At 72.7% G+C, this 90287-nt stretch carries 82 protein-coding genes and 2 pseudogenes; 59 read left to right on the forward strand and 25 right to left on the reverse strand.

The window, feature by feature from the left end; translation table 11 throughout:
• The 11 genes from KR546_RS11055 to KR546_RS11105 all read left to right on the forward strand — a co-directional run.
• On the forward strand, positions 1–367 hold a 367-nt coding region (locus KR546_RS11055), incomplete at its 5' end, for an oxamate carbamoyltransferase subunit AllH family protein (protein ID WP_238444773.1).
• A 1-nt stretch (position 368) separates the two neighbouring features.
• The gene (locus KR546_RS11060) at positions 369–1832 is read left to right on the forward strand and encodes an FdrA family protein (protein WP_238444774.1); all 1464 of its coding nucleotides are present in this window, start codon (positions 369–371) and stop codon (positions 1830–1832) included.
• 2 nt (positions 1833–1834) lie between these two features.
• A complete protein-coding gene (locus KR546_RS11065; RefSeq protein ID WP_238444775.1) occupies positions 1835–3229 on the forward strand; it encodes a YlbE family protein in 1395 nt (464 codons plus the stop codon).
• 57 nt (positions 3230–3286) lie between these two features.
• Complete coding sequence (locus tag KR546_RS11070; RefSeq protein WP_238444776.1) at positions 3287–4141, forward strand: hypothetical protein; 855 nt, start codon at positions 3287–3289, stop codon at positions 4139–4141.
• A 536-nt stretch (positions 4142–4677) separates the two neighbouring features.
• Positions 4678–5550 (forward strand): FAD binding domain-containing protein, encoded by an 873-nt coding sequence (locus tag KR546_RS11075; RefSeq protein WP_238444777.1) that lies wholly within the window; start codon positions 4678–4680, stop codon positions 5548–5550.
• On the forward strand, positions 5547–6314 hold the full coding sequence (locus tag KR546_RS11080) for a (2Fe-2S)-binding protein (RefSeq protein WP_238444778.1): 768 nt from the start codon (positions 5547–5549) through the stop codon (positions 6312–6314). The genes KR546_RS11075 and KR546_RS11080 overlap by 4 nt, the downstream gene beginning before the upstream one ends.
• Positions 6311–8713, forward strand: a complete 2403-nt coding sequence (gene cutA, locus KR546_RS11085; protein WP_238444779.1) for an aerobic carbon-monoxide dehydrogenase large subunit — start codon at positions 6311–6313, stop codon at positions 8711–8713. Before KR546_RS11080 ends, cutA begins: the two co-directional genes overlap by 4 nt.
• On the forward strand, positions 8710–9354 hold the full coding sequence (locus KR546_RS11090; RefSeq protein WP_238444780.1) for an SRPBCC family protein: 645 nt from the start codon (positions 8710–8712) through the stop codon (positions 9352–9354). Before cutA ends, KR546_RS11090 begins: the two co-directional genes overlap by 4 nt.
• A gap of 75 nt (positions 9355–9429) precedes the next feature.
• The gene (locus KR546_RS11095; protein WP_238444781.1) at positions 9430–9813 is read left to right on the forward strand and encodes an SRPBCC family protein; all 384 of its coding nucleotides are present in this window, start codon (positions 9430–9432) and stop codon (positions 9811–9813) included.
• Positions 9814–9915: 102 nt separating this feature from the next.
• Positions 9916–11700 carry a vWA domain-containing protein gene (locus tag KR546_RS11100; RefSeq protein WP_238444782.1) on the forward strand — a complete coding sequence of 595 codons (1785 nt, stop codon included), beginning with the start codon at positions 9916–9918 and terminating at the stop codon, positions 11698–11700.
• Positions 11701–11880: 180 nt separating this feature from the next.
• The gene (locus tag KR546_RS11105) at positions 11881–13227 is read left to right on the forward strand and encodes an acyltransferase family protein (protein ID WP_238444783.1); all 1347 of its coding nucleotides are present in this window, start codon (positions 11881–11883) and stop codon (positions 13225–13227) included.
• A 16-nt stretch (positions 13228–13243) separates the two neighbouring features.
• Here KR546_RS11105 and KR546_RS11110 read toward each other — a convergent pair whose 3' ends face one another.
• The 5 genes from KR546_RS11110 to KR546_RS11130 form a co-directional block, all read right to left on the reverse strand.
• On the reverse strand, positions 13244–13693 hold the full coding sequence (locus KR546_RS11110) for a CPP1-like family protein (protein ID WP_238444784.1): 450 nt from the start codon (positions 13691–13693) through the stop codon (positions 13244–13246).
• 28 nt (positions 13694–13721) lie between these two features.
• The gene (locus tag KR546_RS11115) at positions 13722–13988 is read right to left on the reverse strand and encodes a YrhK family protein (protein ID WP_238444785.1); all 267 of its coding nucleotides are present in this window, start codon (positions 13986–13988) and stop codon (positions 13722–13724) included.
• A gap of 109 nt (positions 13989–14097) precedes the next feature.
• Complete coding sequence (locus KR546_RS11120; RefSeq protein ID WP_238444786.1) at positions 14098–15021, reverse strand: MaoC family dehydratase; 924 nt, start codon at positions 15019–15021, stop codon at positions 14098–14100.
• Positions 15022–15023: 2 nt separating this feature from the next.
• Positions 15024–16367, reverse strand: coding sequence for a 3-oxoacyl-ACP reductase (locus tag KR546_RS11125; protein ID WP_238444787.1), 1344 nt, complete (start codon positions 16365–16367; stop codon positions 15024–15026).
• Between the two features lie 117 nt (positions 16368–16484).
• Positions 16485–17774 (reverse strand): acetyl-CoA C-acetyltransferase, encoded by a 1290-nt coding sequence (locus tag KR546_RS11130; protein WP_238444788.1) that lies wholly within the window; start codon positions 17772–17774, stop codon positions 16485–16487.
• A 213-nt stretch (positions 17775–17987) separates the two neighbouring features.
• Between KR546_RS11130 and KR546_RS11135 the strand changes: the two genes are divergently transcribed.
• Positions 17988–18785 carry a class I SAM-dependent methyltransferase gene (locus KR546_RS11135; RefSeq protein WP_238444789.1) on the forward strand — a complete coding sequence of 266 codons (798 nt, stop codon included), beginning with the start codon at positions 17988–17990 and terminating at the stop codon, positions 18783–18785.
• Positions 18786–18833: 48 nt separating this feature from the next.
• On the opposite strand, the gene KR546_RS11140 is transcribed toward KR546_RS11135, so the two are convergent.
• The 6 genes from KR546_RS11140 to KR546_RS11165 all read right to left on the reverse strand — a co-directional run bounded on the left by KR546_RS11140 (position 18834) and on the right by KR546_RS11165 (position 25497).
• A complete protein-coding gene (locus tag KR546_RS11140; protein ID WP_238444790.1) occupies positions 18834–19676 on the reverse strand; it encodes an ABC transporter permease in 843 nt (280 codons plus the stop codon).
• On the reverse strand, positions 19673–20677 hold the full coding sequence (locus KR546_RS11145; protein WP_238444791.1) for an ATP-binding cassette domain-containing protein: 1005 nt from the start codon (positions 20675–20677) through the stop codon (positions 19673–19675). The genes KR546_RS11140 and KR546_RS11145 overlap by 4 nt, the downstream gene beginning before the upstream one ends.
• Before the next feature lie 213 nt (positions 20678–20890).
• Positions 20891–21835 (reverse strand): helix-turn-helix transcriptional regulator, encoded by a 945-nt coding sequence (locus KR546_RS11150; protein WP_238444792.1) that lies wholly within the window; start codon positions 21833–21835, stop codon positions 20891–20893.
• A gap of 204 nt (positions 21836–22039) precedes the next feature.
• Complete coding sequence (locus KR546_RS11155; protein WP_238444793.1) at positions 22040–23698, reverse strand: FAD-binding dehydrogenase; 1659 nt, start codon at positions 23696–23698, stop codon at positions 22040–22042.
• Positions 23699–23764: 66 nt separating this feature from the next.
• Positions 23765–24622 carry an orotidine-5'-phosphate decarboxylase gene (gene pyrF, locus KR546_RS11160; protein WP_274387970.1) on the reverse strand — a complete coding sequence of 286 codons (858 nt, stop codon included), beginning with the start codon at positions 24620–24622 and terminating at the stop codon, positions 23765–23767.
• A gap of 77 nt (positions 24623–24699) precedes the next feature.
• Positions 24700–25497 (reverse strand): HAD family hydrolase, encoded by a 798-nt coding sequence (locus KR546_RS11165; protein WP_238444794.1) that lies wholly within the window; start codon positions 25495–25497, stop codon positions 24700–24702.
• Positions 25498–25979: 482 nt separating this feature from the next.
• Between KR546_RS11165 and KR546_RS11170 the strand changes: the two genes are divergently transcribed.
• The 13 genes and pseudogenes from KR546_RS11170 (at position 25980) to KR546_RS11230 (ending at position 42230) form a co-directional block, all read left to right on the forward strand.
• On the forward strand, positions 25980–27737 hold the full coding sequence (locus KR546_RS11170) for an ABC transporter substrate-binding protein (protein WP_238444795.1): 1758 nt from the start codon (positions 25980–25982) through the stop codon (positions 27735–27737).
• A 280-nt stretch (positions 27738–28017) separates the two neighbouring features.
• Positions 28018–29097, forward strand: coding sequence for an ABC transporter permease (locus tag KR546_RS11175; protein ID WP_238444796.1), 1080 nt, complete (start codon positions 28018–28020; stop codon positions 29095–29097).
• Positions 29094–30068 carry an ABC transporter permease gene (locus KR546_RS11180; RefSeq protein ID WP_338019140.1) on the forward strand — a complete coding sequence of 325 codons (975 nt, stop codon included), beginning with the start codon at positions 29094–29096 and terminating at the stop codon, positions 30066–30068. Before KR546_RS11175 ends, KR546_RS11180 begins: the two co-directional genes overlap by 4 nt.
• The gene (locus KR546_RS11185) at positions 30065–31336 is read left to right on the forward strand and encodes an ABC transporter ATP-binding protein (protein WP_238444797.1); all 1272 of its coding nucleotides are present in this window, start codon (positions 30065–30067) and stop codon (positions 31334–31336) included. The genes KR546_RS11180 and KR546_RS11185 overlap by 4 nt, the downstream gene beginning before the upstream one ends.
• Positions 31333–32367 (forward strand): ABC transporter ATP-binding protein, encoded by a 1035-nt coding sequence (locus KR546_RS11190; RefSeq protein WP_238444798.1) that lies wholly within the window; start codon positions 31333–31335, stop codon positions 32365–32367. The genes KR546_RS11185 and KR546_RS11190 overlap by 4 nt, the downstream gene beginning before the upstream one ends.
• A gap of 199 nt (positions 32368–32566) precedes the next feature.
• Complete coding sequence (gene ggt, locus KR546_RS11195; RefSeq protein WP_238444799.1) at positions 32567–34381, forward strand: gamma-glutamyltransferase; 1815 nt, start codon at positions 32567–32569, stop codon at positions 34379–34381.
• A 135-nt stretch (positions 34382–34516) separates the two neighbouring features.
• Positions 34517–34690, forward strand: coding sequence for a PspC domain-containing protein (locus tag KR546_RS11200; protein ID WP_238444800.1), 174 nt, complete (start codon positions 34517–34519; stop codon positions 34688–34690).
• A gap of 66 nt (positions 34691–34756) precedes the next feature.
• Complete coding sequence (locus tag KR546_RS11205) at positions 34757–36919, forward strand: hydantoinase/oxoprolinase family protein (RefSeq protein WP_238444801.1); 2163 nt, start codon at positions 34757–34759, stop codon at positions 36917–36919.
• Positions 36916–38913: pseudogene (locus KR546_RS19285) on the forward strand (hydantoinase B/oxoprolinase family protein); the annotation flags it as partial. The gene KR546_RS11205 and the pseudogene KR546_RS19285, both read left to right, overlap by 4 nt.
• Before the next feature lie 126 nt (positions 38914–39039).
• A complete protein-coding gene (locus KR546_RS19950; protein ID WP_420804253.1) occupies positions 39040–39762 on the forward strand; it encodes a maleylpyruvate isomerase family mycothiol-dependent enzyme in 723 nt (240 codons plus the stop codon).
• 21 nt (positions 39763–39783) lie between these two features.
• Entirely contained in the window at positions 39784–40461 is a 678-nt protein-coding gene (locus KR546_RS11220) for a DNA-3-methyladenine glycosylase family protein (RefSeq protein WP_238444802.1), read from the forward strand.
• A gap of 70 nt (positions 40462–40531) precedes the next feature.
• A complete protein-coding gene (locus KR546_RS11225) occupies positions 40532–41689 on the forward strand; it encodes a CaiB/BaiF CoA transferase family protein (protein ID WP_238444803.1) in 1158 nt (385 codons plus the stop codon).
• An 85-nt stretch (positions 41690–41774) separates the two neighbouring features.
• On the forward strand, positions 41775–42230 hold the full coding sequence (locus KR546_RS11230) for an SRPBCC family protein (protein ID WP_238444804.1): 456 nt from the start codon (positions 41775–41777) through the stop codon (positions 42228–42230).
• 18 nt (positions 42231–42248) lie between these two features.
• Here KR546_RS11230 and KR546_RS19290 read toward each other — a convergent pair whose 3' ends face one another.
• A complete protein-coding gene (locus tag KR546_RS19290; protein ID WP_274387974.1) occupies positions 42249–43397 on the reverse strand; it encodes a molybdenum cofactor synthesis domain-containing protein in 1149 nt (382 codons plus the stop codon).
• Between the two features lie 161 nt (positions 43398–43558).
• Here KR546_RS19290 and KR546_RS11245 point away from each other — a divergent pair, with 161 nt between their 5' ends.
• From KR546_RS11245 to KR546_RS11275, 7 genes are all read left to right on the forward strand, one after another.
• Entirely contained in the window at positions 43559–44572 is a 1014-nt protein-coding gene (locus KR546_RS11245; protein WP_274387975.1) for an AAA family ATPase, read from the forward strand.
• Positions 44569–45729 carry a vWA domain-containing protein gene (locus KR546_RS19735; protein WP_238444806.1) on the forward strand — a complete coding sequence of 387 codons (1161 nt, stop codon included), beginning with the start codon at positions 44569–44571 and terminating at the stop codon, positions 45727–45729. The genes KR546_RS11245 and KR546_RS19735 overlap by 4 nt, the downstream gene beginning before the upstream one ends.
• 33 nt (positions 45730–45762) lie before the next feature.
• Entirely contained in the window at positions 45763–46899 is a 1137-nt protein-coding gene (locus tag KR546_RS11255; RefSeq protein WP_238444807.1) for an XdhC family protein, read from the forward strand.
• Positions 46896–47495 carry a nucleotidyltransferase family protein gene (locus KR546_RS11260; RefSeq protein ID WP_238444808.1) on the forward strand — a complete coding sequence of 200 codons (600 nt, stop codon included), beginning with the start codon at positions 46896–46898 and terminating at the stop codon, positions 47493–47495. The genes KR546_RS11255 and KR546_RS11260 overlap by 4 nt, the downstream gene beginning before the upstream one ends.
• Positions 47496–47500: 5 nt before the next feature.
• Positions 47501–48259: a sulfite exporter TauE/SafE family protein gene (locus KR546_RS11265; RefSeq protein WP_238444853.1), complete on the forward strand. Its 759-nt coding sequence runs from the start codon at positions 47501–47503 to the stop codon at positions 48257–48259.
• 185 nt (positions 48260–48444) lie between these two features.
• Complete coding sequence (locus tag KR546_RS11270; protein ID WP_238444809.1) at positions 48445–49227, forward strand: enoyl-CoA hydratase/isomerase family protein; 783 nt, start codon at positions 48445–48447, stop codon at positions 49225–49227.
• Positions 49228–50190 carry a class I SAM-dependent methyltransferase gene (locus tag KR546_RS11275; protein WP_238444810.1) on the forward strand — a complete coding sequence of 321 codons (963 nt, stop codon included), beginning with the start codon at positions 49228–49230 and terminating at the stop codon, positions 50188–50190.
• Here KR546_RS11275 and KR546_RS11280 read toward each other — a convergent pair.
• A complete protein-coding gene (locus KR546_RS11280; RefSeq protein WP_238444811.1) occupies positions 50142–50585 on the reverse strand; it encodes a PPOX class F420-dependent oxidoreductase in 444 nt (147 codons plus the stop codon). The genes KR546_RS11275 and KR546_RS11280 overlap by 49 nt on opposite strands.
• 116 nt (positions 50586–50701) lie before the next feature.
• On the opposite strand from KR546_RS11280, the gene KR546_RS19740 reads away from it, so the two are divergent.
• The 12 genes from KR546_RS19740 to KR546_RS11340 all read left to right on the forward strand — a co-directional run bounded on the left by KR546_RS19740 (position 50702) and on the right by KR546_RS11340 (position 65132).
• Positions 50702–51607: an acyltransferase gene (locus KR546_RS19740; protein ID WP_238444812.1), complete on the forward strand. Its 906-nt coding sequence runs from the start codon at positions 50702–50704 to the stop codon at positions 51605–51607.
• A gap of 69 nt (positions 51608–51676) precedes the next feature.
• Positions 51677–52726, forward strand: a complete 1050-nt coding sequence (gene moaA / locus KR546_RS11290; RefSeq protein ID WP_274387976.1) for a GTP 3',8-cyclase MoaA — start codon at positions 51677–51679, stop codon at positions 52724–52726.
• Positions 52727–52893: 167 nt separating this feature from the next.
• Entirely contained in the window at positions 52894–54135 is a 1242-nt protein-coding gene (locus KR546_RS11295) for a phosphotransferase (protein ID WP_238444813.1), read from the forward strand.
• Between the two features lie 58 nt (positions 54136–54193).
• Positions 54194–54919, forward strand: coding sequence for a hypothetical protein (locus tag KR546_RS11300; protein ID WP_238444814.1), 726 nt, complete (start codon positions 54194–54196; stop codon positions 54917–54919).
• 153 nt (positions 54920–55072) lie between these two features.
• A complete protein-coding gene (locus KR546_RS11305) occupies positions 55073–56608 on the forward strand; it encodes a sensor histidine kinase (protein WP_238444815.1) in 1536 nt (511 codons plus the stop codon).
• Positions 56605–57282 carry a response regulator transcription factor gene (locus tag KR546_RS11310; RefSeq protein WP_238444816.1) on the forward strand — a complete coding sequence of 226 codons (678 nt, stop codon included), beginning with the start codon at positions 56605–56607 and terminating at the stop codon, positions 57280–57282. Before KR546_RS11305 ends, KR546_RS11310 begins: the two co-directional genes overlap by 4 nt.
• A gap of 310 nt (positions 57283–57592) precedes the next feature.
• A complete protein-coding gene (locus KR546_RS11315) occupies positions 57593–58114 on the forward strand; it encodes a (2Fe-2S)-binding protein (RefSeq protein WP_238444817.1) in 522 nt (173 codons plus the stop codon).
• The gene (locus KR546_RS11320; protein WP_238444818.1) at positions 58111–60621 is read left to right on the forward strand and encodes a xanthine dehydrogenase family protein molybdopterin-binding subunit; all 2511 of its coding nucleotides are present in this window, start codon (positions 58111–58113) and stop codon (positions 60619–60621) included. The genes KR546_RS11315 and KR546_RS11320 overlap by 4 nt, the downstream gene beginning before the upstream one ends.
• Entirely contained in the window at positions 60618–61460 is an 843-nt protein-coding gene (locus KR546_RS11325) for an FAD binding domain-containing protein (RefSeq protein WP_238444819.1), read from the forward strand. The genes KR546_RS11320 and KR546_RS11325 overlap by 4 nt, the downstream gene beginning before the upstream one ends.
• Before the next feature lie 138 nt (positions 61461–61598).
• A complete protein-coding gene (locus KR546_RS11330) occupies positions 61599–62555 on the forward strand; it encodes a TIGR03885 family FMN-dependent LLM class oxidoreductase (RefSeq protein WP_238444820.1) in 957 nt (318 codons plus the stop codon).
• A gap of 40 nt (positions 62556–62595) precedes the next feature.
• Positions 62596–64242, forward strand: a complete 1647-nt coding sequence (locus tag KR546_RS11335; protein ID WP_238444821.1) for an alpha-amylase family protein — start codon at positions 62596–62598, stop codon at positions 64240–64242.
• Between the two features lie 92 nt (positions 64243–64334).
• Complete coding sequence (locus KR546_RS11340; RefSeq protein WP_238444822.1) at positions 64335–65132, forward strand: SRPBCC family protein; 798 nt, start codon at positions 64335–64337, stop codon at positions 65130–65132.
• Between the two features lie 28 nt (positions 65133–65160).
• Here the strand turns inward: KR546_RS11340 and KR546_RS11345 are convergent, their stop codons facing one another.
• The gene (locus KR546_RS11345) at positions 65161–65976 is read right to left on the reverse strand and encodes a class I SAM-dependent methyltransferase (protein ID WP_238444823.1); all 816 of its coding nucleotides are present in this window, start codon (positions 65974–65976) and stop codon (positions 65161–65163) included.
• 43 nt (positions 65977–66019) lie between these two features.
• A complete protein-coding gene (locus KR546_RS11350) occupies positions 66020–67531 on the reverse strand; it encodes a hypothetical protein (RefSeq protein WP_238444824.1) in 1512 nt (503 codons plus the stop codon).
• A gap of 125 nt (positions 67532–67656) precedes the next feature.
• Here KR546_RS11350 and KR546_RS11355 point away from each other — a divergent pair, with 125 nt between their 5' ends.
• On the forward strand, positions 67657–68235 hold the full coding sequence (locus tag KR546_RS11355; protein WP_238444825.1) for a 5' nucleotidase, NT5C type: 579 nt from the start codon (positions 67657–67659) through the stop codon (positions 68233–68235).
• A 6-nt stretch (positions 68236–68241) separates the two neighbouring features.
• Here KR546_RS11355 and KR546_RS11360 read toward each other — a convergent pair whose 3' ends face one another.
• The 3 genes from KR546_RS11360 to KR546_RS11370 form a co-directional block, all read right to left on the reverse strand.
• Positions 68242–69813 (reverse strand): outer membrane protein assembly factor BamB family protein, encoded by a 1572-nt coding sequence (locus KR546_RS11360; RefSeq protein ID WP_238444826.1) that lies wholly within the window; start codon positions 69811–69813, stop codon positions 68242–68244.
• 147 nt (positions 69814–69960) lie between these two features.
• On the reverse strand, positions 69961–70614 hold the full coding sequence (locus tag KR546_RS11365; protein WP_238444827.1) for a hypothetical protein: 654 nt from the start codon (positions 70612–70614) through the stop codon (positions 69961–69963).
• On the reverse strand, positions 70541–71506 hold the full coding sequence (locus KR546_RS11370) for a hypothetical protein (protein WP_238444828.1): 966 nt from the start codon (positions 71504–71506) through the stop codon (positions 70541–70543). Before KR546_RS11370 ends, KR546_RS11365 begins: the two co-directional genes overlap by 74 nt.
• Positions 71507–71817: 311 nt before the next feature.
• Between KR546_RS11370 and phnD the strand changes: the two genes are divergently transcribed.
• The 7 genes from phnD (at position 71818) to KR546_RS11405 (ending at position 79028) form a co-directional block, all read left to right on the forward strand.
• Positions 71818–72945 carry a phosphate/phosphite/phosphonate ABC transporter substrate-binding protein gene (gene phnD, locus KR546_RS11375; protein WP_238444829.1) on the forward strand — a complete coding sequence of 376 codons (1128 nt, stop codon included), beginning with the start codon at positions 71818–71820 and terminating at the stop codon, positions 72943–72945.
• Positions 72946–73168: 223 nt separating this feature from the next.
• A complete protein-coding gene (gene phnC, locus KR546_RS11380) occupies positions 73169–74035 on the forward strand; it encodes a phosphonate ABC transporter ATP-binding protein (protein ID WP_238444830.1) in 867 nt (288 codons plus the stop codon).
• On the forward strand, positions 74032–74841 hold the full coding sequence (gene phnE, locus KR546_RS11385) for a phosphonate ABC transporter, permease protein PhnE (RefSeq protein WP_238444831.1): 810 nt from the start codon (positions 74032–74034) through the stop codon (positions 74839–74841). Before phnC ends, phnE (KR546_RS11385) begins: the two co-directional genes overlap by 4 nt.
• On the forward strand, positions 74838–75794 hold the full coding sequence (gene phnE / locus KR546_RS11390; RefSeq protein WP_238444832.1) for a phosphonate ABC transporter, permease protein PhnE: 957 nt from the start codon (positions 74838–74840) through the stop codon (positions 75792–75794). Before phnE (KR546_RS11385) ends, phnE (KR546_RS11390) begins: the two co-directional genes overlap by 4 nt.
• A gap of 73 nt (positions 75795–75867) precedes the next feature.
• Positions 75868–76956, forward strand: a complete 1089-nt coding sequence (locus KR546_RS11395) for an HD domain-containing protein (RefSeq protein WP_238444833.1) — start codon at positions 75868–75870, stop codon at positions 76954–76956.
• Positions 76957–77200: 244 nt separating this feature from the next.
• Complete coding sequence (locus KR546_RS11400; RefSeq protein ID WP_238444834.1) at positions 77201–77986, forward strand: electron transfer flavoprotein subunit beta/FixA family protein; 786 nt, start codon at positions 77201–77203, stop codon at positions 77984–77986.
• Between the two features lie 58 nt (positions 77987–78044).
• Positions 78045–79028: an electron transfer flavoprotein subunit alpha/FixB family protein gene (locus KR546_RS11405; RefSeq protein ID WP_238444835.1), complete on the forward strand. Its 984-nt coding sequence runs from the start codon at positions 78045–78047 to the stop codon at positions 79026–79028.
• A gap of 100 nt (positions 79029–79128) precedes the next feature.
• On the opposite strand, the gene KR546_RS11410 is transcribed toward KR546_RS11405, so the two are convergent.
• Together KR546_RS11410 and pdxH are read right to left on the reverse strand one after the other, a co-directional pair.
• Positions 79129–79473 carry a hypothetical protein gene (locus tag KR546_RS11410; protein WP_238444836.1) on the reverse strand — a complete coding sequence of 115 codons (345 nt, stop codon included), beginning with the start codon at positions 79471–79473 and terminating at the stop codon, positions 79129–79131.
• Complete coding sequence (gene pdxH / locus KR546_RS11415) at positions 79470–80081, reverse strand: pyridoxamine 5'-phosphate oxidase (RefSeq protein WP_238444837.1); 612 nt, start codon at positions 80079–80081, stop codon at positions 79470–79472. Before pdxH ends, KR546_RS11410 begins: the two co-directional genes overlap by 4 nt.
• Before the next feature lie 134 nt (positions 80082–80215).
• Here pdxH and KR546_RS11420 point away from each other — a divergent pair, with 134 nt between their 5' ends.
• Positions 80216–81391 carry a S1 family peptidase gene (locus KR546_RS11420; protein ID WP_238444838.1) on the forward strand — a complete coding sequence of 392 codons (1176 nt, stop codon included), beginning with the start codon at positions 80216–80218 and terminating at the stop codon, positions 81389–81391.
• 38 nt (positions 81392–81429) lie between these two features.
• On the opposite strand, the gene folP is transcribed toward KR546_RS11420, so the two are convergent.
• Genes folP through KR546_RS11435 form a run of 3 tightly spaced genes read right to left on the reverse strand, consistent with a single transcriptional unit; the run spans position 81430 to position 84055 of the window.
• A complete protein-coding gene (gene folP / locus KR546_RS11425; protein ID WP_238444839.1) occupies positions 81430–82320 on the reverse strand; it encodes a dihydropteroate synthase in 891 nt (296 codons plus the stop codon).
• A complete protein-coding gene (locus KR546_RS11430; protein ID WP_238444840.1) occupies positions 82317–83273 on the reverse strand; it encodes a glycosyltransferase family protein in 957 nt (318 codons plus the stop codon). The genes folP and KR546_RS11430 overlap by 4 nt, the downstream gene beginning before the upstream one ends.
• 11 nt (positions 83274–83284) lie before the next feature.
• Positions 83285–84055 (reverse strand): alpha/beta fold hydrolase, encoded by a 771-nt coding sequence (locus tag KR546_RS11435; protein WP_238444841.1) that lies wholly within the window; start codon positions 84053–84055, stop codon positions 83285–83287.
• 225 nt (positions 84056–84280) lie between these two features.
• Here KR546_RS11435 and KR546_RS11440 point away from each other — a divergent pair, with 225 nt between their 5' ends.
• From KR546_RS11440 to KR546_RS11450, 3 genes are all read left to right on the forward strand, one after another.
• Positions 84281–84745 carry an SRPBCC family protein gene (locus KR546_RS11440; RefSeq protein WP_238444842.1) on the forward strand — a complete coding sequence of 155 codons (465 nt, stop codon included), beginning with the start codon at positions 84281–84283 and terminating at the stop codon, positions 84743–84745.
• Positions 84742–85281, forward strand: coding sequence for a hypothetical protein (locus KR546_RS11445; protein WP_238444843.1), 540 nt, complete (start codon positions 84742–84744; stop codon positions 85279–85281). Before KR546_RS11440 ends, KR546_RS11445 begins: the two co-directional genes overlap by 4 nt.
• Positions 85282–85365: 84 nt before the next feature.
• Positions 85366–85755: a thioesterase family protein gene (locus tag KR546_RS11450; RefSeq protein WP_238444844.1), complete on the forward strand. Its 390-nt coding sequence runs from the start codon at positions 85366–85368 to the stop codon at positions 85753–85755.
• Between the two features lie 50 nt (positions 85756–85805).
• On the opposite strand, the gene KR546_RS11455 is transcribed toward KR546_RS11450, so the two are convergent.
• On the reverse strand, positions 85806–86408 hold the full coding sequence (locus tag KR546_RS11455) for a cupin domain-containing protein (protein ID WP_238444845.1): 603 nt from the start codon (positions 86406–86408) through the stop codon (positions 85806–85808).
• Positions 86409–86600: 192 nt separating this feature from the next.
• Between KR546_RS11455 and KR546_RS11460 the strand changes: the two genes are divergently transcribed.
• The gene (locus KR546_RS11460; protein ID WP_238444846.1) at positions 86601–88097 is read left to right on the forward strand and encodes a leucyl aminopeptidase; all 1497 of its coding nucleotides are present in this window, start codon (positions 86601–86603) and stop codon (positions 88095–88097) included.
• A 105-nt stretch (positions 88098–88202) separates the two neighbouring features.
• Positions 88203–89045, forward strand: a complete 843-nt coding sequence (locus KR546_RS11465; protein WP_238444847.1) for a hypothetical protein — start codon at positions 88203–88205, stop codon at positions 89043–89045.
• Positions 89046–89296: 251 nt separating this feature from the next.
• Here KR546_RS11465 and KR546_RS11470 read toward each other — a convergent pair whose 3' ends face one another.
• Positions 89297–89881 (reverse strand): O-methyltransferase, encoded by a 585-nt coding sequence (locus KR546_RS11470; RefSeq protein ID WP_238444848.1) that lies wholly within the window; start codon positions 89879–89881, stop codon positions 89297–89299.
• A gap of 176 nt (positions 89882–90057) precedes the next feature.
• Here KR546_RS11470 and KR546_RS11475 point away from each other — a divergent pair.
• A pseudogene (locus tag KR546_RS11475) lies at positions 90058–90287 on the forward strand (hypothetical protein); the annotation flags it as partial.

Here is a 90287-nt window from a genome sequence, read left to right on the forward strand (position 1 = left end):
CGCAACCGCGCTCGCCCCGGACCGCACGACGGCGTTGTCGGCGACGCTGCTGGCATGTGCGCGCGACGGTGCGATGGCCCGCCCGGCCGCCGTGGCGCTCGACGCGCTGACCGCTGCCCCGGACGACGCCGACGACCGTGTCGCCGGCGCCATGGACGACCTGGCCCGGGTGGGGCACACCTCCGGACGTGACCTCGCCCTGGGGCTGCTCGCCGTCACCGGGTCCCTGGCGGCCATCGCCGTGTCCCGGACCGAGGACCAGGTCGACGCCGGGGTGACCGACCGGCCGGGTGTCGGCACCGCCCCATCGGGGGACGACGACGGGCACCACCTCCTACCGTCGACGACCCACGACCGGAGGAGCTGACATGGCCACCCACCTCGCCACCCGATCCGGGGTCTACGCCGACTCGGTCACGCTGATGCAGGTGTCGCAGGCCGTTGCCGGCACCGAGGGTGTCGAGGCCGCCCTCGTGGCGATGGGCACGCCGGTGAACCTCGAGCTGCTGCCCGGGATGGGGTTCGACACCGACGAGCTCGACGCCGGGCCCAACGACCTGGTGGTGGCGATCCGCGCGAGCGACGAGGACGCCCTCGCGGCCGGCCTCGACGCGGTCGACGCCAGCCTGGCCGGCGGAGGGGGTGGGACTCGAGGCTTCGGTGCCCCGCCGGCACCGCGCACGACCGCGGACGCGATCGACGAGGACACCACCCTGGTCCTGGTGTCCACCCCCGGTGAGCACGCGGTGGCCGAGGCCCGGGACGCGCTCGCGGCCGGCGTGGACGTCATGGTGTTCTCGGACCACGTGTCGGTCGACGACGAGGTGGCGCTCAAGGACGTGGCCGCCGAGGCCGGGCTGCTCGTGATGGGCCCGGACGCGGGCACCGCGATCGTGGGTGGGGTCGGTCTGGGCTTCGCCAACGTCGTCTCGCCCGGCCCGGTCGGCATCGTGGCCGCGTCCGGGACCGGCGCACAGCAGCTGACCTGCCTGCTCGACGACGCCGGCATCGGGATCAGCCACGTGCTGGGTGTCGGTGGCCGTGACCTCTCCGCGGCCGTCGGCGGGCGCGCCACCCTGGCGGCGCTCGCCCTGCTCGACGAGGACCCGGCGACCGAGCTGGTCGTCGTGCTGTCCAAGCCGCCGGCACCCGACGTCGCCGAGGCCGTCACCACGGCCGCCGACGCAGCCGCCACCCCGGTCCGCACGGCCCTGCTCGGACCCGGGCGTGACGACCTCACCACCGTCGCCGAGGGCATCGCGACCGCACTCGACCGGCCGTGGCCCGCCCCGACGTCGTGGCCGGCCGATCCTCCGCCTCGTCGACGACCGGGACGCCTGGTCGGCCTGTTCGCCGGTGGGACGCTCGCGACGGAGGCCGTCCTGCTGGCCGCGGAGGTCCTGGCCGACCCGGTCCACGCCAACGTCGCGACCGACGTCGCCGCCCCGCTGGACGGGGCGGTCACGGCCGACGGCCATCTCGTCGTCGACCTCGGCGAGGACGACTACACGGCCGGTCGCCCCCACCCGATGATCGACCAGTCACTGCGCCTGGAGCGGATCGCGGCGGAGGCACCGGACGCCGCCGTGCTGCTGCTGGACGTCGTGCTCGGTCACGGCGCCCACCCCGACCCCGCCGGCGAGCTCGCGCCGGCACTGACCTCGGCCCTGGACGCCAACCCCGGCCTGGCGGTGGTGGTGTCGCTGTGCGGGACGGCCGGCGACCCCCAGGACCGGGAGGCCCAGGCGGCGGCACTCCATGCCGCCGGCGCCTCCGTCCACCTGTCCAACGCCGAGGCCGTGCGCACGGCCGCCGGCCTGATCGAGGCGTGACCATGTCGAGCCGACTCCTGACCGAGACCCCTGACGTCGTGACCGTCGGCGTCGACCTGTTCGAGCGCACGCTGGCCGACCAGGGCGTGGAGGTCACCGCCGTCGACTGGCGGCCGCCGTCGGTGGACGGTGCCGTCCTGGGCGCCCTGGACGTCCACCGCCTGGCCACCGCCAACGCCGAGGCCTTCGACCGGCTCGTCGCCGCCGAGCCGCACTGGGTCGGCATCGCCAGCGCCCGTGACGCGGTCGGCATCGAGACGGGGCAGTTCCTCCACGCCGGGCCACCGCTGACCTGGGAGCGCGCCTCGGGGCCGATGCGGGGTGCCCTGGTCGGCGCGATGCTCTACGAGGGCATGGCCGACACGCCCGACGAGGCGATCGCGATCGGCGAACGGGGCGAGCTCGAGCTGGCGCCGTGCCACTCGGCCGGGGCAGTCGGGCCGATGGCCGGTGTCGTCTCGCCGTCGATGCCGATGTTCCGGGTCCACAACGACGCCTTCGGCAACGACGCCTGGTGCACCCTCAACGAGGGCCTGGGCAAGGTGCTGCGCTACGGCGCCTACGCCGACGAGGTGGTCGAACGACTCACCTGGATGCAGCAGGTGCTGGGACCTGCCCTGGCCGACGCCGTCGGTGTCCACGGACCCCTCGACCTGCGATCGCTCGTCGCCAACGCCCTGCAGATGGGTGACGAACTGCACAACCGCAACCGGGCCGCGACGTCGCTGTTCGTCCGCGAGCTGATGCCGTCGCTGCTGGCCACCGACCGGCCGACGGCGCAGCTCGCCGAGGTGGCCGACTTCGTCAACGGCAACGACCACTTCTTCCTGAACCTGGTCATGCCGGCGGCCAAGGCCGCGACCGACCCGTGCCGGGACATCGACGGGTCGTCGATGGTGGTGGCGATGGCCCGCAACGGGACCGACTTCGGGATCCAGGTGTCGGGCACCGGGGACGCGTGGTTCGTCGGCCCGGCCGGGGTGCCCGACGGGCTCTTCCTGGGCGACTACACGGCCGAGGACGCCAACCCCGACATCGGGGACTCGACGATCACCGAGACGTCCGGGCTCGGCGGGTTCGCCATGGCCGCCGCGCCCGCGATCGTGAAGTTCATCGGCGGCGAGGTCGCCGACGCGCTCGAGGCGACCCAGTCGATGTACGGCATCACGATCGGGGAGCACCCGGCCTACCAGGTGCCGATCCTGGACTTCCGGGGCACCCCCACCGGCATCGACGTGGTCCGGATCGTGCGCTCCGGCGTCGTGCCGTTCGTCAACACGGGGATCGCCGGCCGGGAGGCGGGCACCGGCCAGGTCGGGGCCGGCCTGGTCACCCCGCCGATGGAGGTCTTCACGGCCGCGGTCGAGGCACTCGCCGACCGGGCCCGGGCCGGCTGAGACCGCGTCCCACGTCGCGACTACGGTGCGCCGGGCACCCGCCCCCGGGGGAACGTCGTGGTCGACCCGACCGTCACCAGCTATCGCTCGCTGCGCATCGGGATGGTGGGCGCGGTCGTCGCACTCGCCGTGTCGATCGGGTTCGAGCGACTTGGTGTCGACTGCTGGCAGCCCTCCATCAGCGGCTACTACTACACGCCGGTCCGGGCGATCCTGGTCGGGGCCCTCATGGCGGTCGGGCTCAGCCTGGTGGTGGTCAAGGGACGCACCCAGGTGGAGGACGCACTGCTGAACGTGGCGGGCATGCTCGCACCGGTCGTGGCGGTCGTCCCGACCACCCAGGTCAGCGCGTGCTGGTCGGTGCCGCCGGCACGCTTCCCGGTGGACGTCGACACCTTCGACCGGCTGTTCGCGGCCACCATCGACAACAACATGGTCGCGCTGCTGGTGACCGGGGCACTGGGCCTGGTCGTGGCGGCCGTGCTGGCCTCGGCCAGTCCCGGGGGCCCGAGGTCGGCGATGGCACGGCTGGAGCCGGCCACCCGGTGGGGCGTGCAGGGTGCGGCCGTGCTGCTGGCCGCGGCGGCCGCGGCACTGGCGTGGTGGCCGGCCTTCCCCCTGTGGGCCCACGACCTGGCCGCCATCACGATGTTCGGCTGCCTGGTCGTCGCGGTGTGGATCAACGGCCGGGAGTCGGGCGCCACGGGTCAGTCGGCCTACCGGGCCGCCTACCGCGCCATCGCCATCGCGATGGTCGCCCCGGCCCTGCTCTTCCTGCCGGCCTTCGCCGGCTTCGCGCATCGCGTGTTCGTGGTCGAGGCGATCGAGATCGTCCTGTTCGCGGTGTTCTGGATCGTCCAGACCCGCCAGTTCTGGACCCCGTCGCCCCGGACCGACCGGCCGCCCGCCTGAGCGATCCGGGCTGGCCCGCGGCGCGCGCGAGGGGGGTGTCTGCGCACTGTGCGCACTCAGCGCACCGGGACCGTCCACATCCGGCGTGGTGACGTATCACGAGTGCGGCGCGGGCCTCCGGTGTGGTGGCCCCGGCACCCGACCGGTGCCGATCAGCAACCGCTTCGGAGCACCGATGTCCCCCATCGCCTGGAACCCGCCGCGCCGAGTCGCGCCTCGACGCGCCGCCTTCGAGTGGCCCTGCCGACGAGCAGGCCTCGTCCCGGTGGCCACGACCGGGTCCAGGCTGTCCGGCTCGGCCTGCCAGGGACCCGTTGCGTGGCGTCGCTGCTCCGACGGACACCGGCTGCGTCGCGCCCGGGACTGAGATCGCGCGGGGACGCGACGGGGCGAACCCCGGGATCGGCGAGGGGCGCCGGTCCCGGGGAACCCCGTCCGCGCGACGTCTCCGACACCGACCTCCGGTCGGCCCTGTCGTCGTCGCCACGACTACTACGTTGGGGACGTCGCCCCGCCCGTCCCGTCCCGGAGGCCCCGTGAAGCCACCGCCCTTCCGGCACGTCGCGCCTCGCACGGTCGACGAGGCCGTCACCGCGCTGGCGGAGGCAGACGGGCATGGCAAGGTCCTCGCCGGTGGGCAGAGCCTCGTCCCGCTCCTCAACATGCGCCTGGCTGCCCCGTCGGTCCTGGTCGACGTGAACGGGGTGACCGGGCTGGACGGCATCGAGGTCACCGACGACGCCGTCGTGGTCGGTGCGACCGTCCGTCATCGCGACCTGGAGCGCCATGCGGCCGCCGACGCCGCCCTCCCGGTCCTGCGCCAGGCGCTGGTGCACGTCGCCCATCCCGTGATCCGCAACCGCGGCACCGTGGTCGGTTCGCTGGTCCACGCCGACCCGGCTGCCGAACTGCCGGCCGTCCTGGTCCTGCTCGGGGGCCACGTCGACGTCGTGTCGCGCGACGACCGACGCAGCATCGATGCCGAGGCCCTGTTCGTCGCGCCGCTGGAGTCGAGCCTGCGCCCGGACGAGCTGGCCGTGTCGGCGACCTTCCCACGCCTCGCGGCCACCACGGCCACGGCCGTGCGCGAACTGGCACGTCGCCACGGGGACTACGCGATGGCGGGCGTGTGCGTCGCGGTCGACCGGGACGACGAGCGTGCGACCGTCACCGGTGCACGCGCCGTGTTCATCGGCGTGACCGACACCCCGACGCTGGTCGACCTGGGTGAGGACCTGGCGGGGCAGGGCTGCCACGACCTCGACACCGTCGCGGCGGTGGCGCGCGCCCGCGACGCGATCGATCCGACCGACGACATCCACGCCACGGCCGACTACCGCCGCCACCTCGCCGGGGTGATGCTCGCGCGTGCCCTGGCCGACGCGGCCACCGGCCGGGAGGACGCATGACCACCGACCACCTGCCCAGCGGTGACCCGGGCGGGACGCCCGGGCATGCGCACGACCACGGATCCGACCTGCCCGCCGACCTGGTCGAGTCGACCCACGCGGTCAGCGTGACCGTCAACGGCAGGCTGCGCCGGGCCACCGTGCCGGCACGGCGCCTGCTCAGTGACTTCCTGCGGCACGACCTCGGCCTGACCGGGACCCACGTCGGCTGCGAGCACGGGGTCTGCGGCTGCTGCACCGTGCTGCTGGACGGTGCCGCCGTGCGCGCCTGCCTGCTCCTGGCGGTCGGGGTCGACGGGCGTGCGGTCACCACGATCGAGGGACTGGCGGCCGAGGACGGGACCCTGCATCCCGTGCAGCAGGCCTTCCACGACGAGCACGGACTCCAGTGCGGGTTCTGCACGCCCGGGTTCGTGATGAGCGCGTGCGACTTCCTTGCGGACAACGCGACCCCGACGCGGGCCGAGATCCGCGAGGGGATGTCGGGCAACCTGTGCCGGTGCACCGGCTACCAGAACATCACCGCGGCGGTCGAGACCGCCGCCGCACGTCTCGCCGAGACCGGCCAGGACCCTCGTGCCCGCTGTGCCGGCAACGATCCGGACTCCGGGAGCGGCGCCGTCGCCCGGGCGCGGATGGGCGCGACCCCCAACGAGGCCGGCACCACCGGTCGCGGCCCGGCCGGGCAGGGTCCGAGCAGCACCGGCGCGCTCGACGACGGTCCCGGCGACCCGGGCTCGGCGGTCGGGGAGGGGGACGCATGACCACCAGGCTGTTCGGACAGGGCGTTCCGCGCAAGGAGGACCGTCGACTGCTGACCGGCGCGGGCCGGTTCGTCGACGACCTGTCGCACGACGCCTGGGAGGTCGCGATCGTCCGCAGCCCCCACGCGCACGCCCGGATCGTCGACATCGACGTGACCGAGGCCCTCGACGTGCCCGACCTCGTGGCGATCCACACCTGGGAGGACCTGCCCGAGCGGATGCAGCAGCCACTGCCGCTGCTGATCCCGCACCCGGCCCTGACCGCGCCACGGACCCAGTTCGTCCTGGCCAACGGCGAGGTCAACCACGTCGGTGAGGCGATCGTGATGGTCGTGGCCCGGACCCGCTACGCCGCCGAGGACGCCGCCGACCGCATCCGCGTCGACTACGAGTTCCTCGAGCCCGTCGTCGGGATCGAACGGGCCGCGGCCGGGGACCGTCGGGTGCACGACGAGCTCGACGACAACGTCGCAGCGCACCTGGTCCAGGAGATCGGTGACGCCCGCGCGGCCATCGACGCGGCGCCACACACGATGTCGTTCCGGCTCGACGTCGAGCGCTCGGCCTCCACGCCGCTGGAGACCCGTGGGGTCTACGCCCGCTGGGACGCCGACGAGGGTCACCTGCGGTTGTACTCGTCGACCCAGGCACCGACGTCGGTGCGTGCGGCCGTCGCCACCATCCTCGAGATGGACTTCCAGGACGTCGAGTGCATCGCCCCCGACGTCGGGGGCGGCTTCGGCGTCAAGATCATGCACCCGTGGCCCGAGGAGGTGCTGGTCCCGTGGGCCGCGACCGTGCTGGGCCACGACGTCAAGTTCACCGAGGACCGGCGTGAGCACTTCATCTCGGCCAACCACGAGCGTGGCCAGGTCCAGCACCTCGAGGTCGGCTTCGACGACGACGGCCGCATCCTCGGGATCGACTTCACGTTCCTGCACGACCACGGTGCCTACATCCCCTACGGCCTGATCGTCCCGATCATCACCTCGACCCAGTTCCTCGGGCCCTACCGGATCAGCGACTACCGGGTCGAGTTCCGATCGCTGTACACCAACACGGTGCCGGTCACCCCCTACCGCGGTGCCGGGCGACCCCAGGCCGTGTTCGCCATGGAGCGGCTGATGGACAAGGTCGCGGCCGAGCTGGGCAAGGACCGCACCCAGGTCCGGGCGATCAACCTCATCCAGCCCGACGAGTTCCCGTGGGAGTTCGGGCTGACCTTCCAGGACGGCCGGGCCTACACCTACGACTCGGGCGACTACCCCACGTCGCTCGACATGCTCAAGGACCTGGTCGGCTGGGACGACTTCGCCCGGCGCCAGGCCGAGGCCCGGGACGACGGGCGCCTGCTGGGGATCGGCCTGGCCGCCTACGTCGAGGGCACCGGGGTCGGTCCCTACGAGGGCGGCCACGTCCTGGTCGAGCCGACCGGGCGGGTCCAGGTCGCGACCGGCCTTTCCAGCCAGGGCCAGGGCCACGAGACCGTGTTCGCCCAGATCGTCGCCGACGTGCTGGGCGTCGACCTCGACGACGTCGAGGTCGTGGTCGGGGACTCGTCACGCATGCAGTACGCGGTCGGGACGTTCGCCTCGCGGGCCGCGGTCATGTCGGGCAACGCGATCGCGCTGGCGGCGAACAAGGTCCGCGAGAAGGCCCTGCGGCTGGCCTCCGAGGCGCTGGAGGTCGACCCGGCCGACCTCGAGTTCGCCGACGGGCAGGTGCGGGTCGTCGGCAGTCCCGACACCGGGCTGCCCCTCAAGATGCTGGCCACGCTGTCCAACCCGCTGCGCTACGCCTTCGACGAGGACGCCGCCGCGGCGACCCAGTTCGCCGCGCCGGCCGACCCCGACCGCCCCCCGGTCGGTGACGACGACGAACCGGGGCTGGAGGGCACCGACTTCTACTCGCCGGTCCGCTCGACCTTCGCCAGTGGCATGCACGCCGTCGTGGTGGAGGTCGACCCGGACACGTCGGCGGTCGAGATCCTGGACTACGCCGTGGTCCACGACTGCGGCAACCTGATCAACCCCACGATCGTGCGGGGCCAGGTCCACGGCGGGGTCGGCCAGGGCGTCGGTGGTGCGTTGTACGAGCGCATGGCCTACGACGAGCACGGCCAGTTGCAGAACGCGTCGTTCATGGACTTCCTGATGCCCTACATGACCGAGGTCCCCGACGGCATCGCGATCGACCACCTCGAGACCCCGTCGCCCCTGAACCCCCTGGGCATCAAGGGAGCCGGCGAGGCCGGGGTGATCCCGTCGGCCGCGGTGTTCGCCGCCGCGATCGAGGACGCCGTGGGCATCCCGATCGACGCCATGCCGATCTCGCCGTCGCAGTTGCACCACCTGCGGCTGGCGGCCGACGCCCCCGCCTCGACGAACGGCCAGCCATGAACATCTCCGGGACCAACCACATCGACGCACCTCGCGACGACGTGTGGGCCGCGTTGACCGATCCGGCCGTGCTGGCCCGGACGCTCCCGGGTTGTGAACAGCTCGAGGTGGTCGACGACGACACCTACCGCGCCCGGGTCACCGCCGGCGTGGCATCGATCCGGGGCACCTACGACGGCACCGTGCGACTGTCCGACCGGGATCGTCCGTCGTCCCTGCACCTGCACGTCCAGGGCGCCGGTGCTCCCGGGACCATCGGCGCGGACGTCGAGGTCCGGCTCGAGGCGACCGACGTCGGCACGGAGGTGGACTGGGATGCCGAGGCCGTCGTCGGCGGGATGATCGGCGGGGTCGGCCAACGGATGCTGGCGGGCGTGTCCTCGCGGATGGCGGGGGAGTTCTTCGCCGCCCTCGAACGCGACCTCGTCGAGGGTCCTGCCGTGCCGGCCGCCGCGAGCGACGCCGGGACGACCGAGGGAGTCCCGTCCGAGGCCGCCCCGGCCACGACCGGGCAGGTCTTCGCCGGCCGGGCAGCGTCTGGCGACGGCGGCCGTACCGACCTGGTTCCCGTCCTCGCCGCCTTCGTCCTGGGCGCTGCCGCGGCCCTGGCCGGGGTGCTGGTCGGTCGGCGCCTGCGATGACGGTCGCGGCCCCGGGCCCCCGGCGATCCGCACCGCCGCGCGGCGGCCGGTGCCACGCGTGGCCGGGAGCCGGGCGTGCCTGAGGTCGGGTTGGACGTCGACGTGGCCTGGCCTCACGCCTGGGCGGCGATCGCCCGTCTGGAGCACTGGCCGTCGTGGGGGCCCAGCGTGACGGCGGTGGAGCCGCCCGCCGGGGAGGTGTCGGTGGGACTGGAGGGGCGCGTGAGGACCGTGGTCGGGGGCTGGCTGCCGTTCACCGTCACCGAGGTCGAGCCCGGCCGTCGCTGGGCGTGGCGGGTCGGGGGGCTGTCGGCCACCGGCCACCGGGTCGAGCCGCGCGGGGCGCAACGGTGTCGGATCGTGTTCGAGGTCCCGTGGTGGGCGACGCCCTACCTGGTGGTGTGTCGTGCGGCCCTGCCACGGGTCGCGGCCGTGGCCCGCGCGCTCGACCGGGCCTGACGGGCCGCTCCGGTCGAGCGACGACCCGCGTCGACGTATCACCGTGGCGTCGACGGGCTCCTGTCCGTGGGGCACATGCTTCACGAACACGGGGAAACCACCATGACACGCTCGACAGCGCGCACATCCGCGCGGACCATCGCCGCCGGCCTGGGGCTGGCGGCACTGCTCGTGGGCGGCCCGGCACTCGCCGGCACGTCCACCACCACCCTTCCGAACGGGGCGGACCTGTCCGCCACCGTCACGTCGCCGGAGACCGGCGACCGCTTCCTGGTCGCACCGGGTGACAGCGGGGTCGACGTCCCCCTCACCGGGACGGCCAGCATCGGCCTCGGCGCACCGGACGTCACCTGGATCTACGTGGTCGACGTCTCCGGCAGCACCGACGCAGTGTGCGGGACGGCGACCATCGTGGAGTGCGAGAAGGTGGCCGTGTCCACCCTCAACTCCCAGGTCGTCGCCGACGGCTCGGCCCTGGAGGCCGGGCTGGCGATCTTCGCGGACGGTTCCACGACCGCCGACATCTCGTCGGCCGGCGGGGACCAACTCCTGACCGACCCGTCCGATCCGGACGTGGACACCGCGATCGACTCGATCAGCGTCGGTGGCATCGGCCAGCACACCGCCAGGACGGTGTCGTCCGGGTTCACCAACTTCGCGGCCGGCCTGGACGCGGCCAACACGATCTCCGCGGCGGCGAGCGGGGGCACGGTCAACGTCGTGTTCCTGTCCGACGGCGACGCCAACACGGGCGGCCAGGCGTCGTTCGACGCCGAGCTCGCCGCGTTCGGCAGCAACGTCTCGATCTATCCGTTCGCCGTGGGGAGCAGCGCCACCTGTGACGGCTCCGGTCCCACCGGGTCGCCCGGCAACGGGACCCTGGACCAGATGGCCGCGGCGACCGGCACCGAGTGTGCGCTGGTGCCCGACCCGACCGACCTCCCGGACGTGATCACCAACGTCATCGCGACCCGGCTGCTCGAGGTGACCGTGACCGTCGACGGCGTCGAGGTGCCGGCGACCGTCAGCCCGACCCCGCCGCAGCCCGGCCCGATCAGCGTCGACTGGGACGCGACGGCCCTGGACCTCGCGCCCGGTCTCCACGAGGTCTGCGTGACGGCCGAGGGTGAGGGTCCGATCGACCAGGATCCTGCGGACGTCGCCAGCGTGACCCAGTGCGAGACCATCAGCGTCTTCGCCTTCGACGTCACGCCGCCCGACGCCATCAACGAGCTGGGTGTCGACGACACCCACACCGTCACCGCGACCGTCAGCGGTCCGGCCGGCGAGCTCGCCGGGTGGCCGGTGGACTTCGCGATCGTCGCCGGCCCGAACGCCGGTGACAGTGGCACCTGTGACCCGGCCGACTGCACCACCGACGCGTCGGGCCAGGTGACCTTCACCTACACCGTCCCGATCGAGCCCGATTCCCTGGGCACCGACACGATCTCGGGCACCGTCGACATCGACGGCACCACCGGGACCGTGGAGGTCAGCAAGCTCTGGCAGGACACCACGCCTCCAGTCGCGGCCTGCCCGGAGGGTCCGAACCCGGGTGGCAAGACGCCCAAGGCACCCGGCAAGGGTGGCCAGGGCCAGAACCAGGACGGCTTCTACCACCTGGAGGCGACCGACGACGTGTGGCCGGACGAGGACCTCGAGGTGTACGTGACCGACACCGGCACGGGGACCGTCTTCGGGCCCTTCGCCAACGGTGACGACATCAAGTACACCGAGGCCAACGGGGCGACCCCGTCGGTGAAGCCGGGACCGGGCCAGGTCGAGTGGAGGATCAAGGGCCAGGGTGACGCCCAGGTCACGGCCGTGGACGGCTCGGGCAACGTGTCCGACCCGGTCGACTGCCTGGTGCCCAACCCGCCCAAGTGACCACCTGAGGTTGGGGCACCGTCGCGGGTGCGGGACCGTCCATCGGACGGCCCCGCACCCGCTTCGGCATGCCCGAGAACCTGCCGTCGGCCGGGGTCGGACCCGGTCAGGGACAACCCTGATTCGGTCGAGGTGGGGGGTTCGTACGGTCCTCGTCGACCGCTCGACAGGAGGCCCGCCGTGCCGACGACGACCGTACGAGCCACCGACCGTCCCACCCGTGCCGACGTCCGGCAGCCCGTCCGGGACCTCGCATCGCGGGACCGGGTGCTGGACCTCGCCCGGGCCCTGGCCATGGTGGCCGTGGCGCTGGGCCACTGGCTGGTGACCGACGTTCGGGTGGCGGCGGACGGCTCGTTGGCGCTCGTGGACGTCCTGGCCGTCGTCCCGGCCATGCAGCCGCTCACCTGGGTGTTCCAGGTGATGCCGGTGTTCTTCTTCGCGGGCGGGGTGGTGTCGTTCCGCTCCTGGCGTCGTCACCGCGCCGTGGGTCGCTCGGCCGGGTCCTGGATCAGCGCCCGCCTCTGGCGGCTGGCGTGGCCGACGGTGCTGGTCGTGGGGGCGTGGGTCGTCGCCACCCAGGTGGCCGGTCGCGTCCTCGACGTTCCCGCCGAGGTGCTGGCCGCGACCCGGGGCATCGCCCTGGTGACCTGGTTCCTGGCCGTGTACGCGTTGGTCATCGCGCTGGTGCCGGTGTTCGCCGCGCTCTGCGACCGCTTCGGGCTGGGGGTGCCGGTCGGGCTGCTCGTGGCGGCCCTCGGGGTCGACCTGGCCGCGGCCGGTGCAGCCGGTGACGTCCCGGCCTGGGCGTTCGTCAACTACCTCACCGTCTGGGGTGCGATCACCTGCGTCGGGCGATGGTGGCCCGAGTCGATCCGGCCCGGGGACACCCGCCGTGGCCTCGCGCTGGCAGGTGCGGCCGGCGCCGTCCTGGTGGGGGCGGTCGCGGCCGGTGCCTACCCACTGTCCATGGTGGGCGTCGCCGGTGCCGAGCGCACGAACTCGTGGCCACCGACGCTGGCCCTGGCGTTGCTCGGCCTGGTCCAGGTCGGGCTGTTGCTGGCCGCCCGACCCGCCCTGGATCGCTGGTTGGCCCGGCCGCGGGTCTACGGCGTCGTCGGCGTGCTGGGTGCACGGGCGATGACCATCTACCTGTGGCACCCCCTGGCCGTCGCCGTGCTGACCCTGGCCCTGGTGGTGCCCGGCGCGTGGCCGGAGGCGGCGTACGGCACCGCGGCGTGGTGGGCCCTGCGCGTGGCCTGGGTCGTGCTGGCCCTTTTCATCACGGTCCCGGTCGTCGTCGCCGTCGGTCGATGGGAGCGACCCCCGGACCTGGTGCTGACGTCGTCGACCGCGCGTGCGGTCGCGGCCGCCGTGGCCCTGTCGGTGGGCTGGACGGCCCTGGCGGTGTTCGGCTTCCACGTCGCCGCCCTGCCGTTCGGCCTGCCGTGGCTCGCGCTGGGCGGCCTGGGGGTCGGGATCCTGCTGCTGCGGGGGCGTTCGGGCAGCCCGGCCGGCGCGGGCTGACCGGCACCTTCCGCCGTCAGCGCCAGGCCAGCACGCGGCCGACGATCGTGGCGACGAGCAGGGTCATGGCCAGCAGGAGGGGTGGGGGCAGCCAGTCGAGCTGGAGGGGCTCGACGGCGACCAAGACCAGCGGGAAGGCGGCGATCGTGCCCAGCGAGGTCACCAGCGCCGAGATCCGGCGGGCGCGTCGGTACTCGTCCGCGAACGCGATCCACTGCGCGATGCTGGCGCACACCGCGACGCCGAGCGCGGCGCCGACCAACACGGCCGCCAGCGCCGACCACCCGCCCGATCCCTCGATGCCCTCGGCGATCCATCCGACCAACGGACCGCCCAGCAGGGAGCCCGCGACGGCTCCGGCCGTCGACGCGCCGAGCGCACGACCGAACCGCCGGTGGTCGTCGGGCCACGGCAGCCACGGTGTCGGTTCGTGGGCGGCGTCGTCGCGGGGCCCTTCGGTGGTCACGTCGCCACTCTCCACGCTCGCCGGGCCGTCACGTGTCGTCCTCGGCCCGGGCGACGGCGTCCCCGAGCGACCCGAGCAGCATGCCGAGCGAGCCGACGACGAACAACCAGATGCCGGCCGTCTTCAGCGACTCGGACAGGAAGAACACCGATCCGAGGAAGAACGCGACGTTGCCGAACAGGCCGAGGCTGGTGTGGAACCAGTGGAACTCCTCGACCCAGGCGATGGCGCGGCGACGCCAGGCTCGGCTGGTCCCACGGCGGGGCGTGTCGGTCTCGGACGGGGCGGAGGTCATGGTGGCACCTGGTGGGTCGTGGCGACACCGTCCATGGAAGGGTCCGACGGCGCGCACGTCCACCGCTGCACCCCCGGCGACCGATGGGGCGGCGAGCTCGGCCGGTCCGTCAGGTGGTGACGACGCCGGCCAGGTGCGGGCGCCCGTCGCGGCGTCGCAGGGCGAAGGACCAGCCGTCGGGCTCGCGGCGGGTCGCGTACTCGACCGTCGACGGCAGCAGGACCGGCTTGTGGAACGCCACGTCGATCGTGCAGGGCAGGTCGAGTCGGCCCAGGCCAGCCAGCGCCGCCGCCTTCGACCACATCCCGTGCGCGATGGCCTGCGGGAACCCGAACGGCCTGGCCGACAGGGCCGACAGGTGGATCGGGTTGCGGTCCCCGGAGACGGCGCCGTAGCGACGCCCGATGTCGCCCGGGACCCGCCAGCGTCCGGTCATCGGCAGGTCCGCCGGGTCGACGTCCGCGACCGTCCGGGCGCTGGCAGTGCGGCCGGACGTGTCGTCTGCGTCCCCTGCCTGCCCGTCGTGGTCCTGGACCGTCCGGGGGGAGTGGCCACGGCGAAGGTTCGTGCTGGTCGACTCCCACACCAGTCGCCCGTCGTGGCGGACCTCCACGACCGCGTCGAACTGCCAACCGCGCCGGTGCGGGCGCAGGTCGGCCAGCCGGGCCGACACGTCGACGTTCGCGCCGACCGGGATCGGCTCGTGCGCGACGATGCGGTTGGCGACGTGGACCGTCCCGAGCAGGTCGAACCTGAAGTCGTCGCGGGTCATCAGCCAGACCGCCAGCGGGAAGCCCAGCAGGTGCGGGTGGGTCACCGGGACGTCGCTGTCCAGCCGGAACCCGCACACCCGGGCGTAGTCGGCCACGGTGTCCAGGTCGATCGCCACGTCCGGGACCGACACCGTGGTGTCGGGCAGCACGGGCGGTCCGTCGTCGTGGTCCCCGGACGACCGCGACGGGAGGACCCCTCGCAGCGCCCGGGCGTACAGCCCACCCAGGTCCGGGGTCGCGGGCAGCTCGACGCTCGCCATGGTCACGCCCCCAGCAGGTTCTGGCCGCAGACCCGCAGGGTCGTGCCGTTGACGCCGTCTGCGTCGGGCCAGGCGAGGAACGAGATCGCCTCGGCGACGTCGACCGGGAGGCCGCCCTGGGACAGGCTGTTGAGGCGGCGCCCGAGCTCGCGGCTGGCCATGGGCATCGCCTCGGTCATGTCGGTCTCGATGAAGCCCGGCGCGACCGCGTTGATGGTGCCGTCGCGATCGGCCAGCGGGTCGGCCATTGCGGCGACGTGGCCGATCACGCCGGCCTTGGAGGTCGCGTAGTTGGTCTGGCCGCGGGCGCCCGCGATCCCGTTCATGGACGACAGGCACACGATACGGGGTGTGTCGCCGAGCACGTCGTCGGCGTCCAGCACGGCGCGGTCGAGCGACTCCATCGCGGTGAGGTTGACACCCAGGACCATGTCCCACTGGCGCCGGTCCATGCCCGCGATCGTCTTGTCCCGGGTGATGCCGGCGTTGTTGACCAGCACGTCGAGGTGGCCGTGCCGGGTGCGCACGTGGTCGACGAGGCGCTCGCCCGCGTCGTCCGCGGTGATGTCCAACTGCAGGGCGGTGCCCCCGACGTCGTTCACCACCCCGGCCAGGGCGTCACCTGACGACGGCAGGTCCACGCCGACGATCGTGGCGCCGTCGCGGGCCAGGGTCCGGGCGATCGACTCGCCGATCCCGCGGGCGGCACCGGTGACCACCGCGACCCGGCCGGCGTGCGGGCGGTCGAGGTCGGCAACGGTGGTGGTGGACGACGTGACGACCGGCAGCCGCTGGCCGGACACGTAGGCAGAGCGCCCCGACAGCAGGAACCGCAGCGGTGCCGCGATCCCATCGTCCGCGCCCGGTGCGACCGTGACCAGGTTGGCGGTGCCGCCCGCGCGCAGCTCCTTGCCGATCGCGCGCACGAACCCCTCCAGGGAGCGCTGCGCGGCGTGGGCCGCGGGGTCGTCGATCGCCTCGGGCGCACGGCCGAGCACCACGATCCGTCCCGAGCCGCCCAGCCGCCGGATCATCGTGTGGAAGAACTCGTGCAGGCCACCCAGGCTGGTCGAGTCGCGCATCCCGGTCGCGTCGAACACCAACGCGGCGTAGCGCGCGGTGTGCTCGGGATCGGCCGGCTCGGTGTGGACGTCGAGCCCGGCGGTGCGCAGCAGCTCGACGACCGGGGTGGACAGGTCGCCGTCGCCACCGACCAGCACGGGACCGGTCAGCGGCGGCTCGCCGGGGACGTGGCGACGCAGCTCGGCGGGCGTGGGGAGTCCGAGCAGGTCCGCCACCTTGCGGCCGTACTCGTGGTTGACGACACGGGAGTAGAGGTCACTCACGGCGAGTTCCTGTGGTCGGGAGGTCGACGGTTCGGGTGTTCGAGGGTCGGGCGGTGCGTCGAGTGTGCGCTTCGAGGCCACGGGCGGCCGGGCTGCGCACACTCGACGTGGTTGGGGCTACTTCTCGAGGATGGCGACGAGGCCGTTGCCGCCGGCGGCGCAGATGCTGACCAGGGCGCGGCCACCGTGCTCGAAGTCGTCCCGCTCGGCCAGCAGCTTGGCGGCCGTGGCGACGATTCGCGCACCCGTCGCCGCGAAGGGGTGGCCGGTCGCCAGCGACGAGCCGTTGACGTTGAGGCGGTCGCGGTCGATCGAGCCCAGCGGTGCGTCCAGGCCGAGGCGGTCGTGGCAGAACTCCTCGTCCTCCCAGGCGGCCATCGTGGCCAGCACGGTCGACGCGAACGCCTCGTGGATCTCGTAGAGGTCGAAGTCCTGCAGGGTCAGGCCGCGACGGGCCAGCAGGCGTGGCACGGCGTACACCGGTGCCATCAGCAGGCCCTCGTGGCCGTGCACGTAGTCGACCGCGGCCGACTCGGCGTCGACCAGCCGGGCGAGCACGGGCAGGTCGTGGTCGGCGGCCCAGTCGGGCGTGGCCAGCAGGACGGCGGCGGCCCCGTCGGTCAGCGGGGTGGAGTTGCCGGCGGTCATCGTGCCGGTCTCGCGATCGCCGAACACCGGCTTGAGGGTCGACAGCTTCTCCAGCGTCGAGTCCGGCCGGAGGTTGTTGTCGCGGTCCAGCCCGAGGAACGGCGTGACGAGGTCGTCGAAGAACCCGTCGTCCCACGCCGCGGCCAGCCGCTGGTGGCTGCGCAGGGCGAGCTGGTCCTGGGCCTCGCGGGACACGCCCCACTCCGCGGTCGTGATCGCCTGGTGCTCGCCCATGGACAGCCCGGTCGCCTGCTCGGCGTTGCGCGGGATGTCGGGCTTGAGCAGGCTCGGGCGCAACTGCCCGGCGAGCTTGACGAAGTCGACCGGCTCGTTGGCCTGCTGGGCGGCGAGCAGGAGATGGCGCAGGTCGTCGTTGAGACCCATCGGTGCGTCGGACGTGGTGTCGACCCCGCAGCCGATGCCGACGTCGACCTGGCCGACGCGGATCTTGTTGGCGACCGCCAGCACGGCCTCGAGCGACGTGTCGCACGCCTTCTGGACGTCGAACGCCGGCGTGTCGTCGGCCAGGGCGCTGGCCAGCACCGCCTCGCGCACGAGGTTGAAGTCGCGACTGTGCTTGAGGACAGCGCCGCCCGCGACCTCACCGAGCGTCGCACCGGCCAGCCCGGTGCGTGCGACCAGCCCGTCCAGCGCCGCGGTCAGCATGTCGTGGTTGGAGGCCCGGGCGTAGGCGGTGCCCGAGCGGGCGAACGGGATGCGGTTGCCCGCCACGATGGCGGCGTCTCGGAGCTGGGTCACGGTCTGGCCTTCGTCGGTCACCGGGTGTCGCCGGTCACGCCGACGACCTCACAGAGTTTGAGCAGATGCTCCAACTCGTACGGTACGCCCTCGACGTGGCCCCGCAACTCCGGACGGCCGACGGCCGGTCCGCGCCCGGCCCGTCGGTGGGTGGCGTCCGATCGGGCAGTCGTCGGGCCAGTGCGTCCGCGGTCGCGGGCTAGCGTCCTCGTCATGGATGATCGATTCGACCCCCGGAAACGCCTCGACGCGCTCAAGCGGCGGGTCAGACGCGACGAGGAGACCCTCGCCGACATCGCCGAGCACGTCGAGCCGCTCGCCGACGTGCCCGGTTCACTCGAGCGGATCCGGCGTGAGCTTGAGGTGGCCCGGACGATCCCGTCGGTGCCCCTGCGGCTGCGCGAACGGGCCGTCGAGGCCTCCGTTGACCACGTCCTCGGTGACGACCACTTCGCCGACGTGATGGTCGCCAACTCCAAGCGGGGATGCCTGGACGCCGGCCTGCGGGCCGTGTCGGGCCCGGGCGTCGTGGCCGAGTTCGGCGTGTTCCGTGGGACGACGCTCACCCGGATCGCCCGGCGTTTCCCCGAACGCACGGTGCACGGATTCGACAGCTTCATCGGCCTGCCGGAGGACTGGGCCGGCACGGACAAGGGCGCGGGAGCCTTCGACATCGGGGGCGAGCCGCCGGACCTGCCGGTGGACAACGTGGCGTTCCACGTGGGGTTCTTCGACGCGACCGTGCCGCCCTTCGCCGACGCCGAGACGGGTCCGTTCGCGTTCGCCCACCTGGACGCCGACCTCTACTCCTCCACCAAGACGGTCTTCGACCATCTCGGGCACTGGTTCGTCCCCGGGACGGTGATCGTGTTCGACGAGTACTTCGGCTACCACGGGTGGGAACTGCACGAGCATCGTGCGTTCATGGAGTTCCTCGACTCGAGCGGGCACGACTACGAGGCCATCGCGCTCGGCCACATGAACCTGGCCGTGCAGCTCGTCGACGCCTGAGCCGCCCGCTCGCCGGTCGAGTGCTCGACCGGCGACGTCCCGTGCGTGCTACTTCGTCGCGCTGTGGCGATAGGCCCGGACCGACAGTGGCACGAACACGACCAGGATCCCCACGATCCACAGCAGGGTGTAGGCGACCGGGTGGGTCAGCGACCACGCGTCCGACAGGGTGAACACGTCCACCCCCGACGCCTGCAGCTGTGCGACGGACTCGGCCGTCGGGGCGTTGCCGAACAGGTCGCGGGCGGCCTGGGTCACCGACGACACCGGGTTCCACTCGGCGAACACCTGCAGGGGGGCCGGGAACGTCTCCAGCGGCACGAACGCGTTGGAGATGAACGTCAGCGGCATGATCACCATGAACGAGGCGTTGTTGATCACCTCGACACTGGGGATCTTCATCGCCACCCAGGCCATGATCCACGAGAACGCGTAGCTGAAGGCCAGCAGCAACAGGAAGCCTGCGGCCGCCTCCGGGACCGACGTGTGGATGCGCCAGCCCACCAGGAGCCCGGTCAGGGACATGATCGTGATCGACAGCACGTTGTAGACGATGTCGGAGGCGGTCCGGCCGACGATCACCGCCGAGCGGGACATCGGCAGCGACCGGAACCGGTCGATGATGCCCTTCTCCATGTCCTCGGCCAGCCCGGCGCCGGTGAAGGTCGACCCGAACACGACCGTCTGGGCGAAGATGCCGGCGATCAGCCACTCGCGGTAGGACACGCCGGGGATGTCGATCGCGCCACCGAACACGTACACGAACAGCAGCACGAACATGATCGGCGACATCAGGATCCAGATCAGCAGCTCGGGGACCCGCTTGATCTTGATGAGGTTGCGACGGGCGACGGCGTAGCCGTCTGCCGCGGCCCAGGTGAGCTCGCTCATCGGACCGTCTCCTTCTGCCGGGGCTCCGGCTGGTCGGTGGGGGTGTCGTCGGTGGTCGGGTCGGCCGTGGAGCGGCCGGTGAGGGTGAGGAAGACGTCGTCGAGCGTCGGGCGACGCAGTCCGGCGTCGCTGAGCGCGATGCCACGGTTCTCGACGTCGCTGAGGACCTTGCGGAGGTCGACCGTGCCGCCGGTGACGGCGGCGGTCAGCATCCGGCGGTGGTCGTCCACGCGGACCTCGTCGACCGCGTGGCGTGACAACAGCTCGTGCACCACCGGGATGTCGGTGGCGACCTCGGCGATCAGTTCGATCCGCTCGCCGCCGACCTGCTGCTTGAGCCGGTCCGCGGTGCCCCGGGCGATCGCCCGGCCGTGGTCGATCACCACGATGTCGTCGGCCAACAGGTCGGCCTCCTCCATGTACTGCGTGGTCAGCAGCAGGGTCGTGCCACCGTTGACCAGTTCGCGGATCACCTCCCACATGTCGCTGCGGCTGCGTGGGTCCAGCCCGGTGGTCGGCTCGTCGAGGAACAGCACCGTCGGCGTGGCGACCAGGGCGCCGGCCAGGTCCAGCCGGCGACGCATCCCGCCGGAGTAGGTCTTGACCGGACGATCGGCGGCCTCGACCAGGTCGAAGCGCTCGAGCAGTTCGCGCGCCCGCTCCCGTGCCCGGTGGCGGCCCATCCGGTACAGCCGTCCGATCAGGTCGAGGTTCTCGAACCCACTGAGGTGTTCGTCGACGGCGGCGTACTGCCCCGACAGGCCGATCCGTCGCCGGACCTCCCGGGGGTCGGCCAGCACGTCGACGCCGGCCACCTCCACCGAGCCCTCGTCGGGCTCCAGCAGCGTGGTCAGGATCCGGACGGCGGTCGTCTTGCCGGCGCCGTTGGGTCCCAGCAGTGCCAGGACCTGTCCGCCCGGGACCGACAGGTCGAGCCCGTCCAGCGCGGTCACGTCCCCGTAGTGCTTCACCAGTCCGGTCGCCCGGATGACGTCCTGCATCGTGTTCTCCTTCGTCGCGGGACCGTCCGCGACGCTAGGCATCGATGCGGACGGACTGAGTCCGCATCTCTGCGGATCATCCGGCGCTCGACCGCAGGTCGCGGGGCGGCTCGGGGGTGCCCCCGTGGGCACCGTCGACAGGACGGACGCGGCGGAGGGCGCCGACTCATCGGTCGTCTGCGAGATCGGTGCTGCGACCGGTCCCGTGTCGTGTCAGTCGCTGCCGAGCAGCACCCGGACGTGCTCGCGCAGCGCGCGGTCGACCTCGGCAGGCTCGAGCACCTCGACGTGGCACGGGAAGCCCGCCAGCCAGCGCACGAGGTGGGACGGTTCGGACGCACCGGTGGACCACAGGGTGGTCGTGTCGGTCTCGGGCTCGAGCACCCCGGCCGCCGCCGGCAACCACGCCGCGACCTCGTCGTGCGGCAGGTGCAGGCGCACCCTGGCCTGCAGGGGCCAGGGCCGGACCCCGATCGCGGCGCGCACCATCGCCTCCGCGTCGGGCTCGTCCGGCAGGTCGCCGTCCTCGCCCGTGGTGACGGCGGCGGTGAGGCGGTCGACCCGGAAGGTCCGCCAGTCGACCCGGTCGCGGTCCCATGCCAGCACGTACCAGCGCCGGGACACGTGGACCAGTCGGTAGGGGTCGGCGCGACGCATGCTGCGGGCCCCGTCACGTGCCGTGTACATGAACCGCACGCGCAGGCGACGCCGGCAGGCCTCGGCCAGCACCAGCAACTGGTCCGGGTCGGCCGCGATCTCGCGACCGGTCCCCAGCGCGACCGTGGCCTCGGACAGGTCACGGACCCGGTCGGCCAGGCGGGTCGGGAGCACGCGCTCGAGCTTGGCCAGTGCGGTCGCCGCGGCCTGGTCGAGCTCGCCGGTGAGGTTGACGGCGGCGGTCCGCAGCCCCAGCACCACGGCCATGGCCTCCTGGTCGTCCAGCACCAAGGGTGGCAGTTCGGCCCCGCGACCCAGGCGGTAGCCACCATGGGGCCCGGGCACCGACTCGACGGGGTAGTCCAGCGACCGCAGTCGGGCGATGTCGCGGCGCACGGTCCGCGGGGTCACCTCCAGCCGGTCTGCGAGCACGTCGCCGGCCCAGACGGGCCGAGCGTGCAGCAGCGCCAGCAGTTCGAGCAGTCGGGTCGCGGTGTCCATGCTCGCCAGTATGGCCCGAGATCCGGACACGCTCTGTCCGCCACCGCCCGCTCGCACCCGACGTTCGCGCCGAGCGGGTGTGGTTGGGTGCGGGTTCCGCTCGGTCGTGCACCCGCTTGGGGGAGTGGTCGGTGAGTGGGTGCGGTTCGGTGCGGTTTTCGCTCGCTCGTGCACCCCGCTGGACAGCGGCCGGACAGGGGTGGGTCAGGTGGCGGTGGCTGCGGCGGCGGCCCGACCGGCGGCGCGGCCGGAGAAGATGCAGCCGCCCAGGAAGGTGCCCTCCAGCGAGCGGTACCCGTGCATGCCGCCACCGCCGAAGCCGGCCACCTCGCCGGCGGCGTACAGGCCGTCGAGGACCTCGCCACCGGGCCGCAGGACCCGCCCGTCGAGGTCGGTCTCGAGCCCGCCCAGGGTCTTGCGGGTCAGCACGTGCAGCTTCACGCCGATGAGCGGGCCCTTCGCCGGGTCGAGGATCCGATGGGGTGCGGCCGTCCGGATCAGCCGGTCGCCGCGATAGGTCCGCGCCCGCTGGATCGCCGCGACCTGCAGGTCCTTGCCGAAGTCGTTGACCAGGTCCCGGTCGCGGGCACGGACCTGGCGGGCGACGTGGTCGAAGTCCAGCAGCGGCTCGTCGGTGAGGTCGTTCATCCCGGCCACCAGCGCCTGGAGGTTGTCGCGCACGACGAAGTCGACTCCGTGCTCCATGAACGCCGCGACCGGGCCGGGTGGCTCGGCGTCCAGGGCGCGGCCCGCCAGCAGGCGCAGGTCACGGCCGGTCAGGTCGGGATTCTGCTCGGAGCCCGACAGGGCGAACTCCTTGCCGATGATCTCGGCGTCCAGCACCAACCACGAGTGGTCGTGACCCGTGCCGCGCAGGTGCGCCAGCGTCCCCAGCGTGTCGAAGCCGGGGTACAGCGGTGCGGGCAGCCGGTTGCCGACGGCGTCGAACCACAGCGAGGACGGGCCGGGGAGGATCCGGATGCCGTGGCCCGGCCAGATGGGGTCGAAGTTGGTGACGCCCTCGGTGTAGTGCCACATCCGGTCCGGGTTGACGACGCTCGCGCCCGCGTCGGCGGAGATCCCCAGCATCCGGCCGTCCACGTGGTCGGGCACACCGGTCAGGAGGTGGTCCGGCGGGGTGCCCATCCGCTCGGGCCAGTTCGCGCGGACCAGGTCGTGGTCGCCGCCGATCCCCCCGGAGGTGACCAGCACGACCGGGGCCGACAGGGCGAACTCGCCCACCTCCTCGCGGGAGGTCGAGCGGCCCCGCTCGGCCTGGTCGTCGATCAGGACGGCGCCGTGGACCCCACGCACCACGCCGTCGGCCACGTCCAGGCCGTCGACCCGGTGGCGTCCACGCAGCTCGACCAGCCCGTCGTCGATCGCGGACCGGACCCGCGTGGCGAACGCCTCGACGATCGCCGGCCCGGTGCCCCACACGATGTGGAACCGTGGCACGGTGTTGCCCGGTCCGTCGGCGCTGCCGGCCCCGCGCTCGGCCCAGCCCACCACCGGGAAGAACCCGATCCCGCGCTCCTTCAGCCACGCGCGCTGCTCGCCAGCCGACCAGTCGACGTAGGCCCGGGCCCAGCGGCGGGGCCAGGTGTCCTCGGGGCGGTCGAAGCCGGCGGTGTCCTGCCAGTCCTGCCACGCGAGCTCGTGGGAGTCCCGGATGCCCATGCGGCGCTGCTCGGGCGTGTCGACCAGGAACAGGCCGCCGAACGACCAGAACGCCTGGCCGCCGAGGGACTGCTCGCCCTCCTGGTCCAGCAGGACCACGCGTCGGCCGGCGTCGGCCAGCTCGGCGGTCGCCACCAGCCCGGCCAGTCCGGCCCCCACCACGATCACGTCGGCATCGGCCATGTGGTCACTCCCGGTCGGCGTGGCCCCCATGATGCCGGCCACCCCGTCGGCTGTCCGCTCCCCGGGTCAGCCGACGGGCAGGGCGTCGCGAATGGCGTCGCGGGTGGCCTCGGCCGCGGCGCGGGCGGCCGGTCCCGGGTCGTGCGGGTCGGCCCACAGGACGGCGCGGGACGACGACAGCAGCAGTCCGGTGCCGTCGGCCGTCGCACCGGCGGCCACCGACGCCTCGAGGTCACCACCCTGGGCCCCGATCCCCGGGACCAGCAGTGGCAGGTCCCCGACCCGGGCGCGCACCTCGCCGAGCTCGGCCGGGGCCGTGGCGCCGACGACCAGCCCGCACTCGCCCAGCTCGCTCCACCGGTTCGCGACCATGTCGGCGACGCGCAGGTACAGCGCCACGCCGTCGACCTCCAGCGACTGGAGCTCGGCGGCTCCCGGGTTGGAGGTGCGACACAGGGCGATGACCCCGCCGCGGGCGAGGAAGGGCGCGGCGGCGTCCGTGCCCAGGTAGGGATTCACCGTGACGGCGTGGGCGTGGTAGCGGTCGAACACCTCGATCGCGTAGCGCTCGGCGGTCGAGCCGACGTCACCACGCTTGGCGTCCAGGACGAGCGTCACGTCGGGGTGCTCGCTGCGGATCCGGGTGCACAGCGCGGCCAGGGCGTCCTCGGCGCCCAGGGCGGCGAAGTGGGCGATCTGGGGCTTGAAGGCGCACACGAGGTCGGCCGTGGCGTCGACGATCTCGCCGAGGTAGTCCAGCACCGCCTCGCTGCCCGACCCGAACCCGGCCGGGATCCGGTCGGGGAGGGGGTCCAGCCCGACACACAGCATCGAGCCCGACGCCGCCCACGAGCGGGCGAGCTGGCCATGGAAGTCGGCGGACGGGGGGCCCTCGTCCTGCAGGGCGTGCGCAGCTGCTGACATGGTGCGTCCTCGGTTCCCCGCGACGGTAACCGACCGGACCGGCGTCACGGCCCGGCCCGTCCACCGGCCGAACGGGGTCAGGTCCGCTCGGCCAGGAGTCGCTCGAGGACCACGGCCACGCCATCGTCGTCGTTGGCCGGGGCGACCTCGTCGGCCGCGTCGCGGACCATCGGGTGGGCGTTGGCGACGGCGACCCCGTGCCCGGCCCACTCCAGCATCGGCAGGTCGTTGGGCATGTCCCCGAACGCCACCAGGTCGGCGGCGTCGACGTCGTGGGACGCGGCCAGTCGGGCCAGCGCGGTCGCCTTGGTCACGCCGTCGGCCGACAGTTCCAGCAGCCCTGTCGACGACCAGGTCACCGTCGCCAGTCCGTCGGTGGCCTCGCGGACGGTCGCGGCCAGCTCGCCGGGAGAACGCTCCATGGGCCGGACGAGGATCTTGGCGACAGGCCGGTCGAGGAAGGCCTCGTCGTCGTGCACGTCGACCACGCCGTCCGCCAACTGCTCGGAGCGTCGGATCCCTCGGGGATAGGCGGCGTCGTGGCCGAAGCCGTCGGGCCACTCGACCCCCAGGGCGAGGCCGAGGTCGAGGTCGCGCAGCCGACCCAGCACCTCGCGTCCGACCTCGGGCGTGAAGGGATCGACCTGCACCACCTCGTCGGTGTGGAGGTCGATGACCAGTCCGCCGTTGGCGCAGATCGCCAGGCCGCGGTGGTCGTCGAGCTGGTCGGTGACCTGGGCGAGCCAGCGCGGTGGCCGGCCGGTGACCAGGACGAACAGGACGTCGGCGTCCTCGGTCGCCGCCACGGCCCGGCGGGTCCGGTCGCTGACCGTCCCGTCGGACCGCACCAGGGTCCCGTCGATGTCACTGGCCACGATCCTCACGCCCGCCAGCCTACGCCTCGGTCCGTCACCGCCCTCGCGGCCTTCGCGGCCGGTGGGCTCGGCTGCGAACGTCATTCGGGCCGAACGTGAGGTTCGGGGTGGCGTTCGGCGCCGGATGGGTCGGCTGCGAACGCCATTCGGGCCGAACGTGAGGTTCGGGGTGGCGTTCGGCGCCGCATGGGTCGGTTGCGAACGCCATTCGTGGCGAACGTGGCGTGGGGATGCGGTGGGTTGGCGTTCGGGGCCGCTCGGGGTGGCCGCGAACGCCGTCCGGCCGGGCTCTCCGCCCGTCGAGCTCGCGTGCGGCCTTCGCCCGTCGCGTGCGGCCACGCGGCGAGGCGCCGCTAGGGTCACGGCTACTGTCGCGATAGTTGGCACCATCACGACCTGTCGCCGGACGACCCGTCCGCCGGCGTTCCCCCTGTCGCGCGACGTCCGGGTCCGACCCGGAACCCAAACCCGAGGAGAATGATGTGAGGACACGCAGACGCCTGATCGCCGCCGCCGCGGCGGCCGCGCTGGTGATCACTGCCTGTGGCGGTGGAGACGAGGAGCCGGCCGACACCACGGACACCGAGACCTCGACCGACACCGCCACCGACTCGACCGAGACGTCCGCGTCGTCCGAGGCGCCCAGCGAGGAGGCGTCCGCGGCTCCCGCCGGCGAGGGCGAGGCGGTCACGACCGTGTCCAACGAGGCCGGCTGTGCCGAGGACTACCCCGGCAAGATCGGCAGCATCGAGGCGACCGACACGCTCGAGGTCGTCTTCACGCTGTGCTCGCCGGACCCGGCCTTCCTCCAGAAGGTCGCCTTCATCCCGTTCGCCGTCCAGCCGTCCGAGCACATCGTCGAGACCGGCGGCGCGCCGCTGGAGAACCCGATCGGCACCGGACCGTTCGCCCTGGACACCTGGAACCGTGGGTCGGAGCTGACCTTCACGGCCAACGCGGACTACTGGGGCGACGCCCCGGCGGCCCAGTCGCTGGTCTTCCGCTGGGCGACCGAGTCGGCGCAGCGCATCACCGAGCTGCAGTCCGGCACGGCCCAGTACGCGACCACGCTGTCGGCCCCCGACTACGAGCTGGTCGAGGGTGACGAGAACCTGCAGCTGCTCGAGGACCTGAACCCCAACGTGTTCTACATGGGCTTCAACAACACCTACGAGCCGTTCACCGACAAGCTGGTCCGCCAGGCGATCGCGATGGGCATCGACCGCCAGCGCATCGTCGACACCTACTACCCGACCGGGTCGGAGGTGCCGGACTACTTCACGCCGTGCCAGATCGAGAACGCCTGCGTCGGTGACCCGTGGTACGACTTCGACCCCGAGGCCGCCCGCAACATGCTGGCCGAGGCCGGCTACCCCGACGGGTTCGACACCACGATCTACCTGCGTGATGTCTACCGCGTCTACCTCCCCGAGCCCCAGACGGTGGCCCAGGAGATCCAGACGCAGCTGTCGGAGAACCTCGGCATCAACGCCGAGATCGAGGTCCAGGAGTCCGGTGCGTTCATCGAGGCCGCCTCGGCCGGTGAGCTCGACGGCATCCACCTGCTGGGCTGGGGTGCGGACTACCCGCACGTCACCAACTTCCTCGACTACCACTTCGCCGGCAACGAGCAGTTCGGCGACGCCTACACCGACATCGTCGACACGCTCGCCCAGGGCGCCGCGACGGTGGACGTGGCCGAGGCCGAGCCGATCTACACCGAGGCCAACAACCTCATCCGTGACGAGGTGCCGATGGTGCCGATCGCCCACGGAGCAGCCGCGGACGCCGCGGTCGCCGGCCTGGGCAACGCCGCGTCGCCCCCGTTCGGTGCACCGCAGTTCGACAGCATGACGCCCGAGGGTGACTCGATCGTGTTCGTCCAGAACGCGGAGCCGATCTCGCTGTTCTGCACCGACGAGTCCGACGGCGAGTCGTTGTCGGCCTGTGAGCAGGTGCTCGAGGGCCTGTACCAGTACGACCTCGAGGGCAACGCCGTCCCGGCGCTGGCCGAGGAGTGCGCTCCCAACGAGGACGGCACGGTGTGGACCTGCTCGCTGCGCGAGGGCGTGACGTTCCACGACGGGTCGGAGTTCGACGCCACCGACGTGGTCACGACCTGGTCGGTCGGCATCGACGCCGCCAGCCCGCTGCACGTCGGCAACACCGGCGGGTTCGAGTACTACACCTACCTGTGGGGCGGCCTGATGAACGCCCCGCCCGCCGAGGACGAGGGCTGATCCACCCACCTCCGGTGCCCGGTCCTGCCGGGCCCGGACGAACACCTCCCGCGTCGCGGGTCGGCTCCGGCCGGCCCGCGACGCGGTTCGTCCGGGGCGTGCGCCGGCGCCACGTCGGCCACCTCCCGGTGCGTCCGCCGCGCACCACGCCACGCCGGTCGCCTAGGCTCCCCCGCAGCGACCACGTCCGCGACCAGCGAGGATCGTCCCCCGTGCACGTGCCCGACCTCCCCCCGTGCCGGCACCGGGTCGTGGGCGTCGTCGTCGCGGAGGTCGTGGCGTGATCGCCTACGCCGTCAAGCGGATCCTCACCGCGATCCCGGTCCTGTTCGGGGTCGTCGTGGTGGTGTTCCTGCTGCCACGCGTGGTCCTGGGCGACCCGTGCCGGGCCGTTCTGGGTCCCCGCGCCACGGAGGCCTCCTGCGAGCAGTTCGCCGCCGCCAACGGTCTCGACGACCCGATCTGGGAGCAGTTCACCCGGTTCGTCGGGGACGTGCTGACCTTCGACCTCGGCGAGTCGATCAAGTTCTCCCGCCCGGTCACCGAGGTGTTGCTGGACCGCCTGCCGTTGACCATCGAGCTCGCGCTGTCGGCGCTGCTGCTGGCCATCGTGGTGGGCGTCCCCCTGGGCATCGCCGCCGCCCGCTGGCACAACAGCCCGGTCGACATCGGGACGATGGCCTTCGCCAACGTCGGCGTGTCGATGCCGATCTTCTGGCTCGGCCTGATGCTGTCCTACCTGTTCGCGGTCGTGCTGGGTGACACCTTCCTGGCCCTTCCGCCCACGGGACGGTTCAGTCCGGGGCTGACCCCGGAGCCGTTCTACGAGGTGTGGGGCTGGACGGTCTCGGACAGCGGGTTCTGGTCGGGCCTGCTGGAGTTCCTGTCCAAGTTCGCGGTGTTCAACGCGGTCATCTCGGCCCAGTGGGCCGGCGCCTGGGACGCCATCCGGCACCTGATCCTGCCGACGATCGCGCTCGCGACGATCCCGATGGCGATCATCGCCCGGATGACCCGTTCGTCCCTGCTGGACGTGCTGGGTCGCGACTACGTGCGCACCGCCGCGGCCAAGGGCGCGCGGGATGCCCGGGTGGTCCGGCGCCACGCCCTGCGCAACGCCCTGCTGCCGGTGGTCACGATCATCGGGCTGCAGCTGGGACTGCTGCTGGGTGGTGCCGTGCTGACCGAGACCGTGTTCGTCCTGCCGGGCATCGGCACGGCGCTGTTCGACGCGATCACGACCCGTGACTACCCGATCGTGCAGGGCTTCACCCTGGTGATCGCGTCGACCTACGTCGTCGTCAACCTGGTCGTGGACCTGTCCTACGGCTACCTCGACCCCCGTGTGAGACTGCAGTGAGCGACCAGTTCCTGGACGGCGACCTCCGCTCGAGCGGGGCCGAGGCCGACGCCAAGCGGACCGTGCAGCCGGCCGGTCCGGGGGAGGGGCCGTCGCCGGACGCGCTGCTGGACAAGCCGACCTCGATCTGGCGGCTGGGGATGCGACGCTTCTTCCGCCGCAAGCTCGGGGTCCTGGGTCTCGCGATCGTCACCCTGCTCACGCTCGTGGCGCTGTTCGCGCCGGTGCTGGCTCCCTACGACCCGATCCAGCAGCTGGACCGGGTCGAGGAGGTGCAGCGTCGCGACCCGCCGTCGTCCGAGCACCTGCTGGGCCTGGACTCCAACGCGCGCGACCAGCTGTCACGGATCATCTGGGGGGCCCGGATCAGCCTGCCCCTGGGCGTGTCCATCGTGATGGTGGCGATCATGATCGGGGCCGCCATCGGCGCCATCGCGGGCTACTTCGGTGGTGCCGTCGACTCGGTCCTGATGCGGATCATGGACGTGATCCTGGGGTTCCCCGCACTGCTGCTGGCCGTGGCCATCGCCTACGTGCTCGGACCGCAGATCCGCAACGTGCTGATCGCCGTGGCGGTCGTGACGCTGCCGCAGTACGCGCGGGTCATGCGGTCCTCGGTGCTGTCGATCAAGGAGATCGACTACGTCGCCGCGTCCCAGGCGCTGGGTGCCTCGTCGTGGCGGATGCTGCGCACCCGGATCCTGCCGAACTCGCTGACCCCGCTGATCGTGCTCGGCACGCTGGGCATCGCCGGCGCCATCCTCGAGGCGGCGGCACTGTCGTTCCTGGGGCTGGGCGCACAGCCGCCCCAGCCGGAGTGGGGCGCGATGCTCGCCCAGGAGTACACCCTGATCCAGACCTATCCCCACCTGGTGATCTACCCGGGCCTGGCCATCATGATCACGGTCCTGGGGTTCAACCTGCTCGGTGACGGCCTGCGCGACGCCTTCGACCCGAGCCTGAACGAATGAGTGGCACCCGGCCCGACCCGACGCCCGCCGACGACGAGGTCCGCATGGAGGTGCACGACCCGGACCCCGCGGGGGCCGACGCCGCACGGGTCGCCGCCGACCGCGCGATCGCGGACCAGGCGCTGATCGACGACGTGCCCGACGAGGCGGTCGTGGAGCCACGCCCGGTCCGCCAGCGAGACCCCGACGAGCCCGCCCTGCTGGACGTGCGCGGGCTCAAGACCCACTTCCACACCCGCAGCGGGGTCGTGCAGGCCGTCGACGGGGTCGATCTGTCGGTCCAGCGCGGCGAGGTCCTGGGGGTGGTGGGCGAGTCCGGCTGTGGCAAGTCGGTGACCGCCCTGTCGATCATGGGGCTCGTGCCCTACCCCGGCAAGGTCGAGGCTGGCACGGTCACGTTCGACGACCAGGACCTGACCGGCCTGTCGAACCGGCAGATGTCGCGTCTGCGTGGGGACCGGCTGTCGATGATCTTCCAGCAGCCCGGGTCCGCGCTGAACCCGGTCCACCGCGCCGGGCGCCAGATCGAGGAGGTCTACGAGCTCCACCGGGACTACGACGACGAGGAGCAGACGCGGCGGGCGGCCGACATGCTGCGCCAGGTCGGCATCCCCGACCCGGAGCGTCGGGCCCGGGCCTACCCGCACGAGCTGTCGGGCGGGATGGCCCAGCGGGTCATGATCGCGATGGCGCTCGCCTGCCAGCCCGACCTGCTGATCGCCGACGAGCCCACCACGGCGTTGGACGTCACCATCCAGGCCCAGATCCTCGACCTGATGCGTGACCTCGTGGCCGAGTCCGGCACCGCGGTGGTGCTGATCACCCACGACCTCGGCGTGGTGGCCGAGATGGCCGATCGCGTGGCCGTGATGTATGCCGGACAGGTGGTGGAGGAGGCCGACGTCATCACCCTGTTCGAGGACCCCAAGCACCCCTACACCCGGGGGCTGATCGGCTCGATGCCGGTCCTGGGTGACCGGCGCGAGGCGCTCGAGACCATCCCCGGCGTGGTGCCGAACCTGGTGGACCCCCCGGTGGGGTGTCGCTTCGCCGACCGATGCCATGCCCGCGTGGAGCACGACCTGTCGATCTGCACCGAGCAGGACCCCGAACTGCTGCCGGTCGTCGAGACCGACGGGGACGCCCACGTCGTGCGCTGCTTCCTGCACCACGACGCCGAGGGCCGCCCACGCGCGGTCGAGGGCGGGTCGACCCCGGCCGACGTGGTCACGGCCCCCGCCGAGCTCGCACCGGGGGAGGGGCCATGAGCACGCCCGTGACCGGCAGCGGCACGATCACCGCCGAGCGCACGACGCCCCTGGTCGAGCTGCGCAAGCTCACCAAGGTCTTCCCGGTCAGGGGTGGCGTGCTGCAACGCCAGGTCGGCGAGGTCCGCGCCGTCGACGGTGTCGACCTCGAGATCCGTCGTGGCGAGGCGCTGGGACTGGTGGGTGAGTCCGGCTGTGGCAAGACCACGCTGGGCCGGATGCTCGTGCGGCTGCTCGAGCCGACCTCGGGAACGATCCTGTTCGACGAGGACGACGTCACCCACGCCGGCCCCCGCGACCTGCGCCAGTTCCGCCAGGACGTCCAGATCATCTTCCAGGACCCCTCGACCAGCCTCGACCCACGGGCCCAGGTCGGCCACGCGATCAGCGAGGGCCTGCGCATCCACGGGATCGGCGACCGTGCCGAGCGGCGCGAGCGGGTCGGCGACATGCTCGAGCTGGTCGGGCTCAAGCGGGCCCACGCCGAGCGCTACCCCCACGAGTTCTCGGGGGGCCAGCGCCAGCGGGTCGGGATCGCGCGTGCACTGATCCTGCGGCCACGCCTGGTCGTGGCCGACGAGCCGGTGTCGGCCCTGGACGTCTCGGTGCAGGCCCAGGTCCTCAACCTGCTCAAGGACCTGCAGACCGAGCTCGACCTGACCCTGCTGTTCATCGCCCACAACCTGGCCGTGGTCGAGCACGTGTCGGACCGGGTCGCGGTGATGTACCTCGGACGGGTCGTCGAGCTGACCGACCGGGACACGCTGTACCGGCACCCGACCCACCCCTACACCCAGGCGCTGCTGTCGGCGATCCCGATGCCGGATCCCCGCAACCGCCGCAAGCGCGTCCTCCTGCAGGGCGAGATCCCGTCACCGATGGACCCGCCGTCGGGCTGCCGTTTCCACCCGCGCTGCCCGATCGCCGAGGAGGGGCTGTGCGATGTCGAGGACCCGCCCCTGATGGACGTGCCGCGCGACGTCGACCACGAGGCCGCGTGCCTCCTGCGCGCCGGCCCCCGCGCCCGCTGACGACGTCTGGCTCGCGCACCCCGGCCCCGTCCGATCCGTCGAGTGTGCGCATCACGGCCACATGTGGCCGCGGGCAGCACACGCGACGAGAGGTGGCCGGCTGACAGCGGGTCGGGGCCGGGCCATACTCGCTGTCAGCGGCTCCCCCCGCCGTGCCGTCCCGCCTTCGGACGGCTCCCCCCGGAGAAGGAATCCCCCGATGCCTGCACCGTCGCGTTCTCGCCACCCGTCCGCCGCCAGCGTCCGCTGGTGGGACCGCCGACCGGGCCGACTTGCCGTCGTCGTCCTGGCGCTGTTGACCGCCATGGCGACCCCCGCCCTGGCCCAGGACGCGCTGCCGCAGGCCGTCACGACCGAGCGCGAGATGGTCGTGACCGCCAACCCGCTGGCCACTGCGGCCGGCGAGAAGGTCCTGCGCACCGGTGGCACGGCGGCCGACGCCTACGTGGCCGTGCAGGCCGTGCTCGGGCTGGTCGAACCCCAGTCGAGCGGGCTCGGTGGCGGCGCCTTCATGGTGTGGCACGACGGGACGAGTGGCGAGACGACCACCTACGACGCCCGCGAGAAGGCACCGATGTCGGCGACCGAGGACCGCTTCGCCGGCCTGGGATTCGTGCAGGCCTGGCAGTCCGGGCTGTCGGCGGGCGTTCCGGGCACGCCGATGCTGATGGAGGAGGTGCACGAGGCCCACGGCCGGCTGCCGTGGCAGCGCCTGTTCACCGACGGACTCCGGCTCGCCCAGGGTGGCTTCGAGCTGACCCAGCGCACCTCCGACCAGGTCGCCGGACTGCTGGCCAACAACACCAGCTGCAGTGACCGGCTGTACTTCCGTGACCCGGTCGCGTTCGACTACTTCACCAACGGGTCCGAGACCGACTGTGCCGCCAAGCCGGCCGGGACCACGATGCGCAACAAGGACTACGCCGACACGCTCAAGCTGCTGCGCAACGACGGTGCCGACGGCTTCTACACCGGCCACCTCGCCGAGTCCATCGCCGAGGCGGTCCAGACCGACCCGAACATCCCGGGCGACATGACCACCGCCGACCTCGCCGCCTACGACGTCGTCGAGCGCGAGCCCGTCTGCGAGGACTACCGCGGCCACGAGGTCTGTGGCATGGGCCCGCCGTCGTCGGGCGCACTCGCCGTCGGCCAGATCCTCGGCATCCTCGAGCACTTCGACCTCGGCGACGACCCGCTGGGGGTCGAGGCCGTGCACCTGTTCAGCCAGGCCGGCCGCCTCGCCTTCGCCGACCGCAACCTCTACGTCGCCGACACCGACTTCGTCACCGTCCCGGTCGAGGGCATGCTGGACGAGGCCTACCTCGCCAGCCGCGCCGCCCTGATCACCGACATGGACATGGGCACGGCCCTGCCCGGCACCCCGCCGGGCGAGTTCGACCCGACCGCGCCCCAGCCCGCGTCGACCGAGAACGGCACCAGCCACGTGTCGATCGTGGACCGGTGGGGCAACGCGGTGTCGGTCACGACCACCATCGAGTCCTCGTTCGGCAACGGCGTCATGGTCCCGGACGGCGGGTTCCTGCTCAACAACGAGCTGACCGACTTCTCGTTCGCGGCGACCGCGGCGGACGGCACGCCGATCGCCAACCGCGTCGAGCCCGAGAAGCGCCCACGCAGCTCGATGTCGCCCACGATCATGTTCGACGAGTCGGGCGAGCTCGAGCTCGTGACGGGGTCACCGGGTGGGTCGCGGATCATCGGCTACACCGCCCAGTCGATCATCAACGTCGTCGACTTCGGCCTCGACCCGCAGGAGGCGATCAACGTCCCCCACCACCAGAACCGCAACGGCTCAACCGAGCTCGAGGCCCCCATCCCGGGGGTGACGTGGGACTACGACGTCGACGCACTCCGGGCCGCGCTGCAGGCGCGGGGCCACAACGTGACGGTCGGCAGCCTCGAGAGCGGCCTGTCGCTGGTCGAGGTGGTCGACGACGGCCTGGTCGGTGGCGCCGACCACCGCCGCGACGGCGCCGTCGGTGGTCGCTGACCCCCTGCGGCCTCGGGGTCGGGAGGGGGACCATCCGGACGGGTCGACCATGGTGGGGGTGCCACCATGGTCGGTCCGGAGGTCGCCCGCGTCCGCGTCGGCGACCTCGCCCCGTCCACCCGGAAGGTCCCACCCATGAGCACGCTCACCCGACCCCGTGACGGTCGGCTGATCGCCGGTGTCTGCGCCGGCCTCGCCAACCGCTTCAACATCTCGCCGTGGATCGCCCGCGTGCTGTTCCTGTTCGTGCCCGGTCCCAACCTGATCGTCTACGGGGTGCTGTGGATCGTCATCCCCGAGGAGGACTGAGGACCCGCCCGCACGGGCAGTAGGGTCGCACCCGGCCACCCACCGCCCGCCGCCGAGGTTGCGACCATGCCCGACGTCACGCCGCCCGACGACGGGCGCCGTCACGTCCGCATCGGCGTCGACACGGGTGGCACCTTCACCGACGTGGTCGCCTTCGACGAGCGCACGGGTGTGCTCACCACGACCAAGACGCCGTCCACGCCGGCCGACCCGGCCCGGGGCTTCATGGCCGGGATCGACAAGATCCTCGGCCAGCTGGGTGGCGACGGCAGCGACGTGGCCGCCGTGACCCACGGCACCACCGTGGCCACCAACGACCTGCTGGAGGACAAGGTCGCCCACATGGGCCTGGTCACCACGGCGGGGTATCGCCACGTGCTCGAGATCGCCCGCCAGAGCGTCCCGGACGGCTACGGCAACTCCTACTTCTGGGTCAAGCCCGACCGGATCGTCCCGGTCGACCGGGTCCGCGAGGTCGCCGGACGCCTGGACGTCGACGGCACCGAGGTCACGCCGCTGGACCTCGACCAGGCCCGTGCGGTCGCGGCGTGGTTCCGGGATCGCGGGATCGACACGATCGGGGTGTGCCTCCTGCACTCCTACGCCGACAGCTCGCACGAGGAGCAGTTGCGCGACGTCCTGGCGGAGGTCCACCCGGACGCGGTCGTGTCGATCAGCTCCGAGGTGCTGCGCGAGTACCGCGAGTACGAGCGCACCGTCACCACCCTCGTCGATGCCTCCGTCAAGCCCCGCGTCGCCGCCTACATCGAATCGATCCGGCGACGTCTCGACACCTACGTGTCGACAGAGGATGGCGCCCCGAAGGCTGCCGACGGAGCATGCGGGCCCGGAGGGCCCGCGTTCAGCATCATGAAGTCCAACGGCGGGGTGATCAGCGCCGAGGAGGTCGTCCACCAGCCGATCACGACGGTGCTGTCCGGCCCGGCCGCCGGTGCGCTGGGCGCGGCCGTCATCGCACGCGAGGCGGGCTGGGACCGGCTGTTGACGTGTGACGGGGGCGGGACGTCCACCGACGTGTCGGTGGTGCTGGACGGGCGCCCGACCCTGACCACCGAGGGCTCGGTCGGACGCTTCCCCTCCAAGATCCCGATGATCGACATCGTCACGGTGGGCGCGGGCGGCGGGTCGATCGCCTGGCTGTCACCCGAGGGGACGCTGAAGGTCGGCCCCCGGTCGGCCGGCGCCGACCCCGGGCCGCTGTGCTACGGACGGGGCGGGACCGATCCCACCATCACCGACGCCCACCTGGTCCTGGGCCGGATCCCGCCCCACCTGCTGGGCGGCGAGATCCCCCTGGACGTCGACGCTGCCCGGACCGGGATCGCCGACCTGGCCGGCCGCCTGGACATGGACGTCGAGGCGTGCGCCCGCGGGATCCTCGAGATCTCGGCCTTCAACCAGGCCAACGCGATCCGCCAGGTCACCGTCCGCCGGGGACTGGACGTGCGCGACTTCGCGATGGCGGCGTTCGGCGGCTCCGGGCCACTGCTGGTCTGCCGGCTGATCGACGTGCTGGGGCTGGCCGCGGTGGTCGTCCCGCCCGACCCGGGCAACCTGTCGGCCTTCGGGCTGCTGACCGTGGACGTGCGCAACGACTACGTCCAGACGGCGGTCGCCCGAGACACCGACCTCGACCTCGCCGCGGTCGGTGCCGTCTACGACGACCTGCGTGACCGGGCCGCCGACGCGCTGGTTCGCGAGGGCTTCGACCAGGCGGACCATGTCTTCGAGCGCACCGCCGACCTGCGCTACGACGGCCAGGCCTTCGAGGTCCGGGTCGACGCGCCCGCGTCCGGCCCGGTCGACGCGACGTTCCGCGACGCCGTCGTCGAGGCGTTCCACGACGCCCACGAGCAGCTGTACGGCTACGCCTATCGCGACGACCCGCGCCACCCGGTCGAGTGGGTCAACCTGCGCGTCACGGGGGTCGGGCCGATCACCCGGCCGCGGCTCCCGCGGCTGGACGCCCGGGACGACGGCACGGTCGCCGACGCCCGCTCGGGGACCCGGCGGGTCCACTTCACGGACTGGCACGAGGCCCCGATCTACTGGCGCGGTGACCTGCGGGCCGGCGACGTTGTGGACGGGCCCGCGGTGGTCGAGGAGTTCGGCTCGACCATCCCCGTGCACGACGGCTTCCGGGCGACCGTCGACGAGCTCGGCAACATCGTGGTGCGCGTGCGGGACGACAGTGGGGAGCCGGCATGAGCGACCAGGCGAGCCCCCGCGGCCGGGCCGGCGACCATCCGTTCGACCCGGGCACCGGCAACCTCGGACCGCTCGACGACGCCGCCGACACGATCGATCCGGTCGTGCTCGAGATCGTCCGCGGCACGCTCGCGTCGATCGAGAAGGAGGTCGAGGACGCGATCGGCCGGACGTCGCGGTCGCCGATGATCCGCGACGCGCACGACTACCGCGCCGGGATCCACGACCGCCACCTGCGCAAGCTGACCGGGCGGTCCTACTCGGCCCTGGTCCAGCCGATCGTGCGGGACTTCCCGGTCGAGGAGATGGTCCCCGGCGACGTGTTCTTCCACAACGACGTCTACGGGTCCGAGGGCGGCATCGGCCACCTCCCGGACCTGTGCATCACGGTCCCGGTGTTCGCCGATCCCGACCCCGACGACGGGGACGCGTCCCTGCCCGTGCTGGCGTTCGTGCAGGCGTTCGGCCACCACGACGACATCGGCGGTGCCGTGCCCGGCTCGATGCCCAGCGACGCCACCTCGGTGTTCGTCGAGGGCCTGATCGTCCCCCCGATCAAGCTGTGGGACGCCGGTGTGCCCAACCGCGCGGCGCTGACGATCATGACCCGCAACTCGCGCATGCCGGACTCGCTGGCGGGTGACCTGCAGGCGGAGGCGTCGGCCTGCCTGATGGGCGCTCGCCGCGTCGCCGAGCTGTTCGCCCGCTACGGCACCGATGTCGTCGAGGCCGCATTCGACGAGATCGTGGCGACCTGCGCCCGGACCTACCGCCGCGAGATCCTGTCCCGGATCCCCGACGGCAGCTGGACCTGGGAGGACTACGCCGAGCACGACGGGGTCGACGAGCCCCGGCTGCACGCCCAGCGGATCACCCTCACCAAGACCTCCGACGACACCCTGCCCGACGGTGGCGGGCGGTTGACGATCGACTTCGCCGGCACCTCGCCTCAGGCCCGTGGTCCGATCAACCACGTCGGCGACCGGGCCGACGGGAACTTCCTGAAGAAGTGGCTCGCCCCGATCCTGCGCAACCTTGCCGAGACACCGGAGCGAATGGCCGAGCTGGACGTCAACGAGGGCGTGGTCGAGTTCATCGACATGCGCTTCCCGGAGCCCGGGACCCTGCTGACCCCGAACTTCCCCGCCCCGACCAACGCCCGCACGTTCGTGATCCTGCGTCTGCTGGGCGTGCTGGCCGGGGTGCTGGCCAAGGCCGTCGACGGCGAGATGCCCGCCGACCAGGAGACCATCCGCTACACGGGCGTGTACGGCACCCGGGCGGACGGCTCGTCGTACCTGATGCGCGAGGTGCTCGGTGGTGGCTCCGGGGGGCGCCCCTACGCGGATGGCGAGGACACCATCCACGTCGTCCCGGACTCGCGCAACCTCCCCACCGAGTTCACCGAGTCCCGGTTCCCGTTCCGGGTCGAGCGGCTCGGGCTGGCGATCGACTCCGGGGGCCCGGGCCTGCACCGGGGCGGACTGGGCTACGACAAGCACGTCCGGATGCTCGTCGACGCCTCGTTCATGTCGATCGCCGACCGCTCGATCCTGTCGTGCTGGGGCGTGCGTGGTGGACGGGCCGGCCGACCGTTCCGGGTCACCATCGACCCCGGCGGCCCGGACGAGCGCGAGGTGGACGCGCTGGCCGACGACGCGCCCGTGAAGGCCGGCGAGCTGATCCGGATCCAGACCACCGGCGGAGGTGGGTGGGGCGACCCGCTGGAGCGCGACCCGGCAGCGGTGGCCCGGGACGTGTGGTGGGAGAAGGTGTCGGTGGACGGTGCGCACGACGACTACGGCGTGGTGTTCACCGACGACCTGGCCGACGTCGACGTCGCCGACCTGCACGACGCCCCGGCCGTCGACCACGACGGCACGGCCGCGCGACGGCAGGCGATGCGCGACGAGCGCGGCGAGCCGTCCTTCTTCGACCGCGGCCCCGGGTTCGCCCGCCTGCATCCGGACGGCGCCACCCAGGCCGACGTCGACACCCCGGCTGACCCGACGTCCGGGTCGGGGTTGGCCGCGGTGCGTCGTGGTCTGGTTGGATGCGACCGGCGGGCCCGACGGTCCGGCGACCCCACCCACGACGGGCTGACGATGCTGATCTCGACCATGCAGGTGCAGGAGGCCCAGCACGCGCTGATGGCCGACCTCGACGGCCTGGCCGACGCCGACCTGGCCGCACCGAGCAGGTGTGAGGGCTGGACCCGTGGCCACGTGCTCAGCCACGTCGCCCGCAACGCCGACGCGCTGGTCAACCTGTGTCGCTGGGCGTTGACCGGTGACCCCACCCCGATGTATCCGTCCCAGGAGTCCCGCAACGCCGACATCGCTGCCGGCGCCGAGCGGGGCATCGACGAGATCGTCGCGGACCTCGAGGCGACCAACGAGCGACTGCTGGACGCCATGGGGGAGGTGGAGGGCGCCGTGGCGGTCGACCCGTCCGTCGCGGCCCGCGACCTGCGACTCGGGGACCTCGAGACGGGTCGGGTGGTCCCGGCACGCGACCTGCCGTGGCTGCGGTTGCAGGAGGTCCAGGTGCACCACCTCGACCTGGACCTCGGACTGCGCCCCCAGGACTGGATGCCGGCCTGGGTCGCCGCCGGGCTGCCGCGGGTGTGGCGTCGGATGGCCGGGCGACTGGACGACCCGCCTCGGCTGGTCGTGCGTGGGCCCACCGGCGACGACGTCATCGATCCGGCCGGCAGCGGGGCCACGATCGTCGGCACCGCCCCGGACCTGCTCGTGTGGCTGCTCGGACGCTCCGACGCCGACCAGCGTGCCCGGCTGTCCGTCGAGGGTGGTGGGGACCTCCCCGCGCTCCCGGCCTACTGACGTGCGACGTCCGGACACGCCATGACGACGGGCCCGGGGGGGCTGGACGAGGACCAGTTCGGCCGGACGGTCGAGTTGCTGGTCGCGGGCGACGAGGACCTCGCGGGCATCGTCACGCGTCACGGCCGCCCCGGCTTCTGGTCGCGGCCGGCGTCGTTCGCGACGCTGGTGCTGCTGATCCTCGAACAGCAGGTGTCGCTGGCGTCGGGCAAGGCCGTCTTCGACCGGCTGCGTGACCGGGCCGGAAACGTCCGCCCCGCCGACGTCGCCGCCGTGCCCCACGACGACCTCCGCGCGGTCGGCATGACCCGCCAGAAGGCCGGCTACGTCGCCGACCTCGCCCGCGGGATCCTCGACGGGTCGGTCGACTGGGAGGCGATCACCACCGGGGACCGGGCCGCCACGCAGGAGGCGCTGCTGGCCGTGCGGGGCATCGGGCCGTGGACGGCCGAGGTGTGGTTGCTGGCCTGTCGGCGGATGCCCGACGAGTGGCCGGTCGGCGACCGGGCCCTGCAGGTCGGCACCGCGGACGTCGTCGGCCACGGCGAGCCACTCGTCGGCGACGACCTGCGCCGGGTCGGACGCCGCTGGGCACCGCACCGGTCGACCGCGGCCCGGCTCGTGTGGCACGACTACCTGGCCCGTCGTGACCGGGCCGAGACCGTCGTCGAGGGACTGGACCACCCGGTCGAGGACTGACGCGGGGCATCGCGCAGGCGACTGGAGTCCTAGCCTCGGCCCCGTCGCCCACCCCCGTGGAGGAGGTCCCGTGGTCGCCACCCCCGGCCCACTGACCGACGTCGTCGTCATCGACCTGACCCGTGCCCTGTCGGGCCCCTACGCCACCATGATGCTGGCCGACGCCGGGGCCGACGTGGTCAAGGTCGAGCGGCCCGGCACGGGCGACGACACCCGGGGCTGGGGCCCGCCCTTCCTGGGCGAGGGCGACGAGCGCGAGTCGTCGTACTTCCTGGCCGTCAACCGCAACAAGCGCTCGGTCCAGCTCGACCTCAAGCAGCCCCACGGCATCGCCGCACTGCGACGCCTGCTGGCCGACGCCGACGTGCTGGTCGAGAACTTCCGCCCCGGCGTGATGGCACGGCTGGGCCTCGGACCCGACGACCTGGCGCGCGACTTCCCCCGGCTGGTGACCCTGTCGATCACCGGCTTCGGCGAGGGGGGACCGGACGGGGGGCGGTCCGGGTTCGACCAGATCGTGCAGGGCGAGGCCGGGCTGATGTCGATGACCGGTCACCCGGGCGGCCAGCCGACCAAGTTCGGCGTGCCGATCACCGACGTCCTGTCGGGGATGTTCGGGGCGTGGGGGGTCGTCAACGCGCTGTACGAGCGTGAACGCACGGGTCGTGGCCAGCGGGTCACGACGTCCCTGCTGGCCTCGGCCGTGGCGGTGCACGCCTACCAGGGGACCCGCTGGACGCTGGGTGGTGAGGTGCCGGGGCTGGAGGGCAACCGCCACCCGTCGATCGCCCCGTACGGCGCGTTCACGTGTGCCGACGGGTGGATCACCGTGGCGGTCGGCTCCGAGGGCCTGTGGGCCCGCTTCGCCCCGCTGGTGGGCCTGGCCGTCGACGACCCCCGCTTCGCACGCAACCAAGACCGGGTCGCCCACGTCGACGAGCTCGAGACGGCGATCAACGGTGCCCTGGCCGGGGCCGACGTCGACACGTGGATGGCGCGCCTGCACGACGCCGGGGTGCCGGCGGGACGCATCAACAGCATGGACCGGGTCTATGCGCTCGACCAGCTGGACCACCTCGACATGCTCGACGAGGTGGACCATCCGACCGCCGGCACGCTCCGCCTGCCCGGCTCCCCGGTGCAGTGGTCGAGTCGTGCCCAGCGGGAGGTGGTCGCCCCGCCGCGGCTGGGTGAGCACGACGACGAGGTGCTGGGTCCGGACGACTGACGATCCATGACCGACGGGCGAGTGGCCGGACGGGCGCGAGGTCGGGGCCTAGGGTGATCGCTGTCGCCGACACCGGGAGTCCCCCGTGGCCCGCATCGTCCGCACCTTCACCGTGGAGCGCCCGGCGACCGACGTCTTCGACGCGATCGCGGACTTCGCCACCGCCGAGGAGTGGGACCCGGGCGTGCGTGCCTCCCGGCCGGGGGACGGCCCCCGGGTCGGCGAGGGTGCGACCTGGCACGTGGAGTCCGGTCTCGGCCCGGTCGGCCTGCCCCTGCTCTACACGACCACCACGTGGGACCGCCCCGACCACGTCGTCCATCGCACGGAGAACTGGTTCGCGGTCGGTGAGGACGACGTCCGGGTGGTCGAGGAGCGTGGCACGACCACGGTGACGTGGGACGCCCGGTTCACCTTCCGTGGTCCGGGCCGGCTGGTCGACGCCGTGGTCCAGAAGGGCTTCGAGGGTGTCGGGGACCGGGCCGTTCGTGGGCTGGAGAACTGGCTGCGTGCCGGCGGCCGAGGGCACGACCCGTCATAGCCGCGCGTCCTGCGAGCGTCAGCGGCGGTCGTTGCGACGGGCGACGAGGTCGGCCAGGGTGGCGACGGCGATCTCGGCGGGGGTCTTCGAGCCGATGTCGAACCCGATCGGGCGGACGATCCGGTCGAGGTCGGCGTCCGTGCGTCCCCGCTCGCGCAACGGCCCGACGTGGGGCCCTTCGTGGCGCGCCGAGCCCATCAGGCCGATGAACCGGGCGTCGGTGTCCAGGGCCGTGTCCAGCATGTCGACCAGCTCGTCACGGTGGTGGTCGGTCACCACCACGTCGGTGGTCGGGTCGGCCGCCTCGGGCGTCGCCGCGACCACCATGGGCGACGGGTCCTCGTCGGTGACCGGGGCGGTCGGCGCGTCGCGCTCGGCGACGCGCGGATCCACCAGCACCGTCCGGTAGCCCAGCTCGCGACCCCACGCGAGCAGCAGCGCCGACAGGGGCGAGGCGAAGACGGCCATGAGCGTCCCGACCTCGCGGTCGTCGTCCCCCTCGCCATGGGCGAGCGCACACGAGTCGTCGTGGACGTGGCCGGGCTCCCCGTGGTCCGGGCCGGCTGCCACGTCGTGTGCGGCGCCGTCGTGCCCGGCGTGGTCGTGCTCGGCGTGGTCGTGCCCGGCGTGGTCGTGCTCGGGAGGTGGGGACGACACATCGCCATGGCCGGTGTCACCGGCCAGCAGGTCCAGCGCATGCGGGACGAGCTCGAGCACCGCCTCGACGGACTCGCGTGCCCCGGACGGGCTGCCGGGGACGGCCAGGACGAGGCTGGTGCCACGGGTCGCCGCGACGGATCGTGACAGGTCCGCCAGGGGGGTCGAGGCGCGACCGACCGCCCGCATCACCTCGCCGAACCCGGGCAGCACCCGGTCGGTGACGGCATGGAGCGCCTCCGGGGTGACGTCACGGGGTCCGAGCCCGGTGCCACCGGTGACCACGACCAGCCGGGCGCCGTCGGCGCAGGCAGCGGCGATCGCGGTGGACAGGTCGTCGACCTCGTCGGGAACCACGCGGCGGTCGATCGGTGCGTGTCCGGCCTCGGCGAGGAGGTCGGCCAGCAGGTCGCCCGAACGGTCCTCGCGGGTGCCGTGGTGGACCCCGTCGGAGGCGGTGATCACGGTGGCGGGGGGTCGCGTCGGCGTCGTCGTGGGTGCCTCGGACATGGTCGGGACCTCCGCGTGTCGTGGGTCGTCGAGTCTAGGTCCGGACGGGATGGTGCCTGGCCGTGTGGCCCCAGCGCCCGGTCGCCGTGTCCGCCGTCGTCGGGGATGGTTCCATGGACCACCGGGGCCGAACGCCACCGACCGCGAGGGGACCACCCGCAATGACCGAGTCCGGCCAGTCCGCCCCCACCCCGACCGAGTCCGCGCCCGGGTCCGCCCAGCCGGCCCCAGGTGACCGGCCGACCGGTGACCGGCTGACCGACGACCGGGGTGCGCTGGCGCCACGTGACCTCCAGGAGCGGATGCGCCAGGAGGCCTACCTCGCCGACCGGGGCCTGGCGACGGCGGTCTCGCTGGCCCTGCGACTGGGTCGCCCGTTGCTGCTGGAGGGGGACGCGGGCGTGGGCAAGACCGAGGTGGCCAAGGTGCTCGCCCGGATCCTGGACGTCGAGCTGATCCGGCTGCAGTGCCACGAGGGCATCGACGCGTCCCAGGCACTCTACGACTGGGACTACCCCCGCCAGCTCATGGCCCTGCGCGCGATGGAGGCACTGGGGGCCGCGCCCGACGGCTCGGTGGAGCACGCCGCCGAGGGGGCGTCGCTGGACGAGGTCTCGGACCGGCTCTACACCGAGCGGTTCCTGCTGGAACGGCCCCTGCTGCGTGCGCTGCGCTCGGGGGGGCGGGCCGTCCTGCTGATCGACGAGATCGACCGTGCCGACGACGAGTTCGAGGCCTTCCTGCTGGAGATCCTGTCGGACTTCCAGGTGTCGATCCCCGAGCTGGGCACCATCGCCACCGCGACGCCACCCGTGGTGGTGCTGACCTCCAACCGGACCCGCGACCTCCACGAGGCACTGCGTCGTCGGGCGCTGTACCACTGGATCGACCACCCGGACGCCGCCACCGAGACCGAGATCATCCGCGTGCGGGCCCCCGAGGTCCCGGCCGGGCTGGCCCGGAGTGTCGCCGACGTGGTCGTGCGGCTGCGCCAACTCGACCTGTTCAAGCCACCGGGCGTGGCCGAGACGCTCGACTGGGCGCGTGCGTTGACCCTGCTGGACGTGTCGGCGCTCGACCGGGACGTCCTGGTCGACACCCTGTCCGCGCTGGTCAAGGACCACGACGACCTGGCGCGGGTCCGTGCGGACCTGGACCGGGTGCTGGGCGGGTGAGTGCCGTGTCCCGGGACCTGACGATCGGTGTGCCGGACACGTCGGTGCCGGGTGGCGGACGCGACCTGCGGACCGAGGGGATGGCGTTCGTGGATGCCCTGCGCACCGCCGGGCTGGCGGTGCCGCCGTCGCGCGCCATCACCTTCCTCGAGGGGCTCGCGGCGCTGGAGCCGCCCGACGTGCTGGACACGTTCTGGACCGGGCGGGCCACGCTCGTGGCCCACCCGGACGACCGCGATGTCTACGACCGCGTCTTCCGTGCCCACTTCGTCGGCGAGTGGGCCCCGCCGGACAGGGCGTCCGAGGCGGCCGAGCCCCAGACCGTCTGGGTGGACGGGACGGGGGCCGACGACCAGCCCGAGGCCCCCGACGACGAACAGCACCCCGGCGCGGTCGCCAGCGCGACGGAGGCCCTGCGCCATCGCCGGTTCGACGAGGCGTCCGACGAGGAGCTCGCGGCGATGCGCCGGCTGATGTCGCGCATCGAGCTCGACCTGCCACGACGACGGTGGCGTCGGACCCGCCCCCACCGTCGCGGCGCCCGCCTGGACGTCGGCCGGTCGCTGCGCCGCGCGATCCGGACCGACGGCGAGGTGGTCGACCGGGTGTGGCGTCGACGCCGTGTCCGGCGCCGGTCGCTGGTGCTGCTGCTGGACGTGTCGGGCTCGATGTCGGACTACAGCCGGGCGCTGCTGCAGTTCGCGTTCTCGGCAGCGGTCAAGGCCGACCGGGTCGAGGTGTTCGCCTTCGGGACGCGGCTCACGCGACTGACCGACCAGCTGCGCGAGTCCGATCCCGACGCCGCGCTGTCCGGGGCCGCGCGCGCGGTCGTCGACTGGGACTCGGGCACCAGGATCGGGGCCAGCCTCGACACGCTGCACCGCCGATGGGGTCGGCGCGGCGTCCTGCGCGGGGCCGTCGTGCTGGTCGCCTCCGACGGGCTCGAGCGTGGCGAGGTCGAGCTGTTGCGTGCCTCGATGGAGCGCCTGGCCCGCCAGGCCCACGCGGTCGTCTGGGTCAACCCCCTCAAGGTCGACCCCCGCTACGAGCCCCTCGCACGGGGGATGGCCGCCGCGCTGCCCTCCGTCGACCACTTCCTCCCCGGACACGACGTCGCCAGCCTCGACGCGCTGGCCGACGTGATCGCCGCCGTGTGAGCAGGCGGACCACGCCCCCGACCGGAGCACGCCATGGATGAGCTGCAGCAGGTGCTGAGTGCCGCACGGGACCAGGACCGACAGGACCGGCGGTGGGCGCTGGCGACGATCGTGGCCGTGTCCGGATCGACCTATCGGCGGGCCGGTGCGCGGCTGGTCGTGCGGGACGACAACAGCTGGGTCGGCAACCTCTCGGGTGGGTGCCTGGAGGGCGAGGTGCTCGAGCTCGGTGGCGCATCGATCGACGACGGCCGACCACGACGCGACTTCTACGACCTGACCGCCGACGAGGAGGCGATCTGGGGCTGGGGACTGGGCTGCAACGGTGCGATGGACGTGTTCGTCGCACCCGACCGGGTCGCACGAAGCCACCTCGACCTGCTGGAGCGCGGACGGGCGACCGGCGCCCCGTTCCGGCTGGTCACGATCATCGCCGACGGGTCCGACGGGTCCGACGGGTCCGACGGGTCCGACGGCGACGCGGCAGCGGATGGCCCCGAGGTGGGCGCGACCGCCCTGCTGACGGCCGACGGCGCGGTCGACGGCGCACAGGACGTCGGCGACGAGGTGGTCGCGGCCGCGCGGCTGACCGACGAGACCACCGTGCTGGAGGTCGGGGAACGCGAGGTGTTCGTCGAGCACACCGGGCCCCCGCTGCGGGTGCTTGTCTGTGGTGCCGGACACGACGCGATCCCGGTCGTGGCGCGCGGGGCGTCGCTGGGTTGGGACATGGTCGTCGTCGACGACCGCGCGTCGTTCCTGGACGAGGAGCGATTCCCGGAGGCAGCAGGGTTCGTCCACGCCGACCCCGGTGACGCGGCCGAGGCCGCCGACGTCGGCCCCCGGGACGCGGCGGTGGTCATGAGCCACAACTTCCTGCGCGACGCGCAGTACCTGGCATCGCTGGCACCGGTCGGGCTGTCCTACCTGGGGATGCTCGGGCCGGGCGCCCGGCTGGAGCGTCTCGTCGACCACCTGCTCGAGCAGGGCACCGACGTTCGCGACCACCTCGGGGCGGTGCACGGCCCGGCCGGGCTCGACCTCGGGGCCGAGGGGCCCGACGAGATCGCCCTGTGCATCGTCGCCGAGGTCCTCGCCGTGCAGCGCGATCGCGAGGCCGGATTCCTGCGGGACCGCGGGGGGCCGATCCACCGCCCGGAGGACGGATGACCACGGCGGATGCACTGGGCGTCGTCCTGGCGGCGGGTGCGGGGACGCGGTTCGGTGCCACCAAGCAGCTGGCCGAGGTCGCCGGCCGACCCCTGGTGCGCCATGCCGTCGACTTGATCGCCGCCGCCGGTCTGGACGTGCTGGTCGTGGTCGGCCACGAGGCCACCCGGGTCGCCGCGGCGCTGCCCGACGAGGTCGCCGGCCGCACCGTGCGCACCGTGGTCAACCCCGAGCCCGCCCGTGGCCAGGGCTCGTCGCTCGCGGTCGCGGCGGCAGCGGCGGGCCGGCGGCCGCTGGTCGTCGTCCTGGGGGACCAGCCGGGCGTGGTCCCGGACGACGTGGCACGGGTCCTGGTGGCGCTGGGGGAGGGGGCCGTGGCCGCGCGGATCGTCCACGACGACGGTCCCGGCCACCCGGTCGGCCTGTCCGGCTCGCTGCACGACGACCTTCTGGCGTTGCGGTCCGACCGGGCCGGGCGTGACCTGCTGGACCGGCTGGAGGTGGTCGCCCTGCCGGCCGGCCACGCGCGACCGGTGGACGTCGACACGCCGGCCGACCTGGACCGGGCCACGGACGACCTGGGGGACGGGACGTGACGTCGCTGACGCTGGTCGAGCAGGTCGTGGTCCTGCTGGCGGGCATCGGCGCCGGGACCATCAACACGATCGTCGGATCCGGCACGCTGATCACGTTCCCCGTCCTGGTGCTTCTGGGCGTTCCTCCGCTGACGGCGAACGTCTCCAACACCGTCGGGCTGGTCCCGGGGGCGATCAGTGGGACCTGGGGCTATCGCCGCGAGCTGCAGGGACAGGGCCGGCGGCTGTGGTGGCTGGGTGGTGCCGGGCTGGCCGGCGGGCTGGTCGGCGCCGTCGCCCTGCTGGTCGCACCGGCCGGGGCCTTCGACGCCGTCGTGCCCGTCCTGATCGTCCTCGCGCTGGTCGCCGTCGTCGCCCAGCCCCGGGTCGCCGAGCGGCTCGCCACCCGGCCCACCACGGGGCCACCGGGACGGCCCCGTCTCGTGCTGCTCGTCGGCGTGTTCCTGACCGGGATCTACGGCGGCTACTTCGGTGCCGCCCAGGGGGTGCTGCTGCTGGCCCTGCTGGGGATGACGATCGCCGAGGACCTGCAACGACTCAATGCGACCAAGAACCTGGTCGCGACCCTGGTCAACGGCGTGGCGGCCGTGGTGTTCGTGGCCGTCGCGGAGGTCGACTGGCGCGTCGCGGTGCTGATCGCCATCGGGTCGGTCGTCGGTGGCCAGGTCGGCGCCACGGTCGGCCGCCGGTTGTCGCCGGTCGCGCTGCGCGCCGTGATCGTGGTCGTCGGCCTGCTCGCCGTCGTCCGCCTCGTGACCACCTGAGCCCACCCGGGCGTTCGTGGCCGAGTGGGGCGGTCACGAACGCCAGGCGATGGGGGAGGGTGGCGTTCGGTGGCGTTCGTGGCCGAGTGGGGCGGTCACGAACGCCAGGGGACGGTGGTCGCGGGGACCGGGACGCTGGTCGGTGAGAAGTAGGCTCGGGGTCGATCCCGACCGAGGAGGACCCGATGGCCGAGCTGGTGAGCCTGGACGTGGACACCGACACGGGCGTGGGGGTGGTCGAGTTGCAGCGACCCCCGATGAACCCCATCTCCCTGCAGCTCGCGCGCGAGCTGACGGAGCACGTCCGCGTCGCGGTCGACGACCCGGACTGTCGCGCACTGGTGGTGTGGGGTGGCCCGAAGGTCTTCGCGGCGGGTGCCGACGTCAAGGAGTTCCCGGACTGGGGGCCCGACGAGGGACGCGAGGCCGCGGTGGTCCTGCACCGGGCGATGGACAGCATCGCCGAGGCCCCACTGGTCAGCATCGCGGCCATCGCCGGGTACGCGCTGGGTGGAGGATTCGAGCTGGCACTGGCATGCGACTTCCGCGTCGCGGCCGAGGACGCCAAGGTGGGCTTCCCGGAGGTCCAGCTGGGGCTGCTGCCCGGCGCGGGCGGCACGCAGCGGATCGCCCGCCTGGTGGGCCCCAACCGGGCCAAGGACCTGGTGTTCTCGGGCCGGATGGTCGACATGGAGGAGGCGGCCGGGCTGGGCATCGTCAACCGGGTCGTGGCTGGCGACGACCTGTTCACGACGGCGACGTCCATGGCCGCCACGTTCGCCGCCGGGCCGGCCTCGATCGCCCTGGCCAAGCGGGCGATCGACGAGGGGGTCGGCCTGGGCCAGGCCGAGGCCATGGCGCTGGAGCAGGAACTGTTCGCGACCGCGTTCGGCACCGAGGACAAGGACATCGGCGTCCGGTCGTTCCTCGACAGCGGTCCCGGCCGGGCCGAGTTCGTGGGGCGCTGAGTGGCTGCGTCCGCCCCCACGCCCGCGGGTCCGCAGGACCTTCCGGAGCGCACCGACGTCAAGGGGGTCCAGGCCGCCTACCACGACTGGGAGGCGGCCAGCTACGACGACAAGTTCGGCATCTCGTGGGACCCCCACGTCACCGACTACGCGGCCGACCGGTTCCGCCGCGGGCTGGGGGACCGGCCGGTGCCCGGGCGGGTGCTCGAGCTCGGCGCCGGGACGGGCTTCTTCGCGGTCAACCTCGTCAAGGCCGGCCTGCTCGACGGCGACCTGGTCTGCAGCGACCTGTCACCGGGCATGCTCGAGGTGTGCGCCCGCAACGCCGCCGCCAACGACGTCGCGATCACCACGCAGGTCGCCGACGCCGAGGACCTGCCCTTCCCCGACGGCTCGTTCGACGTCGTGGTGGGCCACGCGGTGCTGCACCACCTGCCGGTGCCGGGCCTGGCGATCCGCGAGGCGTTCCGGGTCCTGCGACCCGGCGGCGTGCTGCTCGTCGCCGGTGAGCCGACGTACTGGGGCGAGCGCGTGACGACGATCGTCAAGCGGGCGACCTGGCGGGCCTTCCGGGCAGTCACGGCGGTGCCGGCCCTGGAGCACCTGCGGCGGGTCGACGGCCCGGCCGACGACGTCGACGCCGCGCTCGCTGCCCTCGAGCACGAGGTCGACCTGCACACCTTCCACCCCGACGAGGTCGAGCGCATGGCGTCGGTCGCCGGGTTCACCGACGTCACGGTCGCGACCGAGGAGCTGGTGGCGAACTGGTGGGGGTGGGGGATCCGCACCGTCGAGGGGTCGATGCGCGCCGACGCGGTCGGGACGCGTTGGGCCATGACGGCCTTCCGGGGCTACCGGGCGCTGACCCGGCTCGACGAGGCCGTCCTGGCCCATGTCGTCCCACGCGGCCTGTTCTACAACCTGGTCCTGTCGGCCCGACGTCCGACTGCCCCGCCCGACTGACCCGCCTGGCGGTGGTCGACGATCCGGTCGGGTCGGATCCGCAGGATCGCGCGCTCCGACCGGACCGTGCTGGCGTAGTCGTGGCCGGTGTAGCGACGCGAGCAGGCGTCGATGTGGTCGCGGGCCTCGTCGCCGCGGACCACCTCGACGACCTCGCCGCGGATCTCCACGTAGGAGTAGGCGTCGTCGACGTCCCAGACCGTGACCGTCACCCGGGGGTCGCGCTCGACGTTGCGGAACTTGGCCCGGTGCACCTCGGTGTTGATCAGGACGTGGTCGTCGTCGGCGTCGACCCACATGACCTGGGTCTGCGGCCGCCCGTCGTCGAACAGCGTGGTCAGTACGGCGAAGTTGGTCGACGAGGCGAAGTCACGGACGTCGGGGGCGAGCGGCATGGTGGGACCTCGGCAGCGCGGGGAGGGGGCGGACGATCGGCACGGCGAGCCGTGCGTGGGAGCGACACTAGTGTGACGTCGGTCCACCACAGGAGTCGTCCGGGGAGGTCGAGCCGGTGCCACGTCCCTCGCCGTCCTCCCCCGTCGTGGCGCCGGTCGCGCCCGTCCAGGCGGTCGACGACGAGCCCAGCGCCGACCACGCCCTCGCGCAGTTGCGCGAGTTGCTGGTCGCCCGGGAGGTCGGGCGGGAGGGCCTGCGGCGTGCGACGCGGCTGGCCCACGACGCCGCGGTCGAGGCCGGGCTGGGCGAGCAGTTCCGACGTCCTCCGCCCCGGCTGCGCTACCCGCGGTTCGGCTGGCGCGAGGCCATCCGTCGTGGCGTGGACCGCCACATGTGGACCCGCGACCACGTGGCGACCTACCCCCGCTGGGTCGCGCACCGCGCGCGAGCCGCCGCCCTGGGCCAGGACCTGGTCGCCCACGGGATGGTGTTCACCGGCCGTGACGTGCACCTGCGAGCCCGGGCCGGTGCCGCCCGGCTGGTGCTCGGGCCCTGGTGCTGGATCGGGGACCGCAACCGGTTGCGGGTCCACGAGGGACAACTGGTGCTCGGCGCCAAGGTGGTGCTGGGCACGGCGAACCAGGTCAACACCTGGCTGGACGTGGAGATCGGTGACCAGACGTTGCTTGCCGACCACATCTACCTCTGCGACTTCGACCACCGGGTGGACCGCCTGGACGTGGCGATCAAGGACCAGGGGATCGTGACCGCCCCGGTCCGGATCGGGCCGGACTGCTGGATCGGGGAGAAGTCCACGGTGCTGCGGGGGGTCGACGTCGGTCGCGGGGTCGTCGTCGGCAGCCAGTCGGTGGTGCGCGACGACCTGCCGCCGTTCGCGATCGCGGTCGGGCGTCCGGCCCGCCCGGTGCGCTCGCGGCTGCCCGACGGGGTCGACCCCGACGAGGCGGCCGCGCTGCTCGCCCGCGGCCTGCCCGTCCCCGGCGACCCCCTCGAGGACTGACCCGCCACCGCGCGTCGACCTCCCCCTCCCGCGAGGTGGGCGAGGGGGGTCGTGGGTACCGTCGGTGCCATGGCATCCATGCCCGGACCGACCGACGCCTTCGCCCGACCGCTGACCGACCTGCGGGTCTCGGTCACCGACCGGTGCAATTTCCGCTGTCGCTACTGCATGCCACGCGAGATCTTCGGGCCCGACCACGCCTTCCTCGAACGTGACGAGTTGCTGTCGTTCGAGGAGATCACCCGACTGGTCGGGCTGTTCACGACCTTGGGTGTGCACAAGGTCCGGCTGACCGGTGGGGAGCCGTTGCTGCGCTCCGACCTGCCCACGCTGATCGCCGGCATCGCGGGCCTGGACCGGATCACCGACCTGGCCCTGACCACCAACGGGACCCTGCTGCCGCGCCATGCCGCGGACCTCGCGGCGGCGGGCCTGGACCGGGTCACCGTGTCGCTGGACGCGCTCGACGACGAGATCCACCGCGCGATCTCCGACACCCGCGTCCCCGTGACCGCGGTCCTGGCCGGGATCGAGGCGGCCCGCGCCGCCGGCTTGCCGGTGAAGGTGAACACGGTCGTCAAGCGCGGGGTCAACGACGACGAGATCACCGCGATGGCCGCGTGGGGTCGTCGCGAGGGCATCACGGTGCGCTTCATCGAGTACATGGACGTCGGTGCGACCAACGGCTGGCGACTGGACGACGTCGTGCCGGCGGCCGAGGTGGTCGAGCGCCTGTCGACCCTGGGTCCGCTCGAGCCGATCGGCGACGGGACGCCGGGTGGCGACGTGGGCGACGTGCAGACCGGCCCGGGCCAGGTCGCGGAGCGGCTTCGCTGGAGCGACGGCGCGGGCGAGGTCGGCGTGATCGCGTCGGTGACCCGGCCGTTCTGCCGGACCTGCTCGCGGGCACGGCTGTCGTCCGTGGGCGAACTGTTCACCTGCCTGTTCGCCACGTCCGGGACCGACCTGCGCGGACCCCTCCGCGACGGAGCCACCGACGACGAGGTGGTCACGATCGCGCGCGACACCTGGACCCACCGCACGGATCGCTACTCCGAGGAACGCACCGCCGAGACGGCGCGCGACGACCGCGTGGAGATGTCCTACATCGGCGGCTGACTCGCCGGAGGTCGGGCGCGGGAGCCTGGCCCGTGAGCCGTCCATGAGAGACCTCTCACGGACGGCTCACGCCCGGCTCACGATCGACGGCCATCGTGGTGACCACGATGACCTCACCCTCGCCCGTCCCGCCGCCCGCCCCTGAGTTGCCCAATGGTGACGCCGTCATGGCGACCAGCCGGTTGGCCGATCCGGACCTGCCCGTCGTCGAGGAGTTGTTCGCGCCCGGCGTGCCCGGTCCCGTCGCCGCGGCCGTCGCGTCCGTGGGCGCACGCGCCGAGCACGCTGCCCTGCGACAGGTCACCTGGTGGCCGGGGTCGTCGTGCACCGCCCGGTGGGACGTGGAGATGGCCGACGGAGGTCCGCTGACGGGCGGCCTGGACATCGTGGCCACGACGAAGCGTGCACCGGCAGGGGCGTTGGAGGTGGTCGCCGACGACGACCGGGTGGCGGTCTGGGCCGTCCCGCACGACCCGTTCCTCCCCGGTCTGCCCGCGGTCCTGGACAGCGACGTCGCGGCCGACCTCGTCCGGCGCCTCGGTGGCGGCGCGACCACCATGCGGACCCGGTTGCGTGCCCATCGCCCGACGCGGCGTGCCGTGGTGGAGATGAGCGGACTCGGTCCCGATCGCCTCTACGCCAAGGTCGTGCGGCCCGGGCGTGCCCGTGACCTCCACGACCGCCACGTGGAGCTCAGCGAGGTGCTGCCGGTGCCGCCGTCGCTGGGTGTCGACGACGAGCGCGGCGTCGTGGTCATGTCCCACCTCGAACCGCCGACCCTGCGCCGGGTCCTCGAGGATCCGACCGCGGTCCTGCCCGATCCCGGTGAACTGCTGGCCCTGGCGACCGGGTTCCCGGAGGTCTCGGACGCCCGCACGACCAGCTCGCCGATCGAGCGGCTCCCCGGCCTGGTCGAGCTGCTGCAGGCCATCGTTCCCCACGAGCGCGCACGCCTGGACTGGCTGCTGGAGGCCGTCGGCACCGACGGCGTGACCGATCGCCAGCCCGTCCACGGGGACTTCCACGAGGCCCAGGTGCTGGTCGACGACGGCCGCGTGGCCGGCGTGCTGGACGTCGACGGCGTCGGCACCGGACGGCCCGCCGACGACACCGCCACCCTGCTCGGCCACCTCGCCATCTGGGGAACGATCAGCAACCAGCCCCATCGCGTGCGGACGTGGGCGGACGAGGTCCTGCGTCGGGCCGACTCGGTGCTCGACCCGGTCGACCTGCGCCTGCGGGTCGCCGCCGTCGTCGCCGGCCTGGCAACGGGGTCCTTCCGGGTCCAACGTGCCGACTGGCCCGCCGACACCAGCCGCCGGATCGACCTCGCCCTGCGCTGGGTCGCCTCGGCCCGCCGGATCGCCGACGTCGAAGATGAGCCGTCCCTCACGCGGCTCACAGGATGACCTCATCGCCCCCGGCGACCGTGTGCAGCACGGATCCCGACGACAAGAGGAACCAACCATGAGTCCCCGCAACCCCTTCAAGCAGCCACGCGACTGGAAGGCGGTCGCGGCCGTGACGGCCGCCTCCGCCCTGGGCGTCGCCGGCGCGATCGGTGCGTTCCAGGGTGGTGACGGCGGCGCGCTGGCCGCCATCGACCTCGCGGACACGCGCGACATCTCCGAGCGTGCGACGAGCCAGGCGGTGATCAACGCCGAGCCGATCCCGGCCCGGGTCGACCTCGACTCGCCGTTCGACGACGACACGCTGGGTGACGATGCCGACGCCGTGGCGATGGCTGCCCGGGACCGCGCACGGCCCGCCTCCGCCGACAGCCCGGCCAGCCCGCAGGTGGCGTCTGTCGACAGCCCGCAGGTGGCCGACGCCGATGCGTGGGACCAGGCCCGCAACGACAGTGCGCCATCGGCCGACAGCCCCGCGTCCGCGCAGTCCGCCCAGTCGGTGCAGTCCGCGCAGTCGGCGCAGTCGGTGCAGTCCGCGCAGTCGGTGCAGTCGGCGCAGTCGGTGCAGTCCGCGCAGTCGGCGCAGTCCGCCCAGTCGGTGCAGTCCGCGCAGTCGGTCGCGTCCGCCGACAGTCCCGCCGTGCGACAGTCGGTCGCCAGCGCGTCGGTCGACAGCCCGCCGGCCCCGGCGAGCGCCGACAGTCCGGCGTCGGCCGACAGCCCCCAGTCCGTCGACAGTCCCGCGTCCGCCGACAGCCCGGACGACGGCTCGGCCGACTCCTGAGCACCGTTCCCCCGGGGCATGGCGGTCCGCGCCCACCGTGCCCAGCGAGGTCCCGCGGCCGACCGGCCGCGGGAGCTCGTGGCGCCGCGGGCCGTCGGTCCACGCGTCGCGGGGCGGTCTAGGCTGACCCGTTCACTGCCACACGGAGCCGCGATGGCATCCACGTCCCCCGCCCGGCCCGGCCGGGTGCGGCCCGGCCGCACGGCCCGGACCCGGATCCTGGGGTGGTACGTGCTCCTGCTCGCCGTGTCGCTGGCGGCGGCACTGCTGATCCAGCGGGCGTTCCTGCTGGACCGGGTGGTCCGTGACACCGATGCGGCCCTCGACCAGGAGGTCGAGGAACTTGGCCAGCTCGCCACGGGAACGGATCCCGAGACCGGGGAGCCCTTCGGCGGCGACGTCGCGGCCATCTTCGACGTCTACCTGCGCCGCAACGTCGGCGTCAGTGGCGAGGGCATCGTCACGTTCGTGGACGGCGAGCGGTTCCTGGCCGACATCCCGGGGTCGGTCTGGGCCGATGACGGACTGTTCGAGCCGTGGGCAGCCGTCGACCGCCCGGTCCGCGACCAGCTGGCCACGGTCGACGGCCCCGTCCGGTTCGTGGCCGTCCCGCTGCAGGCCGGGGGTGACGCAGTCGGCACGTTCGTCGCCGCGGTGGCCCTCGAGGACCGGCTCGCCCAGGTCGACGCGGCCGTGCGGTTGGCGGCACTGATCTACGGCAGCATCTTCCTGGTCGCGTCGCTCATGGCATGGCTGGCCGCCGGGCAGGTGCTGCGCCCGCTCAAGGAGTTGCGCGAGGCGACCGAGACGATCTCGGAGTCCGATCTCACGACCCGGATCGACGTCCGTGGGGACGACGAGATCGCCCAGCTCGCCTCGAACTTCAACCGGATGCTCGAACGTCTGCAGGAGGCCTTCGCGCTGCAGCGGCGGTTCGTCGACGACGCCGGTCACGAGCTGCGCACGCCGATCACCATCATCCGTGGACAGCTCGACCTCCTCGACGACGCGGTCTCCGACCCGGACGAGCGGGCCGAGGTGATGGACATGGTCGACGGTGAGCTCGAACGGATGTCGCGCATCGTCGAGGACCTGCTCGTGCTGGCCCGGGAGCAGCAACCGGACTTCGTCCAGCGCCACCCCGTCGACCTCGATGCCTTCGTGGAGGAGCTCGGACAGCGAGCCAGTGCGCTCGCCCGGAGGTCGGTCGCGGTCGAGTTGCCCGACCCCGTCGTGGTGCAGGCCGACGACCAGCGGCTCGAGCAGGCGGTGATGAACCTGGTTCGCAACGTGCTCGAGCACTGCCCGCCGGAGACCGGCATCACCATCGGCGCTCGGCTGGATCCCGACGGGGTGGTGCTGTGGGTGCACGACGACGGGCCGGGGATCCCCGAGGACGAGCAGGGCCAGGTCTTCGAACGCTTCGGCCGCGGCGGTGCCAGCAGGCGCGCGACGACCGGTGCCGGCCTGGGGCTCGCGATCGTCGCCGCGGTCGCCCGGGGCCACGGAGGCTGGGTCGAGCTCGCCTCCGAACCTGGCGCCACGACCTTCACCCTGGTGTTCCCGCCCGGGACCGACCGACCGGGCGAGTCGGTCGACGGCGTGGCCGTCGCCGGACCCGGCCCGGACGACGCCACCCCCGACCCGGAGGATCCCGTGCACCCGCCCACCCCGAGCCTGCACCGATGAGCCGCATCCTGATCGTCGAGGACGAGCCCGGCATCGCGTCGTTCGTGGACAAGGGCCTGCGTGCGGCGGGCCACACCACGATGCTGGTCGAGGACGGCCGCACCGCGGTGGACGTGGCCACGGACCGGGACTTCGACCTGGTCGTCCTGGACCTGGGGCTGCCCGGCCTGGACGGGCGGACCGTGCTGGACGCGATCCGGCGTCGTGGCGAGCGGCTGCCGGTCGTGATCCTCACCGCGCGCTCGGGAGTCGAGGACACCGTGCAGGGCCTGGAGGGTGGGGCCGACGACTACGTGACCAAGCCCTTCCGGTTCGAGGAGCTGCTGGCACGGGTGCACGCGCGACTGCGCGACCGGGGCACGGCCGAGGCCGACGTCCTCGAGGCTGGCGACCTGCGCCTGGACGTGCGTACGCGGATCGTCCACCTCGACGGGCGGCCACGCGAGCTGTCGGCCCGTGAGTACGCCCTCCTCGAACTGTTCCTGCGCCATCCCGGCCAGGTCCTGTCCCGCCCCCAGATCCTGTCGCAGGTGTGGGGCTACGACCACGATCCCGGGTCCAACGTCGTCGACGTGTACGTCGGGTACCTGCGGCGGAAGGTCGGCGACGAACGCATCGAGACCGTCCGAGGCATGGGCTACCGACTGGTGGAGCATCCGGAGCAGGAGGCCTGAGCATTCGGCGCACGGTCCGGGCGGACGGTGGAATTGGTCGTGCGAACGGCTGACGCGGTGGAGGGCGCCGGTTAGCGTGGATCGTGCGGAGCCGGGTGGGGCTCGACGAGCCACAGCCAGACCGAGGCGGAGGACGTTCCCGCGCAGATGTCGGCGACCACCGACATCGCACCGCCGGCCCCCCGGATCCCGCCGAGCCGCACCACGCGTGCGGCTCCCACCCCTCGGCACCGTGGCACAGTTCTCGTCGGCCCCTCCGAACCCCGTCCCCACGCGATCGCGAGGGGAGGCGAAACACGAGGGAGCGGTCATGCAGGTCAACGTCACCGTCGACGGGACGGCCCATTCCAACGAGGCCGAACCACGACAACTCCTCGTCCAGCATCTTCGCGAGACGCTCGGGCTGACCGGCGTCAACGTGGGGTGCGACACCTCCAACTGCGGGGCCTGCACGGTCCACCTCGACGGTCGCAGCGTGAAGAGTTGCACCGTCCTGGCCGTCCAGGCCGACGGCCACGAGGTGACGACCATCCACGGCCTGGCCACCGACGAGACCACCGAGGACGGCTGGCACCCGCTCCAGACGGCGTTCCACGAGGAGCACGGTCTCCAGTGCGGCTACTGCACCCCCGGCATGATCATGGCGGCGGCCGACCTGCTGGCGGAGAACCCGGACCCGTCCGAGGAGGAGATCCGCGACGGGCTGGAGGGCAACCTCTGCCGCTGCACCGGCTACGTCAACATCGTGCGTGCGGTCCAGGCCGCGGCGGCCGCGGGCAACGGCGACGGCTCCTCGGTGTCCGCCCACCAGGCCGAGGAGGTGTCGGCATGACGACGACCGAGAACCCCATCCAAGCCAACGTCGGCCGGACGCGCCTGCGCAAGGAGGACGCCCGGCTGGTGACCGGTCGGACCAACTTCACCGACGACATCCGCCTGCCCGGCATGGTCCACATGGTGGTCGTGCGCTCGCCGATGGCCCACGCGAAGGTCACCAACGTCGACCTGACGGGGGCGCTGGACATGCCCGGCGTCGTCGCCGCCTTCAGCGGGGCCGACCTCGCCGACGACGCCGGCGGCCTGCCCTGTGCGTGGCCGGTGACCGAGGACATGGTCGCGCCCGAGCACAAGGCGCTCGCGATCGACGAGGTCGCCTACGTCGGTGACGGGGTGGCGGTCGTGCTGGCCTCCACGGCGGCGGAGGCTGTCGATGCCGCCGAGCGGGTGGTGGTCGACTACGACCCGCTGCCGGCCGTGGTCGACATGAAGGCGGCGATCGCCGACGGTGCCGACCTGGCCCAGTCGACGCTCGACACCAACGTGTCGTACCGGTGGCCGCTCGCCAACGGCGACATCGATGCGGCGTTCGACGGCGCCGACGTCGTCGTGGAGCGCGAGTTCGTCCAGCAGCGACTCATCCCCTCGGCCATGGAGCCACGGGCCGTCGTGGCGGCGCCGATGGGGGTGTCGGACGAGCTCACCGTGTGGTCGGCGACCCAGGTGCCCCACTTCGTGCGCGTGTTCCTCGCGGCGGTCATCGGGATCGACGAGCAGAACCTGCGGGTGATCGCCCCGGACGTCGGGGGTGGGTTCGGCTCCAAGCTCGACATCTACGCCGAAGAGATCCTCGCCCTGGTGCTCGCCCAGAAGCTGGGGCGGCCGGTCAAGTGGACCGAGACCCGGTCCGAGGGCTTCCAGGCCACCATCCATGGCCGTGACCAGGTCCAGAAGATCTCCCTCGCAATGGACGCCGACGGTCGCTTCCGCGGCCTGAAGGTCGACCTGCTGGCCGACATGGGCGCCTACATGCAGCTGCTCACGCCGGGCATCCCGATCCTGGGTGCCTTCATGTACTCCGGGATCTACAAGATGGACGCCTACGACTTCTCGTGTCGCGGCGTGTTCACCAACAAGACCCCGACCGACGCCTACCGCGGTGCGGGACGTCCCGAGGCCACGTTCGCGATCGAGCGGATCGTCGACGAGGCGGCCCACGAGCTGGGCGTCGACCCGATGGAGCTGCGCAAGCGCAACTGGATCCAGCACGACGAGTTCCCCTACGAAATGATCGGGACGCTGACCTTCGACTCGGGCAACTACGAGGCCGCGACCGCCCGGGCCATCGAGATGTTCGACTACGACGGTCGGCGGGCCGAGCAGGCCAACCGTCGTGACTCCGGTGGCACCAAGCAGCTGGGCATCGGGATCTCGACCTTCACCGAGATGTGTGGCCTGGCGCCCTCCCGGGTGCTGGGCAACCTGCGCTACGTCGCCGGGGGCTGGGAGTACGCCCAGGTGCGGATGCTGTTCAGCGGCAAGGTCGAGGTCATCACCGGGACGAGCCCGCACGGCCAGGGTCACGACACCGCGTGGAGCCAGATCGCGGCCGATGCGCTGGGCGTGCCGTTCGAGGACATCATCGTGCGTCACGGGGACACCGCCGTGTCGCACCGGGGCCTGGACACCTACGGCTCGCGATCGCTGGTCGTCGGGGGCGCGGCCCTGGCCGCGGCGTGTGGCAAGGTCGTGGAGAAGGCCCGGCGCGTGGCAGCGCACCTGCTGGAGGCGGACGAGGACGACGTCGAGTTCTCCGACGGCGCGTTCCGGGTCGTGGGCTCGCCCGAGACGTCCATGACGATGCAGGAGGTGTCGACGGCGACCTTCGTCGCGCACGACCTCCCGGACGGGATGGAGCCGTCGCTGGACTCCGACGCGTCGGTCGACCCGGACAACTTCTCCTACCCACACGGCACCCACCTCGCCCTGGTCGAGGTCGACACCGAGACGGGACAGGTCGAGCTGCTCGACTACGTGTCGGTCGACGACGTGGGCAACGTGGTCAATCCCCAGATCGTGGAGGGACAGGTCCACGGTGGCCTCGCCCAGGGCATCGCCCAGGCGCTCTACGAGGGCGCGGTCTACGACCAGGCCGGCAACCTCCAGACCGGCTCGTTCGTGGACTACTACGTCCCGGGCGCGCCGGACTTCCCGACCTTCCGCACCGACCGCACCGTCACGCCGGCAACGACCAACGACCTGGGGGTCAAGGGTGTCGGTGAGGCCGGCACGATCGCCTCGACGCCGGCGATCATCAACGGGGTCATCGACGCGGTGCGCCACCTGGGCGTCAACGAGGTCCTGATGCCGGCGTCGCCCCGCAACGTGTGGACGGCGATCCAGCAGGCCGCGGCCTCCGGCAGTGCCGACAGCGACGACGCGCAGGCCGCGGCAGCCGTCCAGGCGGACGACGCCGGGCCGGACGCCGCGGCGGCCGACAACGCCGGACAGGCCCAGCACGCCGCCGGAGACACCGGCACGAGCACCGGAGGTGACGCATGATCCCCGCGAGCTTCGACTACGTCCGAGCCGGCTCGGCCGAGGAGGCCGTCGCGGCCCTCGTCGAGCACGGCGACGAGGCCAAGGTGCTGGCCGGTGGGCACAGCCTGATCCCGATGATGCGGCTGCGCCTGGCCGTCCCGGAGGTGCTCGTCGACATCACGGAGGCGGGCCTGGCGGGGATCACGGACGCCGGTGACCACCTGGTGATCGGCGCCGCCACCACGCACCACGATGTCGCCACCGACAAGGTGATCGAGACCCACTGCGGGGTCCTCGCCCACGTCGCGGCCACGATCGGCGACCCGCAGGTCCGCCATCGCGGGACCATCGGCGGCGGGCTCGCCCACGGCGACTCGGCCGGCGACCTGCCGGCCGTCCTGCTGGCCCTGGAGGGGACGATGGTCGTGCAGGGGCCGGGCGGGCGACGCACCGTCCCGGCCAGCGAGTTCTTCGTCGACTACCTCGAGACGGCGGTGGCCGCCGACGAACTGCTCGTCGAGGTGCACGTGCCCAAGCTGGACGACTCGTGGGGCTGGGACTACCAGAAGTTCACCCGCGTGGCGCAGGCCTGGGCCACCGTGGGTGCGCTCGCGCTGGTGTCCTCCAACGGCACCATCAGCGACGCGAGGGTCGGCCTGACCCACATGGGGAGTGTCCCGATCCGGGCCAGCGCCACCGAGGCCGCGCTCGCCGGCCAGTCCACCGACGCGATCGCCGACGCGGCGGCCCGGGCGGCCGACGACACCGACCCCCCGTCGGACCTCAACGCCGACGCCGACTTCCGACGCCACCTCGCCACGGTGCTCAGCCGTCGTGCGCTGGAGGCAGCCGTCGGCTGATCGACCCACCTCGACCGACCGGCGTCGCGGGCCACGCGTGCGACGCCGGTCGTCCGGGCGACGTTCGTCCACCCACGGGCGCCGACGGGCGTGCCTACCGTGCCCGTGGACCACGTCGTCGAGTTCCCGGGATCGCGCATGACCACCATCGGCTGGCACGCCTCGCACGAGCAGGTGCCGCCCAGCGAGCTCCTGGCGGCGGCCCGACTGGCCGAGCAGGCCGGCTTCGACGCCGGCATGTCGTCGGACCACTTCTCCCCGTGGAGCGCCCGGCAGGGCGAGTCCGGATTCGCGTGGTCATGGCTCGGTTCGGCCCTGGCCACCACGACCCTGCCGTTCGGCGTGGTCAACGCGCCGGGACAGCGCTACCACCCCGCGATCGTGGCCCAGGCAGCCGCGACCCTGGTCGAGATGTTCCCCGACCGCCTCTGGGTGGCGCTGGGCACCGGTGAGGCCTCCAACGAGCACATCACCGGACAGCGCTGGCCCGACAAGGCGACCCGCCAGCGCCGGCTGCGCGAGTGTGTCGACGTCATGCGTGCCCTGTTCGCCGGCGAGGAGGTGACCCATGACGGGCTGGTCACGGTGGACCGCGCCCGACTGTGGACCCTGCCCGACACGCCGCCGCCCCTGGTCGGGGCCGCCGTCAGCACCGCGACGGCCGGGTGGGTCGGCGAGTGGGCCGACGGGCTGGTGACCATCAAGCAGCCCCACGACACGCTCGTCGCCCTGCTGGACGCCTTCCGGTCCAACGGCGGCGAGGACAAGCCGGTCTACCTCCAGGCCCACGTCTCCTGGGCCCCCACCGACGACGAGGCGCTGGAGATCGCCCACCACCAGTGGCGCTCGAACGTGTTCAGCCCACCGGTGCCCTGGGACCTCGACCACGTCGACGCCTTCGACGCAGCCAGCGCCCACGTGCGACCGGAGGACGTGGCCGAGGCCGTGGTCGTGTCGTCGGACCCGGCCGTGCACGTCGCATGGATCCACGAGATGGTCGAGCTGGGGTTCGACGGCATCTGGATCCACCACGTCGGCCGCGAGCAGGGCCCGTTCCTCGAGACGTTCGGCGAGCACGTCCTGCCGCACCTGTGAACATCGACCACGCCCAAGAACACGACCACCAAGGATTCCCGTGAACCTCGCTCGCACCTCCGACCTGTGGTGGAAGAACGCCGTGGTGTACTGCCTCGACGTCGAGACCTACGCCGACGGCAACGGTGACGGGGTCGGCGACTTCCTCGGGCTGACCCAGCGGCTGGACCACCTGGCCGGACTGGGCGTGACCTGCCTGTGGCTGATGCCGTTCTACCCCACCCCCAACCGTGACGACGGCTACGACCTGACCGACCACTACGCGATCGACGAGTCGCTGGGCACCTTCGGTGACTTCACGGAGTTCGTCCGCACCGCCGCCGACCGTGGGATGCGGGTCATCAGCGACCTGGTCGTCAACCACACCTCGGACCAGCACCCGTGGTTCCAGGAGGCGCGCCAGGACCCCGACTCGCCGTTGCGCGACTTCTACGTGTGGCGCGACGAGGTCCCGGAGGACGGCCCGCACGGCGTGGTGTTCCCCGGCGAGCAGGAGTCCGCCTGGACCTACGACGAGGTGGCCGGGCAGTACTACCACCACCGCTTCTACCACCACCAGCCCGACCTCAACGTCGCCAACGAGGCCGTGCGCGACGAGATCCGCAAGGTCATCGGCTTCTGGCTCGCCCAGGGCTTGTCCGGCTTCCGGGTCGACGCCGTGCCCTTCTTCCTCGAGACCGACGGCATCGACGAGACCATGGAGCTCGCGCCGCACGACTACCTGCGGGACCTGTGCGCGTTCATGACCCGGCGCAGCGGTGGCGCGATCATGCTGGGCGAGGTCAACCTCGAACCCGAGCAGCAACGCGAGTTCTTCGGTGACGAGGACGGCGACGAGCTCCAGATGCTGTTCAACTTCATCGGCATGCAGACGATGTACCTGTCCTTGGCCCGCGGCGACGCCGGCCCGCTGGCGGACGGATTGCGGTCCCTGCCCGACATCCCCGACGAGGGGCAGTGGGCGACGTTCGTGCGCAACCACGACGAGCTGACGCTGGACAAGCTGACCGACGCCGAGCGCGAGGAGGTCTTCGCCGCGTTCGGTCCCGATCCCGACATGCAGGTGTACGACCGCGGGCTGCGTCGGCGCCTCCCCCCGATGCTCGACGGCGACGAGCGGCGGATCCGGCTGGTCTACAGCCTGCTGTTCGCCCTGCCCGGCACGCCGACGATCTTCTACGGCGAGGAGATCGGGATGGGCGAGAACCTGGCGGTCGAGGGTCGTCGCTCCGTGCGGACCAGCATGCAGTGGCAGCCAGGCCCGACCGGCGGGTTCACCAGCGCCGACCGCGACCAGGTGCGTCGACCCCCGCCCGAGGGCGACTTCGACCCCGACCACGTCAACGTCCGCGACCAGCAGGCCGACCCGGACTCACTGCTCAACTGGTTCGAGCGGATGATCCGGCACCGACGGGACCTGCCGATCCTGGGCTGGGGCGAGTGGGAGGTCGTCGACACCGGTCACACCGCGGTGCTGGGCGTGCGCCACGTGCTGGACGACGAGACGGTGCTCACGCTGCACAACCTCGCCGCGACCCCGTCCCACGTCGACGTCGATCCCGACGTCGAGGACTGGCAGGTGGCGCGGGACCTGCTGGGAGACCAGCACGTCGAGGCCGACGGGTCCCGGCTCGTCGTCGACCTGGCCGGGCACGGCTACCGCTGGCTGCGCATCGAGTCGAGCTGACCGAGGTGGCCGATCCCGGCGTCGCAGGCGGCGTTCCGGGACGGTCGTCTCACTACCCTCGCGAACAGGGTCCAGACCATCAGGAGCAGCCCATGGAGTTCACGAACACCTTCACCATTCCGGCGGGGATCGACGAGGCGTTCGCGACGTTGACCGACCTCGAGACGGTCGCACCCTGCATGCCGGGTGCCAAGCTCGAGAGCGTCGACGGGGACGTCTACACCGGCAAGGTCAAGGTCAAGGTCGGCCCGATGAGCCTGACCTACCGCGGAACGGCCACGGTGGTCGACAAGGACCCGGAGGCCCACTCCGCGACCATCGAGGCCAAGGGCAACGAGGCCCGTGGCGGCGGCACCGCCAACGCCGACGTGTCCGCCTCGCTGCGCGAGGTCGAGGACGGCACCGAGGTGACCGTGGTCACCGCCCTCAACATCACCGGCAAGCCGGCCCAGTTCGGGCGCGGGGTGATGGGTGACGTCGGCAAGAAGATCATCGACGCGTTCGCCGACTGCCTGTCCCGCAAGCTCGACACGTCCTCCGACGACGAGGACGCGAACGACGCGGACGCCGTCGTCGCGGGCGACACCGGTGCGACGGATGGCGCCGAGGCGGACGAGCCGACCGGGACCGCCGTGCCCGACGTCGGCGACGAGCCGGTGGACGCGCCGTCGGCGACGACCCCGGCCCAGGCGTCGGCTGCTGCCCAGCAGGCCGCGACGGCCTCGGCGCCACGCCGGATCGCCGACACCGAGCCCGAGGTCGAGGCGCTGGACCTGATGGACGTCGCCGGCGGGAGCGTGGCCAAGCGGGTCGTCCCCGTGCTCGGCGTGGCAGCCCTGGTCGCGCTGGTGGTGTGGCTGTTCACGCGTGGCGGCGACGAGGACGCCTGATCCGGCGTTTCCCGACTCGTCGTCGTGATCATCCGAGGACGCGGCCCCAGGCCACCAGGTCGAGGCTGTCGCCGACCGACGCGACGTCGTCGGCCACCACGGTGAAGTCGTCGGCCCGGACACCGTGGACCAGGGCCCGGAGCGGCCCGTCCCACCGGTCGGGGTCGGCCAGGGCGGCCACCGGGTCGTCGCCCAGCGGGGCCAGGGCGGCCGCGAGCCGCGGCCCGTGGTGCAGCCCCAGGACCCGGACGTCCACCAGGCCCGCACGGTCCAGCAGCTCGGCGAGCTCCACGGCGTCGTACTCGCGGACGTGGAACGGGTTGCGTGGACTGCCCGCCGGGGTGAAGGTCGTGCGGTTGGGCGTCGACACCGCCACCAGGCCACCGGGATGGACCACGCGCACCAGCTCGGCCATGGCCTCGTCCGGCTCGGTGAGGTGCTCGACCACCTGCAGGCAGACCGCGGCGTCCAGGGTCGTGTCGACCAGGGGAAGCTCGGCGAGGTCGGCCTCGATGACGTCGATCTCCGCCACGCTGTCGTCGGCGTAGCGACGCCGGGCGTGCTCGGCCGTGGTCGGGTCGAGCTCGGCGCCGATGACCCCACGAGCGCCGGCGGCCAGCAGGATCGGCAGGCCGTAGCCCTCGCCGCAGCCGGCATCCAGGACGGTGCCGTGGATCGCCGCCGCGACATGGTCGTAGGCGGCGACGTGGCGGCGGAACCAGTAGTTCTCGTCGGGCACGTCGGGCCCGGTGCGCTCGCCGGTCAGTGGCAGCGGCGTCGGCGCGCCGGCCTCGACCTCGGTCGATCGGGTCGGGTCGGGCGGGGGGACGTCAGGTGGGTTCATGTGCCCAGTGAACCAGCCGACCCGTCCGGCGTGGTCGCGGGTCCTAGGCGTAGCCACGCAGCCAGGTCCTGCCCTCGGGACCGGTGACCAGCGCGACGACGCCTCGGCGGCCGGCGGCCAGCGCGTCCACCGATGCGCCGTCGAGGTCGACCTCCCAGCGTGGGGCGAGCGTCCGCAGGTCGTGCAGCGCCAGGGTCCCGCTCGACTCCATCAGCACCCCGTCGGCGGTCAGGCGCACGGCTGGCCATCGTCGCGCGCGACAGGTCACGGCGACGGGTGGGCAGAACATGCTGGGGGCGACCCGTGCCGCGACCGCGACGCTGGCCGAGGTCGCGATCACGCCCTCGGCGACGCCGGGTGTCACCGGGTCGATCCCGGTGGCCTCCGGGTCGACGTCCGTCGCGGCCAGGACCTGTCCGTCACCGCCGACCACGCGGACCACCGGGGGCCCGGTGCGGTCCAGGCCGGTCGGCACGTCGAGGAACACCAGGCCTCGCTCGTCCACGACGCCGCGGTACCACCAGGGCACCTCCGCGAGGAGACGACCCTCCGCCGACAGGATCGTGCTCGTCGTGAGCCCGTCGACCCGCACGCCCAGGGAGGGGAACGGTCGCACGACCCTGGCCGGCTCCTCGGTGCGGACCTGCCAGCGGGGTGCACCCCCCAGGGTCGTGGCCACGACCTGCCGGTCCGTCGCGACGACGACGCCGTCGTCCAGCGCGACCGGTGGCTGGGAGCCCGGGACGGGCGGGCCGACCGCTTCGCCGTCCCCCCACAGCTCCCAGCCGTCCGGGCCGGAGCGGGCCAGCGTGGTGCCCCAGGGCAGGCATCGGCCTCCGTCCAGCCGTTGCAGCGGCGTGCCGTCGGAGGGGTCCAGGACGACGCACCCGCGATCGCCATGGGCCACGATCCGGCCGCCGTCGGTGTCGATGCCGTCGACGTCGTCGACCACGACGCGCCACCGGGCCAGGCCGGTGGCCATGTCCAGCGCGACCACGACCGCCGGGGAGCCCAGGGCGGTCGGGACGACCGTGGTCACGCCGGCTCGGTCGTCGACCAGCACGACCGCCTCGTTGCCCAGCATCCTGTGCTGCCACCGCGTCACGCCGTCCACGACGTCGAGAGACCGGAGGCGCTGGACGGGTGTCGGCGGCGCGTCGTCGCCGGTCGTGGGGCGGTGCAGGTCCAGGACCAGGAGCCGGTCCTCGACGACGTCGAGGTACTGGACCGATCCCTCCTGGGGGAGGGTCCACCGCCATGCGACCGATCCGGAGGGGGCCCGGGGCGTGGCACCGACCGCGTCGGGGACCAGGGCTGGCGGCCCCGGCTCGGGCCACCACAGCACCCCGACGACCACTACGGCGACCACCGAGGCGACCACCAGCGAGCGCGGACGACCCGGCAGACGCCGTCGTCGGGTCGGTGGCGCGGCGACCGGGTCGACCGCCGTCACCGACCCCACCGCCATGCCGGTGGTCGGCGGCGACGCGGCGTCCGACGGGGAACGCACGGCCTCGTGGTCGACGCCGTCGGGCACCACCCGCTGGGTCGACATGGGCACCCCCGAGGTGGACCGCCGTGGATCCACGCTATCGCCCTCGACGGGTCGCGGAGCCGAGCGCGCCCGCGTGTGGGCTCCGGGTGTCCGGGCAGCCGCCCACGCTACGGTGACGACTTCGCGTGCACCGAGGGACCGGGGGAGTCGTGCGACTGGGGATCGACCTGGACGGGGTCGTCGCGGACTTCAATGCCGGCTGGATGCGCCTGCATGCGGACGAGCACGGCACCGAGCTGACCCCGGAACTCGTGACGGGGTGGGACGACCTGCACGAGGTCGGCGGGTTCCGCTCGATGGGCGAGTTCTGGTGGTGGGCGCGCGGCGGCGACCGTCGGGCCAGCATCTTCCGTCATCTGGACCCCTATCCGGGGGCGGTCGAGACCCTCGACCGGCTGGCGCGGTCCGGTCACGAGGTCGTGATCCTGACCTCCAAGCCGTGGTGGGCCATCCACGACACCTATCACTGGATCGCGGACCACGCCCTGCCGACCCGCGAGGTCCACATGCTCGACGCGAAGTGGGAGGTCGACTGCGACGTCTACCTCGACGACTCGCCGAAGGTCCTGCCCACGCTGGCGAGGAAGCGGTCCTCGGCGACGGTGTGCCGGTTCGTGCGGGCGTGGAACGACCCCGTCGAAGGAGCGGTCGACGTCCACGACTGGGCCAATTTCGCCGCGGTGGTCGACGACCTGGCCGGCTGACGGGCCTCAGCCGTACCAGGTGACCCGGGCCGGACCCACGTCGTTGCGTGCGACCGCCACCCCGATCGCGTCGGTCGCCACGCGGACCGGGCGCAGGATCGGACGCTCCAGCGGGATGGTCCAGACCTCGGACAGCCCGGTCCACGACGACAGCCGGACGACCTCTCCTTCGATCGTCAGGACACCCAGGTCGGTCGCCTGCCAGGTCAGGGACGGGTCGAGGTCCGACGTGCCGACCGACGGCTGGCGTGCCTGGACCCCGTCGTCGGCGTCCAGCAGCGCGAGCTGGTCGGGACACGCCGGACGCGACCCGCCCGCCCCGGTGTCCAGTCGCCGACACAGGGTCAGGGGTCGGTCGTCCACGACCACGCCCATGCGTGCCCCGGTGACCTCGCCCAGTGCCGAGGCCGGTCCCGATCCATCGACCACGCGGCCGTCCCGGACCAGGACCGGATCCATCGTCGGGGGGTCGTCGCCCGCACCCCGGACACCCACCAGCCAGCTGCTGGGCGTCGGGGTGGTCGACGTGACCTGCTCCAGCCAGCGCACCTCGCCACCCAGGTCGACCCGCCACGCGATCGCCCCGGTGGGCCGCTCGTGCGCGACGAGTTCGGTGCCGCTGCGGACCACGGCCAGGGTCTCGTCGACGTGGGGCGGGCCGTCGGCCTCCGGGGCTGTGAACTCGACCGCGCCGTCGAGGTCGGCGACCTGCCAGCCGGTCGCGACCGGGACCGCCCAGCCGTGTTCGTACCGACGGGCGTACCGCGGTGGGGCCCCGTCCGGCCCCGTGACGGCCTGCCACGCCAGGACCTGGTTCCCGGTGCCGCCGTCGACCTCGGCCACGCCGCCGCCGTCTCCGAGGACCACGGCTCCGTCGGGACGCACCCGGACGGTGCCGTCACCGTCGGGGAAGTCGTGGCGCCATCGGGTCGTGCCGTCGGTCGGGTCCAGTGCGACCACGCTCGTCCGGTCCCACACGAAGCGGTCGGCGACCGCGCCGTCGTCGCCCATGTTGGCCACGAGCACGGGCTGGTCGTCGTCGAGGACGACCACGGCAGGTCGGGTCTCGTCGATGGTTCGGCGCCACACCGACGCGCCGTCCACCGGGTCGTGGCCGGTCGCCACCACGCTTCCCTCGGGTGCGCCCCCGCTGCCGGTGCCCAGTCGGGGACGCGTGACCACGACCACCGTCCGGGCGACGACGTCGACCCCGACCAGCTCACGGTCACGGGGCACGGGACTCGACCAGCGTTGCTGGAGGGGGCCGTCGGGCGCTCCCGGGGCCGTGGCGAGCGCCCCGGTGTACCAGTCGACGTACTGGACGTCGGGACGTGCCGGCTCGCGGGTCGCCAGGAGGATGCCCGCCGCCGCGAGGACCGCGACCAGCGTGACGACCGTCCAGGGCCGGATCGGTCGGTGACCGGTGCCGGGGCGGGTCGTGCCGGACCGGGCGTCCGAGGCGTGGCCGAGCGATGACTGCTCGACCACCATCGGGGTGGGGGTCGGTGCCGGGGCGTCGGCCGCCCTGGCGCCGGGCGAGGGATCGCGGGCCCGGGTGCCCGGTCGGGGAGCGGTCATTGCTGCGTCCGGTCGTCGACGACCCCGGCGCGCCGGCCGGGTGGGCCACCAGTCCGTGGGTGTCCCGCCCCGCACGGTCACCCTCGCCCGCAGCGTAGGACGGTGGCCCGTCGGCACCCCGGTCGATGGCCGGGCCGCCCGGGCACGTCAGCCGTACCAGGTGACCCGGGGAGGATCGGAGCCGGGAGCCGAGATCGCGACACCGCGTGTCGTGGTGACCACGGTCGCCTGGTCCATGGTCGCGTTGGCGGGGAGGTCGACCTCCCAGGTCGCCGAGAGGTCCGCCCAGCCCCGCAACACCACGTTCTCCTCCCCGATGACGACGAGACCGGCGTCCGTCGCCTGCCAGCCCCCGATCACCATGATCGGAACGGTGGCAGCCAGTGGCGCGACCGCGGTCGCGAGCACCTCCTCGTCGCCGTCGAGCAACGCGAGGTCCGCCGGGCACGTCGCTGCCGACGCCGGCCCGAACTCGGGTGGCAGGGACCGACAGACGGCCAATCGACGACCGTCCACCTCGACGGACAGGCGACCCAGGGACGTCGGCGCCGAGGCGGTCCGTGGGTCCCAGGGACCGACGACCCGGCCATCGACGACCAGGACGGACCGCTCCTGCATCAGTGCCTGGTCGTCGCCGGGGGGCCCGTCGCCGAGGTGCGCGACCAGGCGGACCGGGTCGTCCGGCCCTCGGACACCTCGGTCCAGCAGGTCGATCCACAGCAGGCGGTCACCGAGCTCGGCACGCCAGGCGATCTCGCCGCCGGGCCGCCGCCGGGCGACCAGCTGTGAGCCGTCGCCCACGACGACCACGTCGCGGTCCACCGCCGGCCAGGTGTTCGGCCCGGGCACCGCGAACTCCACGGTCCCGTCGTCGTCGGCGATCTCCCACCCCGTCCGGTGTCGGCACGATCCATGCGCCACCCTCGCGCCAGGCGCGACGCCCGTCCGCCGAGTCTTCGTCACCGATGTCGAGGGCAGGCCATGACAGGCGGATGGCGCCGGACCCGGCGTCCACCATCCGGACACCGGAGGCGTCCTGGACGACCAGGTCACCGTCCGGCTGGAGTTCGACGCCGGCATCCCGCCCCAGGTCGGCCGTCCATTGCACCTCGCCGGTGGCCGCGTCGAGCATCGCCACGCCGCTCCCGGCCCAGGCCGAGCGGCCCTCCGGGTCGCCGAAGGGGACGACGTTGGCCAGCAGGTGGGTCTCGGCACCGTCGGACAGCATGACGACGGTGTCGCGATCGGGCACCTCGCGGCGCCAGGTCCGGGTCCCGTCGCCGTCGGCCAGGGACTCGACCACCACGCGGTCGTCCTCGGGGGACCGGAGCCGGTCGCGGCTCGCCACCACGAGGTGGCCGTCGACCGGCGCGAAGCCCACCAGGACACGGTCGGTCGGCAGGACGTGGGACCAGCGCTCGGCGATCGGTCCGGAGGGTGCCGCAGGTGCCGTGACCCACTCGTCGGACCGCCAGTCACGCACGGACACGTCTGGCCGCTCGCTCGGTCGGGCCAGCACCAGTGCGGCGGCGACCAGGACGACCACCACGCCCGCGACCAGGGGCCACCCGCGACGGCTGGGGCCGCCGTCGTCGTCGCCCGCGACCCGGCCGGGACCGGGGGGCGGATCGGCGTGCCCGACGACCATCTGCGTGGCGGTCGCGGGAGCGTCGTTCCCGACGTCGTGGTCCACGGCGCTCCTCCGGTCGGCGTCGGGCCCGGACGCGTCGCTCCGGCCGCATCGCGGCACGCGCCGCACCGTCCCGCCGCGCGGTGTCCCCGACGTCCGGCCGGTGCCTTCCGCAGCCTACGGGACGTCCACGTCCGTCCGCCTGCGCGCACCGTTGCGGGGGTGAGCGCACACCGAGCAGCCACGGAACGCCTCCGAGGAGGTCCACTACGATCGCGATCGTTGCCGAGGGAGGCGTCGGTTCCCACGGCCGGGCCGACCGCCCGCCCCGTCGTCCGCCGCCCGCCCGAGATCCCAGTCCAAGGAACCTCCAGATGAAGCGTCGCGCACTCCTCGCGCTGGCCACCGCCAGTGCACTCGTCCTGACCGCCTGCGGGGGCGACGACCCCGCCGAAGAGACCACCGAGCCCTCGGGCGCCACCGAGACCGCCACCGAGGACATGTCCGAGTCGATGGCCCCGACCGAGGACATGTCGTCGTCCGAGGCATCCACGGAGGGCGCGGCCGCCGGGCTGCCGGACCCGCTGGTGTTCACCCTCACCCCGTCCCAGGAGACCGGTGGCCTGATCGAGACCGCCCAGCCGCTGGCCGACATGATGTCGGAGAAGCTGGGCGTCACCGTCGAGGCCCTCGTGCCCACCGACTACGCCGGCGTCATCGCCGCGCTGTCGTCGGGCCAGGCCCACGTCGCAGGTGGCCTCGGTCCGCGCCAGATGGTCCAGTCCGAGGAGCAGGCCGACGCGACCATGATCCTGCAGTCCGAGCGGTTCGGCTCGTTCAGCTACGTCACCCAGTGGTTCACCAACGACCCCGACACCTACTGCGAGGACGAGCCGGTCGCGATCGAACAGGAGGAGGGCGAGCCGTACCTGTTCTGCAACGGCGTCGCCGAGGCCCAGGAGGCCTACAGCGCCGACGGGACGCTCCCGGAGGAGCCGATCGGCCAGGACGCGCTGTCCAACGTCGCCGGCCAGACGGTCGCCTTCGTCGACCAGGGCTCGACCTCCGGCTACGCCATCCCGGCGCTGCAGCTGCTCGAGGCCGGCGTGGACCCGCTCGACGACATCGACGGCACCTTCGCCGGTGGCCACGACGTCGCGGTCCAGGCCGTCTACGACGGTGACGCGGCCGTCGGTGTGTCGTTCAACGACGCCCGTGGCGAGCTGGTCGAGCAGGCCCCCGACGTCGGCCAGCAGGTCGTCGTGTTCGGGTGGTCGGCGCCGATCCCCAACGACGGCTTCGCCGTCGCCAGCAGCATCGACGAGGCCGGCACCCAGGCCATCACCGACGCCCTGGTCGAGATCTGCAACGACGAGGGCGCATGTGGCGAGGGCGGCGTCATGTACGACCTCTACGAGATCGACGGTCTCCAGGAGGTCAACGACGCCGAGTTCGACGTCATCCGTGACCTCGAGGCCGAGCTGGGTGACGCACTCGAGTAGCGACCGCGCACCAGTCGTGATCGTCCGGGCCATCCTGCGGGGTGGCCCGGACGTCTGTCGGGCGGCGGGCCCGCGCGACGGCCTGGTGATCACCGGGGGCGACGAGGTTTCGCGGCGATGCGCCCACCGCACCACCACCGCAGGTCGCAGGGGTCGCCACTACCGTGTTGCCGACCCTCGTCGCGCTCGCCGGATCGACTCCGACCGCACCAGGACACGTCGCATGATCCAGTTCTCCGATGCCTCCGTCACCTACGCCGGTGGCGTCCACGCCATGCAGCATCTCGACCTGACCATCGAACAGGGCGAGTTCGTGGTCATCGTCGGGCTGAGCGGGGCCGGCAAGTCCACCCTGGTGCGTGCCGTCAACGGGCTGGTCCCGTTGACGGGTGGGTCGCTGCAGGTCGACGTCCGACCGGGCCGCTCGCTGGGTGGTCGCAGCGAGGGCGAGCCCACGTCCTACGACGTGGTCGGGTTGACCGGGCGGCGCCTGCGCGACCTGCGGGCCGAGGTCGGGATGATCTTCCAGGGCTTCAACCTGGTCAAGCGCACCACCGTCCTCAACAACGTGCTCATGGGTCGCCTGCACCGCGTTCCCACGTGGCGGACGCTGCTGGGCATGTATCCCGCCGACGACGTCGAGCTGGCCATGCGAGCGCTCGAACGGGTCGAGATCGTCGACAAGGCGTACGTGCGTGCCTCGAACCTGTCGGGTGGCCAGCAGCAGCGGGTCGGGATCGCCCGGGCGCTGGCCCAGGAGCCCTCGATCATCCTGGCCGACGAGCCGGTCGCGTCGCTGGACCCGCCGACCTCCCACGCGGTGATGCGCTACCTCCAACAGATCAACCGCGAGTTCGGCATCACCACCATCGTCAACCTGCACTTCCTCGACCTGGCGACCCGTTACGCCGACCGGATCGTGGGCCTGCGCAACGGCGAGCTGGTCTTCGACGGCCCGGGCTCGGCTGCCGACGAGCACGTCTTCCGCGACATCTACGGACGCAGCCTGACGGCCGACGACGTCATGGGCGAGGAGGAGCGCGGGGGCGACGCCGAGGCCGTCGTGACGCCGCCCACGTCCCCCGCATGAGCGCGACCGCCCCGTCCCGCCGGGTCGCCCGGCCCGACGAGCCACCACCGTCGCGCTTCGGCGTGGCGATGGGCGTGCTGTTCGTCGTGATGACGGCCCTGTCCGTGGTCTCGACCGGGTTCTCCCTGGACGGGATCATCGAAGACCTCGGGCGACGCAACGACTCGATCAGCGGCCTGCTCAACATTGACCTGTCGGTCATCACGAGCACGCGCACCCTGACGGCCTTCGTCGAGACGCTGCAGATGGCCGTGGTCGGCACGATCATCGGCGGTGCCGCGGCGCTGCCGCTGGCCCTGGCCAGCACCGAGGTCGGGGCCCGGACCACGACGGTGCGCTGGCTCGTCCGTGCCTTCAACAACGTCGTGCGCGCGATCCCCGACATCCTGTGGGCGCTGCTGTTCGTCGCGATGGTCGGCATCGGCGTCCTGCCGGGCCTGCTCGCGCTGGTGTTCTTCTCGATCGCGGTCACCACCAAGCTGACCAGTGACGTCCTCGACGGCATCGACCTGGGCCCCGTCGAGGCAGCCGACGCGACCGGCGCAGCCCACGTCGCCAAGCTGCGCACCGCGGTCGTGCCCCAGATCCTGCCCGCCTACAGCTCGTTCCTGCTCTACAACTTCGAGCTGAACCTGCGCGCCTCGGCCGTGCTGGGACTGGTGGGTGCCGGCGGGATCGGCACCCGGATCGAGTTCTACCGCAGTGCCGGTCGGTGGCCCGAGGTGTGGGGCATCATCGTGCTGTTCTTCGCCATCACCTTCGTCGTGGAGCGCCTGTCGATCATGTTCCGCAGGAGGCTGGTGTGAGCTCCACCAGGCAGCAGCCCCCCGACCAGTCGACGGACAGGACGTCCGATGCCGAGCGCGTCGACGAGCTCCTGCGGCCCGAGAAGCCGACCGAGGTCTTCCGCTGGGTCGTGACGGTCGTCGTCCTGGTGCTGCTGGCCTGGGGCCTGTCGGCCGACATCAAGTGGAGTCGCCTGCTCGAGGCGCCGGGCGAGTTCGCGACCATCGTCCGACTGATGTTCCGCGACCCCGACTGGTCCGCCCTGCCGGGCCTGCTGTCGGCGATGTGGGAATCGATCGCGATGGCATGGCTGGGCACCGTGATCGCGACGATCTTCGCGATCCCGCTCGCCTTCCTCGCGGCCGAGAACCTGGTGCCGGGCTGGGTCGCGTTCCTGACCCGCCAGGTGTTCAACGTCCTGCGTGCAGTGCCCGAGATCATCCTGGCCGTCGTGTTCATCCCGATCTTCGGACTCGGACCCCAGGCCGGCATCATGGCCCTGGGCGTGGGCTCCATCGGCACCCTGGGCAAGCTGTGCTACGAGATCATCGAGGGGCTCGACGACGGACCGATCGAGGCGGCCGACGCGACCGGTGCGACCGGGGTGCAGCGGCTGCGCTGGGCCGTGGTCCCCCAGGTCCTGCCCGAGCTGGCGTCGTTCGCGATGTACCGCTTCGAGGTCAACATCCGGGCCTCGGCCGTGCTGGGCGTGGTGGGTGCCGGCGGGATCGGTGGACTGCTCGCCCAGTACATCCAGTTCAAGGTCTGGGAGCGTGCCGGACTCGCCCTGGTCGTGGTCGTGCTGGCCACGATCCTGGTCGACGCGATCTCGGGTCGGATCCGACGTCGGATCATCGCGGGTCCCGACGGGACCGGCGACGTGGACGGCGACGGGTTGCCCGACGACCTGGACCCCGACGAGCGTGCCCGGCTGACCACCGACCCGGTGGGCGGCGGGGCGGGCCTGTCATGACCCGCTCGATCCCGGTCGTCGTGACGGCGCTCGCCACGCCACGACGCGACCCCACGACCCGACGGAGGCAGGCATGAGCTTCCAACGCACGTTGTCCACCGGCACGCCCACCGGCCTGCCCGAGTCCGACCCGCCGGCCACGCCGACGGGCGGGATGATCGCGCGCGACCGCGCCGCGCGGATCGCCTGGGAGCACGAGTGGCTGTCGCCGGCCGCCACCACCTCCGACCGGTCGCGTGGTCGGGAGCACCCCGAGGAGCCGCACCCGTTCCGGACGGCCTTCGAGCGGGACCGCGACCGGATCCTGCACAGCAAGGCGTTCCGACGGCTCAAGCACAAGACGCAGGTGTTCCTCAATCCCGAGGGTGACCACTTCGTCACCCGGCTCACCCACACCCTGGCGGTCGCCCAGGTCGGGCGGGCCATCGCGGTCGGGCTCGGACTCAACGAGCCCCTGACCGAGGCGATCTGCCTCGGCCACGACCTCGGGCACTCGCCGTTCGGCCACACCGGGGAGGAGGCCCTGTCGCCCTACATGGTGACGCTGGGTGCCCCGCTGGGGGAGTGGCAGCACGCCGTGCAGTCGTTGCGGATCGTCGACAAGCTCGAGCCGCTCAACCTCACCTTCGAGACCCGCGACGGCATCCGCGGGTCGTCCTGGCGCAACGATCCGCCGCCCCGCACGGCCGAGGGCATGGCGTGTCGCTTCGCGGACCGGATCGCCTACCTCGCCCACGATGCCGAGGACGCCATGCGCGCCGGCGTGCTGACCGTCGACATGGTCCCCGACCACGTGCTGGCCGTCTTCGGCGAGCCCGGCAACTGGATCGACGCGATGACGACCGACCTCGTCGTCGCCTCGTCGGAGGCCGGCGAGATCACCATGCACGACCGCCAGCTGCAGGCCTTCCACGACCTGCGGGCATTCATGTTCGCCGACGTCTACCTCCGGGACGAGTCCCGGGACCACAACGTCAAGGCGATCCGCCTGATCCGGGGTCTCGTCGACCACTTCGCCGAGCAGCCCGACGAGATCCCCCCGGGCTACGCCAGTCCCGACGACCACCCGCTGCAGCAGGCGGTCGACTACGTCGCCGGCATGTCCGACAGCTACGCCCTGGCCACCCACGACCGCCTCCACCGCCCCCGCGGCCTCTACTGACGCGCGCCCGGCGGAGGCGCTCGCTCGACGACCCCGGCCGAGCGTGAAGGATCAGCGCAGCATCCCGCAGGATTCGGTCACGCTCGGCGGTTCTTCGATTTGACTTTGAGTGTCCACTCCAGTTTCACTGGAAGACCCTGCCGGATACCGTCCGGAGGACGGACCGGAGCACTGCACGTGCGCCGCCCACCCTCCGGGCACCGGCTCCCCACCTCTCCGAGCGTCTCCCGAAAGGCCCGCGCCCATGAAGGTCATCGTTCCGGTCAAGCGTGTCCCCGACACCGCCGGCGACAAGGTCATCGACGCCGACACCAAGACGATGGATCGTGATGCCGGCGAGACCGTGCTGTGCCCGGTCAACGAGTTCGCGATCGAGGAGGCCGTGAAGCTCAAGGAGGCCACCGGCGCCGAGGTCACGGTCCTGTTGATCGGTCCCGACGGGGCCCAGTCGACGATCCGCAAGGCCCTGTCGTACGGGCTGGACGGCGCGATCCAGGTGACCGACGACGCGATCAGCGGCTCCGACGCGCTGGGGACGGCTCGGGTGATCGCGGCGGCGCTGGCCGACGTCGAGTTCGACGTCGTGATCTTCGGCAACCAGTCCACCGACGCCCGCACGTCCCTGGTGCCGGCGGCCGTGGCCGAGCTGCTCGACCTGCCGTCGCTGACCTACGCCCGGTTCATGGAGATCGACGGCGACGCCATCACGGTCCACCGCGAGCACGAGGAGGGTTGGGACGTCGTCGAGTCGACCCTCCCCGCCGTCGTGTCGGTGGTCGAGGCCATCAACGAGCCGCGCTACCCCAACTTCAAGGGGATCATGGCCGCCAAGTCCAAGCCGCTGGACGTCAAGTCGCTGGCTGACCTGGGCGTGGACGCCGCCGCGGTCGGGGCGGGCGACGCCGCCGCGACCATGTACGCCTTCGAGCCGCGCCCACCCAAGGCCGCCGGGACCATCGTCACCGACGACGGGTCCGGCTCGGCCGCCGACGACCTCGCCGACTGGATGGAGGAGCAGAAGTTCATCTGACGGTCGCCTGCACGCGCGACCGACCAACACGAACGATGCTCCCGAAAGGAACCCACTGATGTCTTGCCTCCTCGTCCTGATCGACCACGCCGAGGGCACGCCCCGCAAGGTCAGCCTCCAGATGCTGACCGCCGCCCGCCGCCTCGCCGCCGAGACCGGTGACTCCGTCGCCGCCGCCTGGTTCGGCGAGGACGCCGACGACGCCATGGAGGCGCTGGGCGCCGGTGGCGTCGAGACCCTGTACTGGTGGGACGACCCCGACGCCGACGCCTACGTCACCCTCCCCAAGGTCGAGGCCCTCGAGGCCGTGCTGGACACCGCCGACGTGTCGGCGATCCTGTTCGCGTCGTCCAACCACACCAAGGACGTCGCCGCCCGCCTGGCGATCCGTCGCGACGGCGGCGTGATCACCGACGTGACCGACCTCGCGGTGGAGGACGGCACCATCGTGGCGACCAAGGAGGTCTTCGGCGGTGCGACCATCACCCAGTCGAAGGTCGCCGACGGCAAGCTGGCCCTGTTCGGCGTGTCGCCCAACGCCTTCCCGGTCGAGGAGGGCGACGGCGGCGAGCCCGAGGTCGTCGACCTCGACGTCGAGCTGTCCGAGTCCGCCACCGCCGCCCGCGTCACCGACGTCGAGAAGGAGGCCTCGGCCGACCGGCCCGACATCGGTGAGGCCGCGATCGTGGTCGCCGGTGGCCGTGGCCTGGGCAGTGAGGACGGCTTCGAGCTGATGGAGGAGCTGGCCGACGTCCTGGGCGCCGGCGTCGGTGCGTCACGCGCCGCCACGGACGCGGGCTGGTACCCGCACCGCTACCAGATCGGGCAGACCGGCCGGACGATCTCGCCGATGCTCTACATCGGGTCGGGGATCTCGGGTGCGATCCAGCACCGTGCCGGGATGCAGACCTCGCAGAACATCGTCGCCATCAACAAGGACGCCGAGGCGCCGATCTTCCAGATCGCGGACTTCGGCATCGTCGGCGACCTCTACGACGTCGTCCCCGCCCTGGTCGAGGAACTCCGCGCCCGCACCGACTGAACACCCCGCACTCCCCCGAGCGTGATGGCCTGCGGCAACAGTGCGCGTTGATCGGTCACGGTCGGGCGCCGGAGGCTCGACGGATCGCCGGTCATGACACCTAGCCCAGCAGGGTGGCGACCATGGCCATGACGAACGCGCCGAACGCGACCACCGACCACCACCACTCGCGCCGACCGTGGGGCCCGAGCTCGGCCACGCGGGCGAACCGGCGTGGCGTGCCCTCGTACTCCCGGCCCATGACCCGTTCCCGGGACGCCGCGAGCAGGGCGGCGGAGTTGACCGCCAGTGCCACCGTCGCGACCCATGCCAGGATCGACCCGGTGCGCACTGCGTCGGTGCCGACCACGACGGTGACGGTGGCCATCACCACGCTGCCAAGCAGGGTGGGCAGGTGCAGGTGCCACCACGGGAGGCGTTCGTGACCGTGGACGTCGACGCTCACGGGGCCAGCCTCACCACGTCCCACCCGTCCGTGGTCCGCCGGTAGACCAGCCGGTCGTGGAGCCGGAACCGCCGGCCCTGCCAGAACTCGATGCTGGTCGGACGGACCCGCACCCCACCCCAGCGCTCCGGGCGGGGGATGGGCGTGCCCTCCGGGTGCGCACGGGACAGCTCCTCCCACCGGGCCTGCAACGCGTCGCGGTCGATCGGGGTGGACTGGGGCGAGGCGATCGCGGCCAGCCGTGAACCGTGCGGCCGGCTGTCCCAGTAGGCATCCGACTCGGCCTCCGTGGACCACTCGGCGGTGCCCTCGACCCGGACGGAGCGATGCAGCGAGGTCCAGACCGCCGTCAGGGCGACCTGGTCGTTGGCGGCGAGCTCGCGGCCCTTGCGGCTGGACCGGTTGGTGAAGAACAGCATGCCGTCGGCGTCGACCACCCGGACCAGCACGGCGCGCGCCGACGGCGCCCCGTCTGGCGTGGCGGTCGCCACCACGACCGCGTCGGGATCGGTGACCCCGGCATCGCGGGCCTCGTCGACCCAGTCGACGTAGGCCTGCAGGGGGTCGTCCCCGAGGTCGTCGGGCGTGAGCTTCGGCAGGTCCTCCATGGGTGCCACGCTACCGCCGGTGACGCCCGAGACGGTCCGTTCTCGTATCACCGCTGCCCGACAGAGCCTCCCCTGTGGGTGAGTGACGTGCAACGAAACGTCACGCGACCCGTCATCCATCCAAGGACAGACCCATGCATCGCACGCTCGTCATTCGCACCGCCGCCGTCCTGGCCGCCACGGCCCTGGTCGCCGGCGCCACCGCTGCCGCCGCCCAGGAGGACCCGGCCGTCGACGACAAGGTCCTCGACCGCACGACCTCCGAGGCCCTCGACGCCCGGCTCGTCGCCGAGGCCAACGACTGGAAGCCGGTCCCGACCCGCGAGTTCCTGGTCGACTCCCGGCGCTTCGCCGAACTGGCGGCCTCGATCGCCGAGTCGCACCCGGACCGCTTCGCCGCCGCCGTCTACGCCGAACGACCCGGTGACACGTCACTGTTGCGCTTCGAAGGCCACGTGCCCAAGGAGGTCGAGCAGCTCGTCGAGCGCAGCGGGCTGCGCGTGAAGCTGACCGACGACGCCCGCCACACCGCCGAGGAGTTGCAGGAGCGCACCGCCAAGGTGCACGACCTGCTGGTCGAGTCCGGCTACGAGCAGGTCGTCGCCGCGGCCATGCCCGACGACACCATCCAGGCATCCGTGTACGGCAAGGGCAGCCCGAAGCTGCCCGACGAGCTGGCCAAGGGCGTCGAGCTGACCGTCTCGGAGCGGCCCGTCGCGCGTGACGAGCACACCCGCGGGGGTGCATGGCTGCTCAACAACGAGGTCAACTGGTGCACGACCGGCTTCAGCGTGCGGTCCACCACCGGGACCACCGGCATCTCGACCGCGGGCCACTGCACCCCGGAGGTCGACGAGTACGTCCAGCCCAGTGACGGGCTCGAGTACGACATCGACCACGAGGCCGACCACTACGGCCTGTTCGGGGACGTGGCGTGGTACACGACCGACCACGTCGAGCCGGCCGAGTTCTACGCGACGGCGACCCAGGTGCGCGAGGTCAACTCGGTGTCCAACCTGCTGCCCGTGAACGTCCCGTCGTGCGTCTACGGCCGGTCGTCCAACGACCGCGAGTGCGACGATGTCTACTCCAACTTCGTGATCGCGACCTTCGGGGCCACCCACTGGTTCCTGATGGCGATGGACTCCGACAACACCATCGGCGGCGACAGCGGCGGCCCGTGGTCGTTCGGCACCGAGGCCGACGGCATCCACAAGGGCGACCTGACCCTGGGCGGCGGGCGACGCAACGTCTGGACCCGCGCCAGCCTGATGCCGATCTCGCTGGGGGTCAGCGTCCGGACCCAGTGAGCACCGACCCGTGTGGGCCGCACCGCCGGCCCGAGCCGTCAGGCACCCCCGCTCGCCGGGGGTGCCTGTCGGTACAGGCGAGGGTCCAGCATCGTCGTGGACGCGAGGTCGGCGCGTCCGTGCAGCAGGCTTCGCATCGCCAGGTAGTCCCCGGCGCCGGCGACGTCGTGGACCCGCAGCAGGGTGTCGGGGCGGTCGGCGAACCATTCGAGCACCGCGAGGGTGGCGGGGTCGCGCTGCGCCGGCGGCCGCCCCGTCGCGACGCCCAGTACGTCCTTGCGGGAGATCGCCCACAGTTGGGGGAGGTCGAAGGCCGATGCGATCCGGTCGACCTCGCGCATGACGGCCAGGGTCTGGCTGGGCGTCTTGGACAGGTCGACACCGGGGTCCAGGACCACGCGTTCGGCCGGCAGCCCGAGTTCGTCGAGGTCGTCGAGCCGTGACTCGAAGAAGGTGATGACGTCGCCGGTGACGTCGTCGTACAGGGCCGGCTCGGTCAGCCGCTGCTTGGGCCGGCCCCGGTTGTGGGTCAGCACGTAGCGCGCGTCGGGATGGTCGGCGACCAGCGAGACGATCTCGGGGTGCTCGACCCCCGAGTAGTCGTTGACGATGTCGGCCCCCGCGGCCAGGACCGCGGCGGCGACCGCGGGCTTGTAGGTGTCGACGCTGACCGCGACGCCGTCCGCGACCAGCGCCTCCACGATCGGCACCAGGCGCTCGACCTCGGCCTCGGGGTCCACGACCGGCAGGTGGGTCGCGGCCGACTGGGCCCCGAGGTCCACCACCGACGCCCCGTCGGCGACCTGGCGACGCGCCACCGCCAGGCGCTCCTGCAGGTCGACGTCCGACCGTGGGTCCGAGAAGGAGTCCGGGTTGACGTTGACGATCCCCATCAGGGTCGCGCCGGTGTCGGACAGCCAGGTGGTCATGGTCGCTCCGTGGCGTGGTCGTCGGCGTGGCCGTCCGCCCGACCGGCGAGCCAGGCCCGTCGCGGCGGACGCACGACCAGCGGACCGTCGGGGCCCGCGCACGCCAGCAGGCCGGCGACGGCGCCCGGTTCGTCGTCGGGCGGTTCCAGCATGGCGTCGACATTCGCGGTGCGCACGGGGCCGGGAGTCCCGTCGTCGGGGGCCCGGCGTCCCAGGATCGTCGCGGCGACGTCGTGGGCCATCGGCACCAGCGACGCGTCGCCCTTCGCACGGTGGGTCAGCGAGCCGACGTCGACGCTGCGGACCGCCTCGGGCCCGAACCGTGCGGCGACGTCCAGGGCGAGCCCGACGTCGACCCCGTACCGGGTCACGACGGGAAGCTCCGCCAGGACCGACGCCCGGATCGCGAACTGGCCCGACAGGGGCTCGGGCAGGTCGAGCTCCGGGGCGAGCAGGCCGAGCAGCGGACGTGCCACGAACTCCGTGATCCGGCCGGAGACGACCCGGGCCGGACCGTCCGCATGTTGCAGCCGGGTGAAGCGACCCTTGGCGAGTGCGACGCCCCCGGCCTCGACCGCAGTGGCGAGCGCGTCGATGTCGTCGGCGCCGACCCCCACCACGTCCGCGTCGCGGAACACCAGCACGTCGGTCGCCAGGTCCGCGACCCGCCACAGCGAGTCGCCCTTGCCCCGCACCGGCGAACCGGGAGGACGGTCGGCGGCCACGACGACCTCCAGGCCGAGTTCGTGTGCCCGGGCCGGCGTGCCGTCCGTCGAGCCACCGTCGACGAGGACCACCCGGTCCACGACGCCGCCGGTGCGCACGGCGGTCGCCAGGTCGGCCAGTCGCTCGACGGCGTCCACCTCGTCCAGGGTGGGCACGACCAGGGTGCGGTGCAGGTCCCGCCGGGCCAGGGCCGGCAGGTCCCGGTCGTCGGCGGGTGGGCGGTCCACGGGCGGACCGCTCAGGTCAGGAACTCGAGGATCGACGCGGCGATCCGGCCGGGTGCCTCCACCGGCGACCAGTGCGCGACGTCGGGGAGCACCTCGACCCGGCTGACCGGGATGGAACGGTGCAGCTCCTCCGACATCGCCAGCGGTGTCGAGCGGTCGTGGGCACCGGTCAGGATCAGGGTCGGCTGGCCCAGCTCGTCCCGGCGGATCGAGGGTGCCTCGGCCAGGGCGCGAGTCGCCTTGGCGTACGAGGCGGGGTCGTTGCGCAGGAACAGCTCACGCAGCAGCCCGGTCGCCCCCGACTGCAGGGCGTGGGTCTGCGGACTGACGGCGCCGGCCAGCCAGGCGTCGACCAGGCCGTCGAGGCCGTCGTCCTCGACCTGCTGCGCACGTGCCCGGTAGGCCTCGGACGTGGCGGGTTCGAACTGGCTGATCGCGCCGACCAGGACGAGGTGGCTCACCAGGTCCTGGCGACGATGGGCCAGCTGCTGGGCGACGAGCGACCCCATGGAGTGTCCGACCAGGGTGATCGCGGGCAGCTCGAGATGGCGGACGAGTCCCTCGACGTCCTTGGCGAACCCCTCGATGCTGAACCGGCCCGCCCCGCTGCTGCGGCCGTGGCCGCGCAGGTCCATGGCGACGCAGTGGTGGTGCTGGGTCATGGCCGCCATCACGCCGTGCCAGATGTTGGCACTGCCACCCAGGCCGTGGAGGAACACGACCGGCGGGCCCTCACCGTCGCTGCGGTAGTGCAGGGTGGCGTCGTTGATCGAGGCAAACATGGGCGAGCTCGCGGAGTCGAGAGGACGGGTGGGAGGCAGTGGCCGGCGTCGTCGGGGGAGCGCACAGGGCCGTGGACGACCGACCGGCAGGGCGCGACGACGACGGGCGTGGCGCGACCTTCGAGGGATCGCCGCCGGGTGTGAGGGTAGCCCCCGTCGCAGGTCGCCCGACCACGTGCCGGGGGCATACGCTGGCGCGTCCGCGAACCCATGAGGAGGCGATCCGTGCGCCTGGAGGTGGAGCGCCACGTGGCCGCCCCGATCGACGTCGTCTGGGGTGTCCTGGTCGACTGGGAGCGTCAGTCCGACTGGATGCTCGACGCCAAGCGGGTCGAGGTCGTCACCCCCGAGCGCGAGGGCCACGGCGTCACGATCCACGTGCCGACCTCGCTGCTGGGTCTTCCGGTCCTGGACGTGATGCGCGTGACCGGCTGGGACCCGCCCCACCGACTCGAGGCCACCCACCTCGGTCGCGTGATCCGGGGTGTCGGTGCCTTCGAGCTCTCCGACGAGGCCGGCGGGACCCGGCTGTCGTGGTGGGAGGAGGTCGAGGCACCGTTGGGCGCGCTGGGCGAGTTCGGTGCCGGCCTGGCCCTGCCGGTGCTGCGACGGATCTTCTCGACCAGCCTGCGACGGCTGGCGGCGCTGGCCGAGGAGCGGGCCCATGGCGGGCCCGACGCCCACGCATGACCGTCGCGACGGGCCGTGCGCGTCCGGCGTCGTGGGTGGGCGTGGTCGTCGTCGCGATCCTGCTCGCCGGCTGTGCCACCAGCTCCACCGAGCACCGCCAGGCCGAGGCCATGGACGACGGCGTCCAGGTGACCGGCACGCTGGACGGCGCCCGCATCGCCATCTCCGAGGGCGTGCCCGACGTCCTGTTCGGGGACTGCGATCCGGGGTTCGAGGTCGACGACGACGTCTGCTGGTCCGCGCGGACCATCGACGGGATGATGGTCTCGATGGTGATCGAGAACCCCGACGTGCTCGTCCCGGGTGAGACCGTCGAGGTCGTCACGAGCGACTGCGTCGACGACTGTGACACCGTGACCGAGGGCGTGGTCGTCGAGATCCGGGCCGACGGCCGCGGGCGTCGCGCGGTCGACGGGCGCCTGGAGGTCGAGCGTGCCGACGAGCGGGTCGCCGCCGACTTCGACGTGACCCTGCCCGACGCCGATCGCCTCACCGGCAGCTTCAACGTGCGCGAGCTCCGGCCCGGGGAACGCTGAGGCCACGCGACCGGGATCCGGGGGTCCGCCGCGGCACGACCAGGCGATAGGTTTGCCTGCGTGCCACACGCGAGGACGCGATCAATGCAACCAGGCCCGCCCCGGGGCGCCACCGAGGTGCTCGACGTCACCGTCACGCCCGACATGGCGGCCACGGTCGACGGCGAGGTCATCCACGACGTCTACGGCACCCAGGCACTCGTCGGCCACATGGAGCAGGTGTGCCGCAACCTGCTCGTCGAGCACCTCGAGCCCGGTGAGGAGGGCGTCGGCCACCACCTCGACGTCACCCAGCGCTCACCCGTGCCGATCGGTGCGACCATCGAGCTGACCGCCACGGTCGCGCAGGTCAGTTCCCAGCGCCTGATGTGCGAGGTGATCGTGCGTCGCGGCAGCCAGATGGTGGCCCGGGGCTCGTTCGACCAGCGAGTGGTGCGCAGCCGGGACTTCCTCGCGGAGCTCGACGCCCTGTAGCGCGTTCGAGGGTCCGCCGGCGCCCCGTGTTGCGACGCGGCGCGCAGCGCTCAGCGTCCGAAGAGGTTCCCCAGTCGCGCCTTCAGGGCGCGGCCCACCCGTCCGTGCTGGGCGTCGTCACGGACCGCCATGCCGGACGGCTGGTCCGGCACGTGGACGGACAGGCGGTCCGGAGGGCTCATCGCCGAGGTCACGATCAGGGGATCGGTCCCGCGGTTGTCGATGCCGTGGACGGTGCCGGCCGGCACCAGCAACGCCCCCAGGGGGTCCAGCCCGATCTCGCCCTGCTCGGTGACGAACCACGCCCGGCCGCCGAGCACCGTGTGGACCACGTCGGAGTCGGGGTACTGCAGCACCCCGGTCGACTGCTGGGGCTCGAGGCACCACTGGTCCAGCGCGAGGTCGTCGGTCGCCAGGGTGCGCACCCGGGTCGCCTCGTCGAGGGAGAACGACACGTAGTCACGCAGGTCCACGGGGACGACGTCCCCACGCGGCGCGACGTCCGTGACGTCGTCCCCCGACAGGCCGTCGGAGCCGGTGCCGGAGTGCTCGTCGGACAGGTCGGCAGCCGTCGACGACGCCGCGTCGAAGGCAGGCCCGTCGGCGGGTCGGTCGGCAGGTCGGTCGGGGGATTCGCTGGGGTGGTCAGCCATGGACGACAGGGTACGGCCGGGCCGACGGCGTGGACCGCGCGTCCGGGCGCGACAGGGTCCTGCCGTGGAGGTGCGGGGGCCGGGAACCCCGGGCGGGCCCGCGTCGCCCGCTCGGGTCGGGTCGGCGGGGTGGCACCGAGTAGCCTGTGCAGGGGTCCGACCGGCCCGCCTCCCCCGTCGAACGGTCATCGAGTGCTGACATTTCGCCCTGACGAGGCCCACCCCGGTGACGTCGAGGCCGACGTCCTGGTCCTGGGCGTGACCTGCGACGACGCCGACGCGCAGGTGCAGGTGACGGACCCCGGTCGCGCCATCGGACAACGACTCGGGATCGACCTGGTCGACGCCTGTCGGGCCGTGGACATGGACGGCACGGTCGGCAGCTGTGCCATCGTGCCCGCGGGTGACGCGGTCACCGCGGCCCTGCTGGTGCTGGTCGGGCTGGGCCGCAGCGACGCGGTCGACGCCGACGGGGTGCGTGCCGCCAGCGCCACCGCCGTGCGGGTCGCGAGCCGCCGCGACCGACTCGCCACGACCCTGCACACGGTCGACATCGGTGATCCGGCCCTGGCCGCGCGGGCGGTCGTGGAGGGCACCGAGCTCGGACACTACGTCTTCCGTGACTTCAAGACCGGTGACGACGCCCGTGCCCTGACGGAGGTCGTGCTGGTGGGCGGGGACCGTGACGCCGTCGAGGTCGGGACGGCCCGCGGGCGGATCAGCGCCGACGCCACGATGCTCGCACGCGACCTCGGCAACACGCCTGCCGGCGACAAGCGACCCCCGGCCTTCGCCGACCGGGTCGTCGAGCTGTTCGCCGACCTCCCGGTCGAGGTCGAGGTCTGGGACCAGGCCCGGATCGAGGCAGCCGGCTTCGGTGGCCACCTGGCGGTCGCCGCGGGATCGGCCGTCGAGCCACGCTTCGTGCAGCTGCGCTACCGCCCCGACGACGCGACCCGCCACGTCGCCCTGGTCGGCAAGGGCATCACCTTCGACTCCGGTGGGTTGTCGCTGAAGACCCCCAAGGGCATGGAGTGGATGAAGATCGACATGGCCGGCGCCGCGAGCGTCCTGGCCACGGTGCGGGCCGCCGCGACGGCCGAGGTGCCGGTCGCGTTGACCGGGATGCTGTGCCTGGCGGAGAACATGCCCTCGGGCAGCGCCACCCGGCCGGGTGACGTCATCACCATGTACGACGGCACCACCGTCGAGGTGCTCAACACCGACGCCGAGGGCCGGCTGGTCATGGCCGACGCCCTGGGCTGGTCGGCCGAGCTCGACCCGCCCGTGGACGAACTTGTCGACATCGCCACGCTGACCGGCGCCGCGATCCATGCGCTCGGTCCCCGCTACACCGTCGTGATGGCCAACGACGACGCGCTGGCCGAGTCGCTGCTCGCGGCGTCCGCCGTGTCGGCCGAGCCGATGTGGCGACTCCCGCTGGCCGAGGCCGAGTACGGCACCGACGTCGTCAGCGACGTCGCCGACGTGCGCAACACCGGAGGAACCGGGGCCGGCACCATCCGTGCCGCGCTGTTCCTCCAGACGTTCGTGCCCGACGGCCAGTCGTGGGCCCACCTCGACATCGCCGGACCCGCCTTCAACGACGAGTCCGTCTACGGCGGCTACGTGCCCAAGCAGGCCACCGGCATCCCGGTGCGCACGCTGCTCGACTGGCTGTGGGACTGACCAAGCCCGGTTCGCGTCCCCGCCCGGCTGCTGGCACCATGACGACCCCGTCACCGCGATCGTTCGCCCGGTGACGTCCCCGACCCCGTGTGGAGGAACCCGGCCATGGATGCGCCCGCGGCCGTCCTGGCCCTGATCCTCGCGGAGGCGGCCATCGGCGGCCTGGTCTTCGTCTGGCTCGCGCCGACCTGGGGGAACCTGCGCCACGGCTACGAGATCCTCGTCACCGCGACCCTGGCACTGATGGCGTGGGGAGCCTGGGCCTCGCTGCAGTCACCCATGGCGACCGTCGCCGGCGACTCCGCCCGTGCACTGTCGCTGACGACCTGGACCTCACGGGGGCTGGCCGCCACCGCGATCCTCGCGGCCGTGGCCGTCGTCGTGCTCGCCGTGCGGATCCAGCCCGTGGTCGGGCGGATCGCCGGGATCTCCGCCACGGTGGCCGGGGTCGCCTCGCTGGTGCCGCTGGCCGGGCTGCGCACCCTGCGCGACGGTGCCGGGGGCTGGGGGCTGGGCGTGCTCGAGCTGGTGCTCGGCGCGATCCTGCTCGGTGCGATCTGGGACGGCATGGTGCTCGGCCACTGGTACCTGGTCGAGCGCCGGCTCTCCAACCGCTACATGGTGTGGATGGCCAAGGTCAACGTGGGTGCCGTCGTGGCCGGGTTCGGATCGGTCGCGCTGTCGTCGCTGAACGCGCCACCGTGCGTCGGACTGGCCGGGGCCGAGCTGTCGACCTGCGTGTCCACGATCTCGCCGCTGCTGTCGGTCGGGAACATGACCCTGCTGATCGGGTTCGGGGTGATGGCGCTGATCGCGGTCATCGCCGGCTTCAACCTCCGCCTGGCCAACGAGGGCGGCCGCTCCATCCAGGCCTCCACCGGCATGTTCTACCTCGCCGTCATCCTCGCCCCCGCCGCCGAGTTCGCCGCCAAGCTCCGCTTCTTCTGAGGCGCTGCCCGCCCCCCTCCTCGCTTCGCCTGGCTCGTCTCGCCCGCCGCCGCGTGGTGGCTGGACCCGATGTGAGTTGGCGATCGCGATGTGAGTTCGGCGCGTCACGGCGTCGAACTCACATCGCGGCGTGCAACTCACATCGCGATGGGTGGTCGGACGCGGGAGGGTGGGCACGGACGCGCTTGGACGTTGCGAGCCTGCGAGCAACTCCGGTGCATCCGGAGTGGCGTTTCCTCGGAGGACGAGGGCTACGACGGGTGCGTGGGCTCGGGGTCGCGGTCGCGGACGGCGAGGTAGGTGCCGTCGGACAGGACGACCGGCGTCGCCCACGGGGTGTCGGCCAGGCTCGCGGCGAGGTCGGCGTCGCCGGCCTCGGCGTGGCGCACGACGACCATGCCGCCCACGCGCAGGAGCCGCGCGGCGATGGCGGCCAGGGCGACGTCGGGCGTGTCGACCTGGACGACGACGAGGTCGTAGTTGCCGTCGCGGAGTCGCTCGGAGGTCTCGGCGGGCGACCCGTTGATCAGCCGGACGTGGTCGGCGATCCCCAGTTCGGCGATCGCGTCACCCATCAGCCCGTGGCGGCGGGTGTCCGGCTCGATGCAGGTCACGATCCCACGGGGGTCCATCCCGTCCAGGAGCCACGCCGCGGTGACCCCGCCGGTGGTCCCGAGCAGGACGGCGTGGCGCACGTTGCGTTGCTCCGCGAGGTGCGACAGGAGCGCACTGGTGCCGACGTCGGGCACCTTCACCGACTGGCCCACCCGCGCCCGGACGCCCGCGAGGACGTCGTCCTCGGGGTGGATGGTGCTCTGCAGCGCGCTCACGTCCATGTGGTGGCCTCCCGGTCCGCCGACACGGTAGTCGTCGTCACCCTCCGCGGCGCACCGGGCGGCCCCCTCCGGACGATCGGCCACGGTGCCTGCACGGGTACGGTTGCCGGAGCGGGGTCTGCCCGGCGTGGCCCTCCACGGTGCCACGGTCGGGACGTCTCGACCAAGGTGGAGTGATGAGCCAGAACGACGACGCCGCGACACGTGGCGACGGCCCGGCCGACGTCCGGTCGCGGGCCGACGAGCGCGCGACCGGTGACTGGCTGGCTCCCGACCGGCGGTCCGACCGCGATCGCACCGGGCGGCTGACGACCGACCCGGCCCGCACCGGGTCACTGGACGAGGGTCGCATGTCCGCAGGACCGCCCACGGCCTCCCCGACCCCCGGTTCGACGACGCCCCGGGG

It is taken from the genome of Salsipaludibacter albus (assembly GCF_019798055.1).
Classification (GTDB): Bacteria; Actinomycetota; Nitriliruptoria; order Nitriliruptorales; family Nitriliruptoraceae; genus Salsipaludibacter; species Salsipaludibacter albus.

Coding starts and splice junctions, on each gene's coding strand:
- KR546_RS11320 (WP_238444818.1), top strand. CDS start 58,111: ATGACGACGACCGAGAACCCCATCCAAGCCAACGTCGGCCGGACGCGC.
- KR546_RS11305 (WP_238444815.1), top strand. CDS start 55,073: ATGGCATCCACGTCCCCCGCCCGGCCCGGCCGGGTGCGGCCCGGCCGC.
- KR546_RS11145 (WP_238444791.1), bottom strand. CDS start 20,677: ATGCAGGACGTCATCCGGGCGACCGGACTGGTGAAGCACTACGGGGAC.
- KR546_RS11065 (WP_238444775.1), top strand. CDS start 1,835: ATGTCGAGCCGACTCCTGACCGAGACCCCTGACGTCGTGACCGTCGGC.
- KR546_RS19290 (WP_274387974.1), bottom strand. CDS start 43,397: ATGTCCGAGGCACCCACGACGACGCCGACGCGACCCCCCGCCACCGTG.
- KR546_RS11340 (WP_238444822.1), top strand. CDS start 64,335: ATGGAGTTCACGAACACCTTCACCATTCCGGCGGGGATCGACGAGGCG.
- KR546_RS11435 (WP_238444841.1), bottom strand. CDS start 84,055: ATGTTTGCCTCGATCAACGACGCCACCCTGCACTACCGCAGCGACGGT.
- KR546_RS11140 (WP_238444790.1), bottom strand. CDS start 19,676: ATGAGCGAGCTCACCTGGGCCGCGGCAGACGGCTACGCCGTCGCCCGT.
- KR546_RS11330 (WP_238444820.1), top strand. CDS start 61,599: ATGACCACCATCGGCTGGCACGCCTCGCACGAGCAGGTGCCGCCCAGC.
- phnD (WP_238444829.1), top strand. CDS start 71,818: ATGAAGCGTCGCGCACTCCTCGCGCTGGCCACCGCCAGTGCACTCGTC.
- KR546_RS11350 (WP_238444824.1), bottom strand. CDS start 67,531: ATGTCGACCCAGCGGGTGGTGCCCGACGGCGTCGACCACGAGGCCGTG.
- KR546_RS11135 (WP_238444789.1), top strand. CDS start 17,988: ATGGATGATCGATTCGACCCCCGGAAACGCCTCGACGCGCTCAAGCGG.
- KR546_RS11115 (WP_238444785.1), bottom strand. CDS start 13,988: ATGACCTCCGCCCCGTCCGAGACCGACACGCCCCGCCGTGGGACCAGC.
- KR546_RS11470 (WP_238444848.1), bottom strand. CDS start 89,881: ATGGACGTGAGCGCGCTGCAGAGCACCATCCACCCCGAGGACGACGTC.
- cutA (WP_238444779.1), top strand. CDS start 6,311: ATGACCACCAGGCTGTTCGGACAGGGCGTTCCGCGCAAGGAGGACCGT.
- KR546_RS11190 (WP_238444798.1), top strand. CDS start 31,333: ATGAGCACGCCCGTGACCGGCAGCGGCACGATCACCGCCGAGCGCACG.
- moaA (WP_274387976.1), top strand. CDS start 51,677: ATGGCATCCATGCCCGGACCGACCGACGCCTTCGCCCGACCGCTGACC.
- KR546_RS11450 (WP_238444844.1), top strand. CDS start 85,366: ATGCAACCAGGCCCGCCCCGGGGCGCCACCGAGGTGCTCGACGTCACC.
- KR546_RS11245 (WP_274387975.1), top strand. CDS start 43,559: ATGACCGAGTCCGGCCAGTCCGCCCCCACCCCGACCGAGTCCGCGCCC.
- KR546_RS11395 (WP_238444833.1), top strand. CDS start 75,868: ATGAGCTTCCAACGCACGTTGTCCACCGGCACGCCCACCGGCCTGCCC.
- folP (WP_238444839.1), bottom strand. CDS start 82,320: ATGACCACCTGGCTGTCCGACACCGGCGCGACCCTGATGGGGATCGTC.
- pdxH (WP_238444837.1), bottom strand. CDS start 80,081: ATGGAGGACCTGCCGAAGCTCACGCCCGACGACCTCGGGGACGACCCC.
- KR546_RS11455 (WP_238444845.1), bottom strand. CDS start 86,408: ATGGCTGACCACCCCAGCGAATCCCCCGACCGACCTGCCGACCGACCC.
- KR546_RS11420 (WP_238444838.1), top strand. CDS start 80,216: ATGCATCGCACGCTCGTCATTCGCACCGCCGCCGTCCTGGCCGCCACG.
- KR546_RS11200 (WP_238444800.1), top strand. CDS start 34,517: ATGAGCACGCTCACCCGACCCCGTGACGGTCGGCTGATCGCCGGTGTC.
- KR546_RS11445 (WP_238444843.1), top strand. CDS start 84,742: ATGACCGTCGCGACGGGCCGTGCGCGTCCGGCGTCGTGGGTGGGCGTG.
- phnE (WP_238444831.1), top strand. CDS start 74,032: ATGAGCGCGACCGCCCCGTCCCGCCGGGTCGCCCGGCCCGACGAGCCA.
- KR546_RS11270 (WP_238444809.1), top strand. CDS start 48,445: ATGGCCGAGCTGGTGAGCCTGGACGTGGACACCGACACGGGCGTGGGG.
- KR546_RS11155 (WP_238444793.1), bottom strand. CDS start 23,698: ATGGCCGATGCCGACGTGATCGTGGTGGGGGCCGGACTGGCCGGGCTG.
- ggt (WP_238444799.1), top strand. CDS start 32,567: ATGCCTGCACCGTCGCGTTCTCGCCACCCGTCCGCCGCCAGCGTCCGC.
- KR546_RS11060 (WP_238444774.1), top strand. CDS start 369: ATGGCCACCCACCTCGCCACCCGATCCGGGGTCTACGCCGACTCGGTC.
- KR546_RS11465 (WP_238444847.1), top strand. CDS start 88,203: ATGGATGCGCCCGCGGCCGTCCTGGCCCTGATCCTCGCGGAGGCGGCC.
- KR546_RS11405 (WP_238444835.1), top strand. CDS start 78,045: ATGTCTTGCCTCCTCGTCCTGATCGACCACGCCGAGGGCACGCCCCGC.
- KR546_RS11280 (WP_238444811.1), bottom strand. CDS start 50,585: ATGCCGCTCGCCCCCGACGTCCGTGACTTCGCCTCGTCGACCAACTTC.
- pyrF (WP_274387970.1), bottom strand. CDS start 24,622: ATGTCAGCAGCTGCGCACGCCCTGCAGGACGAGGGCCCCCCGTCCGCC.
- KR546_RS11185 (WP_238444797.1), top strand. CDS start 30,065: ATGAGTGGCACCCGGCCCGACCCGACGCCCGCCGACGACGAGGTCCGC.
- KR546_RS11310 (WP_238444816.1), top strand. CDS start 56,605: ATGAGCCGCATCCTGATCGTCGAGGACGAGCCCGGCATCGCGTCGTTC.
- KR546_RS11120 (WP_238444786.1), bottom strand. CDS start 15,021: ATGGCGAGCGTCGAGCTGCCCGCGACCCCGGACCTGGGTGGGCTGTAC.
- KR546_RS19950 (WP_420804253.1), top strand. CDS start 39,040: ATGCAGGTGCAGGAGGCCCAGCACGCGCTGATGGCCGACCTCGACGGC.
- KR546_RS11100 (WP_238444782.1), top strand. CDS start 9,916: ATGACACGCTCGACAGCGCGCACATCCGCGCGGACCATCGCCGCCGGC.
- phnC (WP_238444830.1), top strand. CDS start 73,169: ATGATCCAGTTCTCCGATGCCTCCGTCACCTACGCCGGTGGCGTCCAC.
- KR546_RS11325 (WP_238444819.1), top strand. CDS start 60,618: ATGATCCCCGCGAGCTTCGACTACGTCCGAGCCGGCTCGGCCGAGGAG.
- KR546_RS11150 (WP_238444792.1), bottom strand. CDS start 21,835: ATGGACACCGCGACCCGACTGCTCGAACTGCTGGCGCTGCTGCACGCT.
- KR546_RS11205 (WP_238444801.1), top strand. CDS start 34,757: ATGCCCGACGTCACGCCGCCCGACGACGGGCGCCGTCACGTCCGCATC.
- KR546_RS11090 (WP_238444780.1), top strand. CDS start 8,710: ATGAACATCTCCGGGACCAACCACATCGACGCACCTCGCGACGACGTG.
- KR546_RS11360 (WP_238444826.1), bottom strand. CDS start 69,813: ATGACCGCTCCCCGACCGGGCACCCGGGCCCGCGATCCCTCGCCCGGC.
- KR546_RS11345 (WP_238444823.1), bottom strand. CDS start 65,976: ATGAACCCACCTGACGTCCCCCCGCCCGACCCGACCCGATCGACCGAG.
- KR546_RS11220 (WP_238444802.1), top strand. CDS start 39,784: ATGACGACGGGCCCGGGGGGGCTGGACGAGGACCAGTTCGGCCGGACG.
- KR546_RS11315 (WP_238444817.1), top strand. CDS start 57,593: ATGCAGGTCAACGTCACCGTCGACGGGACGGCCCATTCCAACGAGGCC.
- KR546_RS11255 (WP_238444807.1), top strand. CDS start 45,763: ATGGATGAGCTGCAGCAGGTGCTGAGTGCCGCACGGGACCAGGACCGA.
- KR546_RS11295 (WP_238444813.1), top strand. CDS start 52,894: ATGGCGACCAGCCGGTTGGCCGATCCGGACCTGCCCGTCGTCGAGGAG.
- KR546_RS11260 (WP_238444808.1), top strand. CDS start 46,896: ATGACCACGGCGGATGCACTGGGCGTCGTCCTGGCGGCGGGTGCGGGG.
- KR546_RS11300 (WP_238444814.1), top strand. CDS start 54,194: ATGAGTCCCCGCAACCCCTTCAAGCAGCCACGCGACTGGAAGGCGGTC.
- KR546_RS11080 (WP_238444778.1), top strand. CDS start 5,547: ATGACCACCGACCACCTGCCCAGCGGTGACCCGGGCGGGACGCCCGGG.
- KR546_RS11400 (WP_238444834.1), top strand. CDS start 77,201: ATGAAGGTCATCGTTCCGGTCAAGCGTGTCCCCGACACCGCCGGCGAC.